At 65.4% G+C, this 115,343-nt stretch carries 92 protein-coding genes, 1 tRNA gene and 3 pseudogenes (1 of these 96 running past the window's edge); 41 read left to right on the forward strand and 55 right to left on the reverse strand.

The window, feature by feature from the left end:
• Positions 1-248 precede the first annotated feature (248 nt).
• The 3 genes from PKKP23_RS27660 (at position 249) to PKKP23_RS27670 (ending at position 2,530) form a co-directional block, all read left to right on the forward strand.
• A complete protein-coding gene (locus tag PKKP23_RS27660; RefSeq protein ID WP_017773314.1) occupies positions 249-833 on the forward strand; it encodes a TetR/AcrR family transcriptional regulator in 585 nt (194 codons plus the stop codon).
• Between the two features lie 243 nt (positions 834-1,076).
• Entirely contained in the window at positions 1,077-1,970 is an 894-nt protein-coding gene (locus tag PKKP23_RS27665; RefSeq protein WP_240659162.1) for an ATP-binding protein, read from the forward strand.
• A complete protein-coding gene (locus PKKP23_RS27670; RefSeq protein ID WP_126879319.1) occupies positions 1,967-2,530 on the forward strand; it encodes a TniQ family protein in 564 nt (187 codons plus the stop codon). The genes PKKP23_RS27665 and PKKP23_RS27670 overlap by 4 nt, the downstream gene beginning before the upstream one ends.
• Before the next feature lie 36 nt (positions 2,531-2,566).
• Here PKKP23_RS27670 and PKKP23_RS27675 read toward each other — a convergent pair.
• From PKKP23_RS27675 to PKKP23_RS27700, 6 genes are all read right to left on the reverse strand, one after another.
• Positions 2,567-2,654 (reverse strand) — tRNA-Ile (locus tag PKKP23_RS27675).
• Between the two features lie 118 nt (positions 2,655-2,772).
• Positions 2,773-5,160, reverse strand: a complete 2,388-nt coding sequence (rpoD, locus tag PKKP23_RS27680) for an RNA polymerase sigma factor RpoD (protein ID WP_176049109.1) — start codon at positions 5,158-5,160, stop codon at positions 2,773-2,775.
• 107 nt (positions 5,161-5,267) lie between these two features.
• The gene (gene dnaG, locus PKKP23_RS27685) at positions 5,268-7,157 is read right to left on the reverse strand and encodes a DNA primase (RefSeq protein WP_126879258.1); all 1,890 of its coding nucleotides are present in this window, start codon (positions 7,155-7,157) and stop codon (positions 5,268-5,270) included.
• A gap of 105 nt (positions 7,158-7,262) precedes the next feature.
• Positions 7,263-7,709, reverse strand: coding sequence for a GatB/YqeY domain-containing protein (locus tag PKKP23_RS27690; RefSeq protein WP_017773311.1), 447 nt, complete (start codon positions 7,707-7,709; stop codon positions 7,263-7,265).
• 306 nt (positions 7,710-8,015) lie between these two features.
• Positions 8,016-8,228: a 30S ribosomal protein S21 gene (gene rpsU, locus PKKP23_RS27695; RefSeq protein WP_026121147.1), complete on the reverse strand. Its 213-nt coding sequence runs from the start codon at positions 8,226-8,228 to the stop codon at positions 8,016-8,018.
• Between the two features lie 70 nt (positions 8,229-8,298).
• Positions 8,299-9,516: a BaiN/RdsA family NAD(P)/FAD-dependent oxidoreductase gene (locus PKKP23_RS27700; RefSeq protein WP_240659163.1), complete on the reverse strand. Its 1,218-nt coding sequence runs from the start codon at positions 9,514-9,516 to the stop codon at positions 8,299-8,301.
• Positions 9,517-9,648: 132 nt separating this feature from the next.
• Between PKKP23_RS27700 and tsaD the strand changes: the two genes are divergently transcribed.
• Positions 9,649-10,677, forward strand: coding sequence for a tRNA (adenosine(37)-N6)-threonylcarbamoyltransferase complex transferase subunit TsaD (gene tsaD, locus PKKP23_RS27705; protein WP_126879260.1), 1,029 nt, complete (start codon positions 9,649-9,651; stop codon positions 10,675-10,677).
• A gap of 82 nt (positions 10,678-10,759) precedes the next feature.
• Here tsaD and folE2 read toward each other — a convergent pair whose 3' ends face one another.
• The 4 genes from folE2 to PKKP23_RS27725 form a co-directional block, all read right to left on the reverse strand.
• Positions 10,760-11,566, reverse strand: coding sequence for a GTP cyclohydrolase FolE2 (gene folE2, locus PKKP23_RS27710; protein ID WP_126879261.1), 807 nt, complete (start codon positions 11,564-11,566; stop codon positions 10,760-10,762).
• Between the two features lie 133 nt (positions 11,567-11,699).
• A complete protein-coding gene (dxs, locus tag PKKP23_RS27715; RefSeq protein WP_126879262.1) occupies positions 11,700-13,607 on the reverse strand; it encodes a 1-deoxy-D-xylulose-5-phosphate synthase in 1,908 nt (635 codons plus the stop codon).
• Positions 13,608-13,706: 99 nt separating this feature from the next.
• Positions 13,707-14,588, reverse strand: a complete 882-nt coding sequence (locus tag PKKP23_RS27720) for a polyprenyl synthetase family protein (RefSeq protein WP_126879263.1) — start codon at positions 14,586-14,588, stop codon at positions 13,707-13,709.
• Entirely contained in the window at positions 14,585-14,890 is a 306-nt protein-coding gene (locus PKKP23_RS27725) for an exodeoxyribonuclease VII small subunit (RefSeq protein WP_126879264.1), read from the reverse strand. Before PKKP23_RS27725 ends, PKKP23_RS27720 begins: the two co-directional genes overlap by 4 nt.
• 275 nt (positions 14,891-15,165) lie before the next feature.
• On the opposite strand from PKKP23_RS27725, the gene PKKP23_RS27730 reads away from it, so the two are divergent.
• Positions 15,166-16,272, forward strand: a complete 1,107-nt coding sequence (locus tag PKKP23_RS27730) for an aromatic ring-hydroxylating oxygenase subunit alpha (protein ID WP_017773303.1) — start codon at positions 15,166-15,168, stop codon at positions 16,270-16,272.
• Between the two features lie 164 nt (positions 16,273-16,436).
• The gene (locus tag PKKP23_RS27735; RefSeq protein ID WP_126879265.1) at positions 16,437-17,306 is read left to right on the forward strand and encodes a sulfurtransferase; all 870 of its coding nucleotides are present in this window, start codon (positions 16,437-16,439) and stop codon (positions 17,304-17,306) included.
• A 106-nt stretch (positions 17,307-17,412) separates the two neighbouring features.
• On the opposite strand, the gene PKKP23_RS27740 is transcribed toward PKKP23_RS27735, so the two are convergent.
• The 3 genes from PKKP23_RS27740 to polA form a co-directional block, all read right to left on the reverse strand.
• Positions 17,413-18,285 carry a dienelactone hydrolase family protein gene (locus tag PKKP23_RS27740; protein WP_126879266.1) on the reverse strand — a complete coding sequence of 291 codons (873 nt, stop codon included), beginning with the start codon at positions 18,283-18,285 and terminating at the stop codon, positions 17,413-17,415.
• 187 nt (positions 18,286-18,472) lie between these two features.
• Positions 18,473-19,831 (reverse strand): NAD(P)/FAD-dependent oxidoreductase, encoded by a 1,359-nt coding sequence (locus PKKP23_RS27745; protein WP_126879267.1) that lies wholly within the window; start codon positions 19,829-19,831, stop codon positions 18,473-18,475.
• Positions 19,832-20,002: 171 nt separating this feature from the next.
• The gene (polA, locus tag PKKP23_RS27750) at positions 20,003-22,744 is read right to left on the reverse strand and encodes a DNA polymerase I (protein ID WP_126879268.1); all 2,742 of its coding nucleotides are present in this window, start codon (positions 22,742-22,744) and stop codon (positions 20,003-20,005) included.
• Between the two features lies 1 nt (position 22,745).
• On the opposite strand from polA, the gene PKKP23_RS27755 reads away from it, so the two are divergent.
• Complete coding sequence (locus tag PKKP23_RS27755) at positions 22,746-23,492, forward strand: LOG family protein (RefSeq protein ID WP_017773298.1); 747 nt, start codon at positions 22,746-22,748, stop codon at positions 23,490-23,492.
• Here the strand turns inward: PKKP23_RS27755 and PKKP23_RS27760 are convergent.
• Positions 23,483-24,394, reverse strand: coding sequence for a transcriptional regulator GcvA (locus PKKP23_RS27760; RefSeq protein WP_126879269.1), 912 nt, complete (start codon positions 24,392-24,394; stop codon positions 23,483-23,485). The genes PKKP23_RS27755 and PKKP23_RS27760 overlap by 10 nt on opposite strands.
• Before the next feature lie 98 nt (positions 24,395-24,492).
• Here PKKP23_RS27760 and PKKP23_RS27765 point away from each other — a divergent pair, with 98 nt between their 5' ends.
• Together PKKP23_RS27765 and PKKP23_RS27770 are read left to right on the forward strand one after the other, a co-directional pair.
• Complete coding sequence (locus PKKP23_RS27765) at positions 24,493-25,128, forward strand: chromate transporter (protein WP_240659164.1); 636 nt, start codon at positions 24,493-24,495, stop codon at positions 25,126-25,128.
• Positions 25,125-25,655, forward strand: coding sequence for a chromate transporter (locus tag PKKP23_RS27770; protein ID WP_126879270.1), 531 nt, complete (start codon positions 25,125-25,127; stop codon positions 25,653-25,655). Before PKKP23_RS27765 ends, PKKP23_RS27770 begins: the two co-directional genes overlap by 4 nt.
• 79 nt (positions 25,656-25,734) lie before the next feature.
• Here PKKP23_RS27770 and PKKP23_RS27775 read toward each other — a convergent pair whose 3' ends face one another.
• A complete protein-coding gene (locus PKKP23_RS27775) occupies positions 25,735-27,261 on the reverse strand; it encodes an AMP nucleosidase (protein WP_033350495.1) in 1,527 nt (508 codons plus the stop codon).
• A 219-nt stretch (positions 27,262-27,480) separates the two neighbouring features.
• On the opposite strand from PKKP23_RS27775, the gene PKKP23_RS27780 reads away from it, so the two are divergent.
• The 3 genes from PKKP23_RS27780 (at position 27,481) to PKKP23_RS27790 (ending at position 29,840) form a co-directional block, all read left to right on the forward strand.
• On the forward strand, positions 27,481-27,894 hold the full coding sequence (locus PKKP23_RS27780) for a hypothetical protein (RefSeq protein WP_017773293.1): 414 nt from the start codon (positions 27,481-27,483) through the stop codon (positions 27,892-27,894).
• Between the two features lie 156 nt (positions 27,895-28,050).
• Positions 28,051-29,046, forward strand: a complete 996-nt coding sequence (locus tag PKKP23_RS27785; RefSeq protein ID WP_126879271.1) for a homoserine kinase — start codon at positions 28,051-28,053, stop codon at positions 29,044-29,046.
• The gene (locus tag PKKP23_RS27790; RefSeq protein WP_126879272.1) at positions 29,037-29,840 is read left to right on the forward strand and encodes a BPSS1780 family membrane protein; all 804 of its coding nucleotides are present in this window, start codon (positions 29,037-29,039) and stop codon (positions 29,838-29,840) included. Before PKKP23_RS27785 ends, PKKP23_RS27790 begins: the two co-directional genes overlap by 10 nt.
• Positions 29,841-29,900: 60 nt before the next feature.
• Here PKKP23_RS27790 and PKKP23_RS27795 read toward each other — a convergent pair whose 3' ends face one another.
• Together PKKP23_RS27795 and PKKP23_RS27800 are read right to left on the reverse strand one after the other, a co-directional pair.
• Positions 29,901-30,077: a DUF3563 family protein gene (locus PKKP23_RS27795; RefSeq protein ID WP_017773290.1), complete on the reverse strand. Its 177-nt coding sequence runs from the start codon at positions 30,075-30,077 to the stop codon at positions 29,901-29,903.
• A gap of 113 nt (positions 30,078-30,190) precedes the next feature.
• A complete protein-coding gene (locus tag PKKP23_RS27800) occupies positions 30,191-31,369 on the reverse strand; it encodes an extracellular catalytic domain type 1 short-chain-length polyhydroxyalkanoate depolymerase (RefSeq protein WP_126879273.1) in 1,179 nt (392 codons plus the stop codon).
• Between the two features lie 312 nt (positions 31,370-31,681).
• On the opposite strand from PKKP23_RS27800, the gene PKKP23_RS27805 reads away from it, so the two are divergent.
• Positions 31,682-32,383, forward strand: coding sequence for a phosphatase PAP2 family protein (locus PKKP23_RS27805; protein WP_126879274.1), 702 nt, complete (start codon positions 31,682-31,684; stop codon positions 32,381-32,383).
• Between the two features lie 146 nt (positions 32,384-32,529).
• Here the strand turns inward: PKKP23_RS27805 and PKKP23_RS27810 are convergent, their stop codons facing one another.
• Both PKKP23_RS27810 and PKKP23_RS27815 read right to left on the reverse strand, forming a co-directional pair.
• Positions 32,530-33,396: a TOBE domain-containing protein gene (locus tag PKKP23_RS27810; RefSeq protein ID WP_240659165.1), complete on the reverse strand. Its 867-nt coding sequence runs from the start codon at positions 33,394-33,396 to the stop codon at positions 32,530-32,532.
• A gap of 112 nt (positions 33,397-33,508) precedes the next feature.
• Complete coding sequence (locus PKKP23_RS27815; RefSeq protein ID WP_126879275.1) at positions 33,509-35,155, reverse strand: CHAD domain-containing protein; 1,647 nt, start codon at positions 35,153-35,155, stop codon at positions 33,509-33,511.
• A 448-nt stretch (positions 35,156-35,603) separates the two neighbouring features.
• Here PKKP23_RS27815 and PKKP23_RS27820 point away from each other — a divergent pair, with 448 nt between their 5' ends.
• Together PKKP23_RS27820 and PKKP23_RS27825 are read left to right on the forward strand one after the other, a co-directional pair.
• Entirely contained in the window at positions 35,604-37,160 is a 1,557-nt protein-coding gene (locus PKKP23_RS27820) for an alkaline phosphatase family protein (protein WP_126879276.1), read from the forward strand.
• Between the two features lie 310 nt (positions 37,161-37,470).
• Positions 37,471-38,265: an SDR family NAD(P)-dependent oxidoreductase gene (locus PKKP23_RS27825; RefSeq protein ID WP_017773284.1), complete on the forward strand. Its 795-nt coding sequence runs from the start codon at positions 37,471-37,473 to the stop codon at positions 38,263-38,265.
• Positions 38,266-38,434: 169 nt separating this feature from the next.
• On the opposite strand, the gene PKKP23_RS27830 is transcribed toward PKKP23_RS27825, so the two are convergent.
• Positions 38,435-38,818: a tautomerase family protein gene (locus tag PKKP23_RS27830; RefSeq protein ID WP_126879277.1), complete on the reverse strand. Its 384-nt coding sequence runs from the start codon at positions 38,816-38,818 to the stop codon at positions 38,435-38,437.
• 97 nt (positions 38,819-38,915) lie between these two features.
• On the opposite strand from PKKP23_RS27830, the gene PKKP23_RS27835 reads away from it, so the two are divergent.
• Positions 38,916-39,779, forward strand: a complete 864-nt coding sequence (locus PKKP23_RS27835; protein ID WP_126879278.1) for a LysR substrate-binding domain-containing protein — start codon at positions 38,916-38,918, stop codon at positions 39,777-39,779.
• 135 nt (positions 39,780-39,914) lie between these two features.
• On the opposite strand, the gene PKKP23_RS27840 is transcribed toward PKKP23_RS27835, so the two are convergent.
• Positions 39,915-40,457 carry a hypothetical protein gene (locus PKKP23_RS27840; protein WP_126879279.1) on the reverse strand — a complete coding sequence of 181 codons (543 nt, stop codon included), beginning with the start codon at positions 40,455-40,457 and terminating at the stop codon, positions 39,915-39,917.
• Between the two features lie 178 nt (positions 40,458-40,635).
• Between PKKP23_RS27840 and PKKP23_RS27845 the strand changes: the two genes are divergently transcribed.
• Both PKKP23_RS27845 and PKKP23_RS27850 read left to right on the forward strand, forming a co-directional pair.
• A complete protein-coding gene (locus PKKP23_RS27845; protein WP_026121139.1) occupies positions 40,636-41,073 on the forward strand; it encodes an MbcA/ParS/Xre antitoxin family protein in 438 nt (145 codons plus the stop codon).
• The gene (locus tag PKKP23_RS27850; RefSeq protein WP_126879280.1) at positions 41,070-41,777 is read left to right on the forward strand and encodes an RES family NAD+ phosphorylase; all 708 of its coding nucleotides are present in this window, start codon (positions 41,070-41,072) and stop codon (positions 41,775-41,777) included. Before PKKP23_RS27845 ends, PKKP23_RS27850 begins: the two co-directional genes overlap by 4 nt.
• 79 nt (positions 41,778-41,856) lie before the next feature.
• Here PKKP23_RS27850 and PKKP23_RS27855 read toward each other — a convergent pair whose 3' ends face one another.
• Positions 41,857-42,594 carry a metallophosphoesterase gene (locus tag PKKP23_RS27855; RefSeq protein WP_176049107.1) on the reverse strand — a complete coding sequence of 246 codons (738 nt, stop codon included), beginning with the start codon at positions 42,592-42,594 and terminating at the stop codon, positions 41,857-41,859.
• A gap of 277 nt (positions 42,595-42,871) precedes the next feature.
• Here PKKP23_RS27855 and PKKP23_RS27860 point away from each other — a divergent pair, with 277 nt between their 5' ends.
• The 8 genes from PKKP23_RS27860 (at position 42,872) to treY (ending at position 63,028) form a co-directional block, all read left to right on the forward strand.
• Positions 42,872-43,528, forward strand: coding sequence for a DUF1345 domain-containing protein (locus PKKP23_RS27860; RefSeq protein ID WP_126879282.1), 657 nt, complete (start codon positions 42,872-42,874; stop codon positions 43,526-43,528).
• Between the two features lie 454 nt (positions 43,529-43,982).
• A complete protein-coding gene (locus PKKP23_RS27865) occupies positions 43,983-47,735 on the forward strand; it encodes a maltotransferase domain-containing protein (protein WP_126879283.1) in 3,753 nt (1,250 codons plus the stop codon).
• Positions 47,732-51,223: a maltose alpha-D-glucosyltransferase gene (treS, locus tag PKKP23_RS27870; RefSeq protein WP_126879284.1), complete on the forward strand. Its 3,492-nt coding sequence runs from the start codon at positions 47,732-47,734 to the stop codon at positions 51,221-51,223. Before PKKP23_RS27865 ends, treS begins: the two co-directional genes overlap by 4 nt.
• Positions 51,216-53,432, forward strand: coding sequence for a 1,4-alpha-glucan branching protein GlgB (gene glgB, locus PKKP23_RS27875; RefSeq protein WP_126879285.1), 2,217 nt, complete (start codon positions 51,216-51,218; stop codon positions 53,430-53,432). The genes treS and glgB overlap by 8 nt, the downstream gene beginning before the upstream one ends.
• A gap of 100 nt (positions 53,433-53,532) precedes the next feature.
• Positions 53,533-55,794 (forward strand): glycogen debranching protein GlgX, encoded by a 2,262-nt coding sequence (gene glgX, locus PKKP23_RS27880; protein WP_126879286.1) that lies wholly within the window; start codon positions 53,533-53,535, stop codon positions 55,792-55,794.
• 33 nt (positions 55,795-55,827) lie between these two features.
• The gene (gene treZ / locus PKKP23_RS27885; protein WP_126879287.1) at positions 55,828-57,750 is read left to right on the forward strand and encodes a malto-oligosyltrehalose trehalohydrolase; all 1,923 of its coding nucleotides are present in this window, start codon (positions 55,828-55,830) and stop codon (positions 57,748-57,750) included.
• Entirely contained in the window at positions 57,747-60,026 is a 2,280-nt protein-coding gene (malQ, locus tag PKKP23_RS27890) for a 4-alpha-glucanotransferase (RefSeq protein WP_126879288.1), read from the forward strand. The genes treZ and malQ overlap by 4 nt, the downstream gene beginning before the upstream one ends.
• Positions 60,023-63,028, forward strand: coding sequence for a malto-oligosyltrehalose synthase (gene treY, locus PKKP23_RS27895; RefSeq protein WP_126879289.1), 3,006 nt, complete (start codon positions 60,023-60,025; stop codon positions 63,026-63,028). Before malQ ends, treY begins: the two co-directional genes overlap by 4 nt.
• An 84-nt stretch (positions 63,029-63,112) precedes the next feature.
• On the opposite strand, the gene PKKP23_RS27900 is transcribed toward treY, so the two are convergent.
• Both PKKP23_RS27900 and PKKP23_RS27905 read right to left on the reverse strand, forming a co-directional pair.
• Positions 63,113-64,507, reverse strand: coding sequence for a hemolysin family protein (locus PKKP23_RS27900; protein ID WP_126879290.1), 1,395 nt, complete (start codon positions 64,505-64,507; stop codon positions 63,113-63,115).
• A gap of 104 nt (positions 64,508-64,611) precedes the next feature.
• Positions 64,612-65,370 (reverse strand): sensor histidine kinase, encoded by a 759-nt coding sequence (locus PKKP23_RS27905; RefSeq protein ID WP_126879291.1) that lies wholly within the window; start codon positions 65,368-65,370, stop codon positions 64,612-64,614.
• A 223-nt stretch (positions 65,371-65,593) separates the two neighbouring features.
• Between PKKP23_RS27905 and PKKP23_RS27910 the strand changes: the two genes are divergently transcribed.
• Together PKKP23_RS27910 and PKKP23_RS27915 are read left to right on the forward strand one after the other, a co-directional pair.
• Positions 65,594-65,935 (forward strand): FKBP-type peptidyl-prolyl cis-trans isomerase, encoded by a 342-nt coding sequence (locus PKKP23_RS27910; protein ID WP_017773268.1) that lies wholly within the window; start codon positions 65,594-65,596, stop codon positions 65,933-65,935.
• Positions 65,936-66,002: 67 nt separating this feature from the next.
• The gene (locus tag PKKP23_RS27915) at positions 66,003-66,800 is read left to right on the forward strand and encodes an AraC family transcriptional regulator (protein WP_126879292.1); all 798 of its coding nucleotides are present in this window, start codon (positions 66,003-66,005) and stop codon (positions 66,798-66,800) included.
• A gap of 97 nt (positions 66,801-66,897) precedes the next feature.
• On the opposite strand, the gene PKKP23_RS27920 is transcribed toward PKKP23_RS27915, so the two are convergent.
• The 17 genes and pseudogenes from PKKP23_RS27920 to PKKP23_RS28000 all read right to left on the reverse strand — a co-directional run bounded on the left by PKKP23_RS27920 (position 66,898) and on the right by PKKP23_RS28000 (position 86,753).
• Positions 66,898-68,091, reverse strand: a complete 1,194-nt coding sequence (locus PKKP23_RS27920; RefSeq protein WP_126879293.1) for an O-succinylhomoserine sulfhydrylase — start codon at positions 68,089-68,091, stop codon at positions 66,898-66,900.
• A gap of 328 nt (positions 68,092-68,419) precedes the next feature.
• The gene (gene purF / locus PKKP23_RS27925) at positions 68,420-69,970 is read right to left on the reverse strand and encodes an amidophosphoribosyltransferase (RefSeq protein WP_017773265.1); all 1,551 of its coding nucleotides are present in this window, start codon (positions 69,968-69,970) and stop codon (positions 68,420-68,422) included.
• A gap of 111 nt (positions 69,971-70,081) precedes the next feature.
• Positions 70,082-70,576 (reverse strand): CvpA family protein, encoded by a 495-nt coding sequence (locus tag PKKP23_RS27930; protein WP_017773264.1) that lies wholly within the window; start codon positions 70,574-70,576, stop codon positions 70,082-70,084.
• Positions 70,577-70,594: 18 nt separating this feature from the next.
• Positions 70,595-71,551, reverse strand: a complete 957-nt coding sequence (locus PKKP23_RS27935) for an SPOR domain-containing protein (protein WP_126879294.1) — start codon at positions 71,549-71,551, stop codon at positions 70,595-70,597.
• Positions 71,552-71,585: 34 nt separating this feature from the next.
• Complete coding sequence (gene folC, locus PKKP23_RS27940) at positions 71,586-72,896, reverse strand: bifunctional tetrahydrofolate synthase/dihydrofolate synthase (protein ID WP_126879295.1); 1,311 nt, start codon at positions 72,894-72,896, stop codon at positions 71,586-71,588.
• Between the two features lie 134 nt (positions 72,897-73,030).
• Positions 73,031-73,903, reverse strand: a complete 873-nt coding sequence (gene accD, locus PKKP23_RS27945; protein ID WP_017773261.1) for an acetyl-CoA carboxylase, carboxyltransferase subunit beta — start codon at positions 73,901-73,903, stop codon at positions 73,031-73,033.
• 81 nt (positions 73,904-73,984) lie between these two features.
• Complete coding sequence (gene trpA / locus PKKP23_RS27950; RefSeq protein ID WP_017773260.1) at positions 73,985-74,800, reverse strand: tryptophan synthase subunit alpha; 816 nt, start codon at positions 74,798-74,800, stop codon at positions 73,985-73,987.
• Positions 74,801-74,911: 111 nt separating this feature from the next.
• Positions 74,912-75,931: a DNA-methyltransferase gene (locus tag PKKP23_RS27955; protein ID WP_126879296.1), complete on the reverse strand. Its 1,020-nt coding sequence runs from the start codon at positions 75,929-75,931 to the stop codon at positions 74,912-74,914.
• Between the two features lie 11 nt (positions 75,932-75,942).
• Positions 75,943-77,136, reverse strand: a complete 1,194-nt coding sequence (gene trpB, locus PKKP23_RS27960) for a tryptophan synthase subunit beta (RefSeq protein ID WP_017773258.1) — start codon at positions 77,134-77,136, stop codon at positions 75,943-75,945.
• Positions 77,137-77,205: 69 nt separating this feature from the next.
• A complete protein-coding gene (locus PKKP23_RS27965) occupies positions 77,206-77,919 on the reverse strand; it encodes a phosphoribosylanthranilate isomerase (RefSeq protein ID WP_126879297.1) in 714 nt (237 codons plus the stop codon).
• Positions 77,916-78,776 (reverse strand): tRNA pseudouridine(38-40) synthase TruA, encoded by an 861-nt coding sequence (gene truA / locus PKKP23_RS27970; RefSeq protein WP_126879298.1) that lies wholly within the window; start codon positions 78,774-78,776, stop codon positions 77,916-77,918. The genes PKKP23_RS27965 and truA overlap by 4 nt, the downstream gene beginning before the upstream one ends.
• 10 nt (positions 78,777-78,786) lie before the next feature.
• Positions 78,787-81,447, reverse strand: a complete 2,661-nt coding sequence (locus tag PKKP23_RS27975; protein ID WP_240659166.1) for a FimV/HubP family polar landmark protein — start codon at positions 81,445-81,447, stop codon at positions 78,787-78,789.
• A 200-nt stretch (positions 81,448-81,647) separates the two neighbouring features.
• Positions 81,648-82,769, reverse strand: coding sequence for an aspartate-semialdehyde dehydrogenase (gene asd / locus PKKP23_RS27980; protein WP_114812819.1), 1,122 nt, complete (start codon positions 82,767-82,769; stop codon positions 81,648-81,650).
• A 367-nt stretch (positions 82,770-83,136) separates the two neighbouring features.
• Positions 83,137-84,204, reverse strand: a complete 1,068-nt coding sequence (gene leuB / locus PKKP23_RS27985; protein WP_126879300.1) for a 3-isopropylmalate dehydrogenase — start codon at positions 84,202-84,204, stop codon at positions 83,137-83,139.
• 53 nt (positions 84,205-84,257) lie between these two features.
• Positions 84,258-84,908, reverse strand: coding sequence for a 3-isopropylmalate dehydratase small subunit (gene leuD, locus PKKP23_RS27990; protein WP_017773250.1), 651 nt, complete (start codon positions 84,906-84,908; stop codon positions 84,258-84,260).
• A gap of 29 nt (positions 84,909-84,937) precedes the next feature.
• Positions 84,938-86,347, reverse strand: a complete 1,410-nt coding sequence (gene leuC / locus PKKP23_RS27995; protein WP_017773249.1) for a 3-isopropylmalate dehydratase large subunit — start codon at positions 86,345-86,347, stop codon at positions 84,938-84,940.
• A gap of 168 nt (positions 86,348-86,515) precedes the next feature.
• Positions 86,516-86,753: pseudogene (locus PKKP23_RS28000) on the reverse strand (helix-turn-helix domain-containing protein).
• Between the two features lie 116 nt (positions 86,754-86,869).
• On the opposite strand from PKKP23_RS28000, the pseudogene PKKP23_RS28005 reads away from it, so the two are divergent.
• Positions 86,870-87,358: pseudogene (locus tag PKKP23_RS28005) on the forward strand (outer membrane beta-barrel protein); the annotation flags it as partial.
• Positions 87,359-87,681: 323 nt separating this feature from the next.
• On the opposite strand, the gene gltA reads toward PKKP23_RS28005, so the two are convergent.
• The 7 genes from gltA to PKKP23_RS28040 form a co-directional block, all read right to left on the reverse strand.
• Complete coding sequence (gene gltA, locus PKKP23_RS28010; RefSeq protein ID WP_126879302.1) at positions 87,682-88,983, reverse strand: citrate synthase; 1,302 nt, start codon at positions 88,981-88,983, stop codon at positions 87,682-87,684.
• An 88-nt stretch (positions 88,984-89,071) separates the two neighbouring features.
• Positions 89,072-89,344 carry an FAD assembly factor SdhE gene (locus PKKP23_RS28015; protein ID WP_017773245.1) on the reverse strand — a complete coding sequence of 91 codons (273 nt, stop codon included), beginning with the start codon at positions 89,342-89,344 and terminating at the stop codon, positions 89,072-89,074.
• A 14-nt stretch (positions 89,345-89,358) separates the two neighbouring features.
• On the reverse strand, positions 89,359-90,060 hold the full coding sequence (locus PKKP23_RS28020) for a succinate dehydrogenase iron-sulfur subunit (protein WP_017773244.1): 702 nt from the start codon (positions 90,058-90,060) through the stop codon (positions 89,359-89,361).
• Between the two features lie 28 nt (positions 90,061-90,088).
• Complete coding sequence (sdhA, locus tag PKKP23_RS28025) at positions 90,089-91,864, reverse strand: succinate dehydrogenase flavoprotein subunit (protein WP_017773243.1); 1,776 nt, start codon at positions 91,862-91,864, stop codon at positions 90,089-90,091.
• Between the two features lie 4 nt (positions 91,865-91,868).
• Positions 91,869-92,237 (reverse strand): succinate dehydrogenase, hydrophobic membrane anchor protein, encoded by a 369-nt coding sequence (sdhD, locus tag PKKP23_RS28030; RefSeq protein ID WP_017773242.1) that lies wholly within the window; start codon positions 92,235-92,237, stop codon positions 91,869-91,871.
• Between the two features lie 3 nt (positions 92,238-92,240).
• A complete protein-coding gene (gene sdhC / locus PKKP23_RS28035) occupies positions 92,241-92,657 on the reverse strand; it encodes a succinate dehydrogenase, cytochrome b556 subunit (RefSeq protein WP_017773241.1) in 417 nt (138 codons plus the stop codon).
• Between the two features lie 195 nt (positions 92,658-92,852).
• Positions 92,853-93,644, reverse strand: a complete 792-nt coding sequence (locus tag PKKP23_RS28040) for a GntR family transcriptional regulator (protein ID WP_126879303.1) — start codon at positions 93,642-93,644, stop codon at positions 92,853-92,855.
• A gap of 442 nt (positions 93,645-94,086) precedes the next feature.
• On the opposite strand from PKKP23_RS28040, the gene PKKP23_RS28045 reads away from it, so the two are divergent.
• The 7 genes and pseudogenes from PKKP23_RS28045 (at position 94,087) to acnA (ending at position 103,481) form a co-directional block, all read left to right on the forward strand.
• Positions 94,087-95,070, forward strand: a complete 984-nt coding sequence (locus PKKP23_RS28045) for a malate dehydrogenase (RefSeq protein ID WP_017773239.1) — start codon at positions 94,087-94,089, stop codon at positions 95,068-95,070.
• A 312-nt stretch (positions 95,071-95,382) separates the two neighbouring features.
• Complete coding sequence (locus PKKP23_RS28050) at positions 95,383-96,399, forward strand: HpcH/HpaI aldolase/citrate lyase family protein (protein ID WP_126879304.1); 1,017 nt, start codon at positions 95,383-95,385, stop codon at positions 96,397-96,399.
• Positions 96,396-97,292, forward strand: a pseudogene (prpB, locus tag PKKP23_RS28055) (methylisocitrate lyase). The gene PKKP23_RS28050 and the pseudogene prpB overlap by 4 nt, the downstream one beginning before the upstream one ends.
• Positions 97,293-97,344: 52 nt before the next feature.
• Positions 97,345-98,559 (forward strand): bifunctional 2-methylcitrate synthase/citrate synthase, encoded by a 1,215-nt coding sequence (gene prpC / locus PKKP23_RS28060; RefSeq protein WP_126879305.1) that lies wholly within the window; start codon positions 97,345-97,347, stop codon positions 98,557-98,559.
• 109 nt (positions 98,560-98,668) lie between these two features.
• Complete coding sequence (locus PKKP23_RS28065; RefSeq protein ID WP_017773235.1) at positions 98,669-99,205, forward strand: hypothetical protein; 537 nt, start codon at positions 98,669-98,671, stop codon at positions 99,203-99,205.
• A 35-nt stretch (positions 99,206-99,240) separates the two neighbouring features.
• Positions 99,241-100,692, forward strand: coding sequence for a bifunctional 2-methylcitrate dehydratase/aconitate hydratase (locus tag PKKP23_RS28070; protein WP_126879306.1), 1,452 nt, complete (start codon positions 99,241-99,243; stop codon positions 100,690-100,692).
• Positions 100,693-100,763: 71 nt separating this feature from the next.
• Positions 100,764-103,481 carry an aconitate hydratase AcnA gene (acnA, locus tag PKKP23_RS28075; RefSeq protein WP_126879307.1) on the forward strand — a complete coding sequence of 906 codons (2,718 nt, stop codon included), beginning with the start codon at positions 100,764-100,766 and terminating at the stop codon, positions 103,479-103,481.
• A 129-nt stretch (positions 103,482-103,610) separates the two neighbouring features.
• On the opposite strand, the gene PKKP23_RS28080 is transcribed toward acnA, so the two are convergent.
• Both PKKP23_RS28080 and PKKP23_RS28085 read right to left on the reverse strand, forming a co-directional pair.
• The gene (locus tag PKKP23_RS28080; protein ID WP_017773232.1) at positions 103,611-103,895 is read right to left on the reverse strand and encodes a hypothetical protein; all 285 of its coding nucleotides are present in this window, start codon (positions 103,893-103,895) and stop codon (positions 103,611-103,613) included.
• 91 nt (positions 103,896-103,986) lie between these two features.
• Positions 103,987-104,694, reverse strand: a complete 708-nt coding sequence (locus PKKP23_RS28085; protein ID WP_126879308.1) for a DJ-1/PfpI family protein — start codon at positions 104,692-104,694, stop codon at positions 103,987-103,989.
• A 184-nt stretch (positions 104,695-104,878) separates the two neighbouring features.
• Between PKKP23_RS28085 and PKKP23_RS28090 the strand changes: the two genes are divergently transcribed.
• The 3 genes from PKKP23_RS28090 (at position 104,879) to PKKP23_RS28100 (ending at position 108,638) form a co-directional block, all read left to right on the forward strand.
• Positions 104,879-105,988 carry a GlxA family transcriptional regulator gene (locus PKKP23_RS28090; RefSeq protein WP_126879309.1) on the forward strand — a complete coding sequence of 370 codons (1,110 nt, stop codon included), beginning with the start codon at positions 104,879-104,881 and terminating at the stop codon, positions 105,986-105,988.
• Positions 105,989-106,246: 258 nt separating this feature from the next.
• Positions 106,247-107,527, forward strand: coding sequence for a bacteriohopanetetrol glucosamine biosynthesis glycosyltransferase HpnI (hpnI, locus tag PKKP23_RS28095; protein WP_126879310.1), 1,281 nt, complete (start codon positions 106,247-106,249; stop codon positions 107,525-107,527).
• A 97-nt stretch (positions 107,528-107,624) separates the two neighbouring features.
• A complete protein-coding gene (locus tag PKKP23_RS28100) occupies positions 107,625-108,638 on the forward strand; it encodes a lysylphosphatidylglycerol synthase domain-containing protein (RefSeq protein WP_126879311.1) in 1,014 nt (337 codons plus the stop codon).
• A 64-nt stretch (positions 108,639-108,702) separates the two neighbouring features.
• Here PKKP23_RS28100 and PKKP23_RS28105 read toward each other — a convergent pair whose 3' ends face one another.
• From PKKP23_RS28105 to PKKP23_RS28115, 3 genes are all read right to left on the reverse strand, one after another.
• Entirely contained in the window at positions 108,703-110,373 is a 1,671-nt protein-coding gene (locus PKKP23_RS28105) for an alkaline phosphatase family protein (protein WP_126879312.1), read from the reverse strand.
• Between the two features lie 229 nt (positions 110,374-110,602).
• Positions 110,603-111,193 carry a BPSL1445 family SYLF domain-containing lipoprotein gene (locus PKKP23_RS28110; RefSeq protein WP_126879322.1) on the reverse strand — a complete coding sequence of 197 codons (591 nt, stop codon included), beginning with the start codon at positions 111,191-111,193 and terminating at the stop codon, positions 110,603-110,605.
• 76 nt (positions 111,194-111,269) lie between these two features.
• Positions 111,270-112,157 (reverse strand): helix-turn-helix transcriptional regulator, encoded by an 888-nt coding sequence (locus tag PKKP23_RS28115; RefSeq protein ID WP_126879313.1) that lies wholly within the window; start codon positions 112,155-112,157, stop codon positions 111,270-111,272.
• A gap of 114 nt (positions 112,158-112,271) precedes the next feature.
• Here PKKP23_RS28115 and PKKP23_RS28120 point away from each other — a divergent pair, with 114 nt between their 5' ends.
• Positions 112,272-113,723 carry an MFS transporter gene (locus PKKP23_RS28120; RefSeq protein ID WP_126879314.1) on the forward strand — a complete coding sequence of 484 codons (1,452 nt, stop codon included), beginning with the start codon at positions 112,272-112,274 and terminating at the stop codon, positions 113,721-113,723.
• Between the two features lie 90 nt (positions 113,724-113,813).
• Here PKKP23_RS28120 and PKKP23_RS28125 read toward each other — a convergent pair whose 3' ends face one another.
• Both PKKP23_RS28125 and PKKP23_RS28130 read right to left on the reverse strand, forming a co-directional pair.
• On the reverse strand, positions 113,814-114,341 hold the full coding sequence (locus tag PKKP23_RS28125; RefSeq protein ID WP_126879315.1) for a GNAT family N-acetyltransferase: 528 nt from the start codon (positions 114,339-114,341) through the stop codon (positions 113,814-113,816).
• A complete protein-coding gene (locus tag PKKP23_RS28130) occupies positions 114,338-114,928 on the reverse strand; it encodes a helix-turn-helix domain-containing protein (RefSeq protein WP_126879316.1) in 591 nt (196 codons plus the stop codon). The genes PKKP23_RS28125 and PKKP23_RS28130 overlap by 4 nt, the downstream gene beginning before the upstream one ends.
• A gap of 301 nt (positions 114,929-115,229) precedes the next feature.
• On the opposite strand from PKKP23_RS28130, the gene PKKP23_RS28135 reads away from it, so the two are divergent.
• Positions 115,230-115,343: the 5' end (the start) of a hypothetical protein gene (locus tag PKKP23_RS28135; protein WP_017773221.1), read on the forward strand. Its footprint extends 264 nt past the window's final position; only the first 114 of its 378 coding nucleotides appear in the window; the start codon lies at positions 115,230-115,232; the stop codon falls past the right edge of the window.

A 115,343-nucleotide genomic window follows, 5' to 3' on the forward strand; every position in this document is an offset into this window, starting at 1 on the left:
GCTCAATATAGCCACGTCGATCACTCCGTTCCCCTGCCCGTTGCCGAGCAGGTCAGTGTTCTACGTGGGTCAATATTCGATGCAAATTACTGCCCTGGCCGGGTCAAGTTTCCGTGCAAATCAACAGTCTGGTCATTTCATATCTCCGTCACTGTAAGATTGCCACGACTACGGCCCTCTATTCGGAGGGTTACTCCGTTTTACATGATAATCGGAGGCCGCCTCCGATTGCAACCAGCGTTTTGCCCATGACTGATTTGACGCCAACAGAAAAGAAGCCGAGAGCCGACGCGCTGCGCAACCGCGAGCGCATTCTCGAAGAGGCAAAAAAGGCATTCACGGACAAGGGGGCCGACATCAGCCTGGAGGAGGTTGCCCGCCAGGCCGGTGTTGGCCCAGGCACGCTTTATCGCCACTTCGCCACGCGCGCAGCTCTGCTGGAGGGCGTCTACCGTGCAGAGGTCGAGCGGCTCGCGGGAGAGGAGCGCCGGCTCTCTCGTGAGCTACCCGCGCTGGAGGCACTGAGAACGTGGATGCTGCTATTTGTCGACTACATTGCGGCCAAGAAAATCATTGCGCCCGCACTGAACACGATTGTCGGCGTGACATCGCCAGGGTTGTTCGAAGAATCCGGGAAGCAAATCAAGACTGCAATTCGCACACTGGTATCGCGCGCGGTAGAGAGCGGAGACCTCCGCGCAGACCTTGAACCACTCGACCTGCTGCGTGCGCTCGTGGGAGTGTCAAACGTCGCTTCTTCTCCAGACTGGCAGCAAAGCGCCAGGCGACTAGTCGACATCCTGCTGCTTGGGTCGAAGCCAATCGATAGGTGATTCTGTTGTGTCGAGTTGATTGCCCCAGCGGCAGTTATGCGCCTCCGAAAACCTTTTCGCCGCCAGATTCTTCATCGTTGCGGCGGCGACCTTACCCCGGCCAAGTACGCGATTTGTAATTTGGTTAGCTTGCCGGTTTTCGGTACTCCAGAGGGGTAAGGCCGGCTCCAAATAAGTTAGCTTCGGAGCACTCACTGAATCAGCACCAGGCGGCACCATTTCGGGCCTACTGAACTGGAAATCTTGATTTACCCCGGCAGGCAGAACAGCACGCTCCTCGTTTGCGGCCCGAGCGGTGCCGGCAAAACCACGCTGGCCAGGTACATGGTCGAAGCGGCGGTTGAGCGAGCCGCCGTCGAAATGGAGGCCAACGCCGGAACGATTCCGGCAATCTTTGGCGAAGCACCTGCCTCGGGCGAGAACGATTTCTCGTGGAGACTCTTCTATCGGCAGACTCTCGCTCAGCTTGGCGACGACCTCGACTCGCCGAAATCGGCTTATGGCATCGACCCGCAATCTGGACGCATGGACCGGCTGCGGGGTGCAAGCGGCAACAGTCTCGCGGCGCTGCGAACAGCCGTCGAACGTACGCTGCGCGAGCGGAAAGTCCAGTTCCTCGTCATTGACGAGGCTGCTCACAGCATTCACCAAACGCGCGGCAGCTCCAAGCTGGAGATTCAGCTTGATACCCTGAAGTCGCTCGTGAACCAGTGCGGCACGCAGATGGTGTTGGTCGGTTCATACGACCTCTACCGGCTCATGTCGCTGTGTGGTCAGCTCGCGAGGCGCTCTCACGTCCTGCACTTCGAACGCTACCGACAGGACCCGCCCGAGGACATTCGGGCGTTCATTGCCTGCCTCCAGTCATTCGAAAAGATGCTGCCCGCGCTGTGGGGCGGCGAGTTGACGCGTTACGCGGAGGCGCCCCATGAAAACACGCTGGGTTGCATCGGCACGTTGAGCAGCGGCTTGTTCGAGCAGCCAGACTGGCCGAAGCCGACGGCCGCTGGTCCGCAGAGGCGCTCCGGCGAGCGTTGCTCACCGAGGCGCAGCCGGACCGGATACTTACCGAAATCCTCGATGGCGAGGAAGCCATCAATGCCCAAGGCATCGGCTGGCAGAAGGAGCGCAGCATGAGCTACGCAATTTCGAATCCACGCTCGACGTTGCGCGCTCTCGCTCCCATCGGCGTCGGCACCCCCGAGGTCGAGAGCTTGCTCGGTTACTTCTGCCGGCTGGCCGTATCGCACAGCGTGTCGGTCGCGGCGCTGTGTCGGCAAGTGACCAAGGCAGTCGGCTGGGAACTCGCCGAGAAATATACTTGGCACGTTGGAAACATCGACAGCATTGGCGATTCAGCAAACAACTGGTCGGCTGCGCTGTCTGCTTGGACCGGTGTCGAGCAACTCGACAAGCTCACGCTCTTGTCGTGGCGTGACGTTGTTTGCCCGACGAGTGGGTCTATGCAAGGCCACGGTCCATCACTGGTTGAAGGAGGGAGGCGCTCGGCGCGAGCTAGGCGACCGCGGGGCCCCGCCACAACAAAAAAGCCGGCCCTTAGGCCGGTTTTTTTGCGTCCGTTCGCCTCTGCGCGATGCGTACAAAACTCTTCGGTCTATCACCGATTCCCGATAAAGCAAAATGCGTCCCATCGGGGAATAAAGCATAACGTGTCACGATGGCCACTTTATGCTTAACGGCACAAACATGTTGGAGTTCGATGGAACGGGGAATGGTGGGCCGGGTGGGATTCGAACCCACGGTGTCCTTTCGGAGGCGGATTATGAGTCCGCTGCCTGCAACCAGCACGGCGTCCGGCCCAATAAAAAGACCCGGTCTTTGGGAAGGCCGGGCCTCGTTTACAGTCGCGACATGTTACACGAAACCGCTGCACTCAGGGCCATGACCCAGCCCTCGAAACCGCGGCAACGGTACTACGTCAATTGCCTTCCAGGAACGACTTGAGCTTGTCCGAACGGCTCGGATGACGCAGCTTGCGCAGTGCCTTCGCCTCGATCTGGCGGATCCGTTCACGCGTCACGTCGAACTGCTTGCCAACCTCCTCGAGCGTGTGGTCCGTGCTCATTTCGATACCGAAGCGCATACGCAGCACCTTCGCTTCGCGCGGCGTCAGCGAATCGAGCACATCCTTCACCACGTCGCGCATGCTCGCGTGCAGCGCGGCATCTGCCGGTGCGACGGTGTTCGTATCTTCGATGAAGTCGCCCAGATGCGAATCGTCGTCGTCACCGATCGGCGTTTCCATCGAGATCGGCTCCTTCGCGATCTTCATGATCTTGCGGATCTTGTCTTCCGGCATTTCCATCTTCTCGGCGAGCGTTGCCGGATCCGGCTCGAGACCGGTCTCCTGCAGAATCTGCCGCGAGATGCGGTTCATCTTGTTGATCGTTTCGATCATGTGAACCGGAATACGGATCGTGCGCGCCTGGTCCGCGATCGAACGCGTAATGGCCTGGCGGATCCACCACGTCGCGTACGTCGAGAACTTGTAGCCGCGGCGATATTCGAACTTGTCCACCGCCTTCATCAGGCCGATGTTGCCTTCCTGGATGAGGTCGAGGAACTGCAGACCACGGTTCGTGTACTTCTTCGCAATCGAGATCACGAGACGCAGGTTCGCCTCGGTCATTTCACGCTTGGCCTGACGTGCCTTCAACTCGCCCGCCGCCATCTGGCGGTTGGTTTCCTTCAGGTCCTTGAGCGGCAGCACCACGCGCGCCTGGAGGTCCAGCAGCCGTTGTTGCTGTTCGCGGATCGCCGGAATGTTGCGCGACAGGATGGCGCTGTACGAATGGCTCTCGCCCACGATCTTGTCGGCCCATTCGAGATCGGTTTCACTGCCAGGGAAGCGGGCGATGAATTCCGAGCGCGGCATGCCGCACTTGTCGACCACGATGTGCAGAATCTGGCGTTCCACCTGGCGCACTTCATCCACCTGCGCACGCAGCGTATCGCACAGACGCTCCACGGTACGCGCCGTGAAGCGGATCGACATCAGTTCGTTCTGGATGGTTTCCTGCGCCTTGAGGTACGACTTCGACTTGTAGCCTTCCTTCTCGAACGCGCGACGCATCTTGTCGAACCATTCGCTGATCAGCGCGAACTTTTCGAGCGAGGTGCGCTTGAGGGCTTCGAGCTGCGCCGCGTTGGCCGTGGCCTGCGCGGTGCCGTCGTCGTCTTCTTCCTCTTCCTCTTCCTCTTCTTCCTCTTCCTCTTCGGCGTTCTCGATCTCTTCCGCTTCCTGAGCCGAGAAGCCGTCGGTATCTTCCGCGTTCGGATCGATCAGGCCGTCGACGAGTTCGTCGACGCGAATCTCGTCGTTCGCCACGCGCTCGGCCATGGCGAGAATGTCGGCGATCGTCGTGGGGCACGCCGAGATGGCCATCACCATGTGCTTCAGGCCGTCTTCGATGCGCTTCGCGATTTCGATTTCGCCTTCACGCGTGAGCAGCTCGACGGTACCCATTTCGCGCATGTACATGCGCACGGGGTCGGTCGTGCGGCCGAATTCGGAGTCGACGGTGGAGAGTGCGACTTCCGCTTCCTCTTCCACTTCGTCGTCCGACGACGCGGCCGGCGCGTTGTCGTTGAGCAGCAGCGTTTCCGCGTCAGGCGCCTGCTCGTACACCGCCACGCCCATGTCGTTGAACGTGCTGATGATGCCTTCGATCGCCTCGGTTTCCGTGAAGTTGTCCGGCAGGTGATCGTTGATTTCAGCGTAGGTCAGGAAGCCGCGTTCCTTGCCGAGCTTGATCAGCGCACGCAGCTTGGAGCGGCGCTCCTCGAGCTCCTCGACGGTGCCGGGCTGCGTCGACGCGAACGCGTCCTTCAGCAGCGCCTTTTCCTTTGCGCGGCGGTCGCGGGCGCGCGCCTTCTCACCCTTGGCGGGCGTGGGCGCCGTTTCTTCGCTCTGGGTTGCGTCGTCATCGACGGATACTTCGTTCAGCTTTTTCGTCATGGAGTTCGCCGTACCGGCTGTAGTCTCGACTCGCGGCTGCTGGACAACAGCCTCTTGAACCGTGGATACTTGAGTCTCGCGCTCTGCCGCATCGTCCGCGACGGCAGGCACTTCCCTTGCGCTTCTCTCACCGGACCGCTTCGTGGCCGGTTGGGTCGAAGCTTTAGCTGCACGCGCTGGTGCAGCTCGCGCGGCCGAAGCCGCCGGGGCCCGTTTTCTGGCAACAGGGGCGGTGCCGGCATCAGACGCTTTTGCTGCGGAACGAGAGGATCTGGCCTGATTGACCGTCGTGGTCGGCTCTTCGGAGCCCTTGCCTGTCGCTCTTTTTCCGCCCGTAGTCTTTGCCATTGCGAGTCCGTCCCTTGCTGGATTACTGGATGCCTGGAAAAACAGCCGCTGGAAACCTTTTATTATAGCACGCGGGCTTACCCCCTCCCCGCGCGGCCTCCGATCGGTTACAGCCCGAGCTGCCGCTTCATTTCGGCGCGCTTCTGGTTCAGATCCGTCAGCTCCGCCAATTCCTCGGGCGTGTGTTTCGATTGACGCGACAGCGCATCCAGGCGGTCGCACCACGCGTCGTAACGCATCTTGAGAATCGCCGCTTTCAGCTCCTCAGCGGCCAGTCGCTCCTGCTCGCGCCGTTCCTCGATCACGGCGGAATCCTCGGCATCCTTCAGCAACAAATCCCGAACGTTTTCATCATAGTTCAGAATTTCGCGAAAGATTTCCTCGAAGGTTGCCGCGTTTGCGCCGTTTCTCAGCAGGTCGGAGAGCAGCTGAAATGCTGCCGCGTCCCCCAGTGCGCGCGCGTGCGTGGCGACCTCCTCGAACAGTTCGCCATTGCGCGTCAGCGCGAGCAACGCTCGTTCGGCCTCTTCATCCAGCTCCAACACGATCCTCGGATGCATGACGAGATTGCGCAGCGCGCGCTGCTCGATTCCCGTTACCGCACGCCGGTCCTTGCGTGGCGGCGCGGTACGCGCGGCGGCGGCAATCCGGGCATCCACTTCGCAAAGCGCAGCCACCTCTTCGAACGGCACGTCCAGCCGGTCCGCCAGCATGTGCATGATCTGCGAACGCAGCGCATTGGCCGGCAGAGCCTGCAACAACGGCTTGGCATCGAAGAGCGCGCGTGCCCTGCCTTCCGGCTGGTCCAGTTCCTTGCCTACCAGTACTTCGTTCAACAGAAACTGTGACAGCGGCATGGCACGCTCGACCTGTTCGGCAAACGCCTCCGTGCCGAATTCACGGACGTAGCTGTCCGGGTCGTGCTCCGTCGGCAGGAACAGGAACCGGATGGTGCGGTTGTCCGCCGCGTGCGGCAGGCAGGCGTCCAGCGCGCGACGCGCCGCCCGTCGCCCCGCCGAGTCGCCGTCGAAGCTGAAAATTACCGTGTCGGTCTGGCGCAGCAGCTTCTGCACGTGAATTGGCGTGCAAGCCGTGCCGAGCGTGGCCACAGCGTTCTGGAATCCAAGCTGCGCTAGTGCGACCACGTCCATGTAGCCTTCGACCACGAGCACATAGTGTTGTTCGCGTATCGCGAGCCGGGCTTCGAAGAGCCCATACAGCTCGCTGCCCTTGTTAAATAGCGGCGTTTCGGGCGAATTCAAATACTTCGGCTCGCCTCCGTCCAATACGCGCCCACCGAAGCCGATCACCTGGCCCTTCACATTGCGGATGGGGAACATGATCCGTTCCCGAAAGCGATCGTAGCGGCGCGCCTGGCCCTGCGCGTCCTGCTTCTCGCTAACGATCACAAGGCCCGCTTCCACCAGCGCGTCGTCCCGATAATTGGGGAACGCGGCCTCCAGGTTCTGCCAGCCGTCCGGCGCGTAGCCGAGTCCGAATCGCGCCGCAACTTCGCCTGTCAGCCCGCGCTTTTTCAGGTACTGGATTGCGTTGGGTGCGCCTCGCAGTTGCTTGCGGTAAAAATCGCACGCTGTCTGCATGACGTCGGATAGCGCTGTGGTGACCGCCCTGGAGGCAGCCGGCCCGTAGTCGTATCCGCCGCCCTGCCCGCCATACGAACCGCTGTTGCCGCGCCCGGGTGCCGGCTCGTTCGGAACGGTCAGCCCCACTGACTGCGCCAGTTCGTTTACTGCTTCTGGAAACGTGAGCCCGGCGTGCTCCATGAGAAAGCCGATCGCCGTGCCGTGCGCCCCGCAACCGAAGCAGTGATAGAACTGCTTGGTAGGACTAACGGTGAACGAAGGGCTCTTTTCGTTGTGAAACGGGCAGAGCCCCATGAAATTCGCGCCGCCCTTCTTCAATTGCACGTAGCGCCCAACCACGTCGACAATATCGACGCGGTTCAGCAGATCCTGCAGGAACGAATGCGGAATCATCGAATGGCGCGGCCAGAAACGTGCGGGACGGTACGGAATTGCATGGCGGCGCAGCCGGACTCACGGTGCCGCCTTGGCGGCACGGCGCCGGCCAGCGACGGCGTTTTACTTCGAGAGCGCAGCCTTGACCTGCGCCGACACGGCGGTCATGTCGGCCCGGCCCGCCAGCTTCGGCTTGAGCACGCCCATCACCTTGCCCATGTCCTGCGGGCCTGCGGCACCCGTCTGCGCAACGGCGGCCGCAACTTCGGCGGCGATCTGCCCAGCCGAAAGCTGCTCAGGCATATAGGCCGACAGCACCGCAAGCTCCGCGCTCTCCTTGCTGACCAGATCGGTGCGGCCGGCGGCCTCGAACTGGCTGATCGAATCCTTGCGCTGCTTGATCATCTTGTCGATGACGACCGTGATGCCGGCGTCGTCGAGCGTCACGCGATCGTCGACCTCACGCTGCTTGATTGCCGCGAGCAACAGACGAATCGTGCCGAGCCGCTCGGTTTCGCGCGCGCGCATGGCGGCCTTCATGTCGTCGTTGATCTGGTCTCTTAGACTCATCACTCACCTGCATTCGTTGGATTGCTAAAACGCCCGGGAAGCTCGCCGACCGGCTCGAACCGCGCAAGACGAAGTCTTGCCGCGCCGCCTGCATTGCACAACAGCCGACGGCGCATTAATGCAAAAACCCGCTTGGAACATTTTCCAAGCGGGTTGGCGCAGATTCTTTGGTTGCGGCCTCACCAGGATGGCCTCGCGGTACAGGCTCTTGCCTCCTGCACCGCTTCGCGGCAGCGGACCTCGCCGCCACCTTCCGCCGCACTGACCGGGGACCCTGAGGTCCGAGGCGGCGCAGCGGCGCCGGAATCAGTAGAACTTCTTCGGCAGCATCTGGCTGCGCAGGCGCTTGAAGTGGCGCTTCACCGCGGCAGCCTTCTTGCGCTTGCGCTCCGCCGTCGGCTTTTCGTAAAACTCGCGTGCACGAAGTTCGGTCAACAGGCCGTTCTTCTCGATCGTGCGTTTGAAGCGGCGCATCGCTACTTCAAACGGCTCGTTTTCTTTAACGCGGATCGTCGTCATTTTCCAATAACGGGAAAGGGGCAAAGAACGGAAAGTATAGCAGAGCGTTTTGCACAAAGACAGCCAGCCGTCAAGCCGATTCTGCGTATCCGGCGGCGGCTTTTCCGGCGGCCACGCCCGACGCCCACGCCCACTGAAAGTTGTAGCCGCCGAGCCATCCCGTCACGTCGACGGCCTCGCCGACGAAGAACAGCCCCGGCACCCGCTCGCTCATGAGCGTCGACGACGACAGCTCGCGCGTATCCACGCCCCCGCGCGTCACTTCGGCCTTTCGATAGCCCTCCGTGCCGCTCGGGGTGAGCGTCCAGCGCGAAAGTGTCTCGCCAATGCGGCGCAGCGCGCGATCCGGGAGGTCGGCAAGGCGCGCCTCGGGCGCGATTTGATGCGTTTGCAGCCAGACGTGCGCGAGCCGGCTGGGCAGCCACTCGGAGAGCAGATTACCGATTTGCCGCTTCGTGGCGCCTTTCGCCTCGATCAGCGCTGCCGCGACGTCCCGCTCCGGCAGCAGATTGACGTGGATCGGCTCACCCGGCTGCCAGTAGCTCGAAATCTGCAGCACGCCGGGACCAGAAAGGCCGCGGTGGGTGAGCAGCAGATCTTCCACGAATTCGCCCCCGGTCTTGCGGTCACCGGTGGCGAGATAAACCTCGAGCGAAACGCCCGAGAGCGCCGAAAACGGCGCCCAGTCCTGGGCGGCAAACGTCAGCGGCACGAGCGCGGGGCGTGTATCCACGAGCTTGTGGCCGAACTGCTTTGCGAGGCGATACGCGAAGTCCGTTGCGCCGATCTTCGGAATGGACAGTCCGCCTGTCGCAATCACGAGCGCGCGGGCGCGAATCTGCCCCGCCTTCGTGCCCAGCGTAAAACCGCCCGGCTGCGCATACTCGACGTGTTCCACCGCGAGCGGTCGCCGCCACGCAATCCGGCCAGCGTCGCACTCGGCGCGCAGCACGTCGATCACGGCCTCGCTCGACTGATTGCAGAAAAGCTGCCCTTTGTGCTTCTCATGCCAGGTTACGCCGTGGCGCTTGAGGAGCGCCATGAAGTCGCGCGGCGTATAGCGCGCCAGCGCGGAGCGACAAAAATGCGGGTTGGCGGACAGGTAATTGGCCGGTCCTGCATACAGATTCGTGAAGTTGCAGCGACCGCCGCCCGATATGCGGATTTTTTCGGCAAGGTTCGGCGAGTGGTCGATCAGCACCACGCGCCGCCCCAACTGTCCGGCCACAGAGGCGCACATCATGCCGGCCGCACCCGCGCCGATCACCGCAATATCGAAAGATTCCATGGCGCGCATTGTACCTGCGGCCCGTGGCCGTTCCTGGGCACTGCTATACTTTCAGGCTCGCCTCCAACTTCTGCGGACGCGCTGCTCCACCGCCCGGTTAGCACCTGGCCACCGCACGCGCCGCATCGAATCATGCTTGTTCTCGGCATCGAAAGCTCCTGCGACGAAACCGGTCTTGCGCTCTACGACACCGAGCGCGGCCTGCTCGCGCATGCGCTGCATTCGCAGATCGCCATGCACCGGGAGTATGGCGGCGTGGTGCCGGAACTCGCCTCGCGCGACCATATTCGGCGCGCGCTGCCACTGCTGGAAGACGTGCTGGAACGTTCGGGCGCCACGCGAGCCGACATCGACGCCATCGGCTATACGCAAGGCCCCGGCCTCGCCGGTGCGCTGCTCGTAGGCGCCAGCATCGCAAACGCGCTTGCCATGGCCTGGGACAAGCCGACCATCGGCATCCATCACCTCGAAGGGCATCTGCTTTCGCCGCTGCTCGTCGATGCACCGCCGCCGTTCCCGTTCGTCGCGCTGCTCGTGTCGGGCGGTCACACTCAGCTCATGCGCGTAACCGACGTCGGTGTCTACGAGACCCTCGGCGAAACGCTCGACGACGCCGCCGGCGAAGCCTTCGACAAGACCGCGAAGCTGCTCGGCCTTGGCTACCCGGGCGGCCCGGAAGTCTCGCGGCTCGCTGAATTCGGCACGCCGGGCGCCATCGACCTGCCGCGCCCCATGCTGCATTCAGGCGACCTCGACTTCAGCTTCAGCGGTTTGAAGACCGCTGTGCTCACGCAGGTGAAGCGGCTGGGCGGAAACGTCTGCGAACAGGCCAAGGCCGATATCGCACGGGGTTTTGTCGACGCCGCGGTGGACGTGCTGGCGGCAAAGTCGCTGGCGGCCCTCAAGCGGACGAAGCTCAAGCGACTCGTGGTGGCAGGCGGAGTGGGGGCGAACCGGCAGTTGCGCGAAGCGCTTTCGGCCGCGGCGGCGAAACGTGGGTTCCACGTCCACTACCCCGACCTCGCGCTCTGCACCGACAACGGCGCGATGATCGCGCTTGCCGGCGCGCTGCGGCTGCAGCGCTGGCCGGCGCAGGCCGTGAAGAACTACGCGTTCACGGTGAAGCCGCGCTGGGATCTTTCATCGCTCGCGCAGCAGTAAGGGCGGGATATCAGGCGAGGCGGCGAACAAAAAGCGGTACGGTTTCCACCCGCCGCGTAGGCACGATCAAAAGCCTGGAGCCTCACGCAACACGCTTGTCGTGCTCGATCACGGCGTACGCGCTGTGGTTGTGAATCGACTCGAAGTTCTCCGCTTCGAGCGTGTATGCGGCCACGCGCACATCGTCGTTCAGGCGCTGCGCCACGTCCCGCACCAGATCTTCGACGAACTTGGGATTCTCGTAGGCGCGCTCGGTCACGAACTTTTCGTCCGGGCGCTTGAGCAGTCCCCACAGTTCGCACGACGCTTCTTCCTCCGCGATGGCGATCAGTTCTTCCGGTGCGAGGTCGCCGGCCAGTTCAGCGCTGATCGTCACGTGCGAGCGCTGGTTGTGGGCGCCATATTCGGAAATCTTCTTGGAGCACGGGCACAAGCTCGTCACGGGCACGAGCACCTTCAGGAAGAGCCGCGTCTCGCCGTTGCGCGCATCGCCGGTGAGCGTCACCTCGTAGTCGAGCAGACTTTCCACGCCCGAGACAGGCGCCACTTTCTTCACGAAATACGGGAACGACACTTCGATACGGCCGGCGTCCGCTTCCAGCTTCTGGAGCATCGCCGCCAGCATCCGGCGGAACGTGGCCGGCTCGAGCGGCTCGCGGTTCTCTTCGAGCAACGCGACGAACCGCGACATATGCGTGCCCTTCTGATGCGCCGGCAGATGAACGTCGAGATTCCACACGCCGACGGTGGGCTGCGCTTCGCCGCTACCCGTGCGCACCGTCAACGGATGGCGCACCGCCCTCACGCCCACCCGCTGAATCGGGATCTGCCGTGTGTCCACCGTGCTCTGCACGTCGGGCATCACGAAGGCGGGGTTCATCTGGTTCATCTTGTTGTCCTCAATGGCGCGCAAAACTGGACGCGCAAAGGCAAACGCCGGCAGCACGCCGGCGTTTTGCCAGATGGGCCTTGGCCCATCGGTTGAAACGGGAGTCGCTATACCCTCGACGACCGCCCCGACCTCACGCTACGCGCTTGACCGACTTGCCGGCCGCGCTGCTCGCGTGATCGAGGAACCGTTCGCGAATCGACTTCGCGATGCCCGCGGCGTCGAGCCCACAGCCGGCCAGCAGACGCGCCGGATCGCCGTGGTCGATGAAGCGGTCGGGGAGGCCCAATTGTAGTACGGGCTTGATAACCCCACTCTCCAGCAGGGCTTCGACGCAAGCCGAGCCGGCACCACCCATCACACAGCCTTCTTCCACAGTCACGATGGCGTCGTGCGTCTCGGCGAGGCGGCGCACCAACTCGGCGTCGATCGGCTTCACGAAGCGCATGTTCGCCACGGTCGCATCCAGTTCTTCGGCGGCAGCCAGCGAAGGCCCCACCATCGTGCCGAACGCGAGGATGGCGATCCGCTTGCCGGACGGCTGCGACGTCTCGCGACGAACCTCGCCCTTGCCAACCGGAATGGTCGTCATCTGCTTGACGGTGGCCACGCCCGTGCCGGCGCCGCGCGGGTAACGCACGGCCGTCGGGTTCGACTGCTGAAGCGCCGTGTACAGCATCTGGCGGCACTCGTTTTCGTCCGACGCCGCCATCACGGTCATGTTCGGGATACAGCGCAGGAACGCTAGGTCGTAAGCGCCCGCGTGGGTAGCGCCGTCTGCGCCGACGAGACCCGCGCGGTCGATCGCGAACACGACCGGCAGGTTCTGCAACGCCACGTCGTGAATCAGCTGGTCGTAGGCACGCTGCAGGAAGGTCGAGTAGATGGCGACCACGGGCTTGAGCCCTTCGGCCGCGAGACCGCCCGCGAACGTGACCGCATGCTGCTCCGCGATGCCCACGTCGAAGTAGCGGTCCGGAAAGCGCTTCTCGAATTCCACGAGACCCGAACCTTCACGCATGGCCGGCGTAATGCCGATCACGCGCGAATCGAGTTCGGCGGCGTCGCACAGCCACTCGCCGAACACCTGCGTGTACGTCTTCTTGCCCGGCGACGTGGACGGCTTGATGCCTTCGGCCGGATTGAACTTGCCCGGACCGTGATAGAGCACGGGGTCCGCTTCGGCCAGCTTGTAGCCCTGGCCCTTCTTGGTGACCACGTGCAGGAATTGCGGACCGCGCAGTTCCTTGATGTTCTGCAGTGTAGGAATCAGCGAATCGAGGTCGTGGCCGTCGATCGGGCCGATGTAGTTGAAGCCGAATTCCTCGAACAGCGTAGCCGGCACGAGCATGCCCTTCGCGTGCTCTTCGAGCTTGCGGGCGAGGTCGAGCATGGGCGGCGCCACGCGCAGCACGCGCTCCACGCCCGCGCGCGCAGCCGCGTAGAAGCGGCCCGACATGAGACGCGCCAGATGGCGGTTGAGCGCGCCGACGGGCGGCGAGATCGACATGTCGTTGTCGTTGAGGATGACGAGCAGCGGCACGTCTTCCATGACACCCGCGTTGTTCATGGCCTCGAAGGCCATGCCGGCCGTCATCGCGCCGTCGCCGATCACGGCGATCGCGTAGCGGTTGTCGCCTTGCAGCTGGCTCGCGACGGCCATGCCGAGCGCCGCCGAAATCGACGTGCTGGAATGCGCGGTGCCGAACGTGTCGTATTCGGATTCGGTGCGGCGCGGAAAACCGGAGATGCCGCCGAACTGCCGCAGCGAGTGCATCTGGTCGCGGCGGCCGGTGAGAATCTTATGAGGATAGGTCTGATGCCCGACGTCCCAGACGATGCGGTCGCGCGGTGTGTCGAACACGTAGTGCAGTGCAATCGTCAGCTCGACCGTCCCGAGGTTGGACGAGAGGTGGCCGCCCGTCTGCGACACGCTGTCGAGCACGAAGGCACGCAGCTCGTCGGCAAGCGGCTGCAACTGGCGACGATCGAGCCGGCGCAAATCCGCAGGATCGTCAATGGTTTTCAGCAAGTCGTACATCGTCGTTCCATTGTAGGAAAACTTACGCGCCCGCACTTTTTTCGCACACACCCGTAACGTTGTTCCAGTCGTTTCACGCGCGGCGGCGGGCTTTCGCGTTCAGCTGACCCGGTCAACCACCAGGTCAGCGAGTTCTGCAAGACGCTGCGCGCGTGCGCCAAACGGCGCGAGCGCAGCGTGGGCATCGCGGCGCAGCTGTTGTGCCAGCGCGCGCGATGCGTCGAGTCCGATGATCGACACGTAGGTCGGCTTGCCGTCCTTCGCGTCCTTTCCGGCGGTTTTGCCGAGCGTCGCGGAGTCGGTCGTGACGTCGAGAATGTCGTCGACCACCTGGAACGCGAGACCCACAGCGGCCGCATAGGTGTCGAGCGACTTCAGCGTGTCCGCACCCGGCGCCTCGCCTGCAAGCGCGCCCATACGCACGGAGGCGCGCAGCAGCGCGCCTGTCTTCATCCGGTGCATCATTTCCAGTTGCGCCCGCGTGAGCGCGTGGCCCACGCTTGCGAGGTCGATGGCCTGGCCGCCCGCCATGCCCACCGAGCCGCTCGCCACCGCCAGTTCGCGCACGAGGGACGCCTGTTGCGCCGGGCTCAGCACGTCGGCAGTCAGCGTGATGAAAGCCTGCGACTGCAATGCGTCTCCGACGAGAAGCGCCGTGGGTTCGTCGTATTTCACGTGGACCGTGGGCTTGCCGCGGCGAAGCGCGTCGTCGTCCATGCAGGGCATGTCGTCGTGCACCAGCGAATAGACGTGGATCATCTCCAGCGACACGGCGGCCGCATCGAGGCATTCGGCCCGCGCGCCCGTGAGTTCACCCGCAGCATGGCACAGCAAGGGCCGGACCCGCTTGCCTCCGCCCAGCACGGCATAGCGCATGGCTTCGTGCAGTTGCTCGGGGACAGTCTTTTCGGACGGCAAATAGTGTTCGAGAGCCGCTTCGACCCGCTCGAGCACCGCGCGGGTCCACTGTTCAAAAGTCATAGATCGTCGTCTGCCTCTTGGGCGGCATTTCCAGTCGTATTGAGGGGCACGGGACGCAGCGTCTCGCCGTCGAGCACGCGAACCTGCTGCTCCACCTTCTCCAGCTGTTGCTGGCAGAACGCGACGAGCGCGGCTCCGCGCCGGTACGCAGAGAGCGATTCCTCGAGGCTCAGATTGCCGCTCTCCATCCGCGCCACGAGCCCTTCGAGTTCTGCGAGCGCCGCCTCGTAGTTCTCCGGCAGCGGCGCGCCGCCGTTGTCCTCGACGGACGCGGCAGCATCCTTCGGTGCGGTTTTGGCCATGAGGTGGTCGCAAATTTGAAACAAGTCGGACATTCTACGGCAAAAGCGTTATTTCCGACCCGCACGCCGGCGCCTGTCCCCTTACAGCCACAAGCCGGCATGTAACCAAATCCATCGCGTCCGCCTGGAAAATTTGAACTCCGGGGACAAATTTGACCCAAATCAGGCACTTAGTCTCCCCCGAAAAGGGGAAACGGGTATAATCGCCGGCTCCCTAAATCGAACCTTCGATGGTTGGGTTGTTCACTGCTTTCACGTCTTCATCGGGAGTGGGAATGTCCAATCTGAGCAATGCATTGCAGCTGAAGTCCATCCACAGCCAGCTGCCAGTCACGGCTTACTTTGACCAGGCGCTTTACGAGCGCGAAATCGCAACACTCTTCCAGCAGGGCCCCCGCTACGTCGGGCACGAACTCATGGTGCCCGAGAAGGGGAGTTATTTTGCCTTACCTGGCGAAGGCGAAGGGCGTGTGCTCGTCCGGAACCAGCAAGCTCAGATCGAGTTGCTCTCGAACGTCTGCCGCCACCGGCAGGCCATCATGCTCAACGGCCAGGGCCAGACCGAGAACATCGTCTGCCCGCTGCACCGCTGGACCTACGACCTGAACGGGCAACTGCTCGGCGCCCCACACTTCGCCGACAAGCCGTGCCTCAACCTCAACGCCACGCCGCTGCAGAACTGGCAGGGCCTGCTGTTCGAGTCGAGCGGTCGCGACGTGGCAAAAGACCTGGCAAACCTGGGCCCAGCGAAGCACTTCGACTTTTCGGACTACATGTTCGATCACGCCGAAATCCACGAGTGCAACTACAACTGGAAGACGTTCATCGAGGTGTACCTCGAGGACTATCACGTCGTGCCGTTCCATCCGGGCCTCGGCAGCTTCGTCTCCTGCGACGATCTGCGCTGGGAGTTCGGCGACTGGTACAGCGTACAGACGGTTGGCGTGCACAGCGGCCTCGGCAAGCCGGGCAGCGCGACGTATCGCAAATGGCACGACGAAGTGCTGCGTTTTCGCGGCGGCGAGCCGCCCGAGTTCGGCGCCATCTGGATGGTGTACTACCCGGGCGTCATGATCGAGTGGTACCCGCACGTGCTCGTCGTCTCGTGGCTCATTCCGCAGGGGCCGCTGAAGACCACGAATATCGTGGAGTTCTATTACCCCGAGGAAATCGTGCTGTTCGAGCGCGAGTTTGTCGAAGCCGAACGCGCCGCCTATATGGAGACGGCTCGCGAAGACGACGAGATCGCGGAGCGGATGGATGCCGGCCGCCGTGCGCTGTACGAGCGCGGCGAATCGCAGGTGGGCCCGTACCAGAGCCCGATGGAAGACGGTATGCAGCACTTCCACGAGTTCCTGCGCGCACAACTGGGCGACATCTAAGGCACCGCTCGCTACGCATCGCCGAATTGCGGATGCGCGGCAAGGCGCCAGGGAAAGACGGGCTCTCGCCCGTCTTTTTTTGTTTAGACTGACGGCATCCGGCGGGCCGATATCAAGCGACGTACAAGTAAGCTTCCGGCCCGCGCCATGCCCCAGGAGCCGTCATGCCTCACACTCACTACACCACGCTCATCTCCGCCGCGAACCTCAAGGAACGGCTGGATGCCGCGCCGGGCAGCGTGCTGATTTTCGACTGCCGCTTCGACCTTGCCGATCCCGCTTCCGGCGAAGCCGCTTACGCCGCCGGTCATCTGCCCGGCGCGCGCTATCTGCATCTGGACCGTGACCTCTCGGGTTCGAAGTCCGGCAGCAACGGGCGTCATCCGCTGCCCGATCGCGCAAAGCTCGTCGATACGCTCGCGGCACACGGGCTGAATGAAGGCCAGCAGGTCGTCGCATACGACGCGCAAGGCGGCGCCTTTGCCGCACGCCTCTGGTGGCTGCTGCGCTGGCTGGGTCACGATTCCGTAGCGCTCCTCGACGGCGGGCTGCAGGCCTGGCAAGCCGCCGGGCTAGCGCTCACGAGCGACGCTCCGCCCGCCTCCCGCGGCACCTTCAAGGCGGGCGCCCCGCTGCAGTCCACCGTGGACGCGCAAGCGCTGCTACGCAATCTCACCCAGCGCGAACAACTCGTGATCGACGCCCGCTCGCCGGACCGCTATCGCGGCGAAAACGAAACCATCGATCCAGTCGGCGGCCACATTCCGGGCGCGCTCAACCGGTTCTTCAAAGACAACCTCGGTGCCGACGGACGCTTCAAGTCCGCCCACGCGTTGCGCGAGGACTTCGCGGCGCTGCTCGCCGGCACCGCCCCAGACCACGTGGTACTGCAGTGCGGTTCCGGCGTCACGGCGTGCCACAACGCGCTCGCGATGGAAGTGGCGGGGCTGCACGGCGCCACGCTCTATCCAGGATCGTGGAGCGAGTGGTGCACGGACGCGTCGCGACCGGTCGCAACCGGGCCGAATCCCTGACGCCTGAACGCTACGCGAACGCCTTTAGAAGCAGCCGCGGCGCCAACACGAGCCCGCGGCCGCCCTTCTCGATGCGCGAATCGCAGCCTCGCGCATCGGAACCGCCTCAAGCCACGCCGTGTTCCTTGAACCAGGCGAGTGCGCGGCGCCAGCCGTCCTCGGCGTCGGCCTTGCGGTAGCTCGGCCGATAGTCTGCGAAGAACGCATGCCCCGCGTCGTCGTAGACCACGAACTGCGAGTCGCGCGCCGGCTGCGATGCATGGGCAAGCGCCTGCTTCATCTGCTCGATGGTGTCCTGCGGAATGCTTTGGTCCTGACGGCCGTAAAGCCCGAGCACCGGCACGCGCAAATCCGCGACGCGATCGATCGGATTGGCGGGCGTCATCGCGGTGTGGTCGCCCACGAGCCGCCCGTACCACGCCACGGCCGCCTTTAGCCGGGGATTGTGCTCGGCGTAGAGCCACGCAATCCGCCCGCCCCAGCAGAAACCCGTGAGCCCCAGCCGCTTCAGGTCGCCGCCATGTTCGCCGGCCCAGGCAACGGTCGCATCGAGGTCGGCCATGACCTGCTCGTCGGGCACCTTGCTGACGATGTGCTCGTCGAGTTGCTGGATGGTCGGGTACTTCGATGCATCGCCCTCGCGAACGTAGAGGTCCGGCGCGACCGCCAGATAACCGAGCTTCGCGAATCGACGGCAGACGTCGGCAATGTGCTCGTGCACGCCGAAGATTTCGTGCACCACCACGATCACCGGCAAATGCGTCTTGCCTTTCGGCTGCGCGCGGTAGGCGGGCACGAGCGTGTCGCCCGAGTGAATGCCCACCTCGCCGGCTTCTAGCCCTTCGCTGTCGGTGTGAATGGTTTGCGCCGACACGGGCAGCACGGCCGCTGCAAAGCCCGAGCCCAGTGCGACCTTGATGAACGTGCGTCGATTGAACGGGACGTGGGGAACGAGGCTATCGACTTCAGGTTTCAGCATGCGGCGCTCCTTGGTGAGCCGCCCGGGAGAAGAGAGCGCTGGCTGCGAGGGCACGTGACACGAAGAGCCCGCTATCGAAACGCAGCAAGCAAGCACGGACGGAAATGGCGAACGTGTCAGCCCTGAGCCTCGGCCGCACACGCTCGCGCATTGTAGGCGCCTAACCCTGACGTCTGCAGAAAACCGCTCAGTGGAGCTTCACGCGCGGCAGCGTGGTGCGGTGCAGCCAGTGTGCGAAGGTGTCGAGCACCATCCGCGCATAGCCGTGCAGGGCCGCGATATGCAGCCGATACAGCGACATGTACATGAAGCGCGCAAAGAGCCCTTCGATCAGCATGTTGCCGCCGATCACCCCGCCCATCAAATTGCCGACCGCGCTGAAGTGGCCGAGCGAAACGAGCGAGCCGAAGTCGCGATAGGTGAATTCCGGCAGCGGCCGGCCTTCCAGCCGGTTGCCGAGCGCGCGCAGCAGAAAGCTGGCCTGCTGGTGTGCGGCCTGCGCGCGCGGCGGGACATTGCGTTCGTTGCCGGGCCAGGGACAGGCGGCGCAGTCGCCCATCGCGAAGACGTTGTCGTCGGTTTCGGTCTGCAGCGTGCGGCGCACCTGGATCTGCCCCAGCCTGTTGACGGACAGACCGTCCAGTTGCGCGAGCACGGGCGGTGCCGTGATGCCGGCGGCCCACACAGTCAGATCGGCGCGAATGGTCTTGCCGCTCGCGGTACGCACGAGGCCCTGCGCGACTTCCGTCACGCGCTCGCCCACCATGACCTTCACGCCCAGCTTCACGAGCAGCTCGGCCGTGGCCGACGACACGCGTTCCTGCAACGCGGGCAAGATACGCGGCCCCGACTCGATCAGCACGATGCCCACGTCGTGGCGCGGGTCGAGCTTGTGCAGACCGTAGGCCGAGAGCACCTGCGCCGTGTTGCGCAGTTCGGCGGACAGCTCGACGCCCGTCGCGCCGCCCCCGACGATCGCCACCTGAACCCGCGGCTCGTCAGACGGCGCGCCGCCGTCCGCGGGGTTGCTCTCCACCGGCTCGTGGACCTGATGCTCGGCGCGCATGCACGCCGCGATCAGACGCTTGCGGAAACGTTCGGCCTGCGGAACCGTGTCGAGGGCAATGGAGTGTTCCTGCGCGCCTTGCACGCCAAAGAAATGCGTCATGCTGCCGATGGCGATGACAAGCGTGTCGTATTCGAGCTCGCGCTTCGGCAGTAACTCGCCGCCATCATCGTCCTTCACCGCCGAGAGCGTGATGCGCTTCGCCGTGCGATCGAGGCCGCACAGCTCGCCTTGCTGAAACTCGAAGCCATGCCAGCGCGCCTGCGCCGCATAGGCCAGCTCCTGCGTGAACGGGTCCATGCTGCCCGCCGCCACCTCATGCAGAAGCGGCTTCCAGATATGCGTGGGATAACGGTCCACGAGTGTCACGTGCGCGCGTGGCTCGCCCCGGTTCTTCTTCGTCGCGCCGTAGCGATCGCCAAGCCGCGTCGCCAGCTCCAGTCCTCCCGCTCCTCCACCCACGACGATGAACCGATGCATTCGACTCTCCAGGTTATTGACCGCGTTCGGGTACGGCAGCTACGCGGCGAGGCGCGCAGCGACACCGGACGATTGTCAGTGACGTCCTTGCATTGCAACAAGTCCTGAAAAAAGATGTGTGACATGCGCGCGACGCCGGGCTTGCGGCGCCGCTGCACGTCTGCAGCACGATCAGTGCGCTTCTTCCCAGTTGGCGCCCGCGCCCACTTCGGCCACGAGCGGCACCTTGAGCGCCGCCACCGAGCACATCAGCTCCGGCAAGCGCTTGCGCACGAGATCGAGTTCGGCGTCCGGCACTTCGAGAATCAGTTCGTCGTGCACCTGCATGATCATCTTCGAGCCGATGCGCGAATCTTCGAGCCACTTCTGGACGGCGATCATCGAGAGCTTGATGAGATCTGCCGCCGTGCCTTGCATCGGCGCATTGATGGCCGCGCGCTCGGCGGCCTGGCGGCGCGGACCGTTGCCGCCGTTGATTTCGGGTAGCCACAGCCGGCGCCCGAACACGGTCTCGACGTAGCCGCGCGCCTTCGCGGCGGTACGCGTCTCGTCCATGTAGCGCGCGACGCCCGGGTAGCGGGCGAAATAACGGTCGATGTAAAGCTTCGCCGCGTCGCGCGTGATGCCGAGATTCGAGGCGAGACCGAACGAACTCATGCCGTAGATCAGGCCGAAGTTGATCACCTTCGCGATGCGCCGCTGGTCGGAACTCACTTCGAGCGGCGTCACGCCGAACACTTCGGACGCCGTGGCGCGGTGAATGTCCTCGCCCTGCGAGAACGCGCGCAGCAGCGACTCGTCGCCGGAAATGTGCGCCATGATGCGCAACTCGATCTGCGAGTAGTCGGCCGATACGATCTTGTGGCCCGGCGGCGCGATGAAGGCCTCGCGAATGCGGCGGCCCTCCGCGGTGCGCACGGGGATGTTCTGCAGGTTCGGATCGTTCGATGCAAGGCGCCCCGTTACGGCCACAGCCTGCGCGTAGTTGGTATGCACGCGGCCGGTGAGCGGATTCACCATGCGCGGCAGCTTGTCGGTGTAGGTGGACTTCAGCTTCGAGAGGCCGCGATGTTCGAGCAGCAGCTTCGGCAGCGGATAGTCTTCCGCCAGCTTCTGCAGCACTTCTTCGTCGGTGGAAGGCGCGCCGCTCGGCGTCTTCTTCACTACCGGCAATTGCAGCTTCTCGAAGAAGATCTGGCCGATCTGCTTGGGCGAGCCCAGGTTGAACTCGCCGCCCGCCAGCGCGTACGCATCGCGTTCGAGTTCGATGAGGCGCGTCGCGATCTCGTGGCTCTGCACACGCAGCTTTTCCGCATCGATCAGCACGCCGTTGCGTTCCATCTTGCGCAGCACGCGCGACGTCGGCATCTCGATGTTGCGGTAGACGTGGTTGAGGCCGGCTTCAGGTTCGATCTGCGGATACAGCGCGCGATGAAGCTGCAGCGTGATGTCCGCGTCTTCGGCTGCGTATTCGGACGCCTTGTCCACCGGCACCTCGTCGAAGCCGATCTGCTGCGCGCCCTTGCCCGCCACTTCTTCGTACTTGATGGTCTTCACGCCGAGATGGCGCAGCGCGAGGCTATCCATGTCGTGCGTGCGGTGCGATTCGAGCACGTAGGACTCGAGCAGCGTGTCGTGCTCGACGCCGTTCATTTCGATGCCGTAGCTCGCGAGCACCTGCTCGTCGTACTTCAGATGCTGGCCGAGTTTCTTCTTGTCCGCGCTCTCGAACCAGGGCTTGAGCTTTGCGAGCACTTCGTCGAGCGGCAACTGTTCAGGCGCATCCGGGCCGCGATGCGTGAGCGGCAGATACGCGGCATGACCGGGCTCCACCGAAAACGACATGCCCACCAGCTTCGCCGTCATCGCATCGAGCGACGTGGTTTCCGTGTCGAACGCCGTGATTTCCGCGGTGTCGATCTTCGCGAGCCATGCGTCGAACTGTTCCCAGGTCAGGATGGTTTCGTAGTTGCGCTCGCCGTCCACGAGCGGCGCCGGCTCGTCGGTGGAACCGGGTTCTTCCACGGCCGCCGCCATTTCCACTTCGCGCAGCCACGTCTTGAAGCCGTGCCGCATGAAGAGATCGCGCAGCTCTTCGCGCGCTTCGGGCCGCGTAACGAGCGTGTTTTCGAACGACGCGACGTGCCCGTTGAGATCGCACGCGGTCTCCACCGTAACGAGCTTGCGCGCCATCGGCAGAAAGTCGAGTGCGCGGCGCAGATTGTCGCCTACCGCACCTTTGATTTCGTCCGCGTGTGCGACGATGTCGTCGAGCGTGCCGTATTGCGTGAGCCATTTGACCGCTGTTTTCGGGCCGCATTTCTCGACGCCGGGCACGTTGTCCACGGTATCGCCCACGAGCGAGAGATAGTCGACGATGCGCTCGGGCGGCACACCGAAACGTGCGATCACGCCGTCGCGATCGAGCGTTTCATTGGTCATCGTGTTGACGAGGGTGACATGGTTCGTCACGAGTTGCGCCAGGTCCTTGTCTCCGGTGGAGACGATCACGTTCATGCCGTGGCGCTCGGCCTCGCGCGCGAGCGTGCCGATCACGTCGTCGGCTTCAACGCCGTCGATCATCAGAAGCGGCCAGCCAAGTGCGCGCACGGCGACATGAATGGGCTCGATCTGCTTCGCAAGCGGCTCGGGCATCGGCGGCCGATGGGCCTTGTACTCCGGGTACCAGTCGTCGCGGAACGTCTTGCCCTTCGCGTCGAACACGCACGCGCTATACTCTGCCGTAACTTCCTTGCGCATACGGCGCAGCATGTTGATGATCCCGTAGAGCGCGCCAGTCGGTTCGCCGTCCGGGCCGCGCAAATCAGGCATCGCGTGGTAAGCCCGGTACAGATAACTCGAACCGTCGACCAATAGCAGGGTCTTACCTTCCAGATTTCGTTCTTCAGGCATTATGGACAAGAGAAAAGTGATTCCGAGTCTGCGTTCACTCGCAGATCAAGAGCGCGCCACGGCCAAGAAGGCCCGCGCGTCGTGGCAGATGTTCACGATTATGGCAGAGTTTATTGAGGCGACCGAGTACCTCTCGGAGATCCGCCCGGCTGTCAGCATCTATGGTTCGGCACGTCTGAAACCGGACTCGAAGTACTACCAGCTTGCAACGCAAATCGCGCGAAAACTCTCGGATGCGGGCTTCGCTGTTATCTCCGGTGGCGGCCCTGGCATCATGGAAGCGGCGAACAAAGGCGCACATGCAGGCAAGGCTCCTTCGGTAGGACTGAACATCGAGTTGCCGCACGAACAGTCGGGCAACCAGTGGCAGGACATCTCGCTGCGCTTTCGCCATTTCTTCACGCGCAAGGTCACGTTCGTGAAGAACTCCGACGCGGTGATCGTGATGCCTGGCGGTTTCGGCACGCTCGACGAACTCGCTGAAGTGCTCACGCTGATCCAGACGAAGAAATCGCGCCACGTGCCCATCATTCTGGTGGGCGGCGAATTCTGGACCGGCCTGCTCGAGTGGTTCCGCAGTTCGCTTCTGCCCATGGGTCTCATCAGCCCGGGCGACACGGACCTCATGCAGGTAATCGACGACCCGGACCAGGTGCTCGAAGCCGTGCTGTCGTTCTACGAAGACCGCGAAGAGACGGAGCCGCAGGCCGCCGCGAAGTCCGACGACGACCGCATGTTCTATCTGTAAGCGTCAAGCCGCGGCGCGGGCGCAGCGCCTTTCGCCTGCGCCTCCAGCCAGCCGCAAAACTGTTCGACGAGCGGCGCGTCCGCCACCTCGCGCCGCGCCACCCACCAGTAGCCGCGCGCATCGATACTCGGTCCCGCGAACGGCGCCACGAGCCGGCCCGACGCCAGTTCGTCGGCCACCAGCGGCAGCGGCCCGAGCGCGACGCCCAACCCGTCCACCGCCGCCTGCAACACCAGATAGAAGTGGTCGAACGACTGCTTCTTGCGGCACTTCACCTTCACACCCGCGGCCGCAAGCCATGTACGCCACGCGTCGGGCCGCGTATCCGAATGCAGCAGCACGTGTCGTGCAAGATCGTCCGGCGTGCGGATCGGCAGGCGCTGCACGAGCGCCGGGCTGCACATCGGAATTTCCATTTCATCGAGAAAGTGCGCGCTCGCGCAGTCCGGCCAATGCCCGGGGCCGCGCCTCACCGCGACGTCGAAGGCGTCGAGCGTCTCGACGGGCGCATTCGACGTGGAGAGCCGCAGCTCGACGTTCGGCACCATGCGCTGAAACTGGTTCAGACGCGGCAGCAGCCACTTCATCGCGAAGGTCGGCACCGCGTTAATACGAAGCACGTTCACGACGGCGGTGTCGCGCAACTGGTTGGTGGCGAGCGCAATGCTGTCGAAGGCGGCCTGCACCGTCGCGAGGTACCGGCGGCCATCGTCGGTGAGCCGCACGCGCTTGCCCACACGGTGGAACACCTGCACGCCGACCCACGCCTCGAACGCCGCCACCTGGCGGCTGATTGCACCGTGCGTCACATGAAGCTCGTCTGCCGCCGCCGTGAAGCTGTTGTGCCTTGCAGCCGCTTCAAAGGCGCGCAGCGCGGGAAATGGGGGAAGGTTACGGATCATGCTTGTGATTCTAAGTCACAAGCGGACGGCACAAAAATCGTTTTGCCTGACAACCGATCGGCGCTACCCTCGGGTCTTCTTACAAGATGGCACTGGTCATGGATGGCTCTTCTCCTTCGGACCGCGGCGACGCAAACGGCGCACCGCCGCACGCTCTGGCCCACACGCACGCCGCCGGCGACTCCGCTACGGCGCCGTCGACGGTTGTTCCCACGGTGCGCGAAATATTCCTCGGCTTCCTGAGCCTCGGGTTCACCTCGTTCGGCGGCGCGCTACCGCTTGCGCGGCGCGCCATCGTGGAGCAGCGGCACTGGCTCAGCGCTTCGGAATTCACCGACCTGCTTGGCCTGTGCCAGTTTCTGCCCGGCGGCAACGTCATCAACCTTTCGGTTGCGCTGGGCATGCGCTTTCGCGGCCTGCGCGGTGCGCTTGCCGGTTTGCTCGGGCTGATCGCCGGGCCTTCGTTGGTGGTGGTCGGGCTAGGCGTGATTTACGAGCGCACGCAGAACAATCCGCATGTAAGACATCTGTTTGCCGGACTCGCAGCGGCAGCAGCCGGCCTGCTCATCGCGATGGCGGTCAAGATCCTGCTGCCGCTACGTCACGATCCGGCTGCGGCGACACTCGCGGCGCTCGGCTTCATCGCGATCGCGATCCTGCGCGTACCGCTGCTACCCACCATGCTCGTGCTCACACCGCTCAGCATCTTCATTGCCTCGAGGGCCTCACGATGACCGACACGCTCGTTTCGCTCGCCATTATCTTCAGTCAGCTCTCGCTGCTTGCATTCGGCGGGGGCAATACGATCCTTCCGGAGATGCAGCGGCAAGTGGTCGATGTGCATCACTGGATGCCCGCCACCGAGTTCAGCGCCCTCTTCGCACTGGCTCAGGCGGCGCCGGGTCCCAACATGATGGTGGTGACGCTCGTGGGATGGCATGTGGCCGGGTGGTGGGGCATGCTCGTGAGTTCCGTGGCGAAGTTCGGACCGTCGTCGATCGTAACGATCCTCGCGCTTCACGCGTGGGAGCGATTCAAGGACCGCCCGTGGCGGCGCTTCGCGCAGAAGGGCCTGGTGCCGGTGACCGCGGGGCTCGTCACGGCCAGTGCGGTGCTCATCGCGCAGGCGTCGGACCTGGTGTGGGTTACATGGGGCATTACCGCTGTGTGCGCGGCTCTTGCGTTCAAGACGAAGATTCATCCGCTGTGGTTGCTCGGCGCGGGCAGCCTGATTGGGCTGACGGGGATCGGGCAGATGTAGCATACGCGGCCCACCTTGCCGCGATGGCCGTGGGCAGTCATCGCGTGAGCCACCCACGGCGGAATGTCGACAGCCCTGCTTACTGAAACGCCACCTCGGCAAAGCTGCGCAGCTTGCGACTGTGCAACCGATGCAGCCCGTTCGTGCGCAGCAGCTCCATCGCCTTCACGCCGATCTGCAGATGCTGGTCGACCTGCGCGCGATAGAACTGGTCCGCCATGCCGGGCAATTTCAGCTCGCCGTGCAGCGGTTTGTCCGAGACGCACAGCAGCGTGCCGTACGGCACGCGGAAGCGGAAACCGTTGGCCGCAATCGTCGCGCTCTCCATGTCGAGCGCAATCGCGCGGCTCTGCGAAAGCCGCTGCACCGGCTCGCGATGATCGCGCAGTTCCCAGTTGCGGTTATCCACGCTCGCCACGGTGCCCGTGCGCATCACGCGCTTGAGTTCTACGCCGTCGAGTTGCGTCACCTGCGCCACCGCACGCTCGAGCGCCACCTGCACTTCGGCCAGCGCGGGAATCGGCACCCAGAGCGGCAGGTCGTCGTCGAGCACGTGGTCTTCACGCACATAGCCGTGCGCCAGCACGTAGTCGCCCAGGCGCTGCGTGTTGCGCAGACCCGCGCAGTGCCCGAGCATGATCCACGCATGCGGGCGCAGCACGGCGATGTGATCGGTAATGGTCTTCGCGTTCGACGGCCCCACACCGATGTTGACCATTGTGATGCCGCTGCCATCCGCGCGCTTCAAGTGATAGGCCGGCATCTGCGGCTGCCGCGGCGGCGGCGCGCCTTCGTCGGCCTGTTCGTCGAGGTTCGCGTTGTACGTCACCACATCGCCGGGCTCGACGAACGACGTGTATTCGCAGCGGTATTCGCGCAATTCGGGGTCGTCGGTGTGCGCCATCATCGTGCGGCCCAGCTTCACGAACTCGTCGATATAGAACTGGTAGTTCGTGTAGAGCACGTAGTTCTGGAAGTGCGTGGGCGACGTGGCCGTGTAGTGCTTGAGCCGATGCAGCGAAAAATCCACGCGCGGCGCCGTGAAAAGCGCGAGCGGCTGCGGCTCGCCGTGCGCAGGCTCGTACGTGCCGTTGACGATGCGGTCGTCGAGCAGCGCGAGGTCAGGCGTGTCGAACACGTTGCGCATGGCGAGCAGACGGTCGCGATCCAGGTCACCTTCCAGATGAATGCCTTCGGCAAAGGCGAAGTGGATCGGAATGGGATGCTCCGATACACCCACTTCGATCGCCACGTGATGGTTCTTCGAAAGCAGACGCAATTGCTCGCGATAGTAATTGCCGAACAGGTCGGGACGCGTCACCGTGGTTTCGAACACGCCCGGGCCCGCGACGAAGCCATACGAGCGGCGCGAATCGATCTGCGTGTTGACTTCGGTACGGATGCGCACGAACGGATAACAGGCGCGCACACGACGCTCGAAAGGCTCGTTACGGCGATAGCGGGCGAACGCATCGCGCAGGAACGCCGTGTTGGCTTCGTAGATGGCCGAGAGCCGGGCCACTGCTTCGGTGGCGTCTTCGAAGGCCTCGGTGGGATAGTCGTTTGCCGGTGTCATCAGCGTCGGCAGATTGAATTCCTTGTTCATCTTGATCGCCTCGAATAGTTCAAACGACATTACCACGGAACCCGGCGCGAAGAGCGCAGCGCGCGTGCGCGGCAGCACCATCGAGCGGCATGCCGAACAGGTCCTGCATGACCGGGCAGCCTCGCGGCGGACACGGCCAAAGCGGCGCAAAATAAGGCTGTAGCGCCCGTGGCGCGAGCCGGATTTGTTAGAATCGCCAAACTCGAACGGAGAAACACCATGAAGCCGCTCCTCCCTGCTGCCGTTGCGGCGATGCTTGCTATGTGCAGCGTTGCGATGGCCGCGCCCGCCGACGAAGCGCAGGCCAACGTCGACGCTCAATCCGCCCAGGCCGCTCCGCAGTCGGCCAACGAACGCGCGGGGCTGCCCGATCTCGCAGCCATCAACCGGCCGCCGGCAAACGTGACGTCCAAGGTGGACATCAACGTGCCGCGCAAGCCGAGCTTCCACGAAAAGGCGGGGAACGGCACGGAAATCACCGAATACCGCGACAAAGGCAAGCCGGTGGAAATCGATGTGCGTTCGAACTTCGGCACGCACTATCAGATGAGCGCGCCGCTCGATACGTCGCCCACCGTGCGCGACAACGGCCAGGCAAGCAAGCGTCTGCCGTCGGTAAGCCTGCATTACTGATCCACACCGCGGCAGCGCAGGGCACGCGCCCTTCGCTGCCGCAGACGCGCCGCCTGACGCGCGGTGCTCGCAATCACTCATTGCCCGTTTGTCCGATCTCACCGCCGCGCCCGTCAGGCACGGACGGTCCGACCAACCCGACCCGACGTTTCGCGCATGGCCGTTTTCACCGCTGTCACTGAACCCCAGCTCGCGCAATGGATGCGCGACTACGACCTTGGCGAGGTCGTCGATTTCCACGGTATTCAATCTGGAATCGAGAACAGCAATTTCTTCCTCACGACCACGCGCGGCGAATACGTTCTCACGATCTTCGAAAAGCTCACGGCAGTGCAGCTGCCGTTCTATCTGGATCTGATGCGGCACCTCGCGAGACATCGCGTGCCCGTGCCCGACCCGATGCCGCGCGCCGACGGCTCGCTCTTCGGCATGCTCAACGGCAAGCCGGCCGCCATCGTGACGAAACTCGAAGGCTCGGCCGAACTGGCGCCTCGTGAAGAGCACTGCATCGAGGTGGGTCAGATGCTCGCGCGCATGCATCTGGCCGGCCGCGATTTTTCGCGTGAGCAGCCGAATCTGCGCAGCCTGCCCTGGTGGCGCGAGACGGTGCCCGCCGTGCTGCCGTTCGTCACCGACGCACAGCGCGAACTGCTTACTACGGAACTCGCGCACCAGGAAGCGTTCTTCGCCTCGGCCGACTATGCGGCGATGCCGGGCGGCCCGTGCCATTGCGACCTGTTCCGCGACAACGTGCTGTTCGCGCACGCCGACCCGTCGACCGGTCACGAAGTGCGGCTGGGCGGGTTCTTCGATTTCTATTTCGCCGGCTGCGACAAGTGGTTGTTCGACGTGGCGGTCACGGTGAACGACTGGTGCGTCGACATCGCCACGGGCAAGCTGGACCTGGCGCGCGTGGAAGCGATGCTGCGCGCGTATCAGACCGTGCGTCCGTTCACGACCGAAGAAAACCATCACTGGGACGACATGCTGCGTGCGGGTGCATACCGGTTCTGGGTGTCGCGCCTGTACGATTTCCATCTGCCGCGCGCGGCAGAGCTTCTCAAGCCACACGACCCGGCACAGTTCGAGCGCATTCTGCGCGAACGCCTCGTCGGCTCCGCACTTCCTGGCATTCATACCTCATGCAACTGATTGAAGTTCCCGCAAAGGCCGGCTATGTCTGGTTCCGGCAGGGAATCTGGCTGTTCCGCAGAAATCCGCTCGCGTTCCTGACGCTGTTCTTTGCCTATTTGCTCGCGATGACGCTGATTTCGGCCATTCCCCTGGTGGGCAATGTGCTGCCGCTCATCTTCATTCCGGGCGTGGCGGTGGGATTCATGGCGGCGTGCCGCGACACCATCGCGGGCAAGCCGGTCTTCCCCACCATCTTGATTGACGGGTTCCGCTCGTATGGCGCCGTCGTAGCGCGGCGGCTGATCCTGCTCGGGGTGCTCTATGCGGTGGCGATGGCGCTGGTGCTCGCCGGGTCGGCGCTCGCCGACGGCGGCGCGCTGCTCAAGCTCATGACGGTAGGCAGTTCGACGGAGCCGGACAGCATCGCGAACAACGACGTGCTGCTCGCCATGATGGCGGCATTCGCGCTCTACATCCCCGTGGCCATGCTGTTCTGGTTCTCGCCGATATTGATTGCCTGGCACGACGTGCCGCCCATCAAGGCGATGTTTTTCAGCGTGGTGAGTTGCTGGCGCAATCGCGGCGCCTTCGTGGTGTACGCAGCGCTGTGGTTCGCCGTATCGATCACGGTATCGCTGGCGCTTTCGGCGCTGACACAAGCGCTCGGCACAGGCGAATACGGACTCGCTTTCGTTATGCCGGCGCTCATCGTCGTGACGACGATGCTCTATTGCTCGTTTTATGCGACGTATCGCGGGTGCTTCGGCGTACAGGAGCCAAAGACACCGGATCTGCCTGCGGCGGGTAAGTAGCCCGCAGGCAAGTAGACATCCGGCGGCCCGATGCAGGCCGCCACCGCGCCCACCCGCTTCTTAGTGCTGGTTCATCCACGCCGGCTGACGGGTGCGCGACTCGCGATCCAGCTTGCGCATACGGAACTCGAGGTCGTACAGGTCGGTGGCTTCCGCCAGATACGCGTCGTTGCGTTCCTTGGCGCGTTCATCGGCGGACTTCGTAAGGAAGAGGAAAAGGCGGCTCAGGAGATACATGGTAACCTCGACGGTGTAAGGGTTAACACCTAAGTACAAACCCGATTGTACGGGAAAACCCTGAGAGCCGCCACCGAATCATTATTCTGATGCTGCTGCGCAACATGCGTTGATCAGAGTCTTGCCGCCGCGCTGCGGTCCGCCGTTTCTGCCGGTACCGCCCGACGTTGCAGGCGGAAAAAGTCCCAGATCAGGGCGCTGGCATCGGGCCCTTTTGAAGAGTGAAACGGCACGGTGTCGTCGCCGCCGCTCCAGGCGTGTCCGAGGCTGCCGATCCGGTAGACGCTCACCACCCGTCGCCCCGCTTGCAGGTAGTCGCGCACCACCACGTCAGCCCGGCGCTCTTCGCGCAACTGGCCGTCGCGGCGCGAGCCACGCGCGTCCACCAGGCCGTTAAGGCGCAAGAACTGGACGGCCAGTTGTTCCGCGTTCACAGGCGCGACGACAGGATCGTCGTCGCCCTGCAGAATGATGGCCGGCATGCCGGGGTACGCGGATACGTCGACGGCTTTGTCCACCAGCGCCACAGGGTCGTGACGGGAGCCGCGCCGCATGACGTCCATCGCCGTAATGCCGGAATGCGCTTCGCCGAACATGGGCCCCGAATGCAGCGCCACGGCCGCGAACCGTTGCGGGTAGTGCGCCGCGAGCAGCGTAGCCAGCCCGGCGCCCGCCGACAAACCCGCCACGTAGACACGCTCACGGTCGAACCCGTGCTGCTCCACCAGCGACTCAACGAGCGAATCTACGGCGCGTGCCTCCGCAAGACCCGTATGTTCGCTCGTGTCGTACCAATGCCAGCACCGATGGGCATGCGCGTGCTTCGATTGCTCGGGGTACAGCACCGCGAACCCGTGCCGGTCGGCGAGAAGGTTCATGCGCGAACCCTCGGCGAATTCGTCGATGGACTGCTTGCAGCCATGGAGCATCACGACCACCGGCATCTGGGTCGTCGGGCGCTCGGCCGGAATGTAGAGACCGTAGGACAGGTGATTCACGAGCCGGCCGGCCGGAACAGGCGCCGAATGGAAGGAACGCGTCCAGTGCCCGGTCGCCCACGCGGCTGCGCGGGGACGCACGCGCGACTCTCTTGCCGGCGGCGTGCCGCGCGTGGCGGGCTTGCGCGCCTTCACGGTGGGCTTGGCGGCGGGTTTCGTCGTGGCTCTTGTCGGAGTTGCGGCACGCGCCGGCCGCAACCCCGCGCGTTTCGTCGTCTTGCGAATGTGTTCGCTCTGGATGGCCAGCAGGCGCTTCAAGCCGCCCAGCCAGATCTTCGTAAAGCTTTTGGTCATCGGGGACCTCGTAAAAGGGACCGATCTGCCGCTTCCCGCTGCGTCGTTCGCGACCGGAAGGCGACATGTTGTGCGTTGCACAATAACACCATTCCGGGTCTGCCGCTGACGTCGAATATGCCTGCCGGATTGCACTTCGCTCCTCTCGTCGCGCGACTCACCGCGCCCGACTTGCCGCACGGCCGCCGGCCCCCTCCCGCGGGCGGCGGCTATACTGGAGCTTATGCATTTAACGTGTTGTCGTCGGATGAAGCGGCTTACGCGTTATTCAAGTGATGAACCTGCCCTGAACGCGCCCGGTCGCCCGATGTCATGCCAGAGTTGCCTTCCCACCTGTGGTACCTGATCACCAGCTTCGGCGGCGCCGGCCTGACGCTGCCGCTGGCGCTCGCCATTGCGCTGTGGCTGGCGTTCGGGTACTCGTGGCGCCTTGCGGCGGGTTGGCTAGTGCTGCTCGGGATTGCCGTCGGCATCGTCACGGTGACGAAGATCGCCTTTCTGGGTTGGGGTGTCGGCATTCGTGAGCTCGACTTCACTGGCGTAAGCGGGCACGCAATGCTCTCTACGGCCGTCTATCCAGTCGCTTTTTTCCTCGTGCTATTGCGGGCGCGGCCCCCGGTACGAATACTCGGCATTGTGGCCGGCATCGCGGCCGGCGCTGCGGTGGGGCTCTCGCGGGTCGCGCTGGAGGCGCATTCGCCATCCGAAGCCGTGACGGGCTGCTTCGTCGGGGCTCTGACGGCGCTCGCGTTCATCCGATGGGCGTGGCATGCGCAGCCTGGGCGGCTGTCGGCGGCCGCGGTGACGATCAGCCTTGCCATCCTCGCTTTCACGCTGCATGACGTGCGCGTGCCGACCCAGCGCTGGGTCACGCACATTGCACTCAAGGTGTCCGGCCACGAGCGTCCGTTCGTCCGCGCCAAATGGAAAGCCGGACGCTACGACCGCCCTCCTGCCGCCCCGGTCTCGCAGACTAGCAACACGCTTTCGCCGCGGCCCTCCGAAGCGGTCTAACCTGCGACCGCGCCCCACGTCGCGCGCCGCAGGTCGCATTTCCAACACCCAAGCGGCGGACGGTGCTCAGCGCGGCGCAGCGCCTGATCGCGCAGCCCCCCAGCCCGGCCGCCTTTCCCAGACGCCTGCGCCGCGACCGCTGCGTCTCAATCGCTCACGCCGAGAATCACGCTCGACGCCTTGAACGCCGCAATCGCCTTCACACCGTCGTTAAGGCCGAGCGCATCCACGCTCTCGTTCGTAACGATTGCCGTCACCACCGGGCCGCCGTCGAGCTGAAGCGCGACCTCCGAGTTCACCGCGCCGCGCTTGACGCCGCTCACCGTGCCGCGCAGCTGGTTGCGCGCCGAGAGCTTGACGGGCTTGCCGTCGTCCACGAGCAGCATCACCCACGAGGCCTTGATGAGCGCAAACGCCTGCGCTCCAGGAGCCAGGCCCAGCGTTTCGCTGCTCTCGTGCGTCAACACGGCCACGATGGTCTGCCCGCCGGGCAGTTCGAGTGCCACTTCGTCGTTCACAGCTCCGCGTGTTACCGCCGAGACCTTGCCGTACAGCTGATTGCGTGCGCTCGTCTTCATGCCGATTCTCCCAATGAGTTGCCAGTCGTCTGCAAAATTTTCGATTGCCTCGCCCGCGCGTTCGAGAAACCGCCGGTGCTCCCGCTCCACCGCGCGAAACGTGGCGATCAGCTTGATTGCGCGCGGCGTGAGTGTCGTGCCGCCACCGCCCTTGCCGCCCGTTGCCCGTTCGACGAGCGCCTCGCCCGCCAGGTTGTTCATGGCGTCGATGGCATCCCACGCGGCCTTGTAGCTCATGCCCACCGCTTTGGCCGCGCCCGTGATGGAGCCCGTCTCGCCAATCGCCGCGAGCAGCGCGATGCGCGACGCGCCGCCGAGCGTGTGCTCGCCGGCCTGAAACCATACGGAGCCGCCCAGTTCGAGCGGCTCGCGCAACGCACGGGCGGAGCGCGAGGCACGGGACGAGCGGGCAGGACGGGCGGTACGCGAAGTCATCGGCGCAAGGCAAAGAGGGGGAAAACGCGGCGGGAGGAACAACGCCCATGACGTGGACGCCGGCCGATTATAGCCACGCACCACGCGACCAGCCGCGACCGCGCAACGGCGCTCACCCGTCACCGCCCACGATCTTCGGCGCATCGAGGTCGCGCAGCAGCCGCTCGCCTTCTCGCGCCGTGTAACGCTTGACCGCCTCGCACCAGCCGCGCGCAAAGCCCTGCTGATACGCGTCGACGTTAAGTTCATCCAGATAACCGAGCGCGACCGCGGCGTCGTTGCCGTCCCCCAGCACGCTCTGGATGCGCGAGAGCGTCTTCGCCACCTCCACGCGCGTCTTGCGCGACACGATGGACTCGAAGAACTCCAGCGCGTACCGCAGACGCTTGGCCTCGATGCGCACGCTATGGCGCGCCTTCTCGTCGATGGTCGTGAGTTTCGGCGTCTCGACGAGCCGGCGATACGGCTTGCGGATGCGCTTCTTCGCATGCTTCGCGAGCGACTGCCGCGCGGCATTGGGCGGCGCCTCGCGCGAGAGCAGCGCTGTCTGCCATTCGAGCCACGCGAGCGCGAGGTTCGCGTAACGCCGCGACGCCATGGCTTCCTGCACCTTCGCGCGCGCGGCGAGGCGCTGGACGTCGGCGGCCTCGCGCGTGGCTGCCCAGCGCGCAGCGCCGGTGTCCGCGTTCGCCAGCGCCGGCAGCGTCGAATCGACGAACACGTCGCGGTCACGCGCGTTTCCCAGCAGCTTGCCAAGCCACTTCAGGTCGGGTTCGATGCGGTCGGCCCACGCTTCGTCAGCCCAACCCTTGAAGAGGCGCATGGCCGTGCGCAAGCGCCGTTGCGCCACCCGCATCTGATGGACGAACTCGGTATCCGCGGCGTCGCGCACGCCGGTCTCGTTGCCGAACCAATGCTCGGCGACATTGCGCCCGATGATGGCGAGCGCCTCGCGCTGGGTACGTGCTCCCGACAGATCGACCCCGCCCGCACGCACCGCCGTGAGCGCCGCGCCCACGCGATTGCGGCATGTGCGGTCCGCGTAATCCGTCAGTTGCACGAAAGCGGGCAGCGCCGTGAGCGCGTCGCGTGCGGTCGCGAAAAGCGCCTGCCACGCGGCGGCGGGCACGGCCCCGCCCGGCGCGTTCCCGGGTTCATCAGGCAAGGCAATCGAGAGACGCAGTTCATGAAGGCAGGGCTCGGCGCGATCCGGTGGCCCCATATCGGCATCGAGCGTCACGTCGATCACGACGCCATCCTGGCGCGGCCACATCCAGCGCGTGCGGGCAAATGCGAGCGTTGCGGCGGGTTGCAGCTCGCCCGCCATGGCGAGCGCTTCGCGAAACGCGGCGGGAGCGTCGTCGAAAGAAACGGCCGCGAGGCCGGCCGGGCGCCGGGTCGCATCAGCCGATGCATCACCCGGCGCATCGATCGCCACATCGAATACCGCCGAGCGGATCATGACGCCCGGCGAAAACGGCTCGAAATGCCAAACGGTGGTGCGCTGCGCATCTGCTGACGCTTCGATTGCGACCCGCCAGCCCGCACGGACCAGCGCGCTGCCGTTATCGAAACAGACGCTTTCGATGCGGGCGACAGAATCGCCGTCGGCACGCTCGAGCTGCGGCAGCGCTTCGCCCAGCAATTGAACGAATGCCGGTGCCTTGCCACGCCGACGGCTGCCGTCCTTCTTTTGACCGGCCCAATCACGGACCGCCGGTACAGCGATATCCAGCACGATCTCGATAAAACGAGCCATGAATATTCACCGGTAAGAAATGCGGCGCGCCCTGCCCGCGTGGCCGCCCGCCTCGGCAAGAACGCCACCATTCATGTTACACAAGCCGATAGCCGGACAGAAAAACGACGCGCGAGACAACGTGCGCCTTATGAGCGCACGACCGCATAAGGTGTGCGTAGGGTGGGGCGCAGGCACCCTCGGCACCGCAGACCGCGCGCAACGGACAAGGCACAATGCCGCACTGGCGCCATGCTCGACGCCGCGCTCGTTTGAAAGCGCGCGAGCGCCATTCGTTCCTGTGTGCGTGAACTGCGTCACGCGCACGACGCCTCGCGAAACAACTTTGCAGTCTGCGTAGAAGGCAGTCCGTCCGAGACGATGCCCGCGACGACTCTGTCCGGCTCGTCCTGTCCCCCTGTCCAATTCGCGCCGTCCCTTGCGCCGCGCGCCAGCCTGGGAGCCCTACATGGCAACGCTGTCCGATATCCGGCATATCGTCGTGCTGATGCTTGAAAACCGTTCGTTCGATAACGTGCTGGGCTACCTCTACACCGACGGACGCGACTTCAACGGCCTCGCCCACGCGCCCGGCACCGCCCAGCCGGGGCAAGACAACACGCCCATCGCCCCGTGGACGGCACCAGGCGACCCCGCCGCGATGTCGCTGCCCGCGCCGGACCCCGGCGAATCGTTCGTCGACATCACGCAGCAGCTTTACGGCAACGCTGCGGCCAGCGGTGTTGCGCCCATGAACAGCTTCGCCGCGAATTACGTGGCGCACGGCGGCAACGCGCGCGACATCATGCATTGCTTCAGTCCGGAGGACTTGCCGGCGCTCACCACGCTCGCCAGAAGCTACGCGGTCTCCGACATGTGGTTCGCTTCCGCGCCGTGCCAGACGTGGCCGAACCGCTTCTTCGTCCACACGGGCACGGCGAACGGCTACGAGAACAACGACCTTGCCGGCTTCCCGTTTCCCATGCAGAGCATCTTCAACGAGTTGCAGGGCGCGCAGCAGAAGTGGCGCATCTACTTTCACGACTTCTCGCAAGCCGCGCTGTTGCAACGGCTGTGGCCGTACTTCACGAACTTTCGTCCGTTCGACGAGTTCCTGGAAGACGTCGATTCGAACGACATGCCCGCGTACTCGTTTCTCGAACCGCGCTACTTTCCGGGCCTCGACATGCCGTGCGACATGCATCCGCCGCACAACGTGGCCTACGGCGATGCGCTGGTGGCGCAGGTGTACAACGCGGTGCGCAACTCGCCGAACTGGGCCTCGACGATGCTCGTCATCACCTTCGACGAACACGGCGGCTGCTACGACCACGTGCCGCCGCCCGCCGCGGTACGCCCCGAAGCGCCGCGCCCGGGTCAGGTGTTCGGGTTCGACCGCTACGGCGTGCGCGTGCCTGCCGTGATCGTGTCGCCGTACACGAAGCCGCAAACCATCCTGCGCTCAGCAGGCCCGCAACCGTTCGATCACACGTCCATCATCCGCACCGTGCGCGCGTGCTTCGGTTTGCAGAATCCGCTGTCGGCACGCGAAGCCTCGGCGCCTGACCTGAGCGCGGCGCTGAACGACTCGCTCGACGTCAACCGCGCACCTGCGACTTTGCCGGTCACGACGCCCGCATCCGCCGCGAACGACCTGCAGGCCGCGCAAACCGCGCAGCCGACCGGCCTGCAGAAGCTGTTTCACCAGATCGCGGAAAAGCTTGATGCGCTGACGAGGCCCGACGTTTCCGTCGAGCAGCATCTGCAAACCGCAGTCCAGCAGACGGCGGCGCAACCGCCGTTCAATCCCGCGCAGTTCCCCGCCATCAACGCGGAGCAAGCCGGCGCCTACGCGCGAGGCGTGATGCAGGCGCTCGCGGCGGGTGGCGCGACGACGTCAAATAGCGCGAGCGGCACGGCTGGCACGGCGGGGACAACCGGCACACCAGTCACGACACCGCCTGGCATCGCGCCGTCACGCCCCAACGGCGCGGGGCAACAGGACCCGTACGTCGGCGGCAGTTGAGCGGCAAGCACGCGTGCGGGCAAGCGCCCACCGGTCCTGGACGCGAAAGTCTCCTCGCGAAAGCCGCGAACGAAAAGGCGCAAACCAACGCCGTCCATACCGCCACGCGACCACGCGACCACGCGGCCACCGGACCATGCGCCGCCGCGCGGCGCTGCCGCTCTCGCATGCCGCCGTGCCAGGTCACCCTGAGCGCGTGCTCCGCCATCTTTCTCTATCATCGTCGCGATGCCCCAACAGCGGCGGGGAGCGTCACCAGCGTGAACGGGCTCCGAGCCATGCCTCGCCGCGCCAACCGAGGAACTGCACGATGAACATCGATCTTTCCGGCAAGACCGCCATAGTCAGCGCATCCACCGCGGGCATCGGGCTCGCGATCGCTACGGGACTCGCGGAATCGGGCGCCGAAACCGTCATCAACGGACGCACTCAGGAATCCGTGGATCGCGCCATCGAAACCATCCGCAAAGCCGTGCCGCAGGCGAAGCTGCGTGCCTTCGCCGGCGATCTCGGCACGCAAGCCGGCGCGGATGCGCTCGCGAAAGCCGTGCCCTCCGCCGATATCCTCGTGAACAATCTCGGCGTCTTCGGCCCGGGCGACATCTTCAGCACCGAAGACAGCGATTGGGAGCGCTACTTCCAGTACAACGTGATGTCCGGCGTGCGGCTCACGCGTCAGTATCTGAAGGGCATGGTGGATCGTCGCTGGGGGCGCGTGGTGTTCATTTCGTCGGAATCGGGGCTCAACATTCCGCCCGACATGCTGGCCTACGGCTTCAGCAAAACAGCGCAGCTCAGCATTGCGCGCGGCATCGCAAAGACCGTGGCAGGCAGCGGCGTGACGGTGAATTCGGTGCTGCCCGGTCCGACGCTCTCGGACGGCCTGCGCGCGATGGTGGCCGATACCGCGAAGAAGGAAGGCAAGAGCGTGGAGCAGGTGGCCAACGAATTCGTGCTCGCGCATCGCGGCAGCACGCTGCTCAAGCGCGTGGCCACCACCGAGGAGGTCGCCAACATGGTGGTGTACGTCTGCTCGCCGCAGGCGTCCGCCACGACCGGCGCGGCGCTGCGCGTGGACGGCGGGGTGGTGGACACGATCGCCTGAGGTGGCCTGAAACCACCTGAGCGGCCATTCAGTTTCACACCAGACGCCTTCACGGCAAACGATCCACGATCGAACGGCGGACGGCGCACGCGCGCCGTCCGCCACGCCGGGCTCATCCGCGCCGGGCTCGTCCACATCACGGCAGACCGCAAACGAGCCCGCGCCCGCATCACGTCGCGTACTGCGCGATCCCGTTACCGAACGACCAGTTCTCCTTCAGCACCTCGACGAGGTTGATGAACACGTCCTCGCGCCGCACGCCTGGGTCGTTCGCCAGGTTCTCCACGATCTGCGCGTAGAGCGCCTTCTTCTGCGCCTCGTTGCGCGAATTGGTGACCGTGAGCTGGATCAGCACCAGATCGTCAGTGCGGTCGATGCCGAGATAGTGCTTGCCGTAAAAGAAGCTGCCCTCATCATGCTCGGTAATCGACATGAAGATGTCGTCTTCCGGCACGTTGAACGTGGCGACAAGCGCGCGCTGGACGCCCTGCGCCAGCGCCTTGCGATAAGGCGCCGGCTTGCCGGCGCGAATGGCGATGCGGGTGAACGGCATGATGGCCTCCTGTTGAAAGATCGGACGCTTCCCAGCTTAGGGGCGCGCATCCATAATGAACAGGCATTGCTGCCTATTTCATCCATTTTCAACAGAAATGAAAGTTCTCGATCTCGATGCCGTGCGCGCCTTCGTGCTGGTGGCGGACCTGCGTAGCTTCACGCGCGCCGCCGATGCGCTCGACACCACGCAATCCGCTGTGAGTCTCAAGCTCAAACGGCTCGAGCGGCATCTCGGCAAGCAATTGCTGGAGCGCACGCCGCGTGTGGTGAAGCTGTCGCCTGAAGGCGGCGCGTTCCTCGCCGCCGCGCGCGACCTGCTTTCGGCGCACGAGCGGGCGCTGGGGTCGCTCGCTATCGAGCGGCGCAAGCTCACGCTGGGCCTTTCCGAACATGTCGCGGACGCCAACCTGCCGCATCTGCTCGCCCGGCTGAACACGCACGACCCGGGGCTCGTGCTGGAACTGCATATGGGCATGTCGGCGGGGTTGCTGGCGCGATTCGACGAGCGGCAGCTGGACGCGGTCATCGTCCGTTACGAGCGCGATGAACCGCCACGCGACGACGCCGAGCTGCTATTCACGGAGCCGATCGTCTGGCTCGGCGCGCCGGATTGGGCGCCGCGACCGGACGCGCCGCTGCCGCTCGCGCTGCTCACGGCGCCGTGCTCGGTGCGGGCCGCGGCACTGCGCGCGCTGGACGGCGCGGGCGTGCCGTGGACCGAGACCTTCATCGGTGGAGGCGTGACCGCCATCGGCGCGGCCGTGGCGGCGGGGCTCGCCATCTCACCGCTGGCACGGCGCGTGGCGCCACGCGGCCTGGTGGACGTCGGGGCCCGGCTCGGCCTGCCCGCCCTGCCGGATTCTCAGGTCACGCTGCATTCGCGGGTGCGCGACGAGCGGTCGATCGAAACGCTCAGACTGATTGCGAACGGGCTACAGAATGGGCTGCAAGGCGGTTAGTCGCCTGGGCGGTTAGTTGTTCGAGCGGTTAGTCGCCTGGGCGCTTAGTCAGGTAATCAACGCGTTTGACCGCTTGAGGGCCGCCGGAAACGCGTCGTAACGCGCCCACGCGGTAACCCGAACCTCGGCTGGACTTCAGCTCAGGATAGGTGGCAGCTCACGCGTCTGCGGCTTGCCGGCGCCCTGTGCGTGGCTGGGTCGCGTCTGCACCACGAGTTTCGGCTTCCCGTGAGGAACATGCTGCGAGTCCCGTTTAGCGCTGGTGCGCGCGGTCTTGCTCGCTGCGTGGTGCCCGTGGGGCGCGACGGAGGCGTGCCTCGACGCCGACCTCGTCTGCCCCGGAGCACGGAGACGACCGGCGTGTTTCTCGACATGCGACCCGCGCCCGTGCGCTGCGTGCGCAACCTGCGCCGCATGCGCATGCACGCCCGTATGCACCTTCACACGCACCTTCACACGCACCTTCACATGCCGCTGCGACACTGCCCGGCGACGCGCCGCGACAGGCCGCACCTGCGCCTCGTGCCGGCCTTGCCCCACGCGCGCGGATGGCGCCTCCTGCGGATTCCAGGTCTCGATATAGCGCGGCGAAGCCGCCGCCCAAACGTTGCTCGTGCCGATCGCGCATACCGCCACGGCAATCGATGCCGCTACCACTGCTACTGCCGCCTTCACCACGCCTCCCGTTCCTTCCGATACCAACGCATACACACGCACACCAACCGCCACCACCCAAACGGCCGAATACCCATTTCGATGCCGGGCCGCGGATTATACCGAATATCTCTTTGCAACAATCCACAGGTGGACTATTATGCAAATACAGTTCAATTCAGGACTCTCCCGGAACTTCATCATGTCCAGAGCCGCTCATGTCACGCGTTCGGACCCGCCACCCGCTCGTGCCGGAACGCAGCCCTCGCTGACGGAAATGTCGGCGGCGGGCCTGCGCGCGTTTTTCAACATGGCCCGCGACTGGGATCTGTCCGCCGACGAGCAGATCGTCCTGCTCGGCTCGCCCGGCCGCTCCACCTTCTTCAAGTGGAAAGCGTCGCCGCAAACGGCACGGCTGGGCCGCGACACACTGGAACGTCTTTCGCTGCTGCTCGGCATCTACAAAGCCTTGCAGATCCTGTTGCCGCAGCCCTCTGCCGCGGACGCCTGGGTCAAGCGCCCCAACAGCGCCCCTCCGTTCGGCGGCCGGCGCGCGCTGGACCGCATGCTGGCCGGCAACGTGAGCGACCTCGTCGCCGTACGCGAATATCTCGACGCAATGCGAGGCGGATGGGCGTGACGGCACCGAACTGGCAAGACCGCTGGCCGGTTGCGTTGCTCGACTGGTCGCCCGCGTATCGCGTGATTCCCACGCGCTTTCCCGCCGTGAACCTGTTCGACCGCGTGGCCTCGCCCGAAGACTTCGAGGCGCTCTATGCGCTCGAAGCCATGACGAACGACCGCCTGCGCACCGAAATCGGCGAACTGGACCTGGTGCCGCGCGAGGAGCGTCGCTTCGGCCCCGGCTACGGGCCCATCATGGCGGCGTTCACGCATCTGAATCCGCTCGGCAGCCGGTTTTCCGACGGCAGCTACGGCGTGTTCTATTGCGCGAAACAAAAGGAAACGGCCATCGCTGAAACGCGCTATCACACGAGCCTGTTTCTGGCCGCTACCGCCGAGCCGCCCATGCGTCAGCAAATGCGGCTCTACACCGTGCTCGCACAAGGCCACGTCGTGGATCTGCGCAAGCACGAGGACGCAGGGCTCGACCCCGCCGTGCTCTCTCCGCACGACTACGCGGCCGGCCAGCAGCTGGGGCGAGCCGTGCGAGCGGCGGGCGCGCCGGGCATCGTGTATCCGTCGGTGCGGCATAGGGGTGGGGAATGCCTCGCCGCGTTACGCACCATGCTGCTGCGCGACTGTCATCACGCGGCGTATCTCGAATACAACTGGAACGGCAAGGCTGTGGACGTGGTGTTCGAACTGAACCAGGTGGGCTGAGAAAGCCAGAGACCGCCGCGATTCGACCGAAAACCGCCTCAGGGCACACCTCGGCGCAGGCAGCCAGAACCACGAAGGCTCAAGGCAACGCCATTTCCGCCGCGCCTTCGGCGCGCGCCGCCTCGACAGTCACCGACCACCTATGCGCCGTGCGCGCCTGCACGACGGTGAGCTTGCCCCCAGGGCCGAAGGCGCCGGTATCGATGAACACCTGCGAGCCGATCTGATGGATCTGCCGCATCGGCGTGTGGCCGCAATACGTGAGCGAGAGCCCCGCCTGCCGATGCGATTCGCCCATCGACATCGCGAGCTCGCGGCCCCATAGCAGATGCTGCCGGGCGTCGTCGTCGAAATTGCCGGCATCGAGTGTGATGTCGTCGCCGAAGAACTCGGCGTGCAGCACGTTGAAACGGTCCGCGCCGCTGCCCACCACACGGGCGAGCGGCAAGGTGCGCAGCTTGCGCGCGTAGAGCTTGAGGCGCCCCTCGGGCACCGTTGCGCCCCACGCGCCGCCAATGCCGTACCAGTAATGCCGCGGCAGGCGGCCCTCGGCGACGGCGCACAACGTGTCCTCGTGATTGCCGAGCACCGCGTAGAACCAGGGTTTGTCGAGCAGCGCGAGCGCTTCTTCCGACTGGGTGCCGCGATCCACCAGATCGCCCACCGAAAAGAGCCGGTCGCGCGCCGGGTCGAAGTCGATTTCGCGCAGTAGGAAGCGCAGCGCGTCCACACAGCCGTGCAGGTCGCCCACGACGAAGTCGCGGCCCGCGCGGTTGCGTTCGTGATGCTCGACGACAGGAACAAGGGTGGAGGTCATCTGCCAATGATAGTGCGCCGCCAATAACGCGTATGCGCGCTGACGATCTTTTCCCACCACCTGTGCAGCGCGTTCGCGCGCTGGGGAAAGCGCCTTGTTGGCCCAGGCTTCCCTACCCTGCCTGATACGTGCCCCCCGAACGTCGCTCCGATGTGTCGCTCCGATGTGTCGCCCGACGCATCGCCCAACGCACCGCACAAGTTAGAATCGCCGCGTCGCGTCCGCGCCCGGCACAGGTTGCGTTCGCTGAACCCCACACTCTGCTTTCAACGCACCCATGACCCTTTACCCTCAAGTGCTGCGCAACCGTCCGCGTCTGGTCGCCGGCGCCGTGGTCGGCCTCGTGGTCGGCCTGTTCGCGCCCGGCACCATACGGCCCATGATCCGACTGCTCGTGGGCTGGGACAGCGGCCTGTGGGTCTATCTCGCGCTCATCTGGACGCACATGGGTCTCGCCCATCACTCGCGCGTGCGCGAGATCGCCCAGCAGGACGACGAAAAAGCCAGCATCGTGCTTGCGGTCGTCTGCACGGCGACGGTGGCAAGCATCGCGGCCATCGTGCTCGAACTGGCTTCTGCGAAGAACCTCGGCACCGCATCCACCATCGAGCACTATCTGCTCACAGGCGCCACGCTGATCGGCGCGTGGTTTCTGATTCCCACCATCTTCACGCTGCACTACGCGCGGCTCTTCTACGGCTCCGATTCGCCGCAGCCGCCGCTCGCGTTTCCCGAAGACAACCCCGAGCCGGACTACTGGGACTTCCTGTACTTCTCGTTCACCATTGCCGTGGCTTCGCAGACGGCCGACATCGGTCTGCGCGGCAGCAGCATGCGCCGCGCCGTGCTCGCGCAGGCCTTGCTCTCGTTCTACTTCAACGTGGCCGTGCTCGGCCTGTGCGTGAACATCGCGGCCGGTCTGCTGGGCTCGTAAAGCGCGGCGACGCGTAACAGGCCACCAGCGGGTCACCGGCAGGTCACCGACAGATCACCGGCGTGGGCCGGCGGCCCGTGTAAAACGCGCCCTGGCTGCGCCAGTTTTACCGCGCGACGTTCGCTCACGCGCCTTCTTTCCGCTCCCATCCATTCCATCCCGGCCTTCGACGCCCCTTGCACGGCGAAGGCCACTCGCTCGTGCGTGGCTCCCGTGCCTCTGCGCGCGAATGCTTTGGCACGTCCCTTGCTGTCTCAACGCTGCCGAAGGAGCACGCCGGCAGCCGCAAATACGGTCGGAAATGCTCCGGCGACACGCCGTTGTATGAACTACATTTGACGAGTACGCGCACGGCCCCGGGCAGTGCGCGGGCTCGCCTCCCTGGAAGCCCAACAGGCGTTGTGATCGCACGCGCTGTGCATCCACACCGCACGAAGAAACTGGGATACGACCGATGGAATTTCCCCACGCCTATGCGCCGCGTATCTACTTCGTTCACTCCGTTCTTGTCGGGCCATTCGAAGCGTGGCCTGCCCAGTTCGCCCATGCCGCCGCGCTCGGGTTCGACCACGTCCTGATCGGTGGATTGTTCCAGCCAGGCCGGGCCGGACATGCGCTGATCGTCGGCGATCACGCGCGCCTTCATCCCGTTTTCGACACGGTGCAGCCCGCCACGGAAGCACTGCGCGAACTCGCCGATGCCGCAAGCGAACACGGCCTCACGCTGCTCGCCGATCTCGCGATCGATCGCGTGGCCGCAGACGGTGCGTTGTTCGCCGCTCACGCCGACTGGTTTCATCCATTCGAGGCCGAGGAAGCGCGGCTCGACCCGCGTCACGGTCATCGCGACGACAACGTTGCCTACGCGAATTTCAGCGCGAGCACCGCGAGCGGCGAAGGTCCGCTCGTGGACTGGTGGACGCAGCAGTTGATCGCGCTGGGCGAAGCGGGCGTGGGCGGCTTTCGTTTCGACTCGCCGCATTGCGTGCCGGCTGCGGTGTGGCGGCGTCTGATCCGGCAAGCGCGTGCGCGCGTGCCGTCCATGCGTTTTCTCGCGGCCACACCAGGGCTTGCGCGTCATGACGTGGCCGCGCTGGAAGGCGTGGGTTTCGACAGCGTGTTTTCGTCGCTGCGCTGGTGGGACTATCGTTCGAGCTGGCTCACCGAAGAACACGCCGCGCTGCGCCGCGTCGCCGCGCCCATTGCGTTTCCCGAAGCACCGTACGGCACGCGCCTGCGCAACGACTTCGCGGATGCCGCGGACGCGAGCATCGTCGAGCGCGCGTATCGCCGCGCGCTGTACACGGCCGCATCGGTTGGCACGGGCTGGCTCATGCCGATGGGCTTCGAGTACGGCGTCGCCGAGCCCATCGCGTTCACACGCGGCAGCGCCGGCCACTTCGCACACGCGTGCACGAACGCACCGTTCGACCTCTCCACGCACGTGACGCACGCCAACGCCTTGCAGCGCGACACCCTGGCGCTGGATACGAGCGGCGAGCTACGCCTGTTGAGCAGCCCAGCTGCACCGGTCGCGGCGTTACTGCGCGGCGACCACGCCGACTTGCGAGACGCGCAGGAAGCGGTGCTGATCGTGGTGAATCCCGAACTGGCCGCGCCGGTCCACGCCGATCCCGCGCGCTTTCTGGATGGTGTGCCCGGCGCCTTCACGCGGTTTCTTTCGCTCGACGCCGTGGCGTCGGCGCGTGGCGCATTCGCAGGCCAGCAGCCCGCCACCGACGCCGATACCGATACCGATACAACGGCCGTGCCCGAACAATCGACACGCGCATCGCAGTCGCAACGGCAATCGCAGTCCGCCACCGACGCGCCGCCCACGCACACAGCAATGCCGAACAAAGAGGCCGCAAACAAAGCCGCGGCAACGAGCAAAGCGTCGAAGACAAAGATCTCAGGTACCAACGTCGCCAGCACCGCGCAGGTATCGACAAAGACCAGGGCCAACGTCGAAGCGCCCCACCAGGCCAACACCGCCCCCATGCCGCAGCCGCTCGCCGCATTCACGCTCGCGGCCGGCGCATGCCGGTTGTTCGCCGCGGTGGCCGACCCGCCCGTGAATCTCGCGCCGCCGCTCGACAAACCGAAGGACCGCAAGAGCGGCCACAAGACCGTGCTCGATGCCATCGCCGCGCCGCGCATCGCCATCGAAAGCGTGTCGCCCGCCGTTGATCACGGCCGCTTCGTCGCGAAGCGCGTGGTGGGCGAACGCGTCGAGGTGAAGGCCGCGATCTTCGCGGAAGGTCACGACCGCATCGCCGCCGCCGTGATCTGGCGCGCCGCCGACGAAACCGCCTGGCACGAAGCGCCCATGACCGCCACGCAACCCGCGGGCACCGACCTCTGGACCGCCCGCATTCCGCTTGAACGCGTAGGCCGTCACGAATTCACCGTGATCGCGTGGCGCGACGACTTCGCCTCGCTCGTCGACCATGTGCAGAAGAAGCTGAACGCGGGCCAGTCCATCGATCTCGAACTGCAGGAAGGCGCGCATCTGCTCGCGCTCGTGCTGGCCGAAGCGGAGACTGCCGAAGGCGCGGACACCGCCGCACTCGAACGCATCGTCAAGCACTACGCGAAGGCGCATGGCGACGACCGCCGCGACCTGCTGCTCGCGCCCGTCACAGCAGCGGCCGTTGCGGCGGCGCGCCACCGGCCGTTCCTCTCGCGCGACCCGCTCGTCTATCGCATCGACGCCGAACGCGCCGAAGCCCGCTTTGCCAGCTGGTACGAGATCTTCCCGCGCTCCATGAGCGACGACGAATCGCGCCACGGCACCTTCGACGACGTCATCGCCAAGCTGCCGCGCATTCGCGACATGGGCTTCGACGTGTTGTACTTCCCGCCCATTCATCCCATTGGCCTTGCCAACCGCAAGGGCCGCAACAACACGCTTAACGCAGAGCCCGGCGACGTAGGCAGCCCTTACGCGATCGGCGCAGCGGAAGGCGGCCACACCGCCGTGCATCCGCAGCTGGGCACGCTCGACGACTTTCGTCGCATGCTGGCCGCCGCGCACGCGCACGGCCTCGAAATCGCGCTGGATTTCGCGATTCAGTGCTCGCCGGATCACCCGTGGCTCGGGGAACATCCCACGTGGTTCGCGTGGCGCCCGGACGGCACGCTGCGCTACGCGGAAAATCCGCCGAAGAAGTATCAGGACATCGTGAACCCGGACTTCTACGCGCACGACGCGAAGCCCGACCTGTGGCTCGCGCTGCGCGACGTGATCCTGTTCTGGATCGACGCGGGCGTGCGCATCTTCCGCGTGGACAATCCGCACACGAAGCCGCTGCCGTTCTGGGAATGGATGATCGGCGACGTGCGCGCGCGTCACCCCGACGTGCTCTTTCTCTCCGAAGCGTTCACGCGCCCGCGCTTGATGTACCGGCTCGCGAAGATCGGTTTCTCGCAGTCGTACACGTACTTCACATGGCGCGAGTCGAAGCGCGACTTCACCGAATACCTCACCGAACTCACGCAGACCGAAGTGCGCGAATTCTTCCGGCCGAACTTCTTCGTCAACACGCCGGACATCAACCCACGGCATTTGCAGTCGTCGGGGCGCTCGGGCTTTCTGATTCGCGCGGCGCTGGCCGCCACGCTCTCGGGCCTGTGGGGCGTGTACAGCGGCTTCGAACTCTGCGAGGCGCGCGCGCTGCCCAACAGCGAGGAATATCTGGATTCCGAGAAGTACCAGCTGCGCGCGTGGGACTGGAACCGGCCCGGCAACATCGTGGCCGAAATCGCCGCGCTCAACCGTGTGCGCCGCGCCAATCCGGCGCTGCACACGCACCTGGGCATCACGTTCCTGCCCGCGCACAACGAGCACATTCTGTGTTTCGAGAAGGCCACCGAGGCACGCGACAACGTGATCGTCGTCGCGATCAACCTCGACCCGTTCAACGAGCAGGGCGCCGATTTCGAACTCTCGTGGCACACGTTCCACCACTGGCATCTGGACGATCACGCCCGCTTGAAGGTGGTGGAGGAAACGAGCGGCGAGCACTTCGAATGGCACGGACGCTGGCAGCACGTGAGGCTCGATCCCGGCAGGCGGCCCTTTGCGATCTGGCGCATCGAGCCGGCGCAAGGTTTGCCGCGCATCGAACCGGTCGAACCAGAAGCCGCCGACCTCACCCGCCACCCCGAACTCAGCCCGAATTTCCCGAACGAAGGTGCGACATGAAACGTGACGACACTCCTGCGGGTACGTTGCAGGTCCGCGCCGCCGGCGCCGTCGAAACGCAACCGCAGTCCGTGGCGGCAGAAGCGCGGCAAGCCGGCGCAAGCAAGGCGCGTCGCGGCCACCCCTCGCAGCTTTCCAACGACCCGCTCTGGTACAAGGACGCGGTGATCTACCAGGTGCACGTGAAGTCGTTCTTCGATTCGAACAACGACGGCGTGGGCGACTTCCCGGGGCTGCTCGCGAAGCTCGACTACATCGCGGGGCTGGGCGTCACCGCGATCTGGCTGCTGCCGTTCTACCCGTCGCCGCGCCGCGACGACGGCTACGACATCGCCGACTATCGCAACGTGCACCCGGACTACGGGCATCTCTCGGACGTGCGCCGCTTCATCCAGGAGGCGCACGCGCGCGGCATTCGCGTCATTACGGAACTGGTCATTAATCACACCTCGGACCAGCATCCGTGGTTCCAGCGCGCGCGCCGCGCGCGGCCCGGCTCGAATCATCGCAACTACTACGTGTGGTCCGACAACGATACGAAGTACGCCGGCACGCGCATCATCTTCATCGACACCGAGCCCTCCAACTGGACCCACGACCCGGTGGCCGGCGCCTACTACTGGCACCGCTTCTACTCGCATCAGCCCGACCTCAATTTCGACAATCCGGCCGTGATGCGCGAAGTGCTGCAGATCATGCGCTTCTGGCTCGACATGGGTATCGACGGGCTGCGGCTCGACGCCGTGCCGTATCTCGTGGAACGCGAAGGCACGACGAACGAGAACCTGCCGGAAACGCATTCCATCCTGAAGAAGATTCGCGCGACCATCGATGCTGAATACCCCAACCGCATGCTGCTCGCCGAGGCGAACCAGTGGCCCGAAGACGTGCAGGAGTATTTCGGCAACGAAGACGAATGCCACATGGCGTTCCACTTCCCGCTCATGCCGCGCATCTACATGGCGATTGCGAGTGAAGACCGCTTCCCGATCATCGACATCATGAAGCAGACGCCGGATCTGCTGCCCAGCTGCCAGTGGGCCATTTTCCTGCGCAATCACGACGAACTCACGCTGGAGATGGTCACCGACTCCGAGCGCGACTATCTCTGGAACACCTACGCGAGCGACCGCCGCGCGCGCCTGAACCTCGGCATTCGCAGGCGGCTTGCGCCGCTCATGGAGCGCGACCGCCGCCGCATCGAACTCATCAATTCGCTGCTGTTTTCCATGCCCGGCACGCCCGTCATCTACTACGGCGACGAACTCGGCATGGGCGACAACATCCACCTGGGCGACCGCGACGGCGTGCGCACGCCGATGCAATGGTCGTCCGACCGTAACGGCGGATTCTCGCGCGCCGACCCCGAACAACTGGTACTGCCGCCCGTAATGGGCTCGCTCTACGGCTTCGACGCCGTGAACGTGGAAGCGCAGAGCCGCGACCCGCATTCGCTGCTCAACTGGACGCGCCGCATGCTCGCCACGCGCCGCGCGAAGCAGGCGTTCGGGCGCGGCACGCTGCGCTTTCTGCGCCCGAACAACCGCAAGATCCTCGCGTACCTGCGCGAGATGCCGGACGAGCCGCCCATCCTGTGCGTGGCCAACCTTTCGCGTGCACCGCAGGCCGTGGAACTCGACCTCTCCGAGTTCTCCGGCATGGTGCCCGTCGAAATGACCGCCGATTCGGTGTTTCCGGCCATCGGTCAGTTGCCGTATCTGCTGACCTTCCCGCCCTACGGCTTCCTGTGGTTCCAGCTCTGCACGGGCGACCAGCGGCCCGCGTGGAGCCAGCCCATGTCGGAACAGCTGCCCGAATTCGTCACCGTGGTGATTCGCGAAGGTCAGACCGGCGCGACGCCCGAAAATATCCGGCTGCTCGAATCCGAAGTGCTGCCGTCGTGGCTCTCGCGGCGCCGCTGGTTCGCGTCGAAAGACCAGAGGCTGCGCGGCGTGCGCCTCGCCGCGCTCACCACGATTCCCGAAGGCGGCTTCGCGTTCACGGAGATCGAAGCGGATCTCGGCGACCACACCGAGCGCTACGTGCTGCCCATCGCCATCACCTGGGGCATGGACACCACCACGCCGCTGCACATCCAGCTGGCGCTCGCACGCGTGCGCCGCGGGCGGACCATCGGTCATCTCACGGACGCGTTCGCGCTGCCGCTCTTCGCGCACGGCGTGCTGCGCAAACTGCGCCAGCACGCGGTCGTGCCCACGGTGCAGAAGAGCGAAATCCGCTTCGTTCCGAGCGAGCGCTTCAGCGAACTCGACGCGCTGGGCGAGATGCCCGAGGTGCGCTGGCTCGCCGCGGAACAAAGCAACAGCTCGCTCGTGATTGCGGACACCGCCGTGCTCAAACTCGTGCGGCGCCTGATGCCGGGCGTGCACCCCGAAGCGGAGATGAGCCGCTACCTCACGCACGTGGGCTACGCGAACACGCCGCCGCTCTATGGCGAGGTGGTGCGCGTAGACCCGCAGGGCGTGCCGCATACGCTCGCCATCCTGCAGGGCTATATCGACAATCAGGGCGACGCGTGGAACTGGGCGCTCGACTACCTGCGCCGCACCATCGACGAACTCGCGCTCGCCACAGCCAACGGCAGCGACGGCGAGCCCATTACGGGCACCCAGGACGAAGCGATTGAAGGCTACCGCGCGTTTGCGGGCGCTATCGGTAAGCGTCTGGGCGAGTTGCACGTCGCGCTGGCCGCGCCCACCGACGACCCCGCCTTCGCGCCTGAGCCCGCGAAGCCCGAACACATCGCCGCGTGGATAGAAGACACGCAGACCATGCTGGCTGGCGCGCTCGATGTGCTCGCGCAGCAACTCGGCCCGAACAGCACGCTCTCGCCCGACACGCGCGAAATCGCGCAAAGCCTCATGGACCGCCGCGCGGCACTCACCGAGGCCGTCGCCAACCTCGTGCCGCTCGACGCCGTGGCGTGGCGCACGCGCATTCACGGCGACTTCCACCTGGGCCAGGTGCTGGTGGCCCAGGGCGATGCGTGGCTGATCGACTTCGAGGGCGAGCCGGCGCGCCCGCTCGAAGAACGGCGCGACAAGTCGAGCCCGCTGCGCGACGTGGCGGGGCTGTTGCGCTCGTTCTCGTATGCGAGCGCGGCGGCGCAACCCACTACGGAAAGCGCGCCGCAACAGACTGCCGACCGCAAGCGTGCGCTCTTCGAACGATTCCGCGGCTACGCCATGGAGAGCTTCCTCAGCCACTATCGCGCGGCAGTGGCAGAGTCGCGCATTCCGCTCGTTTCCGCAGCGCACGAGCAGCCGCTGCTAGACCTGTTCCTGATCGGCAAGGCCGCCTACGAGATTCGCTACGAGGCGGCCAACCGTCCCACGTGGATCGGCCTGCCGGTACGCGGGCTCGCCGCCATTGCGAGCCGCGTGCTAGGCGATACGGGGGCGGCGGGCGATGCCTCCTCGTCCGGCGTCGTCACGCCGGCCACGCCCAGCGGAGGCGATCATGAGTGAACGCGATCCCTCTGCCGGCCTGCACGCGGTCGATGTCGAAGCGATTGTCGACGCCCGCCATCCCGATCCGTTCTCGCAACTCGGCCTGCACTGGACCGACAACGGTCCCGCCGTGCGCGCGATGCTGCCCAACGCGGCGCGCGTCACCGTGATTGCGCGCGCCGATGGCCGCGTGATCGGCGAACTCGCGCCGCTTCATCCCAACGGCCTCTTCGCAGGCTTCGTGGAAGAAGCCGTGCCGTACCGGCTGCGTATCGACTGGCACGGCGTCGAGCAGGAAATCGAAGACACGTACTCGTTCGGCCCGATACTCGGCGACGAACCCTTGCAGCGGCTCGCGCACGGCGACCCGTATGCGGTGCTCGAATGCCTGGGCGCGCGGCCCATGGAAATCGACGGCGTGCCGGGAGTGCGCTTCGCGGTGTGGGCGCCGAACGCGCGGCGGGTTTCCGTGGTGGGCGACTTCAACTCGTGGGACGGGCGCCGCCACCCCATGCGGCTGCGGCACAACGCGGGCGTCTGGGAACTGTTCGTGCCGCGCGTCGCGGCCGGTGCGCGCTACAAGTACGAACTGCTCTCGCGCGAAGGCTATCCGCTGCCGCTCAAGGCCGACCCGTGCGCCATGCAGACCGAACGGCCGCCCGCCACGGGTTCGGTGGTGGCGAAGGTGGACGAGATCGACGGCTTTGCCTGGACCGATCATGAATGGATGCAGTCGCGCGGCGCGCGGCAGAACGCGCAGCAGCCATTGACCATCTACGAGGTCCATCCCGAATCGTGGCTGCGCGTGAACGAGGAAGACCGGCGCGGGCTCACGTGGCCCGAGCTTGCGGAGCGGCTCATTCCGTACGCGAAGAGCATGGGCTTCACGCACATCGAATTCCTGCCCATTGCCGAGCATCCGTTCGGCGGGTCCTGGGGCTATCAGCCGCTTTCGCAGTTCGCGCCTTCCGCGCGATTCGGCTCGCCGGAGCAGTTCGCGGCCTTCGTGAACCGCGCCCACGAAGAAGGGCTCGGCGTGATTCTCGACTGGGTGCCCGCGCATTTTCCGAACGACCCGCACGGCCTCGTCTCGTTCGACGGCACGCCGCTCTACGAGCACGCCGACCCGCGCGAGGGCTATCACCAGGACTGGAACACGATGATCTACAACCTCGGCCGCAACGAGGTCAGTGCGCACCTGGTGGCGTCGGCGCTCGCGTGGCTCAAGCGCTATCACGTGGACGGGCTGCGCGTGGACGCGGTGGCGTCCATGCTCTATCGCGACTACTCGCGTGCAGCGGACCAGTGGGTGCCGAACATCTATGGTGGGCGCGAGAACCTGGAGTCCATCGCGTTTCTCAAGCGGCTCAACCACGAGGTGCGCTACGTGCCGGGAGCGCCCGGCGCGATTACGGTAGCGGAGGAATCCACGGCGTGGCCGGGCGTCACGTCGCGCATCGAAGACGGCGGCCTCGGCTTCGACTTCAAATGGAACATGGGCTGGATGCACGACACGCTCCACTACATGCACGAAGACCCGGTGTACCGGCGCTACCACCATCACAACATGACCTTCGGCATGGTCTACGCGTATTCGGAGCGCTTCGTGCTGCCGCTTTCGCACGACGAGGTGGTGCACGGCAAAGGGTCGCTGCTCGGCAAGATGCCGGGCGACCGCTGGCAGCGCTTCGCAAACCTGCGCGCGTATTTCGGTTTCATGTGGACGCATCCCGGCAAGAAGCTGCTCTTCATGGGCGGCGAGTTCGCGCAGATGGCCGAGTTCGATCACGACGGCTCGCCGCACTGGCATCTGCTCGACGACCCGCTGCATCGCGGCGTGCAGAAGCTCGTGCGCGACCTCAACCACCTTTATCACGACGAGCCGGCGCTCTACGCACTGGATAGCGACCCGGGCGGCTTCGAATGGATCATCGGCGACGACACGGCAAACAGCGTGTTCGCCTGGCGCCGCGTGGACGGCGCGGGCCGCGAGATCGTGACCGTCTGCAACTTCACGCCGGTGCCGCGCGAGGGCTACCGCGTGGGCCTGCCGCGCGCGGGCCACTGGGCCGAAGTGCTCAACACCGACGCGGCCCTGTACGGCGGATCGAACATGGGCAATGCCGGGCTCGTGGTCACGCAGGACATTGCGAGCCACGGCAAGCCGCAGTCCGCCGCGCTCGTTCTGCCGCCGCTCGCCACCATCGTGTTGCGCGCACAGCCGTGAAGGCGGGCTTTTCTGAACACAGAACAGGCAAGACACAAGCGACGCACGCGCTACACCGAAGCGTCGCCCACTGAACAACTGACAAGAGGAAATCGGGTTCATGTCGAACATCCTGCCGGACCGGCTTCAGCCGGGTGCGCCTTACCCGCTCGGAGCCACCTGGGACGGACTCGGCACCAACTTCGCGGTCTTCTCGGCGAACGCGTGGCGCATCGAGCTGTGCCTGTTCGATCCCACGGGCCGCAAGGAAATCTCGCGCTACACGCTGCCCGAATGCACGGACGAGGTGTGGCACGGCTATTTGCCCGGCGCGCATCCGGGCACCGTGTATGGGTTTCGCGCGCATGGTCCGTATCAGCCGCAGCACGGCCACCGCTTCAATCCGCACAAGCTGCTGCTGGACCCGTATGCGCGGCGCCTCGTCGGCCAGTTCCGCTGGTCTGACGCGCTCTTCAGCTATCGCGTGCATTCGAACCGGCTGGACCTTTCCATCGACCGCCGCGACTCCGCGCCTGCCATGCCCAAATGCGTGGTGGACGACAGCACCTTCGACTGGTCGCACGACGCGCGCCCCAACGTACCGTGGGGCAGCAGCGTAATTCTCGAGACGCACCTGCGCGGCATCACCATGCAGCGCGAAGATTTGCGTCCTCACGAGCGCGGCACCTTCGCGGGCCTGACGGCGCCGGGCGTGATCGAGCATCTGCAAAAGCTGGGCGTGACCGCCGTGGAGTTGATGCCCGTGCATGCGTTCCTGCACGACCGCTTTCTCGTGGCGCGCGGCCTGCACAACTACTGGGGCTACAACACCGCGGCGTTCTTCGCGCCGGAGCCCGGCTATCTCTCCACGCATCATCCCGACGAAATGCGCATCGCGATCCGGCAACTGCATGCGGCCGGCATCGAGGTCATTCTCGACGTGGTCTACAACCACACCTGCGAAGGCAACGAACTGGGGCCTACGGTGTGCTGGCGCGGGCTCGACAACGCGAGCTACTACCGGCTCATTCCCGGCGACGAACGGCACCATATCAACGACACGGGCTGCGGCAACACGCTCAATCTCTCGCATCCGCGCGTGTTGCAGATGGTGATGGATTCGCTGCGCTACTGGGCTACCTCGTACAACGTGGACGGCTTTCGCTTCGATCTGGGCGTGACGCTGGGCCGCGAGTCCACGGGCTTCGACCCGGGCTCCGGCTTCTTCGACGTACTGCGCCAGGACCCGGTGCTCTCGCAATGCAAGCTCATCTCGGAGCCGTGGGACATCGGTCCCGGCGGCTATCAGCTGGGCAATCTGCCGCCTGGCTTCGGGGAATGGAACGACCGCTTTCGCGACAGCGTGCGGCGCTACTGGCGCGGCGACCCCGGCCAGCGGCCCGATCTCGCCGCGCGGCTCACGGGCTCCGCGGACTTCTTCAACCGGCGCTTTCGCAAGCCGTGGTCGTCGGTCAACTTCGTCACCTCGCACGACGGCTTTACGCTGACGGACCTGGTTTCCTACACGCACAAGCACAACGAGGCGAACGGCGAAGGCAACAACGACGGCCACAACGAAAACTGGAGCGCGAACTGGGGCGCCGAAGGCGCCACCGACGACCCCGCGGTGCGCGAAACGCGCGAACGCGTGTCCCGATCCATGCTCGCGACGCTGCTGATCGCGCTCGGCACGCCGATGCTGCTCTCCGGTGACGAAGCATGCCGAACGCAGCAAGGGAACAACAACGCGTACTGTCAGGACAACGCGCTGTCGTGGTACAACTGGTCGCTTGCCGCCTCCGACGAAGGACGCAAGATGACGGTGTTCGTCGCGCGCGCCGTTGCGCTGCGCAAGAACCACCCGCTACTGCGCGAAACGCGTTTTCTGTTCGGCGATCGCGAAGTGCTGCCGGGCGTCTACGACATCGGCTGGTTCGACGAACGCGGCGACCCGCTTTCGATCGAAGCCTGGCAGGACCCCGAAGGGCGCGCGTTCACGCTGCGCCGCGCGGGCCAGGCACTGGACGGCGAAACGGAAGTGCTGCTCATGATGCTCAACGCATCGGGCGACGCGCTCACGTTCACGCCGCCCCCGCCGCATCTGGAATGGCACGTGCTGCTGGATACGGCGGAACCCGAGGCGCCGGAGCGGCCGCTCGGCGCGACGGAACTCAAGGTGGCCGCGCACACGATGGTCGTGCTGGGCGCGCGGCCATCAGGCGAGGCGGACTGGCAGACAGGCTGGATGCCGGGTGCCCAGCATGGCGAACGATTGCTCACCGCCCTGCCGCCCGACCCCGGCACGCTCTCGCCCGACGATACAGACGACGGTCACGCGCCGCCGCCCATCAGCCACCGCAACGAACCGCCGCACGAGGCGTAGGCGCCTCGCAGCAAACACACGATGGGATGAATCATGTCCGAATCTGCGATGGATCCCAACACGCGCCGCTATGCGCATTGCCTGCCGCTCGGCGCGCAGCTCGTGGGCGCCGGCAGCGACAAGCCGCACACGCGCTTTCGTCTGTGGGCGCCGTCGTGCGAGTCGGTGCAGTTGCAGCTGGAAGGCGGCTGCAATGGCAGCGGTGATGCTGCGCTCGTCGATATGCAGCCGGCCGGCAACGGCTGGTTCGAAGCCGAAACGGCGTGCGGCGCAGGCACGCTGTATCGCTACCGCATCAACGGCGAGCTGGCGATACCCGACCCGGCCTCGCGCTTCCAGCCGCAGGACGTGCATGGCCCGAGCGAAGTAATCGACCCGCGCTCATACCACTGGCAGCACGCACACTGGCAAGGCAGGCCCTGGGAAGAGACGGTGCTTTACGAACTGCACGTGGGCACGCTGGGCGGTTACGCGGGCGTGACGAAGCGGCTCGCGGCGCTCGCGGAAGTGGGCGTGACCGCCATCGAACTCATGCCGCTCAACGAATTCCCCGGCGCGCGCAACTGGGGCTACGACGGCGTGCTGCCCTACGCGCCCGATTCGGCCTACGGGCGGCCCGAGGACCTCAAGGCGCTCATCGACGCGGCGCATGGCTTGGGCCTCATGGTGTTTCTCGACGTGGTCTACAACCACTTCGGTCCAGACGGCAATTACCTCCAGCAATACGCCAAGCCGTTCTTCAAGGACGGCTCGCACACGCCGTGGGGCCAGGCCATCGACTTCGACCGCATGGAGGTGCGCGATTTCTTCTGCGAGAACGCGCTCTACTGGCTCAACGAATACCGCTTCGACGGACTGCGCATCGACGCCGTGCACGCCATCGATAACGACGGCTGGCTGCGCGAGCTCGCCGATCACGTTCACGCGCGTGTGGAGCCTGGCCGCCACGTGCATCTCGTGCTGGAAAACGAGCGCAATCATGCGAGCCTGCTCGAATCGCACTTCAACGCCCAGTGGAACGACGACGCGCACAACGTGCTGCACGTCATGCTGACCGGCGAGACGGAGGGCTACTACCAGTCGTATGCCGAGGCCCCGGCGCGCAAGCTCGCGCGCGTGCTGAGCGAAGGCTTCGCGTATCAGGGCGACCCCTCGCCCGCGCACGACGGCGCTCCGCGCGGCGAGCCGAGCGGCCACCTGCGGCCCACGGCGTTCGTGATGTTTTTGCAGAACCACGATCAGATCGGCAACCGCGCGTTCGGCGAACGGCTGCGCATGCTCTGCCAGGACGACCCCGTGCGGGCGGCCACGGCGCTGATGCTGCTCTCGCCGCAGATTCCGCTGCTCTTCATGGACGAGGAGTACGGATCGAAGCAGCCGTTCCTGTTCTTCACCGACTACACCGGCGAACTTGCGAGCGCTGTGCGCGAAGGCCGGCGCCGCGAGTTCGCGCGCTTCTCCGCGTTTGCCGACCCCGAGCGGCGCGCGCAGATTCCCGACCCGAACGGCCCGGCCACGTTCGCGGCCTCGTCGCCGCCGCGCGGCGACCCTGTCGCGCATGCAAGCGGCGAGCGGCTCGAATGGATGCACTTCTACAAGTCGGCGCTCGCGGTGCGCGCGAAGCTGATTACGCCGCGGCTCGCTCATGCGAAGACCGCGGGCGCCAGCGTGCTCAAGGCACGCGACGGCAACGAAGCGCTTGCCGTCATCGCGCGCTGGCGCCTCTCCGATGGCGAAACGCTGACCCTCGCGCTGAACCTGGGCGACGACGACGTGCCGCTTGCCGAATTGCCCGCGGGCAAGGTGATCTTCGAAACGCCGCCGCGCGCCCGCGATCACGTGCGCGACCACGCGTTGCCCGCGTATGCCTGCGTAGCGTGGCTCACCGGCGACGTCTGCGAATACGCATTGGGCCACGACGCCCGGCGCGCCGAACCCGGGGAGCCCAACACGTGACATCTGCACGACGCACGAACGGTACGGCCGGCACCGTCACCACGATTGCGCAGCTCGCCGAAGCGGCGGGCTTCGAGGTGCAATGGTCCGACGCGCATGGTCATTCGCAACGCGTGCCCGAACCGACGCTGGCGGTGCTGCTCGAACGCATCGGCTTGCCGTGCTCGAACGCCGCGCAGATTCGCCAGAGTGCCGCCGCGCTCGAAGCGGAGAACGCGGGACGCAAGCTGCCGCCGCTCATCTCCGTGGACTGCGACCGCGCCGTCGCGCTGCCCGTGGCCGGCGTGAAGTCGGGCAGCCATTACCGCATCGAACTGGAAAGCGGCGCCGTGATCGACGGACGGTTCACGGCGCCCCGAGGCGAGGCGCCATTGCTCGCGCCCATCGGCGAGCCGGGGTATCACAGCCTGCTGCTCAACGACACGCGCATCACGCTCGCCGTGGCGCCGCAGCGCTGCCACACGGTGGCCGACGCCTGGCGCGCGCTGCACGGCGAGGCCGCGCATGCGCCGCCGCTCTGGGGCATCGCGGCGCAGCTTTATGGCTTGCGTCGCGCGGACGATGGCGGCGTAGGCGACTACACGGCGCTCGCATCGCTTGCGATAGAGAGCGCGAAGCGCGGCGCGCAGGCGCTCGCCATCAGCCCCACTCACGCGATGTTTAGCGCCGAGCCGCAGCGCTTCAGCCCTTACGCGCCGTCGTCGCGGTTGTGGCTCAACGTGGCGCACATCGACCCCGCCGCGGTGTTCGGCACAGAGGCGGCGCAAGCGGCCATCGCCAGGGTGCATGCCGCGGACGAACGCGCCGCACTCGAAGCGCTGCCGCTCATCGACTGGCCGCCCGCGGTGCGCAACAAGCTGCGCGTGCTGCGCGCGCTGTTCGAGCGGTTCTGTACTGAAGAGCGCACGCACGGTTCGCCGCGCGCCCGCGAATTCGAGGACTTCTGCACGCAAGGCGGACGGGCGCTCGAAGATCACGCGCGGTTCGAAGCGCTGCACGCGGCGCAGCTTGCGGCTCATGAAGGCAACGGCAACGGCAGCGGCAACCGCAGCAGCGGCCCGCACCACTGGCGCGACTGGCCCGAAGCGTTGCGCAATCCGCGTGCGCCCGAAGTGGACGCCTTCGCGAGCGAGCATCGCAGCGAAGTGGACTTCCATCTCTTCCTGCAATGGCTCGCGGCAAAGGGCCTCTCGCACGCGCAGCACGCGGCGCGCGACGCAGGCATGGCGATCGGTCTGATCGCGGACCTCGCCGTGGGATGCGACAGCGCCGGCAGCCACGCGTGGTCGTGGCCTGAGGACATGCTGCAAGGCGTCTCCGTGGGCGCGCCGCCCGACCTCTTCAACCAGGCCGGGCAGTCGTGGGGGCTCACCACGTTCTCGCCGCGCGCCATGCGCACGCAGGGCTTTCGCGCATTCATCGACATGCTGCGCGCCGCGTTCGCTCACGCGGGCGGCGTGCGCATCGACCATATCCTCGGGTTGCGCAGGCTGTGGCTCGTGCCCGAGGGCGATAGCGCGCGCAACGGGGCCTACCTGCGCTATCCGCTCGGCGACCTGCTGCGGCTCATCGCGCTCGAATCGTGGCGGCATCGCGCCGTCGTGATCGGCGAAGACCTGGGCACGGTGCCGCCGGGCTTTCGCGAGCGGCTCGCCGAACGCGGGCTCTCCGGCATTCGCGTGCTGTGGTTCGAGCGCGACGGTTCGCGCTTCATGTCGCCCGCGCAGTGGGACGCCAACGGCGTAGCCACCACCACGACGCACGATCTGCCCACCGTGTGCGGCTGGTGGAGCGGAACGGACATCGACTGGCGGCACCGCATCGGGCAGACCGCGCCGCGGCCCGATGGTCGCGACCCCGTGCAACTCGCGCGCGAGGAACGTGCGGCGGACCGCGACGCACTCTGGTCCGCGTTCCAGCACGCGGGCGTCGCCGCCCCGGACGTGCCCGCGCCGCCCGCCGATCAGGCGCCGCTCGACGAAGCGCTCGCGTTCGTGGCCGCCACGCGCTGCCCGCTCGTCACGTATCCGCTCGAAGACCTGCTCGCGCTCGCGGACCAGCCCAACCTGCCCGGCTCCATCGACGAGCATCCAAACTGGCGCCGGCGCCTCGCCGTGCCCGTCGACGAAATGTTCGACGACGAGACGTTCTCCGACCGCCTGCTCGCCGTCGACCGCGCTCGTGCCGCGAGCCGCGAGGCGACGCCTGCATCGTCAGCCGTGTCAGCCACGCCCGCACCACCCGCGCCGTCGGCGCCCTCCCCTGACCGATCATGACTGTCCCACGCGCCACCCTTCGCCTCCAGTTCCATTCCGGCTTCACCTTCGAGGACGCCGGGAAGCACCTCGATTACTTCGCCGCGCTGGGCGTGAGCCACCTCTACGCGTCGCCCATCACGACCGCGCGGCCCGGCTCGCTGCACGGCTACGACACCGTGGACTACAGCCAGGTCAGCGAAGAACTGGGCGGCGAAGCCGGGCTGAAGCGCCTCGTCGCGAAGCTGCGCGAGCGCGGCATGGGGCTCGTCATCGACATCGTGCCGAACCACATGGGCATTGGCGGCAGCCACAACGCGTGGTGGCTCGACGTGCTCGAGTGGGGACGGCATAGCGCTTACGCGCGTTACTTCGACATCGACTGGCATTCGCCGGACCCCGCGCTGCGCGGCAAAGTGCTGATGCCGTGTCTGGGCGCGCCCTACGGCGTGGAGCTGGAGGCCGGACGCATTGCGTTGCGCTTCGATGCCGACAGCGGCCGGTTTCACGCGGTGTACGGGGACAACCTGTGTCCCATCTGCCCGGTGGACTACGCGTCGATCCTTCAAGCCGCTACGGACAACGCCGAACTGACCGCGCTCGCGCAAGCGTTCGATGGACTCACCACGCAGCCCGACGATCATCCGCGGGCCGCGGCCGGGCGCGAAGCGCTGCGCACGTTCGCGGCGCAACACGGTGCCGCTGCGTTCGAGCCTGCGCTCGAAGCGTTCGCGGCCACGGCGGTGGCGTCGCGCGAGCGGCTGCATCGATTGCTCGAACGCCAGTATTTCCGGCTCGCGTGGTGGCGCACGGCGTCTGACGAAGTGAACTGGCGGCGCTTCTTCGACATCAGCACGCTCGCCGCCGTGCGCGTGGAGCGGCCCGAAGTGTTCGAAGCCGTGCACGCGCTCGTGTTCCGGCTCTACGAACAGGGGCTGATAGACGGTGTGCGCATCGACCACGTGGACGGGCTCGCCGAGCCGCGCGAATACTGCCAGCGCCTGCGGCAGCGGCTGGTCGATCTGCGCGGCAACCATCCGTACATCGTGGTGGAAAAGATTCTCGGGCGCGGCGAGCGGCTGCGCGACGACTGGCCCGTGGACGGCACGACGGGCTACGACTTCATGAACGACGTCGGCTCGCTGCTCCACGACCCGGACGGCGCCGCGCCGCTCGCGGCGACCTGGGCGGAACTGACGGGCGCGTCGCCCTCGTTCGCCGACGAGGCCATCGCCGCGCGGCGGCAGATACTCGCCGAGCACCTCTCGGCCGAACTGGACCGCGCCACGCGCGCGCTGCACCGCATCGCACGCGACCATCCGACCACGCGCGACTTCACGTTCGCCGCGATTCGCCGCGTGGTCGCCGCGCTCGCGGTGCATTTCCCCGTCTATCGCATCTACCCCCAAAGCGGCCTGCGCACCAACGCCGACAACGAGTGGTTCGCGAAAGCGCGCGAAGGGGCGAAACGTATGCTCTCGCGCGGCGACCACGAGGTGCTGGCGCGTGTGGACGAGTGGCTCGGGGGGAATGCGCGGGAAGCGGAGCGTGATGGACGTGAGGGGCGCGATGGACGCGATGGGCGCGGTCATCGGCCGGCTGCGGCTGCGGGGTCGTCCCAGTCTCACGTGCAGACGCAACCGCCGGCCCAGTCACCCGCTCCAGCGGTCGAGAAAAAACCGCGGCCCGCGGCGCCGCCCGTCCCCACGGTCGCGACGCTCAGTCATGCGCTCTCCTCGCAGCGCACCGCGCTCACGTTGTTCTCGCAACTCACCGCGCCGCTCGCCGCGAAGGCGATCGAAGACACAGCGGGTTATCGCTACGGCCGGCTGCTTTCACGCAACGAAGTGGGCGCGGATGCGGGCGACTTCTCCATCACGGTCGAGCAGTTTCATGCCGCCAATCAGGAGCGACGCCGCCGTTTTCCGCACGCGATGCTGGCCACCTCCACGCACGATCACAAGCGCGGCGAAGACGTGCGTGCGCGGCTCGCGGTGCTGAGCGAACTCGCGCCCGAATGGGGCGCTGCGCTGCGCCGCTGGTCAACGGTCAACGCGCCGCTGCGACGGTTTGTCGAAAGCGGCGCGGTATCTGCGGCCCCTGCGCCCGATACAGCCGGCAACGTCCCTGATCCGCAGCATTGGGTGCCCGGACCCGCGGCGGAAGCCATGCTCTATCAAACGCTGGTGGGCTGCTGGCCGCCAGGGCTCGCAGCCGACGACGAAGACGGCATTCGCGAACTCGCCGAGCGCACGGCGCAGTGGCAATTGAAGGCGCTGCGCGAAGCGAAGCAGCGCACCAGCTGGTACGCGCCCGACGAAGCCTTCGAACGCGCCTGCCGCGACTTCCTGTTCGACATTCTTGCGCCCCAGCGGCGCGACGGCTTCCTGCGCGAGCTGTGCGATTTCGTCGAACGCATCGCGCCGGCCGGCGCCGTGAACAGCCTGCAACAGACCGTGCTGCAACTCACGTCGCCAGGCGTGCCCGACCTCTATCAGGGCACCGAACTGTGGGACTTCAGTCTCGTCGACCCCGACAATCGCCGCCCTGTGGACTTTGCGGCGCGCGCCGCCGCGCTCGCGACCACGCCACCCTCGGAACAACTGCACGCGTGGCGCAACGGACACGTGAAACTCGGCGTCGTGCAGCGGCTGCTCGCATTGCGCGCGCAGATGCCGGAGGTGCTCGGCACCGGCGTCTATCTGCCGCTCACGGTGCGCGGCACGCATGCGAAGCGCGCCATCGCGTTCGTGCGTCAGCACGGCAACGGTTATGTGGTGGTGATCTGCACGCGCCTCGCGGCGCCGCTGCTGGATGGCGGCTCGGGGCTGCCGCTGGTGGAGCCGGCGAAGTGGGAAGACACGGCCGTCGACATGCCCGCGGGGCTCGCGTCTCGCACGCTGATGGATCTGCTGAGCCCGGCTGCGCAGAAGGTGAACGGCGACGGCCTGCTCTATCTGCGCGATGCGCTGGCGGCCATGCCGGTAGCGGTGCTGCTGGAAGACGGTGTGCCGGGTGCCTGAGGCTGGGCGTTTGAGGCGGGGCGTTTGAGGCTGAAGGCTAGCGGCCCGGTAACGCGGCCGTGCCAAGCGCCGAGGCAACCGGACTCAGCCGCCCAGGTCTTCGAGGTCTTTCGGGTACACGCGCACGAGCACGATGCGCGGACCCTTCATCTTCTTGACCACCACGTCGAAGCGATCGAACGACACACGCTGGCCTTCGGCAGGCAGATCGTTGAGCGCCTGGATCACGAGGCCGCCCACCGATTCGGCGCGACCTTCGTCGATGTCGATGCCGAGCGCGCGCTCCAGCGAAACCACCGGCAAGCTGCCCTTGCCCATCAACGTGCCGTCGTCCATGCGAGTCCAGTCGGCGTCGCTCTGGCGGAACTCGTCGTGAATCTGGCCGACGAGCGCGCCCAGCAGATTGTCTAGCGTGATGAAGCCCATCGGCCGGCCGCGCTTGTTGCCCACCAGCGCGAAGTGCGGCACGCCCTTGCGGAAGCGTCGGAACAGTTCGAGCGCGGGCATCTGCGGTTTAACGTACTGCACGGGGCGCGCGTAACGGCGCAGGCTTTCGTTTCCGTGCGCCGCGCCGCTTTCCTGGGCGAGCAACAGGTCCTTCAGATGCACGACACCGGCCACGTGCTCGCCGGACCCGTCTTCGAACAGCGGATAGCGGCTAAAACGATGCTGCGCGATCACCTGCAGGTTTTCCTGCCACGGTCGGTCCAGCCGCAGGCTCACCAGTTCGTGTGCGGGCCGCATGAGGTCCGACACGGTCATGGTGGAAAAGTCGAGCGAATGCGCGATGGTGTTCCACTCGTCGGCGCTGTAGGCATTCGTGGCCGCCGAGGCCAGCGCCGCTGCCGGTCCTCCTGGCTCCGCTGCCGCCTTCGCCGCGTGGCCCGCTGCGCGCGTGCGGCGGCTGCGCAGGATCAGCTTGAGTTCTTCGGTGGAGTACTGGGCGTCGGTGTTGTGCGTCTGCGCGAGGCCGGCCATGCGCAGCACACCGTTCGCGCTCGTATTGAGCAGCCAGATGGCCGGATACATGACCCAGTAGAAGCCGTAGAGCGGCGCGGCCACCCACAGCGCGATCTTTTCGGCCTCGCGAATGGCAAGCGACTTCGGCGCAAGCTCGCCCACCACGATGTGCAAAAACGAAATGCACGAGAAGGCGAAGAACAGCGAAATGCCGTGAATCAACTGCGCGGACGTCACGCCGGCCAGCTCGAAGACCGGCGTGAGCAGTTCCGCAAACGCAGGCTCGCCGATCCAGCCGAGACCCAGCGACGCGAGCGTGATGCCAAGTTGGCAGGCGGACAGATAGGCATCGAGCCGGCCATGCACGCGCGCGAGCAGCTTGCCGCGCATGCCGTAGCGCTTCTCCAGCGTCTGGACGCGCGTTTGTCTCAGCTTGACGAGTCCGAACTCGGCGGCCACGAAGAAACCATTGAGCGCCACGAGCAGCAGCGCACCAACAAGGGCGATAACCTGGATCAAGACAACGGGCTCCAACAACAAAAGTCGTCAGTATAGGGCCCGAAAGTGGGATGTAAGCGAGCGGACGGCATCGGGCGGCGACTGGGGTGCCGCCCGCGACGCGTTCATCCGGCCATGAGCGGCACGTGCAGCGCGAGCGTCGCGGTCTTGTCAACCTCCGGCATGGCCTGCTCGAAGGCGCCGCCATGCGCTTCGGCCACGCGTCGGCAGAGCGACAACACCCACGCGATGCGGCCGGCTTCGCGGGGCTCCTGCGCCTGACGGCGCGCGAAGGCTTCGAGCAGATGCGGCAGCGATTCGTCGGTAAGCGTCTGCAGCGACGGCGAGTACGCCACGTTGAAATGCGCGGAACCCCCAATGGCCGCAGCCGCAAGCAGCACAGTGCCGCCGCGCGCGCTCGCTTCCGTGGCGAACGTGAGCATCAGCCACAACGCCTGCGCAATCCGCTCACGGTCGCCGGTCACCTGTTCGGAGGTGAGCGGCGTATCGACCACGATCGTTACGCCACGTGCGTCGGCAAGACCGGCGCGCACTTCGTCCACGGCCGCATCCACCAGCGCGCGCAACCCGAACGGTTCGCGTTCGATGGCGAGCTTCCTGGTTTCGCTGCGCGTGGTGTCGACCACATCCTCCAGCAGCTTCACCTGCTGCTCGATGCCGGTGCGAATGCCGGTGAGCGCGCGTTGCGCAGTGGCGTCGGCGGCGTCGATCTTGCGCTCCAGCACATACGCCCAGCTGTGCACGGCATTCAACGGACTACGCATGTCGTGCGACACCACCGAGAGCACATGGTCGCGCATGAAGAGAGCGGTTTCGGCACACAGACGTGCCACGCGTTCGGCACGGGAGAGGGACGTTGCCACGATCGGAATTCCTTGAACGAAGCTCGTAGGAGTCTGGGAAAACAGGGATAAAGAGCGACTGAATTATAGGCGCCGCCAAAGGTGTTCCGGCGCCGCACGAAACGTGCCCGACCATCTTTCCCGGCGCCGCGCCAACCCGGGCTTCGCGAGGTGCGAAAAGCGTGAAGGCAAGGCAATACGCCTACAATGTCGACTTTTCCTTTATCGCGACCAGGAGTTACTCATGTCGAACGTCACGACCGCATCCGGCCTTCAATACGAGGACCTGACCGAAGGCACCGGCGCCGAGGCGCAGGCCGGCCAGACGGTCACCGTGCATTACACCGGCTGGCTCACCGACGGCCAGAAGTTCGACTCCAGCAAAGACCGCAACGACCCGTTCGCATTCGTGCTGGGCGGCGGCATGGTCATCAAGGGCTGGGACGAAGGCGTGCAGGGCATGAAGGTGGGCGGCGTGCGCAAGCTCACGATTCCGCCGCAACTCGGCTACGGCGTGCGCGGCGCGGGCGGCGTGATTCCGCCGAACGCGACGCTCGTGTTCGAAGTGGAACTGCTCGCTGTCTGAGTGAGCGAGAAACGCCGATGACGTGAAGGCACGCTGCCACGCCCCTTCCGTCACACGGTTTGCCGCGATGCCGCATCCTCATACGCCACTGCTCGCTCCCAGCGTCTCGCTGCGCCGTTACGGCGACATCGAGGCGTCGGACGTGCACGACTTTCATCAGGTCGTGCTCGGGCTAGACGGCACGATGGTGATGGCGGTGGATGGCGTGGCGCAGCAGATCGACGCGCACTCGGCATGGCTGGTTCCGGCCGGGGCGCGCCACGACTACGCGGGCATCGGCGAGAACCGGCAACTCGTGCTGGACCTGCCTGCGGCGTCCGTTGCAGTGCCCGAGCGGCTCTTCGCGCAGGCACGACCGCTCGCGCTGGATGGCGTGCTCGTGCGGCTTGTTCGGGACATCGCAGCGGGCACGGCGGGCGAAGCGCAATGGCCGGATTCGCCCGATTTGCCGACGCGCCGTTTCAGTTGGGATGCCGCCACGCGGCTGTGTGCGGGCATCGTTGCCCAGGCGGGCCTGGCGCGCGAGGCCACGGCGGTGCAATCGGCGGGCCTCGACTTTGCCCGCATCGACCGCTGGTTGCGGACGCACTTGTCCGAACCGCTGCGTATCGCCGACCTCGCCGCGCACTGCGGCTTCGGCATGCGCCGCTTTCATCAACTATTCAACGAAGCGTTCGGCGAGACGCCGCATCGCTACCTTCAGCGGCTGCGGCTCGATACGGCGGTGACGCTGCTTGCCGATCCACGACGTGCCCTCACCGACATCGCGCTCGAAGTGGGTTTCGCAGACCAGAGCGCCTTCACGCACGCCTTCTCACGGCGCTTCGGCGTAGCGCCCGGGCAGTGGCGCATGCAGCGCCACTGAGCAGGCAGTTCGGTTTGATGTGTTGCCGGCGCGTTGCCAACATGTAGCCAACGTATAGCGCCGGCTCATCGAGATCGAGCCGGCACCGTGCAGCCCGTTACTTCGAATCCAGACCGCGCGCCAGGTCGTGGCGAATGTCGTCCGAATTTTCGAGGCCCACCGCGAGGCGGATCAGGCCTTCGGTGATGCCCGCCGCGGCGCGCGCTTCCGGCGTGATGCGGCCATGCGTAGTCGTGGCGGGATGCGTGATGGTGGTCCGCGTGTCGCCCAGGTTGCCGGTGATCGAACAGATCTTCGTGTTGTCGATCACGCGCCAGGCGTTGGCCCGCTGCGCTTCGGGCGTGTCGCCCTTCAACTCGAACGAGACGATCGCGCCACCCGCCTTCTGCTGGCGCTTCGCGAGCGCATATTGCGGATGCGATTCGAGACCCGGATAGAACACGCGCTTCACCGCAGGATGCGACTCCAGCCAGCGCGCGATCTCCAGCGCATTCGCCGACTGCTTCTCGACGCGCAGCGACAGCGTTTCCATGCCCTTGAGCAGCACCCACGCGTTGAAGGCCGAAAGCGTGGGCCCCGCGCTGCGCACGAACGGAAACACCTTCTCCATGATGAATTTGCGCGAACCCACGAGTGCGCCGCCCAGCACGCGACCCTGACCGTCCAGGAACTTGGTGGCCGAATGCATCACCACGTCCGCGCCCAGTTTCAGCGGCTGTTGCAGCGCGGGACTACAGAAACAGTTGTCCACCACGAAGAGCGCGTTGGCCGCTTTCGCGATCTTGCCGACTGCTTCGATGTCCGCAATTTCCGTGAGTGGGTTCGACGGCGTTTCGAGGAAGAACATCTTCGTTTCGGGGCGCACGGCGTTCTTCCAGGCGTCGAGATCTTTGGGATCCACGAAGGTGGTCGCAATGCCGAAGCGGCTGAAGATCTGCGAGAACATGCCGAGCGTGGAACCGAACAGGCTTTGCGAGCTGACGATATGGTCGCCCGCCTGCAGCGCCGACATCACCACCGAGAGAATCGCCGCCATGCCCGACGCCGTGGCGATGCACGCCTCGCCGCCCTCGAGCGCCGCGAGCCGGTCCTGGAACATCGATACGGTGGGGTTGGTGAAGCGCGAGTACGTGTACGCGTCTTCGGCGTTCTTGAAGCGCTCGGCCGCTTCGGCGGCGCTCGAAAAACAGAAGCTCGACGTGAGGAAGATGGCTTCCGAATGCTCGTTGAAGTCGCTGCGCAGCGTGCCCGAACGCACGGCGAGCGTGTCGAAGTTGAGGGTATCGTCCATGCTGGTTCTGTTTCCGTTTCAAGGCCGATGCGCGGTCGTGCTTATGCGGTCTTCCATGCGGCGGCATGGAAACACGTGGCATCGGCGGACAACAAAAAAGCCCGCTTTGCGTCGGCATAAGCGGGCTTCATGCAATTGGCGAGGTGCCTGTGTGGCTGTGGCTTCAACCTTGAGCGGCTTCAAGCGTCGGGGCGATGGCGGCACCGGTCGCTTTAGCTGTTTCGGGTTGCCCCGCGTCCGCAAGCTGAGATCAAATCGACGCAAGCCGCCATGCTATCACGACTGACCGCGGTTCATCACCGCGGCCGTCGTCAGCGCTGCCGGGCGCTTATTCCACCGAAAGCTGCAGATGCAATTGCGAGCGCGCGACGCCGCCTTCGATAGCGTCGCTTGCCGCATCGCGGTCCGACTGCGCGTCCGGTGCGAGCCGTGCACGCTCGATACGGTCCAGGTACTCCGTGGTCACGTCGCCCGTGATGTAGTCGCCGTCGAAGCACGATGCCTCGAAGCCCTTCAGCGCCGGGTTGATATCGCGCACGGCCTGCTTGAGGTCTTCCACGTCCTGATAGACGAGAACGTCCGCGCCGATCAAGCGCGCCACTTCTTCGTCCGAGCGGCCGTGGGCCACGAGTTCGCCGCGCGTCGGCATGTCGATGCCGTAGACGTTCGGGAACTTCACAGGCGGCGCGGCGGAAGCGAACACCACCTTGTTGGCGCCCGCGTCGCGCGCCATCTGCACGATTTCGTGCGAGGTGGTGCCGCGCACGATGGAATCGTCCACGATCAGCACGTTCCTGCCCTTGAACTCGATGCCCATGGCGTTGAGCTTCTGGCGCACCGACTTCTTGCGCACCGCCTGGCCCGGCATGATGAAGGTACGGCCCACGTAACGGTTCTTGAAGAAGCCTTCGCGATATTCGACGCCGAGCTTCGCCGCCACCTGCATGGCAGCGGGGCGCGACGAATCGGGAATCGGCATGACCACGTCGATCTTCACGTCGGACGGCAACACACGCAGGATTTTCGCCGCGAGGTAGTCGCCCATGCGCAGGCGGGCGTTGTAGACCGGCACGCCGTCGAGCACCGAATCCGGCCGCGCCAAGTACACGAGTTCGAAAATGCAGGGGTTGAGGCTCGGGTTGGTGGCGCATTGCTGCGCGTGGAAGTTGCCTTCGATGTCGATGAAGATCGCTTCGCCCGGCGCCACGTCGCGCACGAATTCGAAGCCGATGCCTTCCAGCGCCACGGACTCCGAAGCCACCATCCATTCGGTACCCTCGGGCGTCTCCATCTTGCCGATGCACAGCGGGCGGATGCCGAACGGGTCGCGGAAGGCGAGCAAACCGTAGTCCGCGATCAGCGACACGATCGCATACGAGCCGCGCACGCGCCGGTGCACGCCGGCAACGGCCTTGAAGAGCGCCGCGGGGTCGAGTTGCAGACCGGAACTCGAAAGCTGCACCTCGTGCGCGAGCACGTTGAGCAGCACTTCCGTGTCCGAATTGGTGTTGATGTGGCGGCGATCGACGCGGAACATCTCGTCTTTCAACTGCTGCCAGTTCGTGAGGTTGCCGTTGTGCGCAAGGATGATGCCGAACGGCGCGTTCACGTAGAACGGTTGCGCCTCTTCCTCGCTCGATGCGGACCCCGCCGTGGGATAGCGCACCTGGCCGATGCCCCAGGTGCCGGGCAGGCTGCGCATGTTGCGGGTGCGGAACACGTCGCGCACCATGCCGTTGGCCTTGTGCATATGGAACGTGCTGCCGTTCGCGGTGGCGATGCCGGCTGCGTCCTGACCGCGGTGCTGCAAAAGCAGCAGGCTGTCATAGATGAGCTGGTTGACGGGGGATCGGGAAACTACGCCTACGATGCCGCACATGGCATGTCCTTCAAAAGATTCGAAATCGGTAGCGGCGCGGGCGTTGAGTACCCGGTGATACGCCGCGGCGTTGCACGCCTGTCGGGCCGCCCGCCTCGACTTGCCGCTCCGTCACACGCGGACGTAAGTGGCAAGCGCCTCGGGCAGCAGCGGTTTCAGTTCACGCACGCCCTGCTCGGCGTAGGGCCGCAGCAGCGCGTCGCGCCAGAAAGCTTGTTTGGGCAGTTCGGTCAAGCCTGCAAGGGCGACCAGAATCAGCACCAGCACGACCCCGCGTGCGAGGCCGAACAACAACCCGAGCGAGCGGTCCACGCCGGAAAGGCCCGTGGCCTGCACGAGCCGGCTGAGCACTGCGCTCGCCACGCCCGCTACGAGGATGACGCCGACCACGATGACCGCGAATGCGATCAACCACTGGGTCAGCGCGCCACCCGGCCAGTTAGCCGGAATCCACGGCACCACCAGACCGACGAACCGGCACGCCACCAGGAACGCGACGATCCAGCCCACGAGCCCGAATACCTCGGACAAAAACCCGCGCCACGTGCCCCGCAGGGCTGACAGCACAATAACCGCCATTACAGCGTAGTCGAAGGCGGTGAACATCGGCGGCTTATCGGTGGCTTACTGCGCGGACTGGCCGCTACTGCCGTTCGCGCCCGAGCCGAGGCCCGCCTCGCGCACCTTCGCTATTGCCGCCGACGCCGCCGCACGGTCCGCAAACGGACCGGCGCGCAAGAGCGTGCGCATCGAACCGTCTGCCTGCTTGCGACGCTCCGTATATGCGGGAACTCCGGCCGCTTTCAACTTCGCGGCCCAATTTCGGGCGCTGGCGTCGTCCGGGAACACGCCCAGTTGCACCGCAAACCGCGCGCCGGGCGGAGAAGCCGGGGAGCCGGTGTCTTTTCCTGCGTCTGTGCTGGGTTCAGCCTTGGCTGTGTGGGCGCTGCTGTTGGCCTGGCTGTTTGCCGCGTTATTGGCCGCGTTGTTCGTCGCGCTGTTTGCGACCTGTGCGGCGTTGCTGTGAGTCTTGGACTGGGTGGTTGCTGAAGGCGCGACCTGGGCGCTCGGCGCGTTGCTGGCTGTGCTGCTGGTCACCGCGGCCGGGGATTTCGTATTCGCAGCCGCCTTCCCGCCTGCCGCCGGTGAAGAGGCCACCGCCACATTCGGGCTTGCCGACGTCAGCCCCGACGCACCGGGCGCAACATCAGGCGCTGGCGGGTTGTCGGGCGCGACGCCCGCCTGGGTGTCCTGCGCCGCCGTGCTGGCCTTGGCGACCGGACGGTTGGGGATGTCGATGGAGATGTCGTCGGTGACGGGCTTGGGGTGCGAGTCGAGCACCATGGGCAACACGACGATTGCCGCGACCACGAGCGCGATGGCGCCTACCAGGCGCCGGCGTGCCCGCTGCTTCTCCGGCAAGCTGGGGTCGAGCAGCATGGCATCGGCGTCCGCAGCCGGACGTTCGGTGCGGCGCGAGCGCCGCTCGACGCGCGCATTTCGGCCGCCCCGCGTCGCACTGGAGTCTGCGCCGCGCCGGCTCGGTGCGTCGTCTTTCTTGCCGAACGAGAAAATTCCCATGAATGGCTGGTCCGCTGGGCCCGGGAGCCGCCTGTCAGTGTTGCTGTGACTTGCGCCAGGCCATTACGCCGGCGACGGTCACGAAACTTCCGAAAACCAAGATTCTATCATTTTCGGTTGCCCGTTTTAGCGCGTCTTGAAACGCTGCCGCAGGCGATTCGAAGCGCGTGACGCTGCTGTCCGGGCCGTCCGTCACGCCGGCGTCCCGCAACACGTGCTCGAGTTCCTCGGCCTTCGCGGCGCGCAGCAGCGGCAAATCCGTCACGCACCAGTGGTCGATTTCGCCCTTCAGATGCCGCACCACGCCCGAGATGTCCTTGTCGCGCATCGATCCGAACACGGCGTAGGTGTACGGGAAGTAGCCCATGCTGCCAAGGTTCTGCGCCAACACGGCCGCGGCGTGCGGGTTGTGGCCCACGTCGAAGATGATGGACGGCTTGCCCGGCAGCACCTGGAAGCGGCCCGGCAACTCGACGTTGGCAAGACCCAGGCGTATGTCCTGTGCCGAAACAGGCAAGCGGTCGCGCAGCGCTTCGAGACCCGCGAGCGCCGCAGACGTATTGATCAGCTGGTTTGCGCCGCGCAGCGCCGGGTACGCGAGTGCGGCGCGCCGCATGGCGCGGCCGGCGTAGGTCCATTGCTGACGCTCGCTGCCCGGCTGGCCTTCGTAGCGGAAATCGCGGCCGAAGAGCCACAGATCGGCGCCAATTTCTTCGGCATAGTCGATGAGCGTCTGCGGCGGCACCGGGTCGGCACAAATGGCCGGCTTGCCCGCGCGGAAAATACCGGCCTTTTCGAGCGCGATCTTTTCGCGCGTGTCGCCGAGGTATTCGGTGTGGTCGAGGTCGATGCTCGTGATGATGGCGCAGTCGGTGTCCAGAATGTTCACCGCGTCGAGCCGGCCGCCCAGCCCCACCTCGAAGATCACCGCATCGAGGTCACGCGCCGCGAACAGATGCATGATCGCGAGCGTCGTGAATTCGAAATAGGTGAGCGAAACCGGCTCCGGCAGCGAGCAGCGCGCCGCCTCGACGGCTTCGAAATGCGGGAGCAGTTCCTCGTCTGTCGCGATCTGGCCGTTGACGCGCGCGCGTTCGTTGAACGCAAGCAGATGCGGCGACGTGTGGCAGCCCACGCTATAGCCGGCCTTCAGCAGAATCGTTTCGAGGATCGCGCACGTCGAGCCTTTGCCGTTCGTGCCGCCAACCGTGATGATCGGACACGCGAACGAGAGCTGCAGTGCGTCTTTAACCTTGCCGATCCGCGTGAGTCCCATGTCGATGCCGACCGGGTGCGCGGATTCGAGATGCGTGAGCCACGCATCGAGAGTGGGGAATGTCGTCATATGCGCTGCGATTATCGCGGAAATGACAGCGCGCCGCTTGCTTTCGCTTGCGGCGCGCAGGGGCAAATCTTGTTGCTTCGAGCGGCGACGACGCCGCAGACCGTGAGGTGGCGGCGCGGGCGCGCCGCCCGGTATCAGGCGACGGCGTCGGCCGGCTGGCGGCTCAGCAGCGCAATCAGTCGCGCCAGTTCTTCGCGCAGCTTGCGACGGTCCACGATCATGTCGATGGCGCCCTTTTGCAGCAGGAACTCGGCGCGCTGGAAGCCTTCTGGCAGCTTTTCGCGCACGGTCTGCTCGATCACGCGCGGCCCGGCGAAGCCGATCAGCGCCTTCGGCTCGGCAATCACGACGTCGCCGAGGAACGCGAAGCTCGCCGATACGCCGCCCATCGTCGGGTCCGTCAGCACGGAGATGAACGGCAGCTTGGCCTCAGCGAGCTTCGTGAGCATCGCGGTGGTCTTGGCCATCTGCATCAGCGAAAGCAGGCTTTCCTGCATACGCGCGCCGCCCGAAGCCGTGAAGCAGATGAACGGCACCTGCTGTTCGATCGCGTTCTGCGCGCCGCGCACGAAACGCTCGCCCACCACGGAGCCCATCGAGCCGCCCATGAACGAGAACTCGAAGCACGACACCACCACCGGTAGCGTATGGATGGCGCCGCCCATGACGACCATCGCGTCGGTCTCGTCGGTTTCGTCCATCGCCTCTTTCAGGCGGTCGGGGTACTTGCGGCTGTCTTTGAACTTCAGCGCATCGACCGGCACGATCTCCTGGCCGATCTCGTAGCGGCCTTCCGGATCGAGCAGGCCGTCGAGCCGCGCCCGCGCGCCGATGCGCATGTGGTGGTCGCACTTCGGGCAGACGTGCAGGTTGGCCTCCACGTCGTTGCGATACAGCACCGCCTCGCACGACGGACACTTGATCCAGAGGCCTTCCGGAATCCCCTTGCGGTTCTTCGGGTCGGTCTGCTTGATTTTGGGCGGCAGCAGTTTATCCAGCCAGCTCATTCTGATTCCTTCGTAAGCCTTCTTCGGGCAGCGCCGCTGCCGGGCGAGCCGGCGGCAGCGTGTTGAAAGTAAAGGCGAATTTTACCGTGCAGCCGCGCTGACGCTGTCGATAGCCTCGCGCACTTCGGTAATGAAGCGCGTCAGGGCGCCGACAGCCGCCGAGGGCGCGGCCTGCTCCAGCAATTGCACGATACGGCTACCGATCACGACGGCGTCCGCCACTTCGGCCACCGCGCGCGCCGTTTGGGCGTCCCGGATGCCGAAGCCGACGCCCACCGGCAGGGGTACGTGCGACTTGATGGCCGCGATTTTACCTTCGATGGTGGAAACGTCCAGATGCCCGGCGCCGGTCACGCCCTTCAACGACACGTAATAGACGTAGCCGCTTGCGATCTGGCCGACTTCGGCGATGCGCTCGTCGGTGGAAGTGGGTGCGATCAGGAAGATCGGATCGATACCCGAAGATTTCATCTTTTCGGCGAAATTAGCCGATTCTTCCGGAGGATAGTCGACGATCAGCACACCATCCACACCGGCTTCCTTCGCCGCGGCAGCAAATGTATCCACGCCCATGCGCTCCACCGGATTGGCATAGCCCATCAGAACGACCGGCGTGGTGCCGTTCTTTTCGCGAAAGCGCTTCACGTCGGCCAGCACGTGACGCAGCGTCACGCCCTTGGCGAGCGCGCGTTCCGACGACTGCTGGATCACGGGGCCATCGGCCATCGGGTCCGAAAACGGCACGCCGAGTTCGATCACGTCAGCGCCGCCTGCGGCGAGCGCGTGCATGAATTCCACGGTGCGGTTCGGATCAGGGTCACCGGCCGTGATAAACGGAATCAGCCCTTTGCGGCGCTGCGCGGTCAGTGCATCGAACGTCTTCTGGATACGGGACATGGAATTTTTCTCTGGAAAAGGGTTACGGCGCACTTCGCGAGTGGCGGCGCCCGGCTTCTTCAGACAGGCGACCGAACTGGTCGGCCCGCCCGCTTCTGCCGGCGCTCAGGCTCACGGTTCGGACTCCGCTTCGGTGGCCCGCGCAGCGTTTGCTGCGCCTTCGCTGTCGGCAGCGCGGTTCTCAGCAGCCGCCACAGCCGCAGTCACGCCGCGAACGGTTGCAGGCGTTGCCACGCTTACGCGCTCGCGCGCAATCGCGCAGTAACTTTCGTTGATTTCATAGCCGACGAACTCGCGGCCGTGGCGCGCGCAGGCCACGGCCGTCGTGCCGCTGCCCATGAACGGGTCCAGCACGCGGCCGCCGGGCGGGCAGCTGGCAAGCACCATGCGCTCGACAATTTCCAGGGGCTTCTGGGTGGGATGGTCCACGCGCTCGGCATGCTGCCGATGCAGGCGTGAAACCGACCAGACATCCTTTGGATTGTAGCCAAGCTCCAGCCACTTGCTGCCCTCGAACAGCTTGCGCGAGCGGGCCTTCTTGGTCGCGGCGTCGTAGGGAATGCGAACGGGATCGAGATCGAAGTAATAGTCCCGCGAAACCGCGAAATAACCGATGTTGTCGTGTACCGACGTGAAGCGGCGCGTCGTTCCGCCCATGCTCGGCACGCGCCGGTCCCAGATGATCTCGTTGACCATCGTGAGCTTCGTCTTCAGAAAGCAGAAGATTTCGGGCGCGTACTGCCACGTGCAGAAGATGTACAGCGAGCCCGTGGGCTTGAGCTTGGGCACGGCGAGCTCGAGCCACTGGCGCGTCCAGACGAGAAATTCCTCGCCGGAACGCATGTCGGAGTCGTTGCCGTAGTCTTTGCCGAGGCCGTAAGGCGGGTCGGCCACGATCAGGTCGATCGAGGCATCCGGCAACGCCGCCGCTTCGGTCAGAAAATCGCGGTTCAGGAGACGAATGCCCGAAGGCACCTTACCGGCAGGCGCAGCCGCCACGTCCGCCCCGCCGCCTGCCGCCGAAGCGGAGGCCAGCACGGCATCATGCGGCGGCAAGCCGGCCGTGCCCGCCTGATCGGCAGGCGCGGCCGGCTCGAACTCCGGTTGCGGCGCTTCGAACTCGTCGCGCATCGCGGCGGCGCTCAGAACTTGATGCCCGATCGCTCAGCGACCGTGTGCATGTCCTTGTCGCCGCGGCCCGACAGGTTGACCAGCAGGATCTTGTCCTTCGGCAACGTCGGCGCCAGCTTGGCGGCGTAGGCCAGCGCATGGCTCGATTCGAGCGCCGGAATGATGCCCTCGATGCGGCAGCAGTCGTGGAAAGCCTTGAGCGCTTCTTCGTCCGTGATCGGCACGTATTGCGCGCGGCCGCTGTCCTTGAGCCATGCGTGCTCGGGACCCACGCCCGGATAGTCGAGACCCGCCGAGATCGAATGCGTCTCGATGATCTGGCCGTTCTCGTCCTGCAGCAGGTACGTGCGGTTGCCGTGCAGCACGCCGGGCGAGCCGCCCATCAGAGAAGCCGCGTGGCGGCCGGTTTCAATGCCGTCGCCGGCCGCTTCCACGCCGATCAGTTGCACGGTGTTGTCGTCGATATACGGATAGAAAATGCCCATCGCGTTCGACCCGCCGCCCACGCACGCGATCACCGTGTCCGGCTGCCGGCCCGTCATCTCGGGCATCTGCACCTTGCATTCGTCGCCGATCACGCGCTGGAAGTCGCGCACCATCATCGGATACGGATGCGGGCCCGCCACCGTGCCGATGATGTAGAACGTGTTCTCCACGTTCGTCACCCAGTCGCGCATGGCTTCGTTGAGCGCGTCCTTCAGCGTGCGCGAACCAGACTCCACGGGCACCACGGTCGCACCGAGCAACTTCATGCGATAGACGTTGGCAGCCTGCCGGTGCACGTCTTCGGAGCCCATGTAGACCACGCACTCCATGCCGAAGCGCGCCGCGATGGTGGCCGTGGCCACGCCGTGCTGGCCGGCACCGGTTTCGGCGATCACGCGCGGTTTGCCCATGCGTCGCGCGAGCAGCGCCTGGCCGATCACGTTGTTCACCTTGTGGGCGCCGGTATGGTTCAGGTCCTCGCGCTTGAGGTACACCTGCGCGCCGCCGAGCAGTTCGCTCCAGCGCTGGGCGTGATAAATGGGAGACGGACGTCCGACGAAGTGCTTCAGCTCGCGGCGGTATTCGGCCACGAACTCGGGATCGTCCTTGTATTTCGCGTAGGCTTCGCGCAGCTCGGAAAGTGCGTGAATCAGCGTTTCGGCGACGAACACGCCGCCATATTGGCCGAAATGGCCTCGTTCATCGGGCAAGTTGTACATGAGTCACTCTGAAGTGAGGAGTGCGGCAGCCGGCGCTCGTTGGACCGGACGGTGCCTCACCACCTGAAATCATCCCGCGTCCGCTTCGCGCACCGCGCGTACGAACGCCGCCATTCGGGCGTGGTCTTTCACGCCCTTTGCGCCCGGCACTTCGATGCCACTGGAGACATCGACGGCATACGGACGCACCTGGCGGATCGCCTCACCGACGTTTTGCGCGTTCAACCCACCACTCAAAACGGCCCGACGCGCGAGCTCTGCTGGGATAAGTGACCAATCGAAAACCTTCCCGCCGCCACCGTAGCCCTCGACGAGCGCGTCGAACAGCAAACCGTTGGCTGATGAATAGTTAAGCGCCAATTTTAGCAAATCGGCCTGACGAGTATCGGCCGCGACCCGCAGAGCCCGCAACCAGGGCAAACCGGCAACGCCGGCCAGCGTCTCGCATTGCTCAGGCGTTTCGTCGCCGTGGAATTGCAGCAGGGTGAGCGGCACGTTGCTCGCCACCTCGCCGATCCATTCGGGCGTGGCATTGACGAAGAGCCCAACCACCGAGAGAAACGGCGGCACGTCGCGCATCATCTCCACCGCCTGAGCGATGCTGACGTAACGCGGGCTCTTCGGATAGAACACGAGGCCGATGGCGTCCGCGCCCAGTTCGACGGCCTGCTCCACATCTTCTGGCTTCGAGAGGCCGCACAGCTTCACCCGCGTGCGATGTCGCGGGGCGTGCTGGTCCTGGGGCTCGCGGCCTTCGGCGGAGGGTGCGGCTGGGTTCGTCATGATTGGTCACTCGTCTGCTGTTCGGGTTGAGCGTGAGACGCGGCGGCGGAAGGCGCCTCGTCGTCCGCCCACACGGCGCTCCAGGGCACGCTGCCGGTGTGCGGGCCGGGCACCTCGAATTGCGCGGGATAGCCCACACGCGCCAGATAAAGCCCTTCCGGCATGAACGTGGGCGCGGCGCGGTTGCGGTCGCGGCTATCGAGAACCTGGGCGAGCCACGCCACAGGATAACGTCCGCGTCCCACCGCGACGAGGCACCCCATCAGGTTGCGCACCATGTGATGCAGAAACGCGTTCGCGCGAAAGCGAAAGTGGATGAAGTCGCCCTGGGGACGAATGTCGATCTGATACAGATGCTTTACCGGCGTCTTCGCCTGGCACTCCGAAGACCGGAACGCCGAAAAATCGTGCTCGCCGATCAGGCACGCAGCGGCCTCGCGCATCGCGTCGACGTCGAGCGGCGTATGGATCCATCCGGCCCGGCCCGCGAGCATCGGCGAACGCACGGGGTGCACGTACAGCACGTAATAGTAGGTGCGCTCGAAGGCCGAAAAGCGCGCGTGAAACGCCTCTGGCATGGGCTTGGCCCACTGCACGGCGACCGTCGACGGCAAGAATGCGTTCGTGCCGCGCACCCACGAAAACGACGCGCGATCGAGCTCCGTATCGAAGTGCACGACCTGACCCAGGCCGTGGACGCCCGTATCCGTGCGTCCTGCCACCACGGTCTGCAACGGCGTCTGCGCGAACTCGCGCAAGGCGCGTTCGAGTTCGTCCTGCACCGTCCGTCCGTGCGGCTGCGATTGCCAGCCGCAAAACGCGGCGCCGTCGTACTGGATTCCCAGGGCAATGCGCATACGGCGAGCGTCAGGACAACGGCGCGAGGGTGGACAGCAACGCGCGCGCTTCGTCCCGCGTGCCGGCGTCGTTCGATTCGATCACCTCGTTGATGAGCGTACGTGCGCCCGAGAGGTCGCCCAGCTGGATGTACTCCGACGCAAGCTCCAGTTTGTTGCGCGCGATCTTCGCCAGTTGCTCCGGCGTGAAAGCGGGCAGCGGCTGCGCGGGGCTGGGCGGCAGTTCGAGGTCGAAATCGAGCTTCAGCGCACCGAATCGTGCCGCGCCGAGGCCGGCCACCGCCGCGGCGCCGGCCGTGCCTGCGGCGATTTCGCTCGCCACCGTTGCCGGAGCCGACACCGCTTCCGGAACGGCCTGCTGCGCCGTTGCCTCCGGCGACGCGACCGGCTGCAGCGAGAGCGATTCTGGTGCTGCGCCAGCGGGCGCGGACGGTTCCGCCGCCGGCGTGGCGCCCGCGTTCGCGCCCCGAGTCAGCGCCTCGGCCAAACCTGCGTATGCGATTGGACGTGAAACGGGCGGCGGCGCGAAAGGCGCAGCGGCCGGTTCTCCAACCGATGGCTGTTCGACGCGAGGCGGCAACGGCATGTCGAGACTGCCCAGTGCCGCGACGGCTTCGTGCGGGAACTCGGATGTGGGGTGCGTGGTTTGAGTGGGCGCTTCAGGTTCGACTGACGCAGCGGGGATGCCCTCGGCTCGTGCGGCTGACGGCTCTTCGTGAAGCTCGGCTGCGGCGCTCTGATCCTGCTGCGATTCCGTCTGAGTCAGGCTTGCGTCTTCGGGCTGCGCAAAGGGTGGGAGGCCGTCCGTCGCGCCATGCTGCGGTTCCAGATCCCGCAGCGGCAGCGCCTCGGCGCCCAGTTCGGCGGCAGCGGCCAGGCTGGCGGCGCGGGTCGCGTCGTTGGCCGTTTCGGGTTCGAATGCGTGGAACCGCGCAGCCGGTCCGCTCTCGCCCTCCGGCTCGTACGGCGCATGCTCGGGCGTCCCGACGGGCTCGAAATGCGTCGGCGGCAACGCGTCGGCGCCCAGTTCCGCGGCGGCCGCGAGGCTGGCCGCTCCCGTTACGTGGTCGAATGTCTCCGGGCCGCCAGGGCCGGTTCCCTGCGCTTCGGGCCCCGCGGCGGGTTCCTGCGACGCGGCAGGATCGAACGCGGCTTCGTGCGGGTGGGCCGTTACGTCTTCGTCGTGAGTGTCCCGGCTTTCGGCATGATCGCCATGCTCGGTCGCGGAAGACAGCGCCGAATCCGACGACGCCCCGCCCGGCATGAGCGTTGGCACGAGTTCCGGAACAATGTCGTCGCGCGCGGCTGCCGCAGCTTCCTCGTTCTGCCGGGCCATGTGCGCGGCGGCGTCGGCTGCGAGAAGGCCTGCGCCCGTCGCTGCTGTCTGCCGCGCCCGAGCCCGGTCGCCATCGTGCGGTTGCGGCGTGTCTTGCGCCGAAGCTGAAGTCGACAGCGCGCCTTCGGCGGCCCCCGCCGTGCTTGCCTTACGCTTGCGCCGGGTAACGGCAAAACCGACGATCAATGCCACCACCGCGGCACCCAGACCGGCTGCCACGGCAGGCTCGACAGGCGGCAACTGGAACGGCCCGCCACCGGCCCGCGATCCCGTTGCTGGCGCCGATATAGCCGGCGCAGTGCTGGAGGGCGCTTTCGCCGCCCCCTGCGACGCCCCGCCGACTGGCGCTTGCGCCGTCGCACCCGACGCGGCTGCACCCGTGCTCGGTGCAGCGGACTTCCCGGCCCCGATGCCATGCTTCTGCAACTCCATCAGCACGCGATTCTTCAGCGCGAGCAATTGCTGGAGGCTGGAAAGCGGCACGCGAGGCTGCGAAGCCGGTTGCGCCGCAGCCGAAGTGGCCGGCTGAGCGGGCGCTGCGCTCGACGCGGAAGGAGTACTAGCCGGCGCGGCGCTCGCCGGTTCACTTGCCGGGGGCTGGATGGCACCGCTCCAGACGTGTGTGCCGCTCGCAGTGGCGGCCGGCACGGCCTGGCTCGACGTGGCCGCAGCGGACGTTGCAGGCGTGGACGAAGCAGAAGGGGAAGCCGAAGTCGTTGCGGGCACCGATGTCCCAGCCGCTGCGGTATTGGCGCTAGCAGCAGCGGCACTACCGCCCGTCGCTGCGGCAGCCGATGCGGTTGCGGCCGCCGCACTCGCCGACGCGGCCGTGCCCGCCATGGTGGCGTGCGGCAATGCATTGGGCGCTTGTCCTTGCGCATGGGACGCAGACGATGAAGCTGCCGCCGCGCTCGCCGCAGTCACCGTCGCCGCGGAAGCGGCCGGTGCAGCGGACGCCGCCACGCCACTGGCGGCCGGCGCGCCCGTCGCATCGAGCGCCGGCACATTGAGCACGGCGCCCAGCTTCAGCCGGTTCGAATCGTGGCCCATGAACGCGCCCGGATTCGCGTCGAACAGGGCGCGTGTCGCACGGGCAAGCGTGGCGCGATCGTGCGATTGCGTGACGTCGATCGCCACGTCGTTGAGCGACTGCCCGGGGCGTACGGTGTACTGACTGGCGGTGCCGGCACCGGCCGCGCTCGCGACATTCGCGGCGCTGGGCGCGCTAGCGGCGGCGTTTGCGGCACCGGAAGCTCCAGCGGTCGCCGCAGGCGCGGCTTGCGAGAGGCCAGGCGCCAGGAACGCCACGGCGATTGCCGCAGCAAGGCTGCGCAACGGGCCGCAAGCCTTCCGGGACCGAACCGCACGAGCGGGTTCAACGGAATCGAATCGAACGATCATTGGAATCGTTTGCGCGTCGTCGCGCGGATTGTGTTGGGGATGGAGACAGGATTCGCGGCGCACAATAAAAAAGCGCCGCGACTGGCGCGACGCTTCTTGAAAGTTGGCTACGCGTCGTAAGCGCGTAGTTTACTTTACTTGTCGAGCAGGATGCGAAGCATGCGGCGCAGCGGTTCGGCCGCCCCCCACAGCAACTGGTCGCCCACCGTGAACGCCGACAGGTATTCGCCGCCCATCGCGAGCTTACGCAGGCGGCCCACCGGCACCGTCAGCGTACCCGTCACCACCGCGGGCGACAGGTCGCGCATCGACGCTTCACGCTCGTTCGGCACCACCTTCACCCAGTCGTTGCCGGAAGCGAGGATGCTGTTGACCTCGTCGAGCGGCACGTCCTTACGCAGCTTGATGGTGAGCGCCTGCGAGTGGCAGCGCATGGCGCCGATGCGCACGCACAGTCCGTCTACGGGAATGGAGCCCGGCTGGCCCATGGCCGGCTTGCCCAGAATCTTGTTGGTTTCGGCGCCGCCCTTCCATTCTTCGCGTGACATGCCGTTGCCGAGGTCCTTGTCGATCCACGGAATCAGCGAGCCTGCGAGCGGCACGCCGAAGTGGTCCACCGGCATGCGGTCGCTGTTCATGGCAGCCAGCACGCGGCGGTCGATGTCGAGAATAGCCGACGACGGGTTCGCCAGATCTTCCTTCGCCGCGCCGTACAGCGTGCCCATTTGCTGGAGCAGCTCGCGCATGTTCTGCGCGCCCGCGCCGGAGGCCGCCTGGTACGTCATCGCGGTCATCCAGTCCACGAGGTTCTCGCGGAACAGGCCGCCCAACGCCATCAGCATGAGGCTCACCGTGCAGTTGCCGCCGATGAAGTTCTTCTGGCCCTTGACGAGCGCGTCTTTGATGACGTCGAGGTTGACCGGGTCGAGGATGATGACCGCATCGTCCTTCATGCGCAGCGACGAAGCCGCGTCGATCCAGTAACCGTTCCAGCCCGCGGCGCGCAGCTTCGGAAACACGTCGTTCGTGTAGTCACCGCCCTGGCAGGTGATGATGATGTCGCACTTCTTGAGGTCGTCGATGCTCGACGCGTCTTTGAGCTTCGTCTCGTTCTTCGCGAACGACGGCGCGTCGCCGCCTGCGTTGCTGGTGCTGAAAAACACCGGTTCGATGAGGTCGAAATCACGCTCTTCCTGCATGCGTTGCATGAGGACGCTGCCGACCATTCCGCGCCAACCTACGAGACCTACGTTCATGACTTACCCTTGAAATGGACACTTCCCCGCTATCTTGCCCGGCGTGACCGCGCGGGGAAGACGGGCGGGCACGACGGACGATCAGCGCTTCGTGATCGTTTTCGGGGTAATCGTTTTGATGGTGGTGATGGAGAACGACATGGCGAACGAAACTGCACGGGCCGTTTTGCCGTGGAGCTTCGAAATCGAAATGATCTGGGGGATCGTCGCCATCGCAACAGTCTACACGAAAACCAGAAAATTCAAGCGGATACGGTCCACTTTGCCGCACTTAAAACAAGTTGTGGCACCGATAGACACGGGCGCACAAGACGGGGCCAAAGCGGCCCCACCTTGCGAGCAACGTTGCCTTCGCGGCGCCGCCGGATTAAAGCGCCGCCAGCACAGCGTCGCCCATCGCCGCCGTGCCGACCTGGGTGCAACCCGGCGTGACGATATCTGCCGTGCGATAACCCTGCTCCAGCACCTTCTTGACCGCGCTTTCGATACGGTCGGCCTGCTCCGCGCGGTTCAGCGAGTAGCGCAGCATCATGGCGGCCGAAAGAATCGTGGCGAGCGGATTGGCCACGCCCTTGCCGGCGATGTCCGGTGCCGAGCCGTGCGACGGCTCGTACAACCCCTTGTTCTTCGCATCGAGCGACGCCGAAGGCAGCATGCCGATGGAGCCCGTCAGCATGGCGGCTTCGTCCGAGAGAATGTCGCCGAACATATTGCCGGTAACGATCACGTCGAACGCCTTCGGACCCTTCACGAGCTGCATGGCCGCGTTGTCCACGTACATGTGCGAAAGCTCGACGTCCGGATATTCCTTCGCGACGTCAATCATCACGTCCTTCCACAGCTGCGAGGTCTCCAGCACGTTCGCCTTGTCGACCGACGTGAGCTTTTTCGCCCGCTTTTGCGCCGCCTGGAACGCGACGTGCGCGATGCGGCGCACTTCGGGTTCCGAATAACGCATCGTGTCGAAGCCTTCGCGCGCGCCGGCAAACGGACCGTCCGGCGCCTCGCGCACGCCGCGCGGCGAGCCGAAGTAAATGTCGCCGTTGAGTTCACGCACGATCAGGATGTCGAGGCCCGAGACGATTTCCGGCTTCAGCGACGACGCGCCCGTCAACTGCGGATAGCAGATGGCCGGACGGAAGTTGGCAAACAGCTGCAAATGCTTGCGCAGCCCGAGAATGGCCTGCTCGGGGCGCAGCGCGCGCTCCAGCGAGTCGTACTTCCAGTCACCCACGGCGCCGAACAGGATCGCATCGGCTTGCTTCGCCAGCGCGAGCGTCGAGTCGGGCAGCGGGTGGCCCTTGGCCTCGTAGCCCGCGCCGCCCACGGGCGCTTCTTCCAGTTCGAACTTTTCGCCAAGGGCGTTCAGTACCTTGACGGCTTCCTTGACGATCTCGGGGCCAATGCCGTCGCCGGGCAACACTGCGATCTTCATCCGATGTTTCCTTGCTGTTCTCTGTTTTGACTCTTGCGCTTCGGCGGCTGGTCTCAGCCGACGATCCGATGATTCAGCCACGGCTGCTTCGCAAGACGCTCCGCTTCGAACTGGCGAATCTCGTCCGAGTGGCGCAGCGTAAGACCGATGTCGTCGAAGCCGTTCAGCAGACAGTACTTGCGGAACGCGGCCACTTCGAACGGATATTCGCGGGCATCCGGCGTGCGCACGATCTGCTTGTCCAGATCGACGGTGAGCTGGTAGCCGTTGAACGCATACGTGTCGTTGAACAGATGATCGACCTGCTGCTCGGTCAGCACGATGGGCAGCAGACCGTTCTTGAAGCAGTTGTTGTAGAAGATGTCCGCGAAGCTGGGCGCGATGATGGCGCGAAAGCCGTACTGCTGAAGCGCCCACGGCGCGTGTTCGCGCGAGCTGCCGCAGCCGAAGTTCTTGCGCGCGAGCAGGATGGACGCGCCCTGGTAGCGCGGCTGGTTCAGCACGAAGTCCGGGTTCAGCGGACGCTTCGAGTTGTCCTGACCCGGCTCGCCGTGATCCAGGTAGCGCCATTCGTCGAACGCGTTCGGACCGAACCCCGTGCGCTTGATCGACTTGAGAAACTGCTTCGGGATGATCGCGTCCGTATCCACGTTCTCGCGATCGAGCGGCGCCACGACGCCGGTGTGCACAACGAATTTATCCATGATCCGTCACCCTGAATGAGACGAGGGTCTTAACCCAGCTTGCGAATGTCGACGAAGTGCCCTTCGATCGCGGCGGCGGCAGCCATCGCGGGGCTCACGAGGTGCGTGCGTCCGCCCGCGCCCTGACGGCCTTCGAAGTTGCGATTCGACGTGGACGCGCAACGCTCGCCCGGCTCCAGCCGGTCCGCGTTCATCGCGAGACACATCGAGCAGCCCGGCTCGCGCCATTCGAAGCCGGCATCGGTGAACACCTTGTCGAGACCTTCGCGCTCGGCCTGCGCCTTCACGAGACCTGAGCCCGGCACGACCATCGCGAGTCGGATGTTCGGCGCCACGCGGCGACCCAGCTTCTTCACCACGTACGCCGCAGCGCGCAGGTCTTCGATGCGCGCGTTCGTGCACGAGCCGATGAAAATCTTGTCCGGCTTGATCGCGTCGATGGGCGTATTGGGTTCGAGCGCCATGTATTGCAGCGCGCGCTCCATGGCGTCGCGCTTCACCGGATCTTTTTCGCGCTCGGGGTCCGGCACGCGGCTGTCGATGGACGTCACCATTTCCGGCGACGTGCCCCACGTAACCTGCGGCACGATTTCGGCAGCGTCCAGCTCGACCACGCGGTCGAACTGCGCGCCTTCGTCCGAACGGAAATTGCGCCAGTACGCCACGGCCTGATCCCACTCGACGCCCTGCGGCGAAAACGGACGGTCCTTCAGATATTCGATCGTGGTGTCGTCCACGGCGACCATGCCGGCGCGTGCGCCCGCTTCGATCGCCATGTTGCAGACCGTCATGCGGCCTTCCATGCTGAGCGAACGGATGGTGGACCCGCCGAACTCGATCGCGTAGCCGGTGCCGCCCGCCGTGCCGATCTTGCCGATGATCGCGAGCACGATGTCTTTCGCGGTGCAGCCGCGCGGCAGCGGGCCTTCCACCTTCACGAGCATGTTCTTGCTCTTCTTTTGCAGGAGCGTTTGCGTGGCGAGCACGTGCTCTACTTCCGACGTGCCGATGCCGTGCGCCAGCGCGCCGAACGCGCCGTGCGTGGACGTGTGCGAGTCGCCGCAGACGATCGTCATGCCAGGCAGCGTCGCGCCCTGCTCGGGACCGACGATGTGCACGATGCCCTGGCGCTTGTCCGTCATCTTGAATTGCGTGATGCCGAAGGCGTCGCAATTGCTGTCGAGCGTGTCGACCTGGAGCTTCGAGACCGGATCTGCGATGCCGTGGCTGCGGTCCGTGGTGGGCACGTTGTGGTCCGAGACGGCCAGGTTGGCGCTGATGCGCCAAACCGGACGGGTAGCGATCTTGAGACCTTCGAACGCCTGCGGACTCGTCACTTCGTGCAGCAGGTGACGGTCGATGTAGAGGAGCGTCGTGCCGTCTTCTTCCGTGCGGACGACATGGGAGTCCCACAATTTGTCGTAGAGAGTCTTGGCCATGATATGCGGGGAAAAGTGACTGCGGGCAATGCGATACGTGTCGAGCGATTATGCCACGCAGTCACCCGCGCTGCCGGCTTGGCGCAGAAAAAACCGATAAAAAACAGTGAGTTGGCTGGTAGTTTCAATACCTGTATCGGCGTTACCCGGAACGCGGAAACGCCGCGTTCAGTCCGCTGCATCCCCGGGCGAACCGGGTTCGCCCGGGCGGTACTGGAACAGATCGCCGGGCTGGCATTTCAGGATTTCGCAGATGCGCTCCAGCGTATCGAAGCGGATGCCCTTCACCTTGCCCGATTTCAGCAGCGACAGATTGGACCTCCGTAATGCCGATCAACTGCGCCAACTCGCGAGACTTCATCTTGCGTTCCGCAAGCAGCACGTCGAGCCTTACAACGCTAGTCATGGCGCCTCAGACAAAGCTTTGGTTTTCTTCCGCGATGCGGGTGGCTTCCACCAACGTCCACGCAACGAACACCGAACCGTCCCGCCCGGGCCGAGGAGACCCGTCCCTCCGAAAATTACTGGTACGTCGGAGGCGACCTGGGCATGAGCCGCGAGAAGCTCACGACCAACCGGGCGGGCTGGTCGGGCAAGTCGTCCGGCAACGCCGCGCTCGGCGGCTACCAGTTCTCGCGCTACTTCGCGGTGGAAGGGGGAGTGTCCAGTCTCGGGCAAGTCGAGGCGACCTCGGGCGGCCGGAAGGACAAGTTCACACTAGGCGCGGTGTCGGCCAACCGGGTCGGCTATCGGCCGGTGACCGACCGCTTCTCGGTTCTCGGCATCATCGGCGCAGGCTGGGAAGTGGGCCAGCGACGCGGTGACGTGGAGTCGCGCAACGCGTCGGCGGGCTTTCTCAATGCGGGGTTGGGCGCCGCCTACGACGTTTCGCCGAACTGGCGCGTGCGCGTGCAGTACGTGAACTACAGCAAGCTAAGCTGGAAAGGCAGCAATGAAGCGTCCGTCAGGAGCGACATGATCACCACCGGCGTGGACTATCGCTTCCGCTGATCGAATGCGGGCATGCCGGGCATGGGACGCGTTTTGAAGGCGCGCTGCACTGCATCGACATGTCCGCGACTGACTGCCCTGGTGCCGCTAGATATGCGAGACACCGTCCGGCCACTGGTCGAATACGAGCGCTACAGGGCGCGCGCGAATTTCCGGCTCGGCAAGCCCCTGCTGTGGGCCCGCAGTGCCACCTCGTGCCATGCGCCCAAATGAAAACGCCCCAAGGGCGCAAACCCATCGAGGCGTCTATTGGAGGCTCCTGCGGGAGCGCGGTGTGTTCAGTGCGTGCGATGCGACTTGCTACGCCTCGCACGCCAGCGCTATCAACGCTGCGCGATCGGCTTCGCCTCACGCGGCGTGTCGCCGATGAACAGCTGGCGCGGACGGCCGATCTTCTGTTCGGGGTCGGCGATCATTTCGTTCCACTGCGCAATCCAGCCCACCGTACGTGCCATCGCGAAGATGCAGGTGAACATAGAGGTCGGAATGCCCAGCGCGCGCTGCACGATGCCCGAGTAGAAGTCCACGTTCGGGTACAGCTTGCGCGACACGAAGTATTCGTCTTCCAGCGCGATCTTTTCGAGCTGCATCGCGAGCTTGAAAAGCGGATCGTCGTGCAGGCCCAGTTCTTCCAGCACTTCGTGGCACGTCTCGCGCATCAGCTTCGCGCGCGGGTCGTAGTTCTTGTAGACGCGATGGCCAAAGCCCATCAGCTTCACGCCCGAGTTCTTGTCCTTCACCTGACGGATGAATTCGGGAATGTTGTCCGGCGAGCCGATCTCTTCGAGCATGTTGAGCGCCGCTTCGTTGGCGCCGCCGTGTGCCGGGCCCCACAGACAGGCGATACCGGCCGCGATACACGCGAACGGGTTCGCGCCCGACGAGCCAGCGAGACGCACCGTCGAGGTCGATGCGTTCTGCTCGTGGTCCGCGTGCAGAATGAGGATGCGGTCGAGTGCGCGCACCAGCACGTCGTTGACCTTGTACTCCTCGCACGGGTTCGAGAACATCATGCGCATGAAGTTGGCGCTGTACGACAGTTCGTTGCGCGGATACACGAACGGCTGGCCGATGCTGTACTTGTAGGCCATCGCGACGAGCGTGGGCAGCTTCGCGATCATGCGGATCGCCGACACTTCGCGGTGATGCGGGTTATTGATGTCGAGCGAGTCGTGGTAGAAGGCCGAGAGTGCGCCCACCGCAGCCACGAGAATCGACATCGGGTGCGCGTCGCGACGGAAGCCACGGAAGAAGAACTGCATCTGCTCGTGGACCATCGTGTGGTTCGTGACGGTCTTCACGAACTCGTCCTTCTGGGCCTGGTTGGGCAGTTCGCCCTTGAGCAGCAGGTAGCAGGTTTCGAGGAAGTCGGCGTTTTGCGCGAGGTTGTCGATCGGGTAGCCGCGGTACAGCAGTTCGCCCTTGTCCCCGTCGATGTACGTGATCGCCGAATTGCATGCCGCCGTCGACATGAAGCCCGGGTCGTACGTGAACTTGCCGGTCTGGCCGTACAGTTTGCGGATGTCGATTACGTCCGGGCCCATCGTGCCCTTGTAAATCGGCATTTCGACGCTCGGCGAGTTATCGCTGAACGATAGCGTGGCTTTAACATCTGACGGGGTCATAGCTCATCCTCAATCGAAGTGTAGAAACTGGATTTCGATATATGTTGCACGCCTGGAGCAAGCCCGTGAGGCCCGGCTCGCCTGCGGTTCAGACCGCGCGCAGCCGCTCCAGCACCCGTTTAACGTCCGGGTCGGCAAGGTCGCCTTCCGGTTCCTTGCGTGCAAGCAGCAAGTCCATCAGGTCGTTATCGCTCAGCTCGAAAAGGCGCGTGAGCGCGCCGACATCGGCATCGCTGAGGTCATGCTCGTAGCGGCCGAAAAAGCGCTCGAAAATCAGGTCGTTTTCGAGCAGGCCGCGCCGCGCGCGCCAGCGAAGGCGCGCGCGGCGAAGAGGATCGGACTGGTGAGAAGGTCCTTCCATCACAATGGGTCCTGTCAAACGGTGCGGCGAACCATCAGCTCCTTGATCTTGCCGATCGCCTTCGTCGGGTTCAGCCCCTTCGGGCAAACGTCGACGCAGTTCATGATCGTGTGGCAACGGAACAGACGGTACGGATCTTCGAGGTTGTCGAGACGCTCGCCGGTCGCCTCGTCGCGGCTGTCCGCGATGAAGCGATAGGCTTGCAGCAGCCCGGCCGGACCCACGAACTTGTCGGGGTTCCACCAGAAGCTCGGGCACGACGTGGAGCAGCTCGCGCACAGAATGCACTCGTAAAGGCCGTCCAGCTCGTCACGCTCTTCCGGCGACTGCAGACGCTCTTTCTCGGGCGGCGGCGTGTCGTTGATGAGGTACGGCTTGATCGAGTGGTACTGGTTGAAGAACTGCGTGAAGTCGCAGATCAGGTCGCGCACCACGGGCAGGCCCGGCAGCGGACGCAGCACGATCTTCTGCGGCAGGTCGTTCAGGTTCGTGAGGCACGCCAGACCGTTCTTGCCGTTGATGTTCATGGCGTCCGACCCGCACACGCCTTCACGGCACGAGCGGCGGAACGACAGCGTCTCGTCCAGCGCCTTCAGTTTCACCAGCGCGTCGAGCAGCATGCGCTCGTGCTCGATTTCGAGCTCGTACGTCTGCATGCGCGGGGCGGCGTCCTTGTCCGGATCGTAGCGGTAGACTTCAAAAATTCGTTTGGCCATTTCCGATTCCTTTTGATCTGGCTTTGGCTTAGAACGTACGCGCCTTCGGCGGTACCGACTCGACGCTAAGCGGGTTCATGTGAACCGGCTTGTATTCGAGGCGGTCGCCTTCGCTGTACCACAGCGAGTGGCGCAGCCAGTTCTCGTCGTCGCGATGCTCGTAGTCGCTGTGCGCGTGCGCGCCGCGGCTTTCCTTGCGGGCTTCAGCGGACACCATCGTCGCGCGTGCCACTTCGATCAGGTTGGCGAGTTCCAGCGCTTCGATGCGCGCCGTGTTGAACACCTTCGACTTGTCCTTGAGATGCACGTGCTCCACGCGCTTCGCGAGTTCGGCCACTTCGCCCACGCCTTCCGAGAGCAGCGCCGAGGTACGGAACACGCCGGCATGCTTCTGCATGGTCGAGCGGATGTCGTTGGCGATGGCTTGCGTGTATTCGCCGGAGCTGGACTTTTCGAGCTTGTCGAGACGCGCGAGCGAGAAATCGGCGGCATCGGCCGGCAGCGGCTTGTGCTCCTTGATTTCCTTCACGTGCTTCACGATGTGGTTGCCCGCTGCGCGGCCGAACACCACGAGGTCGAGCAGCGAGTTCGTGCCCAGCCGGTTCGCGCCGTGCACCGAGACGCACGAGCATTCGCCCACGGCGTAGAAGCCGTTGATCGGGTCTTCGTGGCCCTTCTGCGTGCCCACCACCTGACCGTGGATGTTCGTCGGAATGCCGCCCATCTGGTAGTGAATGGTCGGCACAACGGGGATGGGTTCCTTGATGCAGTCGACGTTCGCGAACTTCAGCGCGATTTCACGGATCGACGGCAGACGCTTCATGATCGTCTCGGCGCCGATGTGCGAGAGGTCGAGCAGCACGTGGTCTTTGTTCGGACCCACGCCGCGGCCTTCCTTGATTTCCTGGTCCATCGAGCGCGACACAAAGTCGCGCGGCGCCAGATCCTTCAGCGTGGGCGCGTAGCGCTCCATGAAGCGCTCGCCGTTCGCATTACGCAGAATGCCGCCTTCGCCGCGCACGCCTTCGGTAATCAGCACGCCCGCACCGGCCACGCCGGTGGGGTGGAACTGCCAGAACTCCATGTCTTCGAGCGGAATGCCCGAACGCGCCGCCATGCCAAGGCCGTCGCCGGTGTTGATGAACGCGTTGGTGGACGCCGCGAAGATGCGGCCCGCGCCACCCGTGGCGAACAGCGTGCACTTGCCTTCGAGAATGTAGACGTCGCCCGTTTCCATTTCGAGCGCCGTCACGCCGAGCACGTCGCCGTCCGCGTCGCGGATCAGGTCGAGCGCCATCCATTCGACGAAGAACTGCGTCTTCGCTGCGACGTTCTGCTGGTACAGCGTATGCAGCAGCGCGTGGCCGGTACGGTCGGCAGCCGCGCAGGCGCGCTGCACCGGCTTTTCACCGTAGTTCGCGGTGTGGCCGCCGAACGGACGCTGGTAGATCGTGCCGTCCGCATTGCGGTCGAACGGCATGCCGAAGTGTTCGAGTTCGTAGACGGCGTTCGGTGCTTCACGGCACATGAACTCGATGGCGTCCTGGTCGCCCAGCCAGTCGGAGCCCTTGATGGTGTCGTAGAAGTGGTAGTGCCAGTTGTCTTCGCTCATGTTGCCGAGCGAGGCGCCAATGCCGCCTTGCGCCGCGACCGTGTGCGAACGCGTGGGGAACACCTTCGAGAGCACACAGACCGAGAGGCCGGCACGTGCGAGTTGCAGCGATGCGCGCATCCCCGAGCCGCCTGCGCCGACGATCACCACGTCGAAGCGGCGACGCGGCAGAGAACTTTTGATTGCAGCCATTCTTTTACACTCTCCAGAGAATCTGCGCAGCGTAGCCCGCACATGCGAGCAGCCAGAGGATCGTCAGGGCCTGCAGCACCAGCCGCACGCCAACCGGCTTGACGTAGTCCATCCAGATGTCGCGCACGCCGACCCAGGCGTGATAAAAGAGCGAGAGCAGCGTGACGAAGGTGGCGAGCTTCATCCATTGCGTGGCGAAGATCGAGGCCCAGCCGTCGTAGGAAAAATCCTGCGCAGCGAAGAACCAGACGAGCAGGATGATGGTGTAGACCGCCATGACGGTGGCGGTAATACGTTGCGCGAGCCAGTCGCGCAGACCGTAGTGCGCGCCGACGACAAGACGCTTCGGGCCGATGCGGTTATTGGTTGCCATTTTTCAGAACACCCCGAAGAGTTTTGCCGCAACGGCAAGAGTAAGGAGCGAGGAAACGATCAGGACGACGACCGAGGTCTGCTTGCCCTTTTCCTTGGACACCGCGCCGTGGTTGGTATCCATCAGAAGGTGACGGACGCCGGCGCAGAAGTGGAAGAGGAAGGCCCAGGAGAGGACCAGCACGATGAGCTTGACGATGACGCTGGACAGGAAGCCTTTGAACACTTCGAAGCTGAGTTCGGAGGTGAGGCTCTGATCGAACAGATACAGCAGGAAGGGCAGGAAGATGAACAGCAATGCACCGCTTACGCGATGAAGGATCGATACGCGCCCTGCGAGAGGCAGACGGTACGCGAACAATATCTGCCCGAGCCCGATGTTCCGGAATTCCGGCCTCGGTTTTTTTACGGCTTCAGCCATGCTAGACCCCTACTTTTGTAGTCACACCAATCCGCAATTTTAGCGCCTTTTCTTTGCGCGCTGCAGCGAAAGTCCTGCAATGACCGTTGCTGTTTGCGCTATAAAGAGGCGCGTCTTTCCGCTTCTGTCCTGCTTCGGCCCGCTTCTCTTCCACTGATCCGCCGCACGCGCGCAAAGCTGCACACATGCGGCCGTTCAGCTCAGATCGTTCTGATAGTAGTACCCGTTCGTGACATACCAACCACGCCGCACCTCGACCGGCTTGTCGCCGTACGTGTACGACACACGCTCCACGGAAAGCAGCGGAAAGCCCGGTGGCACGTGCAACTGCTCAGCCACGGCCGGGTCGGCAGCGACGGCCCGGATTTTCTCGGACGCACGAATCATGCGCGTACCGAACTCGGATTCGAACATCGCGTAAAGCGGGCCCTTGTACTCGGAAAGGCGCTCGAGCGTGAGGCCGCGGAACAACCCTCCGGGCAGCCAGATTTCGTCGAGGACGGTGGTTTCGCCGTCGAATTGCAGCAGCCGCCGGATCAGCACCACAGGGTCAGCGGGCTTCAGTTCCAGCTGGCGGGCAATGTCGGCCGTGGCGCGCAGGCGGCGGCACTCAAGCAGCCTGCTGACGTGCGGATGCTCCGCGCCGTCATCCGCAAGCAATCTGAGGAAGCGAAACTGGGCGCGGTCCTCGCTGTGGGTTGCAACAAATGTGCCCTTTCCCTGGCGCCGCACGAGCAGGTTTTCCGCGGCAAGTTCGTCGATCGCCTTGCGCACGGTGCCCTGGCTTACCTTGTAGCGGGCGGCGAGTTCCATCTCGCTGGGAATGATTTCACCGGGCTTCCATTCGCCGGTTTCGAGGCTCTGCGTAATGAGGCCCTTGATCTGCTGGTACAGCGGGCTGAACGTAGGCGAGCCGGACGAGGACGCGCCGGTGCCGGCGCCATCCTGGCCAGGGGGGTTAGCAGTGCTCGCCGGGTTCGCATTCATGCGCGCATTTCAACATAAAGCGCATATCGGCGTCCAGCTTTTCCAGCTCAATACATATGTCTTATATAAGACATAAGATACTGTTGACTTTGGCCTGCCCCGCTCCTACACTCCAGGTCGAGCCAGGGTTCGCGGGTTGCCGGCGAACGTTGTCCAGCAAGGCTTTCGAGCACGCAGGGCAGCGCACCGGCGCTACCCTGCACAAGGTGTCGCATTCACGCAGTAGAAGTTTCGATCCGCCCCGCCGCGGCCTCCTCCAGATGCCGCCGGACGTGCCGAAAGCGCTGTCGCGAAGACCGGCAACGATGCATGGATGGCGCTGCGCGCGCCCGCCGCCTGCGCTCTGCCGCGCTGTTCGTCCGTTTCATGAACGCCAGGCGTAACGCCCATATAGAATGGCGTTTTACTCTGGCGTCTAACGCATCCTCCTGGAGATTTCTCAATGGCTAAGCCCGCAAAGCGCGTTGCCGTCACCGGCGCCGCAGGTCAGATCGGTTACTCGCTGCTCTTTCGCATCGCCAACGGCGACCTGCTCGGCAAAGACCAGCCCGTCATCCTGCAACTGCTCGACCTTCCGCAGGCGCAAGCTGCCGTCAAGGGCGTCGTGATGGAACTGGAAGACTGCGCGTTCCCGCTGCTCGCGGGCGTCGTGGTCACGGACGATCCGAAGGTCGCGTTCAAGGACGCCGACGTCGCGCTGCTCGTGGGCGCCCGTCCGCGCTCGAAGGGCATGGAGCGCAAAGACCTGCTTTCGGCAAACGCTGAAATCTTCACGGTGCAAGGCCGCGCGCTGAACGAAGTCGCGAGCCGCGACATCAAGGTGCTGGTGGTCGGCAACCCGGCCAACACGAACGCCTACATCGCGATGAAGTCGGCTCCGGATCTGCCGAAGAAGAACTTCACGGCCATGCTGCGCCTCGACCACAACCGCGCGCTCTCGCAACTCGCCGCGAAGTCGGGCAAGCCGGTGGCCTCCATCGAAAAGCTGGCCGTGTGGGGCAACCACTCGCCCACCATGTACCCCGATTTCCGTTTCGCGACGGTCGAAGGCCAGTCGCTGCTGAAGCTGATCAACGACGACGAATGGAACCGCAACGTCTTCATCCCGACCGTCGGCAAGCGCGGCGCGGCCATCATCGAAGCGCGCGGCCTGTCGTCGGCAGCGTCGGCGGCCAATGCGGCAATCGACCACGTGCGTGACTGGGTGCTCGGCACGAACGGCAAGTGGGTCACGATGGGCATTCCGTCGGACGGCTCGTATGGCATTCCCGAAGACATCATCTACGGCGTGCCGGTGACCTGCGAAAACGGCGAGTACAAGCGCATTGAGGGCCTCGAAATCGACGCCTTCTCGCGCGAGAAGATGGACGGCACGCTCGCCGAGCTGCTCGAAGAGCGCGACGGCGTGCAGCACCTGCTCGGCTAAGCCAGGCATGCAGATCAACCGGAGCTCCGTTGCTGTGCGGCGGGTTCCGGTTTTTTTGCACACGGCTGTCAAGCATCCGGGCACGTGAGCTGAAGCGCGCTGCTTCACGTTGCTGTGCCCGTGTACCCGATCCGGACGCGCTCTATCCGACCTTGCACGCAGGCGCCGCGGCGCACTACCGGTGCGCCCCGCCAGTAGCCTCGGCGCTGCGACCAAACGCCGCGCGGCTTCACGCGCGGCGAAGCAGGCCAGCCGGACCAGAGCGCATCCGAATCAGGTTCGTCCACCCCCCATTCAGACCCGACGCCGAAGATGCGCGCCCTGACTCCAGCCGAAGTGCTGTTTGACGGCGAAGCGCCGCCCACCCTCCTGCCCGTGTGCGATCACTACGCCGGCAGCGAAAAGCTGATGCTCAAATCGCTGGCGCTACAGCAGGAACTGGGCCCCGTGTTCGACATCACGCTCGACTGCGAGGACGGCGCCCAGGTAGGCCGCGAGGCCGAACACGCCGAACTCGTCGCCTCATTTGTGGGCAGCGAGCACGACCGCTTTGGCCGCGTCGGCGTACGGATTCACGACTTCCACCATCCCCACTGGCGCGACGACGTCCGCCTGGTCCTGCGTGCAGCCCGGCGCGCGCCGGCGTACATCACGCTGCCGAAGATCCGCAGCGTCGCCGATGCCGCCGAAATGTGCGCGTTCATCGAAGCCACGCGCGTCGAATTCGGCATCGCCCAGTCCGTCCCCGTCGACCTGCTGATCGAAACGCACGGCGCGCTCGCGCGCGTGTTCGACCTCGCCGCGCTGCCCGGCGTGCAGGCGCTCAGCTTCGGGCTGATGGATTTCGTCTCGGCGCACGACGGCGCCATTCCCGACACCGCGATGCGCTCGCCCGGCCAGTTCGACCACCCGCTCGTGCGCCGGGCCAAGCTCGAGATCGCCGCGGCGTGCCACGCGCGCGGCAAAGTGCCGTCGCACAACGTGACGACCGAAGTGCGCGACATGAGCGTCGTGGCCGGCGACGCCGCGCGCGCCCGCAGCGAGTTCGGCTATACGCGCATGTGGAGCATCCATCCGGCGCAGATTCCCGCCATCGTCGCGGCGTTCGCGCCCCGCGACGAAGAAATTGTGACGGCCGCCGAGATCCTGCTGGCCGCGCAGGCCGCGCAATGGGGTCCGACGCGCCATCGCGACACGCTGCACGACCGCGCGAGCTACCGCTACTACTGGTCGGTGCTGCGCCGTGCGCGCGCCACCGGCCGCACCGTGCCGCCGGAAGCGGCGCCGCTGTTCGGGCCGGGCCGTCCCGGCGAGGAGCACGCACCATGATCGAGACCACAGACTACCGTTCCGCCGGCGCCGCGTTTCGCGCCGCCGTGGAGGCCGAGCGTCCGCTGCAGGTGGTGGGCGCAATCAACGCGAACCACGCGCTGCTCGCCAAACGTGCTGGCTTCAAGGCCATCTACGTGTCGGGCGGCGGCGTGGCGGCCGGTTCGCTCGGCTTGCCCGACCTCGGCATCTCGACGCTCGACGACGTGCTCACGGACGTGCGCCGCATCACCGACGTCTGCGACCTGCCGCTGCTCGTGGACGTCGATACGGGCTTCGGCCCGTCCGCATTCAACATCGCACGGACGGTGAAGGCGCTGACGAAGGCCGGCGCAGGCGCCATGCACATCGAGGACCAGGTGGGCGCCAAGCGTTGCGGGCATCGCCCCGGCAAGGCGATCGTCGCGCAGGCCGAGATGGTGGACCGCATCAAGGCCGCCGTGGACGCGCGCATCGACCCCGACTTCGTCATCATGGCCCGCACGGACGCGCTAGCGGTGGAAGGGCTCGATGCCGCCATCGAGCGCGCCGTAGCCTGCGTGGAAGCCGGCGCCGACATGATCTTCCCCGAGGCGATGACCGAACTCGGCATGTACCGCCAGTTCGCGCAGGCGGTAAAGGTGCCGGTGCTCGCGAACATCACCGAATTCGGCTCCACGCCGCTTTTCACCGTCGATGAACTGCGCGGCGCGGACGTGTCGCTCGTGCTGTATCCGCTCTCGGCGTTCCGCGCCATGAACAAGGCGGCGGAAAACGTGTACCACGCGATTCGCCGCGACGGTACGCAGTAAGCCGTGCTCGACACGATGCAAACGCGCACCGAACTCTACGAGAGCATCGGCTACTACGCGTACGAACAGAAACTGGACGCGCTGTTCGGCCAGAAGAAGTAAGCCGGCCGACCGAAAACCACCCGCGCAGGCCGCACCGCAAGGAGCAAGGCAGATGAGCGAGACCAGGCATTCGAACGGCGCCAATGGCGCGGCCAAGCCGGCGGCGGCATCAACCGGGCCAAACGCAGCCAGCGGCTTCAAGCCCAAGAAATCCGTCGCACTTTCGGGCGTGACCGCCGGCAACACCGCCCTGTGCACCGTGGGCCGCACCGGCAACGACCTGCACTACCGCGGCTACGACATCCTCGACATCGCCGGCGCCTGCGAATTCGAGGAAGTCGCCCACCTGCTCGTGCACGGCAAGCTGCCCAACGCCGCCGAACTGGCCGCCTACAAGACGAAGCTCAAGGCCCTGCGCGGCCTGCCCGCCAACCTGAAGGCCGCGCTTGAGTGGGTTCCCGCCTCCGCGCACCCGATGGACGTCATGCGCACCGGCGTCTCCGTGCTCGGCACCGTGCTGCCCGAGAAGGACGACCACAACGTGCCCGGCGCACGCGACATCGCCGACCGCCTGATGGCCTCGCTCGGCTCCATGCTGCTGTACTGGTACCACTACTCGCACAACGGCCGGCGCATCGAGGTGGAAACCGACGACGACTCCATCGGCGGCCACTTCCTGCACCTGCTGCACGGCACCGAGCCGTGCAAGTCGTGGGTCGACGCGATGCACGTCTCGCTCAACCTCTACGCCGAGCACGAGTTCAACGCCTCCACGTTCACGGGCCGCGTGATCGCGGGCACGGGCTCGGACCTGTACTCGGCCATCACGGGCGCCATCGGCGCGCTGCGCGGGCCGAAGCACGGCGGCGCCAACGAGGTCGCCTACGAGATCCAGTCGCGCTACCAGACGCCCGACGAGGCCGAGGCGGACATCCGCCAGCGCGTGGCGAACCGCGAAGTGGTGATCGGCTTCGGTCACCCGGTCTACACGATCTCGGACCCGCGCAACAAGGTCATCAAGGACGTCGCGAAAAAGCTCTCGAAGGAAGCCGGCGACATGAAGCTCTTCAACATCGCCGAGCGGCTCGAAAGCGTGATGTGGGACGCCAAGAAGATGTTCCCGAACCTCGACTGGTTCAGCGCGGTCTCGTATCACATGATGGGCGTGCCCACGGCCATGTTCACGCCGCTCTTCGTGATCTCGCGCACCTCGGGCTGGAGCGCGCACATCATCGAACAGCGCATCGACAACAAGATCATCCGCCCCAGCGCGAATTACACGGGGCCGGAGAATTTGAAATTTGTGGCGCTAAATAGGAGAAAATAGCGTCCGCTGTGCGCTCTCGGGGCGCGTGCAGTTCAACCCAATGGCCGCACACAAGCATTGAAACCTCGGTCGTTCACGTTTAACTGATTAGATAGAAAGGCTCACTCTCATGAAGAAACTGCTGATCGCCACCGTTGTCGGCGTCCTTTCCTCGACGTTGCTGCTGACCGGCACCGATGCGCTCGCCCAGGGCGGCACGTCGACGGCCAAGCCGGCCGCCAAGCCGAAGGCACCCGCGCCGAAGCGCCGCCTGATCAAGCGCAAGCCGAACCCCGCCAAGGAAGCGAAGGTCGATCCGATTCCGGACGGCTCGGAAAAGTGGTCCTGTAACGAAGGTCTGTCGTTCATGCTTCAGGGCGACATGAAGCGCGACCAGATCGTGACGGTTCACTGGGGCAACAAGAATTACCGACTGCCGCGCGAAGTGACCACCACGGGCGCAGACCGTTTCCACGACGCCGCCAGCGGTCTGGACCTCGTCGTGATCCCGGCCAAGGCCATGCTGTTCTCGGACAAGGACAGCTCGCGTCTCGCCGACGAATGCAAGACGCTGGCCATGGAACAAGGCTCGCCGGCGCCGACGCAGGCCAACGCGCTGAACCGCGCAGGCACCGGCGCTGCTGCACCGGTGGGCGCAAGCCAGTAAGCGGAGCGCCTCGAGCGATTCAACGGAAAGCCACGATGTCCGCGCCGATTTCCAACGTCCGGCCCCAGCCGGACCACGTACTGACCGACATGGTCGATTACGTGCTGGATTACCGTCTCGACAGCGCGCTCGCGCTGGAGACGGCGCGTCATTGCCTCATCGACACGCTCGGCTGCGGACTCGAAGCGCTCTCCTACCCTGCCTGCACCAAGCTGCTGGGCCCGGTCGTGTCCGGCACGATCGTGCCCCACGGCGCGAAGGTGCCCGGCACGCCATTCCAGTTGGACCCCGTTCAGGCCGCCTTCAACATCGGCGCGATGATCCGCTGGCTCGATTTCAACGACACGTGGCTCGCCGCCGAGTGGGGCCATCCGTCGGACAACCTGGGCGGCATCCTCGCCACGGCCGACTGGCTTTCGCGCACCGCCGTAGCCGCGGGCAAGCCGCCGCTCGTCATGCGCGACGTGCTGGTCGCCATGGTGAAGGCGCACGAGATCCAGGGCTGCATCGCGCTGGAAAACTCGTTCAACAAGGTCGGCCTCGACCACGTGCTGCTCGTGAAGGTGGCTTCCACCGCCGTGGTCGGCCAACTGCTCGGCCTCACGCGCGACGAACTGATCAACGCCGTTTCGCTCGCCTTCGTCGACGGCCAGGCGCTGCGCACCTATCGGCATGCGCCGAACACCGGTTCGCGCAAGTCGTGGGCCGCAGGCGACGCCACTTCGCGCGCCGTGCGTCTCGCGCTGATCGCGAAGACCGGCGAGATGGGCTACCCGTCGGTGCTCACCGCGAAAACGTGGGGCTTCTACGACGTGCTCTTCAAGAGCAATCCGTTCCGCTTTCAGCGTCCGTACGGCTCGTACGTGATGGAGAATGTGCTCTTCAAGATCTCGTTTCCCGCCGAATTCCACGCCCAGACCGCAGCCGAAGCGGCCATGGCGCTGCACGGCCAGTTGCAGTCGCTGGGCCGTTCCGTCGACGACATCGCGAAGATCACGATCCGCACCCACGAGGCCGCGATCCGCATCATCGACAAGCAAGGGCCGCTCGCCAACCCGGCGGACCGCGACCACTGCATCCAGTACATGGTCGCCGTGCCGCTCATCTTCGGCCGGCTCACGGCGGCGGATTACGAAGACAGCGTGGCCGCCGACCCGCGCATCGACGCACTGCGCGCGAAGATGCAATGCGTGGAAGACCCGCAGTTCACGAAGGATTATCACGACCCGGACAAGCGCTCCATCGCCAATGCGTTGACCATCGAGTTCACCGACGGCACGACGCTCCCCGAAGTCGTGGTCGAATACCCCATCGGCCACAAGCGCCGCCGCGCCGAAGGCATCCCGCTGCTCGTCGAGAAGTTCAGGACGAATCTGGCGCGCCGCTTCCCGGGCAAACAGCAGCAGGCAATTCTCGACGCGTCGCTCGATCAGGCCCGGCTCGAAGCCATGCCGGTCAACGAGTACGTCGATCTGTACGTCATTTGAGTTCGCATTTGAACGTGTACCAGGCAAACGTGTAGCAATGTCATTTCCGCGATTAAACGAAGGAAAACACCATGGCCCATAACCTCCACAAAACGCTCAAGGAATTCGACAGCGGTTCCGGCAAAGGGAAGTTCTACTCCCTGCCGCAACTCGGCAAGGCGCTCGGCGTGAAGATCGAGCGGCTGCCGGTCTCCATCCGCATCGTGCTCGAGTCGGTGCTGCGCAACTACGACGGCAAGAAGATCGCGGAAGAACACATCGAACAGCTCGCGAAGTGGAAGCCGAACGCCGCGCGCGTGGACGAAATTCCGTTCGTCGTCGCACGCGTCGTGCTGCAGGACTTCACCGGCGTGCCGCTGCTCGCCGACATCGCGGCCATGCGCGGCGTCGCGAACCGCGCCGGCAAAGACCCGAAGGCGATCGAGCCGCTCGTGCCGGTGGATCTCGTGGTCGACCACTCGGTGCAGATCGACTACTTCCGCCGGAAAGACGCGCTCGATCTCAACATGAAGCTGGAATTCCAGCGCAATAACGAGCGCTACCAGTTCATGAAGTGGGGCATGCAGGCATTCGACACGTTCAAGGTCGTGCCGCCGGGCGTGGGCATCGTCCACCAGGTGAACCTCGAATACCTCGCGCGCGGCGTGCACAAGAAGGCCGATAACGGCGACTCCGTCTACTACCCGGACACGCTCGTCGGCACGGACAGCCACACGACGATGATCAACGGCATCGGCGTGGTGGGCTGGGGCGTGGGCGGCATCGAAGCCGAAGCCGGCATGCTCGGCCAGCCGGTGTACTTCCTCACGCCGGACGTGGTGGGCGTGGAACTGAAGGGCAAGCTGATCGAAGGCGTAACGGCTACCGACCTCGTGCTCACCATCACCGAAATGCTGCGCAAGGAGAAGGTGGTCGGCAAGTTCGTCGAATTCTTCGGCGAAGGCACGAAGTCGCTCTCGCTGCCGGACCGCGCGACCATCGGCAACATGGCGCCCGAGTACGGCGCCACGATGGGCTTCTTCCCGGTGGACGAAAAGACCATCGACTACTTCAAGGGCACGGGCCGCACCGAAGCCGAAATCGCCGCCTTCGAGAACTACTTCAAGGCGCAGCAGCTCTTCGGCATTCCGAAGGCCGGCCAGATCGACTACACGAAGACGCTCACGCTCGACCTGGCCACGGTGGCGCCCTCGCTGGCAGGTCCGAAGCGTCCGCAGGACCGCATCGAGATCGGCCACGTGAAGTCCACCTTCACCGACCTGTTCTCGAAGCCCGTCGCGGAGAACGGCTTCGCGAAGAAGGCCGACGACCTGAACACCGAATACACCACCTCGGACGGCGTGAAAGTGAAGAACGGCGACGTGCTGATTGCCGCCATCACGTCGTGCACGAACACGTCGAACCCGAGCGTGCTGCTCGCCGCCGGTCTGCTCGCGAAGAAGGCCGTGGAAGCCGGCCTCACGGTGGCCCCGCACATCAAGACGTCGCTGGCGCCGGGGTCGCGCATCGTCACCGAATACCTGACGAAGACGGGCCTCCTGCCGTACCTCTCGAAGCTCGGCTTCGAAGTGGCGGCCTACGGCTGCACGACCTGTATCGGCAACGCGGGCGACCTCACCCCGGCGCTCAACGAAGCCATCACGAAGAACGACATCGTCGCGGCCGCGGTGCTGTCGGGCAACCGCAACTTCGAAGCGCGCATTCACCCGAACATCCGCGCGAATTTCCTCGCTTCGCCGCCGCTCGTCGTGGCCTACGCGATTGCGGGCAACATCACGCGCGACCTCATGACCGAGCCGGTCGGCAAGGGCAAGGGCGGCCGCGACATCTACCTCGGCGACATCTGGCCGTCGAGCGACGAAGTCAACGCGCTGCTCAAGTTCGCGCTGGACGCCGACGCGTTCCAGAAGAACTACGCGCAGCTCACGAAGAAGGGCGACCTGTGGAGCAAGATCGAGGGCGAGGCGGGCCAGGTCTACGACTGGCCGAAGTCCACCTACATCGCGGAGCCGCCGTTCTTCGGCAAAGACTTCTCGATGCAGCCGGCCGCTTCGATTCCGACCGTCAAGGGCGCGCGCGCGCTCGGCATCTTCGGCGACTCGGTGACGACCGACCACATCAGCCCCGCCGGCTCGATCAAGGAAGACTCGCCCGCAGGCAAGTGGCTGAAGGAAAACGGCGTGCAGAAGGCCGACTTCAACAGCTACGGCTCACGCCGCGGCAACCATGACGTGATGATGCGCGGCACCTTCGCGAACGTGCGCATCAAGAACCTCATGATCCCGGCGAAGGCGGACGGCACCCGCGTGGAAGGCGGCCTGACGATCCACCAGCCGAGCGGCGAACAGATGTCGATCTACGACGCCGCCATGAAGTACATCGCCGAAGACACGCCCACCGTGGTGCTGGCAGGCGAGGAATACGGCACGGGTTCGTCGCGCGACTGGGCCGCGAAGGGCACGCAGCTGCTGGGCGTGAAGGCCGTGGTGGCGCGCAGCTTCGAGCGCATCCATCGCTCCAACCTCGTGGGCATGGGCGTGCTGCCGCTGCAGTTCAAGGGTGCGGACAGCATCCAGTCGCTCGGCATCACCGGCGATGAAACGTTCGACGTCGAAGGTCTGGGCGACAACTTCAAGCCGCAACAGGAAGTGACGCTCGTGATCAATCGCAAGGACGGCACGCAACAACGCGTGGCGGTGCTGCTGCGTATCGACACGCCGATCGAGGTGGACTACTACAAGCACGGCGGCATTCTGCCGTTCGTGCTGCGCCAACTGCTCGCCGCGTAAGCGTTTTGCAGGTGCTGCGCCCCGCACGGGGTGCAGCCAGTTCTTGAAGCCCGACTCTGTCGGGCTTTTTTTCGTGCGCTTTTAGTGGGTCGACTGGCGGTAAATCTCGCCGCAGCGACCTCGGCGCGCTCAACCGCCGGGAAAATCCCCGAACGGATTGCCGGCGTCCTTCTTTTCCGTCGCGAGGTTGTATTCGGCGCGCACCGCCTTCAACACGGCTTCGATGTCGCGCTCGAAACCGGCTGCGTTGCCGAAATGCTTCATGGTCCAGTTGCAGCCCGTCGCGTCGGGCTCCTGCAACTGCGGGCGCGGCACGCTGATCTTCACACCCTCGTCGGCGATGTTGTGGATGCGGCCGAGGCGCCGGGTCACTTCTTCCTGCAAGCGCGAAGCGTTGAGCATTTTGCGTTGCATCGGGCGCTCCTCCTTACTTGGGCAACGGGAAGTCTAGCCTGAGCCCGCAACGCCAGGCGCATCGACGTAGGGCGACCCACGCGCTGCCGCCTTATGCCACACGCCCTTCGGACCACGCCGCTTCGAGCTTCGCCGCGACGCGGTCCACGATCGCCTTGCGCTGCGCGAACAGCGCGGCCCCGCGCTCGCGCGCCTCAGCCACCACCGCGGCGGGTGCCGTGTCGGGCCGCCCTGCGTTGAAAGGCGGCGCCGGCGCGTATTCGAGCTGCAGCTGCACGGCCTGGGCGGTGTCCTCGTCCACGAGTTCGCTCGCCAGCGTCAGCGCGAAATCGATGCCGGCCGTCACACCGCCGCCGGTGAAAAGGTTGCCGTCGCGCACCACGCGCTCGCGCACGGGAATCGCGCCCAGCGGCTCCAGCAGTTCGTGGAAGGCCCAGTGCGTGGTGGCGTGCCGCCCGCGCAGCAAACCCGCCGCACCGAGCACCAGTGCGCCCGTGCAGACCGAGGTCACGAAGCGAGCGGCGCTCGCCTGCCGGCGCAGGAAGTCGAGCACCTCGGCATCTTCCATCAGCGCGCCCACGCCCGCGCCGCCGGGCACGCAGATGACGTCGAGCGGCGGACACGCATCGAACGTCGTATCCGGCACGAGCACAAGACCGCTGCTGGACGTGAGCGGCGCGCGGTCCTTCCAGACGAGATGGACGGCGGCGTCGGGCAGCGACGCGAACACGTCGTACGGACCTGTCAGGTCAAGCTGCTGCACGCGGGGAAACACCAAAAGACCGATCTGTAGCGACATGGCGAACCTCTTTTTCAAGCGATGGATGGACAGAACCGACTCTACGCCGCGACCGTATGGCAGTATTGCCATATAACCCTCGGTTTTCGCCAACCTGCGGTTCAGACGGCGCTTCGCTCCGCGCCGCCGCCAAGAGGCCGCCAAGAAACCGCCACAAAGCCGCCACCATCACACCGCCATCGCCATGCCGACCCAACCACCACCCGCCGAAGCCAACCCGCCGTCCGCCCCGCGCACCATCGACCTGCTCGCCTTCCCCGACGTGCAGTTGCTCGACGTCACCGGGCCATTCCAGGTGTTCGCCTCCGCGAACGAACTCTCGCGTGCCGCCGGGTTGCCGCTGCCGTACGCGCCTCGCGTGATCGCGGCGCAGCCGGGCACGGTGGTGTCGTCGGCGGGGCTTGGGCTTGGGGCGTCGCCGTTGCCCGAAGCAAGCGAGCCGTGCGACACGCTGATCGTCGCCGGCGGCAACGGCGTCTACGCCGCCTCGCGGGACACGGCGCTCGCCAACTGGGTTCGCGAACGCGCGGGGCACGCACGCCGCATCGCATCGGTCTGCACGGGCGCGTTCCTGCTCGCGGCAGCCGGCCTGCTCGACGGACGCCGCGTGGCCACGCACTGGACGCGCTGCACGGAACTGGCCGAGCGCTTTCCCGCCGTGCGCGTGGAGCCCGATCCCATCTTCGTGCGCGACGGCGCGGTATGGACGTCGGCCGGCGTCACGGCCGGCATCGACCTCGCGCTGGCGCTAGTGGAAGACGACCTGGGCGGACAGCTCGCGCTCGACGTGGCCCGGCATCTCGTGGTGTTTCTCAAGCGCCCGGGCGGCCAGGCGCAGTTCAGCACGGCGCTCTCGTTGCAAAAGGAGAAAGGGGAGCGCTTCGCCGAGTTGCACGCGTGGATGGCAGAGCACCTCGCTTCGGACCTCACGGTCGCGGTGCTCGCCGCCCGCGCCGGCATGAGCGAGCGCAGCTTCATGCGGCATTACCGCGAGCAAACCGGACTCACGCCGGCCCGAGCCGTGGAGCAGATGCGCGTGGAGGCGGCACGCCGCTTGCTGAGCGCAACACAGCTGCCGGTCAAGCGCATTGCGGCGCGCTGCGGATTCGGCAGCGAAGAAACCCTGCGGCGCAGCCTGATGCGCGCCATCGCCGTGACGCCGCAGGCCTACCGCGAACGGTTTGCCGCAGAACAGCCGTCCGCCGTATCCCGATCCCGGCCGGCGCCTGCTGCTGCCACCCACACCGCTGCCCACACCACCGCGCAGACCGACCAACCGACACAAACGACGTGACAAGACACCGCACAATCTCCCGACGTGCCCTCGCGAACCTATCTCCCCTGCATTACGCGGTAAGATGGCGTGCCGATTGCTCGCACGTTCTGCCTCCGTCCGCCCGGCGCCCATCGCGAACCGCATGAAGATTCATATTGGCGTCGCAGTACGGATGGCTGAATACCGCCTCGCCCTGCGTCCCGCGTTGCCGCCCATTGCTTTCTCGTGGCGTGCCGGGACATGGGATTCACCCAACCCTCTCCTTGGGAACAGCGGATGGAACTAGAGCCCGCCCAGAAACGCCAACCGGTATGGCCGTTTTCGCCGAGCCTGCTCTGGCTCCTCGGCCCGGCGGGGTTGATCGCCGTGAGCGCGCTCATTGCGACCGAAGGCGCGGCGCACGCGCTTTCCAGCACGTTGACGTGGATCGGCTACGCCTGCGGCCTGTGCGCCGCCTTTGCCGTCTGCTACACGATTGCGGCCACTGTGCTGCTGCCGCGTTTCTTCGCGAGACCCCGGGCCGCGCCCACGCATTACCCGCCTGTCACGGTGGTGAAGCCGCTGCACGGGCATGAATATGCGCTGCTCGAAAATCTGGAAGGCTTCTGCGCGCAGGACTATCCGGCGCCGGTGCAATTCCTGTTCGGCGTGCATGACCGCAACGACCCGGCGCTCAAAACGGTGGAAGCGTTGCGCGCGCTGCATCCGCAGGCCGACATTGGCGTCGTGATCGATTCGCGGCTCTACGGGCCGAATCGCAAGATCAGCAACACGGTGAACATGCTCCCGCACGCGCGGTACGACGTGCTGGTGTTCGCGGACAGCGACGTCGGCGTGAACACCCATTACCTGCGCGACGTGGTGGGCGAGTTGCAGCGGCCCGGCGTCGGGCTCGTGACGTGCGCCTATCGCGGCGAGCCGGACCCCGGCTTCTGGCCGCGTCTGTCGGCGAACGCCACCAACTACCAGTTCCTGCCGGGCGTAGTGGTGGGGCTCGCGCTGGGTCTCGCGAAGCCCTGTTTCGGCCAGACCATTGCGATGCGGCGCGACACGCTCGAGGCGATCGGCGGCTACCTGCCGTTCGCGCACCATCTGGCCGAAGACCACGCGATCGGCGAAGCGGTACGCGCCACGGGCCAGACCGTAGCGATTCCGCCCGTTGCCGTCACGCATGCCTGTGCCGAAACCACGTTCGGGCGGCTCGTCTCGCACGAACTGCGCTGGAGTCGCACGATCCGCGCCGTGGACCCTGCGGGACACCTCGGCTCGGCGCTCACGCATCCGCTGCCGTTCGCGCTTGTTGCACTCGCGCTGGCGGGCGGGGCGGCGTGGTCGTGGGCACTCGTGGCGGCGGCGCTCGTGGCGCGTCTCGCGCTGAAGCTCCAGGCGGACCGCACCTTGCGGCAACCCTGCCGCGATCTCTGGCTGCTGCCGCTGTGGGATATCCTCTCGTTTGCCATTTTTGTGGCGAGTTTCGGCTCGACACGCGTGATATGGCGGGGCGTGAGCTTCGAGGTGGACGGCAAAGGCCTGCTCTACCCGGTTCAGGACAAATGAGCCCGCAGTGAACCGCAATGAGCCCCGCCCGACAGGCCGACGCAACGCCCGGCTGATGGAAACACCGAATGACTGAATTACTGCCCACGGATGCGGCATGAAGAAACACCTCGGCCGCATCGCGGCATTTGCCGGACTCGTTATTTCCCTTTGGCTTTTCTGGCGTGACAACCCCGGCGCCGTACTGGCGCTAATGCGCGCGGCAGGCCCAGGCCTCGTGCTCGCCGCGATCGTGCACGTGCTGCCGATGCTCGCCAACGCACGCGACTGGCAAACGCTGATCCGCGGCGCCAACCGTCCCAGCTTCGCGCGCATGCTGCAACTCGTCTGGATTCGCGAATCGGTGAACGGCATGTTGCCGGTGGCGCGCATTGGCGGCGAGATCACGTCGTTCCGGCTGCTGCGCCAGCGCGGTCTGCGCGCATCCACGGCGATGGCGAGCCTCGTGGTCGACATGCAGCTCACGCTCATCAGCCAGTTGCTGTTCACGATCGCCGCCATCGGCTATCTGGTGGCGCACACAGTGGGCGACTCGCTCCATCTGGCCACGAACCTGTTCTGGGGCACGCTTGCGCTCGCCCCGGTGCTCCTGCTGTTCGCGCTCGTGCAGCACGCGAATCCCTTCGAGCGTCTTTCGCAGCTGCTCAACCGTGTGGCAAGCGGACAGCTCACGGCGCTCGCCGGAAGTTCGGCGCATATCGACCGCGCCATCAAGCTCGTCTGGCGGCGGCACGGCGTGGTGCTGCGCTACGTGTTCTTCTGGCAGACGCTGCAATGCCTCGGCACCGCGCTCGAAATCTGGATTGCGGTGCATTTCCTCGGCGCGAACGTCAGCTTCCTTGAGGCAGTGGTGATCGAATCGCTGATTCAGGCCGTGAGCAGCGCCGCGTTCTTCGTGCCGGGCGCACTGGGCGTGCAGGAAGGGGGATTCGTGCTGATCGGCTCGGCCTTCGGGCTGGACCCGGCTACCTCGCTCGCGCTTGCCGGCGCGCGGCGCGTGCGCGACTTGCTCATCTACGTGCCGGGGCTCTTCGCCTGGCAGTTCGCCGAATCGTCGGGCGGCCGGCGCTCGTATCGCACACCGGCCGCCGCGATGGATGGGCGGCGCTGATCGCTGCATAGCGTCGCCTCGCGGCAGACGAGCCGGGCCCGTCCGCCGCCTCGCCGCAATCCTCTTACTCTTCGCGACCCAGCCCAAGCCCCGGCAGCGCCCGCGTGCCTTCCGCAGCCACCGCGTGCAGCAGATCCGGATCGACGTCGAGCGCGCGCAGAATCGTCGGCGCGACCTGCGTGGTCAGCACGTAGTCCGGATTCGTGCGGCCGGCGTGGTGCAGACCCGGGAATGACACGACGAGGCCCAGGTGGCTGTCGTCGGGCGCGTTGCCGCCGTGCTCTTCGTCCTTCTTCTTGCTCGACGTGTAGATCACGCCCGGATTCGGTTGCACGACGATGTCCGGCGTGCGGCCGAGCGACGGGTCGCCGAACTTCGCCTTCACGCTCTGGCCGTACAGGATGTACGCCTGCGGGCCGTCCGCGCAGATGCCGGGCGCGTTGCAGCTCAGGTTGTCCTTGAGCGTTTTCACCACGGCGTTCAACTGGCTCGGGTCGCGCAGCCAGACGAGGCCCACGTCGTCGGTCTGCACGAAGCCCGTGCCCACCAGACCGCTTCCGTCATTGAGGTTGCCGGTCTTCGTGTTGGCCTGGCCGAAGTTGCCGTTCGGGTCCAGATAGTTGTTGGCTTCGAGCAACGCCGTCAGCGTGTCGCCGTTCTTCACGAGCTTCGTGTGATCCGTAGGCGACTGGCCGTGCTTGGCCGTCACGATGACGAGCGTCGACGAATAGAGGTTGCGCTGCTTCAGTTCATCGACAATGCGGCCCAGCGACTTGTCGAGGTACGCCACGGCGTCCGCCACCTGCGGGCCCGGCGTGAAGCTCGCGTCCAGATACCCGCCGCCCTTGGCGACCACTGCCTTCTGCGCAACGCTGAGCGTCTGGAAGTTCGTGCCGAACAGCGTGGGGACGGACGCATTCGTCTTGCCCGTGGAGTCCTTGCCGTCGATCTCGTTGATGAGCGCGGCCACGTGGAAGTCGTCGAACTGCTCGGTGTGCTTGTAGGTGTCGGTGTAATCGGAACCGGTGGCGGGGTCGATGGAATTGATTTCCGTGCGAGCCAGGTCATCCACGCCGTTGCCCGACGGACCGTTCAGCCAGTCGTAGCCCCACGCGTGCTTGTCCGCCCACGCGGTTCGCGCGCCGCGAATGTGCTGCTTCACGACCTCGAACACCGTGTTCGTCTTGACGTAGTTGTGCGGATAAACGGGTGTACACACGCCGTTGATCTTCGCGTTGGGAATGGCCTGCGGATTGAAGGCGCCGCCGCCATCGAGGTGAACGAGCGCGCCGCCATTCTCGGCATCGATGCCCGTCGTTTCATCGAACACGACGTTCCAGCCTTGCTTGCCCTGGCATTGCGTGTCCGAGGGCGCGTAGAGCGTGCGGTCGTAGGAGACGTCGTAGAAGAGGCCCGCGGTCTTCGGCGAACCACCGGTCACAAGCGCAGCGAGGCCAGGAAACGAATCGGAAAGGCCCGGCGTGTGAGCGTTGGTGTACGTCACGCCTGACTGAGCGAGCAACGCGAGGTTCGGGCAGGTATTGCCGGCAACGCAGCGGGCCACGTCCTGCTGGTGGAGACCGTCGAAGCTGATGAGAAGCACGTGCTTCACCTGCCTCGCTTCGTGGTGCTCATGCTGCTCGTCCTGAGCAGCCTGCGCGGATTGCATGCCCGCGAGCCCAAGGGCTATCGCGCTGGCCGCGGCTACCGCAGAGCGCTTCCATGTCCGTTCCATTCGTCACCTCGTTCGTTATTGGTAGAACTATTGGGAACATCTCCGACCGAGGTGCCAATCTGCATGGCCATTACGTCCCGTGGATGAAGCGGGACTTTCAATTACATTCTCTTACAAGTTATTTCGTGATCCGTATTGCCTCTGCGTTGGCGAAGCTCTGCACACAAAAAAGCCAGTGCAGGCGCTAACCCGCACTGGCTTGCTTTACTTCGACGATTGCGCGGCGCGCTCAGATCATGAGTCGCGACACCTTCGTCCCTTCGAGCGAGATGCCCGCCATCAAACCCGCATTGGTGAGCACGAACGCTTCAACGGGGCTCATGGCCGTCGATGTGTCCAGATTGCCGTTGGCGCCGATCTTCGCGAGCGCAACCGTTGCATCCGCACCCGCCGACCAGCCCTGGCTCTTCAGGAAGCTGTCCAGCGCTTCCTGCGTCATGAACGCGAAGACGAGTGCCTTCGACTGCGCACCGATCTGCAATCCGAACGAACCGCCCAGCGTGCTGTAGTAGCCCGTTGTCTGGTCGCCCACGCGCAGCGCGCCTTCGCCGTACTGTGCGCCGAACCAGAAGCCGGCCGCGATGACCGAGGGAAACACCAGCACGCCGCGCGACTTCGCGACCAACTCCTGCGACCCGTGGACCGTGCTGTAGAGGCGTGCCAATGTGGCGTCCACGCCTGCGTTGATGTTGGCACGCTTCTCGGTGTTGTCGGCCTGCGTGTTGCCGGTGCCTGGCGGCGTGGTGGTGCAGCCGGCCAGTGCAAGGGCGCCTGTTGCCAGCATGGCGCTGGAACCCGTGATGAACTGACGTCGACGCATGGGCATGGGTGCTTTCCTCCGACGAGTAATTGTTGATTGAATGTTCGCGAACGTTGCCGCGTGTCCAGTTGGACAACTATGACGCGGAAAGTTGCCGCCAGAGCCTCTCGCTCTCTTCGTGTGCGGGCATGTAGACGAGCATGCGCACGCCGTTCTGCGCCGCGGACCACCAGTTGGTCTGCTGCATGCTGTACACGCCCACCGAGGCATGACGGAACCGCTTCACGTGGTTCTCGATGCCGACCACCTGATGGCGCGGCCACAACTCGCGAAACTCCGCGGACACATTCATGTAGCGCTGCAACTGCCTTTCCCATGCCGGGTCCTGCATATGCTCGGCCATCGCGGCGCGAAAGAGCGCCACCATGCGGTCGAGCGCTTCGTCGCAGTCACCGAGGCACGCGCGCCACGTCGGGTGCGTCAACGCGAGGTAAAGGCAGTTGCGATCTTCAGGCGGGATGGTCGCGAGATCGATGCCGACGAGCCTGCAATATCCCGCGTTGAAACCGATAATGTCGAACCGTGCGCTTTGAATCACCGCCGGAAACGGGTTCATCTGATCGAGCAGGCGCTGCCACGCCTCCGAAAGCCTTTCGCAGGACGGCTTCGTGGTCACCGAGGCCGGCCGCGTCACGCCAGCAAGCGTGAAGAGATGGCGCGTTTCGGTCTCGCTGCACTGCAGGGCGGCCGCTACAGCGTCCAGCACCTTCGCGGATACGCGAATCGGGCGCCCCTGCTCGAGCTTCGTGTACCAGGTAATGCCGATGCCCGCGAGCTGCGCCACCTCCTCGCGGCGCAGACCCGGCGTGCGGCGCCGGCCGATGCGCGGCAGCCCGAGCCGCGCGGGGTCCAGACTCTCGCGGCGGGCCCGCAGGAAGCCGGCCAGCTGCAGCAGGCGGTTCGTATCGACGATATCGCCCTCGTCCGGCGAATCGGCGAGGAACAGTTCCGGCGTGGCATTCATTCGAGGTCGCTCCATCGTAGCCTGACACAACTTATACCAGTCTAAACAAACTCTGGTACCAGTCTAAAACGCTCTCCATACTAGCTTTCCAAACGCATTGAAGGAAGGCTTTCGATGACCGCGCAGAATCCTCACCCCAAGCTCAGCCAGCTTGGACTATTCGTGCTGCTGGCTGGCCAGCTGCTTCCGCAAATCGATTTTTCGATCGTCAACGTGGCGCTCGACGCCGTTGCCCATTCGCTGCATGCCACCGAAACCGGGCTCGAACTCATGGTGGCCGCCTACGGCGTGGCGTTCGCCGTGTGCCTCGCGATGGGCGGCAGGCTGGGCGACAACTTCGGCCGGCGACGCATTTTCAACATCGGCGTGCTGCTGTTCGGCATTTCGTCGCTGCTGTGCGGGCTCGCCAATTCGATGGCGCTGCTGCTCGCGGCGCGTGCCTTGCAGGGCGTGGCAGCAGCGCTGCTCGTGCCGCAGATTCTCGCCACCATCCACGTGAGCCTCAAAGGCCACGCCCATTCGCGCGCCATCGGGTTTTATGGCGCCATCGGCGGGCTCGCGTTCATCGTGGGGCAGGTGCTGGGCGGCTTTCTCGTGTCGGCCAACATTGCGGGCAGCGGCTGGCGCAGCGTGTTTCTCATCAACCTGCCGGTGTGCGCGGCCATCCTCGCGTGCTCGCGGTGGATTCCGGAAACACGCCGCGATCACGCCGCAGGTATCGACCGTCCCGCCACGCTGCTGCTCGCGCTCGTGATTCTCGCCATCCTGCTGCCGCTTTCGATGGGCCCTTCGCTGCACTGGTCAGCGCCGTGCATCGCGCTGCTCGTCGCGGCGGTGCCGCTCATCGTGCTGCTGTGGACGACGGAACTGGTCCAGGAACGCCGCGGAATATCGCCGCTGCTGCCGCCCACGCTGTTGCGCCTGCCTAGCGTGCGCTTTGGCCTTGTCGTCGCGATCCTGTTCTTCTCGTGCTGGAGCGGCTTCATGTTCGTGCTCGCGCTCACGCTCCAGGCGGGCGCGGGGCTCTCGCCGGTTCACTCGGGCAATACGCTGATCATGCTGGGCGGCTCGTACTTCGTCGCGTCGCTCTTCACCGCACGGGCCGTCGCAAAGTTCGGACGCACTCAGACGTTGATGCTGGGCTGCGCGATCCAGATGCCGGGCCTGCTCGCACTGATCGCGACACTGCATGAGGTGTGGCCTCACCCGGGCATTCTGAATCTCGCACCCGCCACGATGCTGATTGGTGCCGGCCAGGCGTTCATCGTGAGCAGCTATTACCGCATCTCGCTCACGGACGTGCCGCACGAACAGGCCGGCGCCGGCAGCGCCATGCTGGCCACGGTGCAACAGGCGTCGTTCGGGCTGGGCTCTGCGGCCCTGGGTGCTGTGTTCGCGCAGACGCTCCACCATTCCGGCCTGTATCTCGATGCCGCAACGGCGAGTCTCGTCGCGGAGTTCTGCGTAATGCTCGTGCTGGTGGCCTGCGCCGCGGTGTATCGCAGCCATGATCGAAACGCGGGCATCAGCGTGGCCGTGAACGTGGCGCAGGTGCCCGTGGACTGACGACGTGCGTGCCGCTGCCTGGTTGCCTGGTTGCCTGGTTGCCTGGTTGCCTGGTTGCCTGGTTGTGCGTGTACCGCGCACAACGGGCGTTCAAAGCTGCTTGTGATAGAACGTCGTCGCACAGAACGTGCCGTCGGGCATGAGCGCGTAGTTCGGCACCGTTCCCACGCGCTCCCATCCGGCGCGCTGATAGAGGCGCTCGGCGTCGCCGCCGGTCACGGTGTCGAGCACAAGCACCGTCTTGCCCGCTTCGCGCGCCGCATGGTCCACGGCGGCCATCAACTGTTGCGCAACGCCGCGGCGGCGCGCCTTGCGATGCACGAGCATCTTCGCCACGTCGGCACGATGCGGCTGATTCTCGGGCTGCGCGAGAATCAACTGCACCGTACCGACGATCTCGCCGTCCTCGCCTTGCGCCACGAGCAACACGCGCTCGTTCCGCGCCACGCCTTCGGCCACGTCGCGCCAGAACGCGATGGCCTTGTCGCGAGACAGCGGCCACATGAAACTCACCGACGCCCCGCCCGCCACGCAGTCGATCAACACATCGGCCAGCGCCTCGACGCATGCCGCACTTTCGTTGGCCCCGACTCGCATCACCGTTACGTTCGCGCTCATCCGTTTCTCCGTGTGGGCATGGAGGCAAGCGTGGTCAGCGCCACGAGGTAGCGTGCGGGCTTGCGCGTAGGGTTGCGAAACACCGTGGGCCGATCCACCTGCATCGCGAGGCAGTCGCCTGCTTCAAGACGCCAGCGCTCTTCGCCCAACGTGATTTCCATCGCCCCTTCGATCACCCACACCTGCTGATTGATCTCGACTTCGCGTGCCCCCGTGTCGTACGCCACGCGTTTGCCGGCCGGAAAGTGCACCTCGACGAGTTGAATGGGCGAACGCATAGCCGGCGACAGATGGCGGCGCACGTAGCCGGAGCCGGGATCGGTCCATACCGTCTGCGCGCGTGCGCGTGAGACGGGCGACGGTTCGTCCTGCGTAGCCGCGCTTTCTTCGAACAACGACGCAAGCGTGACGCCGAACGCCGTGGCCAGCTTGTCGAGCACCACCGCGGTTGGACTGCTTTCGCCGCGCTCGATCAGCGATATGTTCGAGCGGCTGACGCCGCTGAGTTCGGCGAGCGCGTCGAGTGAAAGGCCGTGCGCCGCGCGAAGTTCGCGCACGCGAGCCGCAATGAGTTCGGTGACGTCCATGCGTTCCAGTTTAATGGAAAATAAATCCACTATGAAGGAACCATAATTTGCGCGTTCGTGAGCGGCATGGATGTGCCGCTGCGCAAACGTCTAAGGAAAGCGGTTGACGGCGGTAGGCGATGAACGCGCACACGTCGTACGAATAAGGTTTGGCGAACGTGCGCAGTAGGTGCTTAAACCAGTTCGCCGTCGCGAGGAAAGGCTGTCTGCCTTGCCGCTGCGTAAATTTTCCCAGGAGGGGTAAATCATTCGCCATTGCTGCCGATAACGCAGGTCCAAAGCGTGGGGGACAACCGTGAAATTGCTTGCCAGTCTCGTCGTCGTGGCCGTCCTTGCGGGATGTGCCCAGCTCCAGGGACCGAATCAGGACGCCAGTGCGCGTACCGACATCCACACGCCTGCCGCGCCGCCAAAG

The organism is Paraburkholderia kururiensis JCM 10599 = LMG 19447 (genome assembly GCF_003986935.1).
Lineage (GTDB): Bacteria > Pseudomonadota > Gammaproteobacteria > Burkholderiales > Burkholderiaceae > Paraburkholderia > Paraburkholderia kururiensis.

Coding starts and splice junctions, on each gene's coding strand:
- sdhA (WP_017773243.1), bottom strand. CDS start 91,864: ATGGCTGCAATCAAAAGTTCTCTGCCGCGTCGCCGCTTCGACGTGGTG.
- PKKP23_RS27700 (WP_240659163.1), bottom strand. CDS start 9,516: ATGGAATCTTTCGATATTGCGGTGATCGGCGCGGGTGCGGCCGGCATG.
- PKKP23_RS27780 (WP_017773293.1), top strand. CDS start 27,481: ATGAAGCCGCTCCTCCCTGCTGCCGTTGCGGCGATGCTTGCTATGTGC.
- PKKP23_RS27775 (WP_033350495.1), bottom strand. CDS start 27,261: ATGAACAAGGAATTCAATCTGCCGACGCTGATGACACCGGCAAACGAC.
- PKKP23_RS27835 (WP_126879278.1), top strand. CDS start 38,916: ATGAAAGTTCTCGATCTCGATGCCGTGCGCGCCTTCGTGCTGGTGGCG.
- folE2 (WP_126879261.1), bottom strand. CDS start 11,566: ATGAACCAGATGAACCCCGCCTTCGTGATGCCCGACGTGCAGAGCACG.
- PKKP23_RS27930 (WP_017773264.1), bottom strand. CDS start 70,576: ATGTTCACCGCCTTCGACTACGCTGTAATGGCGGTTATTGTGCTGTCA.
- PKKP23_RS27740 (WP_126879266.1), bottom strand. CDS start 18,285: ATGCTGAAACCTGAAGTCGATAGCCTCGTTCCCCACGTCCCGTTCAAT.
- PKKP23_RS27935 (WP_126879294.1), bottom strand. CDS start 71,551: ATGGGAATTTTCTCGTTCGGCAAGAAAGACGACGCACCGAGCCGGCGC.
- PKKP23_RS27915 (WP_126879292.1), top strand. CDS start 66,003: ATGCCGCATCCTCATACGCCACTGCTCGCTCCCAGCGTCTCGCTGCGC.
- trpA (WP_017773260.1), bottom strand. CDS start 74,800: ATGTCCCGTATCCAGAAGACGTTCGATGCACTGACCGCGCAGCGCCGC.
- PKKP23_RS27670 (WP_126879319.1), top strand. CDS start 1,967: ATGAGCTACGCAATTTCGAATCCACGCTCGACGTTGCGCGCTCTCGCT.
- PKKP23_RS27855 (WP_176049107.1), bottom strand. CDS start 42,594: ATGACCTCCACCCTTGTTCCTGTCGTCGAGCATCACGAACGCAACCGC.
- PKKP23_RS27690 (WP_017773311.1), bottom strand. CDS start 7,709: ATGAGTCTAAGAGACCAGATCAACGACGACATGAAGGCCGCCATGCGC.
- PKKP23_RS28105 (WP_126879312.1), bottom strand. CDS start 110,373: ATGGAACGGACATGGAAGCGCTCTGCGGTAGCCGCGGCCAGCGCGATA.
- PKKP23_RS27810 (WP_240659165.1), bottom strand. CDS start 33,396: ATGACTTCGCGTACCGCCCGTCCTGCCCGCTCGTCCCGTGCCTCGCGC.
- PKKP23_RS28085 (WP_126879308.1), bottom strand. CDS start 104,694: ATGTCGCTACAGATCGGTCTTTTGGTGTTTCCCCGCGTGCAGCAGCTT.
- PKKP23_RS27805 (WP_126879274.1), top strand. CDS start 31,682: ATGCCAGAGTTGCCTTCCCACCTGTGGTACCTGATCACCAGCTTCGGC.
- PKKP23_RS27865 (WP_126879283.1), top strand. CDS start 43,983: ATGGAATTTCCCCACGCCTATGCGCCGCGTATCTACTTCGTTCACTCC.
- treS (WP_126879284.1), top strand. CDS start 47,732: ATGAAACGTGACGACACTCCTGCGGGTACGTTGCAGGTCCGCGCCGCC.
- leuD (WP_017773250.1), bottom strand. CDS start 84,908: ATGGATAAATTCGTTGTGCACACCGGCGTCGTGGCGCCGCTCGATCGC.
- tsaD (WP_126879260.1), top strand. CDS start 9,649: ATGCTTGTTCTCGGCATCGAAAGCTCCTGCGACGAAACCGGTCTTGCG.
- PKKP23_RS27755 (WP_017773298.1), top strand. CDS start 22,746: ATGGACAAGAGAAAAGTGATTCCGAGTCTGCGTTCACTCGCAGATCAA.
- PKKP23_RS27790 (WP_126879272.1), top strand. CDS start 29,037: ATGCAACTGATTGAAGTTCCCGCAAAGGCCGGCTATGTCTGGTTCCGG.
- PKKP23_RS28070 (WP_126879306.1), top strand. CDS start 99,241: ATGTCCGCGCCGATTTCCAACGTCCGGCCCCAGCCGGACCACGTACTG.
- folC (WP_126879295.1), bottom strand. CDS start 72,896: ATGACGACATTCCCCACTCTCGATGCGTGGCTCACGCATCTCGAATCC.
- trpB (WP_017773258.1), bottom strand. CDS start 77,136: ATGTACAACTTGCCCGATGAACGAGGCCATTTCGGCCAATATGGCGGC.
- rpoD (WP_176049109.1), bottom strand. CDS start 5,160: ATGGCAAAGACTACGGGCGGAAAAAGAGCGACAGGCAAGGGCTCCGAA.
- PKKP23_RS27785 (WP_126879271.1), top strand. CDS start 28,051: ATGGCCGTTTTCACCGCTGTCACTGAACCCCAGCTCGCGCAATGGATG.
- PKKP23_RS28110 (WP_126879322.1), bottom strand. CDS start 111,193: ATGCGTCGACGTCAGTTCATCACGGGTTCCAGCGCCATGCTGGCAACA.
- PKKP23_RS28120 (WP_126879314.1), top strand. CDS start 112,272: ATGACCGCGCAGAATCCTCACCCCAAGCTCAGCCAGCTTGGACTATTC.
- PKKP23_RS27800 (WP_126879273.1), bottom strand. CDS start 31,369: ATGACCAAAAGCTTTACGAAGATCTGGCTGGGCGGCTTGAAGCGCCTG.
- PKKP23_RS27815 (WP_126879275.1), bottom strand. CDS start 35,155: ATGGCTCGTTTTATCGAGATCGTGCTGGATATCGCTGTACCGGCGGTC.
- gltA (WP_126879302.1), bottom strand. CDS start 88,983: ATGACCCCGTCAGATGTTAAAGCCACGCTATCGTTCAGCGATAACTCG.
- PKKP23_RS28100 (WP_126879311.1), top strand. CDS start 107,625: ATGAAGAAACACCTCGGCCGCATCGCGGCATTTGCCGGACTCGTTATT.
- PKKP23_RS27910 (WP_017773268.1), top strand. CDS start 65,594: ATGTCGAACGTCACGACCGCATCCGGCCTTCAATACGAGGACCTGACC.
- accD (WP_017773261.1), bottom strand. CDS start 73,903: ATGAGCTGGCTGGATAAACTGCTGCCGCCCAAAATCAAGCAGACCGAC.
- PKKP23_RS27725 (WP_126879264.1), bottom strand. CDS start 14,890: ATGGCCAAAACCGCACCGAAGGATGCTGCCGCGTCCGTCGAGGACAAC.
- glgB (WP_126879285.1), top strand. CDS start 51,216: ATGAGTGAACGCGATCCCTCTGCCGGCCTGCACGCGGTCGATGTCGAA.
- PKKP23_RS28020 (WP_017773244.1), bottom strand. CDS start 90,060: ATGGCCAAACGAATTTTTGAAGTCTACCGCTACGATCCGGACAAGGAC.
- PKKP23_RS28115 (WP_126879313.1), bottom strand. CDS start 112,157: ATGAATGCCACGCCGGAACTGTTCCTCGCCGATTCGCCGGACGAGGGC.
- glgX (WP_126879286.1), top strand. CDS start 53,533: ATGTCGAACATCCTGCCGGACCGGCTTCAGCCGGGTGCGCCTTACCCG.
- PKKP23_RS27860 (WP_126879282.1), top strand. CDS start 42,872: ATGACCCTTTACCCTCAAGTGCTGCGCAACCGTCCGCGTCTGGTCGCC.
- dxs (WP_126879262.1), bottom strand. CDS start 13,607: ATGTACGACTTGCTGAAAACCATTGACGATCCTGCGGATTTGCGCCGG.
- PKKP23_RS28080 (WP_017773232.1), bottom strand. CDS start 103,895: ATGCAACGCAAAATGCTCAACGCTTCGCGCTTGCAGGAAGAAGTGACC.
- PKKP23_RS27825 (WP_017773284.1), top strand. CDS start 37,471: ATGAACATCGATCTTTCCGGCAAGACCGCCATAGTCAGCGCATCCACC.
- PKKP23_RS27965 (WP_126879297.1), bottom strand. CDS start 77,919: ATGACGAACCCAGCCGCACCCTCCGCCGAAGGCCGCGAGCCCCAGGAC.
- PKKP23_RS28040 (WP_126879303.1), bottom strand. CDS start 93,644: ATGAATGCGAACCCGGCGAGCACTGCTAACCCCCCTGGCCAGGATGGC.
- PKKP23_RS27770 (WP_126879270.1), top strand. CDS start 25,125: ATGACCGACACGCTCGTTTCGCTCGCCATTATCTTCAGTCAGCTCTCG.
- PKKP23_RS28065 (WP_017773235.1), top strand. CDS start 98,669: ATGAAGAAACTGCTGATCGCCACCGTTGTCGGCGTCCTTTCCTCGACG.
- hpnI (WP_126879310.1), top strand. CDS start 106,247: ATGGAACTAGAGCCCGCCCAGAAACGCCAACCGGTATGGCCGTTTTCG.
- leuB (WP_126879300.1), bottom strand. CDS start 84,204: ATGAAGATCGCAGTGTTGCCCGGCGACGGCATTGGCCCCGAGATCGTC.
- PKKP23_RS27745 (WP_126879267.1), bottom strand. CDS start 19,831: ATGCATCGGTTCATCGTCGTGGGTGGAGGAGCGGGAGGACTGGAGCTG.
- PKKP23_RS28045 (WP_017773239.1), top strand. CDS start 94,087: ATGGCTAAGCCCGCAAAGCGCGTTGCCGTCACCGGCGCCGCAGGTCAG.
- rpsU (WP_026121147.1), bottom strand. CDS start 8,228: ATGACGACGATCCGCGTTAAAGAAAACGAGCCGTTTGAAGTAGCGATG.
- acnA (WP_126879307.1), top strand. CDS start 100,764: ATGGCCCATAACCTCCACAAAACGCTCAAGGAATTCGACAGCGGTTCC.
- treY (WP_126879289.1), top strand. CDS start 60,023: ATGACTGTCCCACGCGCCACCCTTCGCCTCCAGTTCCATTCCGGCTTC.
- sdhC (WP_017773241.1), bottom strand. CDS start 92,657: ATGGCTGAAGCCGTAAAAAAACCGAGGCCGGAATTCCGGAACATCGGG.
- leuC (WP_017773249.1), bottom strand. CDS start 86,347: ATGGCCAAGACTCTCTACGACAAATTGTGGGACTCCCATGTCGTCCGC.
- purF (WP_017773265.1), bottom strand. CDS start 69,970: ATGTGCGGCATCGTAGGCGTAGTTTCCCGATCCCCCGTCAACCAGCTC.
- PKKP23_RS28130 (WP_126879316.1), bottom strand. CDS start 114,928: ATGGACGTCACCGAACTCATTGCGGCTCGCGTGCGCGAACTTCGCGCG.
- prpC (WP_126879305.1), top strand. CDS start 97,345: ATGAGCGAGACCAGGCATTCGAACGGCGCCAATGGCGCGGCCAAGCCG.
- PKKP23_RS27760 (WP_126879269.1), bottom strand. CDS start 24,394: ATGATCCGTAACCTTCCCCCATTTCCCGCGCTGCGCGCCTTTGAAGCG.
- truA (WP_126879298.1), bottom strand. CDS start 78,776: ATGCGCATTGCCCTGGGAATCCAGTACGACGGCGCCGCGTTTTGCGGC.
- polA (WP_126879268.1), bottom strand. CDS start 22,744: ATGCCTGAAGAACGAAATCTGGAAGGTAAGACCCTGCTATTGGTCGAC.
- PKKP23_RS28125 (WP_126879315.1), bottom strand. CDS start 114,341: ATGAGCGCGAACGTAACGGTGATGCGAGTCGGGGCCAACGAAAGTGCG.
- PKKP23_RS27720 (WP_126879263.1), bottom strand. CDS start 14,588: ATGACTTTTGAACAGTGGACCCGCGCGGTGCTCGAGCGGGTCGAAGCG.
- PKKP23_RS28015 (WP_017773245.1), bottom strand. CDS start 89,344: ATGGAAGGACCTTCTCACCAGTCCGATCCTCTTCGCCGCGCGCGCCTT.
- PKKP23_RS27820 (WP_126879276.1), top strand. CDS start 35,604: ATGGCAACGCTGTCCGATATCCGGCATATCGTCGTGCTGATGCTTGAA.
- asd (WP_114812819.1), bottom strand. CDS start 82,769: ATGAACGTAGGTCTCGTAGGTTGGCGCGGAATGGTCGGCAGCGTCCTC.
- PKKP23_RS27955 (WP_126879296.1), bottom strand. CDS start 75,931: ATGCGCGACGAGTTCGAAGCGCCGCAACCGGAGTTCGAGCCGGCCGCG.
- PKKP23_RS27735 (WP_126879265.1), top strand. CDS start 16,437: ATGCCTCACACTCACTACACCACGCTCATCTCCGCCGCGAACCTCAAG.
- PKKP23_RS27920 (WP_126879293.1), bottom strand. CDS start 68,091: ATGGACGATACCCTCAACTTCGACACGCTCGCCGTGCGTTCGGGCACG.
- treZ (WP_126879287.1), top strand. CDS start 55,828: ATGTCCGAATCTGCGATGGATCCCAACACGCGCCGCTATGCGCATTGC.
- PKKP23_RS27730 (WP_017773303.1), top strand. CDS start 15,166: ATGTCCAATCTGAGCAATGCATTGCAGCTGAAGTCCATCCACAGCCAG.
- PKKP23_RS27830 (WP_126879277.1), bottom strand. CDS start 38,818: ATGCCGTTCACCCGCATCGCCATTCGCGCCGGCAAGCCGGCGCCTTAT.
- PKKP23_RS28090 (WP_126879309.1), top strand. CDS start 104,879: ATGCCGACCCAACCACCACCCGCCGAAGCCAACCCGCCGTCCGCCCCG.
- PKKP23_RS27765 (WP_240659164.1), top strand. CDS start 24,493: ATGGATGGCTCTTCTCCTTCGGACCGCGGCGACGCAAACGGCGCACCG.
- PKKP23_RS27660 (WP_017773314.1), top strand. CDS start 249: ATGACTGATTTGACGCCAACAGAAAAGAAGCCGAGAGCCGACGCGCTG.
- dnaG (WP_126879258.1), bottom strand. CDS start 7,157: ATGATTCCGCATTCGTTCCTGCAGGATCTGCTGAACCGCGTCGATATT.
- PKKP23_RS27845 (WP_026121139.1), top strand. CDS start 40,636: ATGTCCAGAGCCGCTCATGTCACGCGTTCGGACCCGCCACCCGCTCGT.
- PKKP23_RS27795 (WP_017773290.1), bottom strand. CDS start 30,077: ATGTATCTCCTGAGCCGCCTTTTCCTCTTCCTTACGAAGTCCGCCGAT.
- PKKP23_RS28050 (WP_126879304.1), top strand. CDS start 95,383: ATGCGCGCCCTGACTCCAGCCGAAGTGCTGTTTGACGGCGAAGCGCCG.
- sdhD (WP_017773242.1), bottom strand. CDS start 92,237: ATGGCAACCAATAACCGCATCGGCCCGAAGCGTCTTGTCGTCGGCGCG.